Below are 108,309 nucleotides of genomic sequence, written 5' to 3' on the forward strand. Positions count from 1 at the left end.
CGCGCAGGTCGGTGTCCAGGACGAGGTCGAGCACGGTGCGGACCTCGGGTTCGCCGAGCCAGGTCAGCTCGGCGCCTTCGGCGTAGGCGGCTCGCACCAGCGCGACGCGGAGGTTCTCGGCCAGTGGGGTGGGGTCGGAGGGGTTGCGGTCGGTGTGGCGGTGCGGGATCTCCTCGGCCAGCGCGCGTAGTGCCTCGTCCGGGGCGTTGACGGGCTCGACGACGATGCGGGCCAGCAGGTCGGGCTCTTCGGGGTACGGTGCGAGGCCGAACCAGGTGCCGTAGCCGAGTGCGGCGGCTGCGCAGCGCAGGTTGAAGGTCGCGGCGCCGGCGGCGATCCGCATCGCCCGGCCGGTCGGGTCCTCGGCCGGCAGTGTGCGCGACCCGTCGAGGAACAGGTCGATCACGTGACCGGCGACCTCGAACCGCCAGGGTTGGGTGTTGTGCATGCTGGGAGCGGCGATGGCCGCCTCGAGCAGGCTGTCGACGTGCTCCGCCGGCAAGTGCTGGTCCGACATCGCGGGCTCCTCCCACTGGTGATACTCCAGCCTCGCGCACGGGGAGACGGCCGCGCTGCAGGCAAGAGTCCCGACTACGAGAGGCCATTCGGCGGTCGGTCGGTCGCCGTTCGGCGCGTCACCGCTCAGTGGAACTGCCGGACCGCGGACGCTGTCCCCACGGGACCAGCCGGCGGCCGTGGATGGACTCGATGCCCAGCCGGATCAGGAGCGGGTCGTCCATCGGCAGCCAGGAGTGCAGGGGCAGCGTACGGCGGAACTCGGCGGCCTCTTCCGGTGAGACGACGGACAGGTGCCCGATGGCGGTGACGGTCCAGCCGAGGTGGCGTTCATGGTCCACGTCGTCGGTCTCGAACGCGACCACGTCACCCCGCTCGGCGGCCCGGAGCTTGTCACCTGTCCCGGTGCTGAACACGATCGTGTCGTCGTCGAGGACGAAGTTGACCAGGCGGACCGCCGGGAGACCGCCGTACGTGTAGACCAGCCGCCCGAGCGGGACGGATCCGAGCAGCCGCAGACACTCCGCCGGGCTGACGATCTCGAGCCGGGAATGATCGAATCGGTGCTGCTGCGTAGTCATCGGGGTCTCCTCTGGTGGAACTCCCACCATCGCCCCCCGCACAGCACCTCAGTAGGGCCGAAGGTCCCGACTCAGATGCGTAGGATGCCGAGCGTCTCGCGGGCGATCTGCCACTCCTCGTTGGTCGGTACGACGAGTACGGCGACCTCGCTGCCGTCAGCGGAGATCCGGCGGGCGCCGGTCGCCGGATCGGCGTTCCGCCCGGGGTCGATAGTGATGCCGAGGCGATCCAGCCCGGCGAGTGCGGCCGCCCGCACTTCGGCGGAGTGCTCGCCCACACCCGCGGTGAAGACGACGGCGTCCACCGTCCCGAGGACGGCGTAGTAGGAGCCGACGTACTTGCGGATCCGATGGCAGTACACGTCGAAGGCCAGCTCGGCCCGCTCGTCACCGTCCGCCCGCAGTCGCGACACCTCGCGGAAGTCGTTCTCCCCGGTCAGCCCCTTCAGCCCCGACGCGGAGTTGAGTGCACGGTCGATCTCCGCCACGGACATGCCCAGCTCCCGAGCCAGGTACGCCGGGACCGCCGGGTCCAGGTCGCCCGAGCGGGTCCCCATCACCAGTCCCTCGAGCGGGGTCAGGCCCATCGACGTCTCCACCGATCGGCCGCCCCGGACCGCGGAGGCCGAGCACCCGTTGCCCAGGTGCAGCACGATGACGTTCACCTCCGCCGGATCGCGGCCGAGCAGCCGCGCGGCCTCGTGGGAGACGAACGCGTGCGAGGTGCCGTGGAACCCGTATCGCCGTACGCCGTGCTCTTCCCGCCAGGCGGACGGCACTGCGTAGGTGTAGGCGTACGGCGGGAGGGTCTGGTGGAACGCCGTGTCGAAGACGGCGACGTGCGGCAGGTCCGGGAAGAGTTCCCGCGCGACCCGGATTCCCTCCAGGTTCGCCGGATTGTGCAATGGAGCGAGCGGCATCAGGTCGGTGACCTCGGCGATCAGCGCGTCGTCAACCAGGGCGGGCGCGGCGAATCGAGAGCCGCCGTGGACGACCCGGTGGCCGACCGCGATGATCGCGAGGTCGGTGAGTGACGGGCCGTGCGTTTCGAAGGCGTCGACCGCGCTGCGCAACGCGTCGTCGTGAGTGGCGATCGGCCCGGTGGTCTCGGTGCCTTGATGGACATGGCGTCCCTGGTCTTCGCCGATCCGTTCGACCAGGCCGACGGCCGCCGGCTCACCGGTGCAGGCGTCGACCACGCTGTACTTGAGCGACGAGGAGCCGGCGTTGATCACCAGGACGTGGTCGCTCATCGCGCGCCGCCGGCGGCCTGGACCGCGGTGATCGCGACCGTGTTGACGATGTCTCGTACGGTCGCCCCGCGCGAGAGATCGTTGACCGGTTTGCGCAGGCCCTGCAGGACCGGCCCGACCGCGACGGCGTTCGCCGACCGCTGCACCGCCTTGTAGGTGTTGTTGCCGGTGTTGAGGTCAGGGAAGATGAACACCGTCGCCCGGCCGGCCACCGGCGATCCGGGCAGCTTCGTCCGCGCCACGGCGGCGTCGATCGCCGCGTCGTACTGGATCGGGCCCTCGACCGGCAGCTCCGGTGCCCGTTCCCGGATGATCGCCGTTGCCTTCGACACCTTCTCGACGTCGGATCCCGTACCGGAGGTGCCGGTCGAGTAGGACAGCATCGCGACGCGGGGCTCGATGCCGAAGGCAACCGCTGTCTCGGCGGACGAGATCGCGATGTCGGCGAGCTGCTCGGCGGTCGGATCGGGGTTGACCGCGCAGTCGCCGTACACCAGGACCTGGTTCTGCAGGCACATGAAGAAGACCGAGGACACGACGGACACCCCCGGAACCGTCTTCACGACCTCGAGCGCGGGCCGGATGGTGTGCGCGGTGGTGTGGACCGCGCCCGAGACCATGCCGTCGGCGAGGCCGAGCTGGACCATCATCGTGCCGAAGTACGAGACGTCCCTGACCAGCTCCCGGGCACGGTCGAGGTCGACCCCGCGGTGCTGCCGGAGCCGGTGCAGTTCGTCCGCGAGCCGCTCGGCGAGGTCGTCGTGGTCAGGGTCGACGAGCCGGGCGGCCGCCACGTCCGCACCGAGGGCAGCCGCCTTCGCGCTGATCGCCACCGGATCCCCGAGCAGGGTCAGGTCGGCCACACCGCGCCGCAGCAGGACGTCCGCCGCCCGCAGGATCCGCTCCTCCTCGCCCTCGGGCAGGACGATGTGCTTGCGGTGGGCAACCGCTTCGTCGATCAGCTGGTGCTCGAACATCAGCGGCGTCACCGCGCTGCTGCGCGAGACCTCCAGTTGGTCCAGGAGCGCGTCACCGTCCACGTTCTGCTCGAACAGCGCCAGCGCCGCATCCACCTTGCGGGGCGAGTCCTTCGTGAGCCGGCCGCGGACGGCGGTCAGCGCGGCCGACGCGGCCTGGGTGTCGAGCGAGGTCTCGACGATCGGCAGCGTCACGCCGAGGCCGTCGATCAGCCGCTGGATCTGCGCCGGCAGCGTGAACCCGCCGTTCAGGATGATGGCCGAGATCCGCGGGAAGGTCAGCGAGGCATGGGCCATCAGCACGCCGAGGACCACCTCGGGACGGTCGCCGGCGGTGACCACCGCGGCCCCGTCGAACAACCTGTCGAGCACGTTCGGCATCGTCATCCCGGCCACCACGAGGCCGGTGACCTCGCGGGACAGCAGGGCGGCGTCCCCGCTGAGGAGGTGACCGTTCACCGGGGTCAGCAGGTCGGCGACCGTGGGCTGGGTCAGCAGCGGTTCTTCCGGCAGGGCGAACGCCGGTCGATCGGCAGCGGACAAGGCCTCGACGGTACGTGCGAGTTCGTCCGGGGCGACCCGGTTGGCGAGGACCGCGGCGAGCGAACCGTGGTTCGCACGCAACTCGCCGACCGCCATGTCGCCGATGGCCCGGAGATCCCGTGGGCCGCGGTGGAATCCGTTGAGCACGAGCAACACCGGCGTACCGAGGTTGGCGGCGATCTTCGCGTTGTAGGAGAACTCCGTCGGAGTCCCCACATCGGTGTAGTCGCTGCCGACCACGAGGACGGCGTCGGCGCGATCGGCGACCTGGTGGTAGCGCTGCACGATCACGTCGAGGGCGGCGTCGGGGTTCGCGTGGACGACGTCGTACGTGACGCCGACGCAGTCGTCGTACGCGAAGTCGACGGCCTCGTGCGAGGTCAGCAGGTCCAGGACGTAGTCGCGACCGCCGTGCAGTGCGGTGTCCGGACGAACGATGGGCCGGAACACGCCCACACGTTCGACCCGGCGCGACAGTTGCTGGAGCACGCCGAGAGCGACCGTGGACTTCCCGGTGGATCCCTCCACGGACGCGACGTAGACGCTGCTCTCCATGCCTGAACCCTAGCCGGAGGACTTGAGCCCGGCGTCCGTGCTGGGTGGACGCCGGGCTTGGGTGGTCAGAGGATGCTGAGGCCGATGGTGCCCGGTGTGAACCCGCCGGTGCTGACCCGGTCGCGTCCGGCCAGCGTGTCGATGGTCAACTGGTCGGCCGGTTCCGCGTCCTTCAGCCGGACATCTGCGCTCAGGCCCGAGACCCGGACGTCTCCGTGCGAGCCGGACACCCGGATGTGGTCGTTGCCGGGGGTGCCGGTGACGGTCACCGCGTCGGCGGCCGAGTCGCCACCGGTCGCGTTGAGCTGGGCGCCGAGGTCGACGTCGACCTTGCGGACATCGGTACGACGGAGGTCGCCGACGGTGACCGTGTCGGCGCCGCCGAGCGCGTTCAGCGAGACCCGCTCGACATCGTCGGTGTCCATCACGATGTTGCCCAGGTCGCGGGTGAACCGCAGGCGCGGACCGTTGGCCTCGGCAACGAACTTCTCCGCGCCGGCGGAACCGTTGAAGAGCATCGTGTCGAACCCGCGGCCGCCCTTGATCACGTCGCTGCCGTCGCCCGGATCCCAGATGAACGTGTCGTTGCCGCTGCCGAGCAGGGCCGTGTCGGTGCCCCGGTTCCCGTCGACGACGTCGTTGCCGGCGCCGGTGCGGAACAGTTCGTTGCCGCTGCCACCGAACACGGTGTCGTTGCCGTTGCCGGTGTCGACGATCGTGAACGGCTGCACCTCGGCGCCGTAGTCGATCCGCACGGTGTCGTTGCCGCCCCGGCTGGTGACCAGGATCTGGGTGAAGTCGGCCCGGTTCACCGTCTGCTTCGTCGTACCGGGGCCGAAGTCGACCTCGAGGACCGCCGTGTTGGCGGCCGGCACGCTCAAGGTGATGTTGTCCGCTTGGTTCGTGCCGGTGACGATCAGCTGACCGGTGTCGATCCTGACGCTGCTCGCCGGTGCCGCGGATGCTGTGCCGGCCAGACTCACCGAGATGGCGGCGGACACGGCGGCGACAGCCGCAACACTCAGACCTCGTCGGAAACGCCTTGTACTCATGATGATCCCTCCCTGTCGGATGGTGCGTACGGGCCCTACACGGCCACCGTCGCCGGCCGGTTCAAAGCAATTTCCAACCCGGCGAGATGGTTGCTAAAGGCACCTAAAGATCATCTGAACCGGATCGGCCCGCGGTTCGTATAGGGAGCACAGGAGGCGTGTCCGGACCCGCAGAGGCAGGCGATCATGGGAACCATCGCGGTGGCGTCAGCACCGACGGTCGCCGGCTCGGCGCGCCTGGTGACCGGCCGGTACCGGTTGATCTCGTTGCTCGGCCGCGGCGGCATGGGCCGGGTCTGGCTCGCCGAGGACGAGCTGCTGCGGCGGCGGGTCGCGCTCAAGCAGGTCCTGCTGACCGGCCACCCACCCGAGCAGGTCCGCACCCACGCGCTGGCCGAGGCGAAGGCGGCGGCGCGGCTGCATCACCACAACGCGGTCAAGGTGTACGACGTGATCGAGGACGCCGGCGACCACTGGATCGTGATGGAACTCCTCCCGGGACGAACCCTCGCCGACGCCCTGGCCTCGTACGGATCGCTCCCCGTCGCGCAGGTACGGCGGATCGCGCTGCACCTGGCCGACGCGCTGCGGGCCGTCCACCAGGCCGGCCTGGTGCACTCCGACGTCAAGCCCGCGAACGTCCAGCTCTGCGACGACGGCCGGGCGGTCCTGATGGACTTCGGCATCGCCGCTCCCATCGACCACCAGCAGCCCGTCTCGAGCGAGGCCATGGCCGGCAGCCCGGCGTACATGTCCCCGGAACGAGCCCGCGGCGAGGCGGTCGGCCCGGCGTCCGACCTGTTCTCACTGGGCGCGACCCTGTTCGCCGCCGTCGAGGGCCGATCACCCTTCGGCGCCGGCGACCCTTTCAGCACCCTGGTTGCGGTGGTCGAGGCCTGCCCGGCTCCCTTCGTCAACGCCGGCCCCCTACGTCCCGTCATCGAGGCGCTGCTCGCCAAATCCCCCTCCGCCCGCCCGACGACCGCCGTGCTCCTAGGAGTCCTTGGCGATCTCTTGGTGTAGGGACTTGAGGGCTGCGAGGTAGATCTCGGAGAAGGTCGGGAAGGGCTGGATGGTGTCGAGGAGGACGTCGAGGGTGATCCGGGCGCGGATGGCGAGCGTTGCCTGCTGGAGCCATTCGCCGGCTTCGGGGCCCAGGGCGTAGGCGCCGGTGAGGCGTTCGCCGTCGCTGAGGAGTGTGAGGAAGCCGTTGCTCTCGGCGTACTTGTGCGTGTAGGTGGCGGTCTTCGCGACGTCGCGGAGGGCCACGGTGGCGGCGTACCGGCCTTCGGTCGAGCCGACGGATGCGGCCTGGGGGTCGGTGAAGACGACGCGCGGTACGGCGTCGTAGTTCGCCTCGCGAGGTGTGCCGAGGATGTTGGTGGCGACGACGCGGCCCTGGTACTTGCCGACGTGGGTGAACGGCCAGATCCCGGTCACGTCGCCGAGCGCCCAGACGCCGGGGACCACTTGGAGGCGCGCGTCGACGGGGACGCCGTGGGGATCGGCTTCGACGCCGATCGTCTCCAGTCCGATGCCGTCGACCCGCGGGCGGCGGCCGGTGGCGACGAGCAGCCGGTCGCCGCGGAGCTCGCGGTCGTCGTCCAGGACGAGCACGTAGTCGTCGCCGTCACGGCGGGCGGCGTTCGCCCGTGCTCCGAGGACGAGTTCGATTCCGTCGCCGCGGAGGACGTCGCCGAGGGCCTCACCGAGTGACGAGGGTTCGCGGGGAAGGATGTGGTCGGCGGACTCGACGAGGACGACCTCGCCGCCGAACCGGCGTACGGCCTGGGCCAGCTCGACGCCGACCGGTCCGCCGCCGAGCACCAGCAGCCGGCGGGGGATCTCGGTCATCGCGGTGGCCTCGCGGTTGGTCCAGATGCCGTCGAGCTCGCGCAGGCCGGGGACGGGCGGTATGACGGGTTCGGAGCCGTTCGCGAGTACGACGTGGTCGGCGGTGTACTGGCGGCCGTCGACGTCGACGACCCCGGCTCCGGCCAGGCGTCCACGGCCGCGGATCAGGGCGATGCCGTGGTCGGCGAGCCACTTCTCCTGGCCGGCGTCGGTGTGGTCGGAGACCATGAAGTCGCGGTAGGCGAGCGCGGCCTTGACGTCGACGGTCGCCGGGGCGGCGGCCTCGTTCGCGGCGTGTGCGGCCTCACCCGGCCGGAGCAGGGTCTTGGACGGGATGCAGGCCCAGTACGAGCACTCTCCGCCGACGAGTTCACGCTCGACGACCGCTACCCGCAGGCCGCCGTCAGCCAGCGCACCGGCGGCGTGCTCGCCGGGGGATCCGCCGCCGATCACGATGACGTCGTAGTCGCTCATGTCTCCTCCTGTGCTGGGTGTGCTCCCCACCGAATATGGCTCCGCGGCGGCGCCTTCGCACCAGGGAGCCTCACTGGTCTCGGAGCTACGCGTGGGCGTCAGGCGGAGTGGTTGCGGTCCAGGGCGGTGCGGAGTTGCCGGCGTGAGGTGATGCGCAGCTTGGAGTAGGTCTTGCGGAGGTGCCACTCGACGGTTCGGGGGCTGATGAACAGCTGGGCCGCGATCTCGGTGTTGGTGAGGCCGTCGCGGGCCAGACCGGCGATCTGGGCTTCCTGGGCGGTGAGGTCGTTGAGGGTGTCCGGCCGGCGCTTGCGGACCTTCTCACCGGTGGCGAGCAGTTCGTGACGGGCTCGCCCGGCGAAGGCCTGGAGTCCCATCACGTCGAGTTGCCGGTGGGCTGTGCGCAGCTGTTCACGGGCGTCGACACGGCGTCCCTCGCGTCGCAGCCACTCGCCGTACAGGAGGTGGGCACGGGCGGTCTCGACGCGGAGGCCGGTCCTGCCGAGGTGCTCGATCGACTGCCGGTAGGCGTCTTCGTCGGCGCCGAAGAGGGCCCGGGCGCGTGCCTCGATGCCGCGTCCCCAGTCTGTTGGCGTGGCCGTGGTGCGTTCGGTCAGCCAGGCGAGGGCGGTTTCGACGAGTTTGGTGTTGCCCGTGCGTGAGGCCGCCTCGGCCAGTTCGCCGACGACCAGTACGCCGTACCCGAGGACGTCCTGCTCGAACACCTGCAGGGCCGCGTCGCGGGCGGCCTCGTACCGGCCCAGACCGTTGTGCAGTACGGCGTTCGCGTACGTCGCGAACGCCGCCATCCGGCCCTGGCTGTGCTCGGTCGCCTGCTGGATCGTCGTACCGATCAACGCGCGGGCCGTCGTCTCGTCACCGCGGAAGGCCTCGAGCAGCAGTCCGCCGACTCCGGTGCCGGGATTGCCGGTGGCCGACGCGATGTTCCGGGCTTCCTCGACCAGGGAGGTCACTGCTTTCAGGTCACCCGTCAGGCACAGCAGGTCGGCGCGGACGTTGAGGGCGAACTGCAGTTGGCCGAGCGCGCCGGTCCGGCGTGCCATCCGGTCCTGCCGGAGGGCGAGCTCGAGTGCGGTGTCGAAGTCCCAGACCTCGAGCGCGATCATGCCGCCGGCCCGGTTCCCGGCCAGCCAGAGCCAGTCTCCGATGTCGTTGGCGTCGCTCTGCGCCTGGCGTGCCTGGTCGAGCGCCTTGGTGAGGTGCGGTGCGGCCGCCGGGTATCCGCGGGTGAAGCGGAGCGCGAGTGCGTGAAGCAGCAGGTCGGCCGCTGGATCTGAGGCCGAGGCTGCTGGGGGAGGGGCCTCGGCTGCTGCGATGGCGAGGATGCCCGGCGCGTCGGGACCGCTGGCCCAGATGGCGGCCGACATCGCCTCCAGGTACACGACCCGCGCCCGGGCCGGATGATGGGGGCCGAGGTGCTTGGCGGCGCTGAGGAGCGTGCCGGCGGCTTCGCGGGCGTGTCCTTGGTCGAAGGCGATCTGACCGCGCAACTGTTCGGCCTCGGCGGCCCGGAGCGCGTCCGGCGGCCCGGCGGTCACCCCGCTGAGCAGGTCCAGCGCCGCGTCGAGCGCACCGCAACTGCGCTTCGCCACCGCTGCGGCCAACGTGCGCTGCGCCCTGCGGCCCGCCTCGGGGGTCAACTCCGCGGAGCGTTCGAGGAAGGCCGCCGCCGCGAAGAAGCCACCGCGCTCCAGTGCCCGTTGCGCGGACCGTTCGAGCTCCGCCGCAACGTCCTCGTCGGGTCGCGCGGTCGCCTGGGCGCGGTGCCACGCGCGCCGATCCGGATCGAGATCGGGATCGGTCACGCCGGCCAGCGCCTGATGCACGGCCTGGCGCTCTTGGGTGGTGGCGATCCGGTACGCCGCCGACCGCACCAGCGGATGCCGGAACCTGATGTGCCGGCCGAAGGTGATCAGGCCCGACTCGATCGCTTCTGCTGCGGGGTCGGCCCCTAACCCGAGTCGCTCGGCCGCGTGCCAGAGCAAGGTGGCGTCCCCGAGCGGTTCGGCCGCGGCGGTCAGCAGGAGTAGCCGGGCGTCGGCCGGCAGCGGCTCGAGGCGTCGTACGAAGCTCTCCTCGATGTGACTGGTCAGACTCCCCGAGGTCAGGCCGTCGGCGAGTTCCGCCGCGGTCCAGGCGCGGGGGAGTTCGAGCAGGGCGAGCGGGTTGCCGCGGGTCTCGGCCACGATCCGGTCGCGGACACGCGGGTCGACGGGCCCGGGCAGTACGGAATCGAGGAGGGCTCGCGCCTCGGCGTCGTCGAGGCCGCCGATCACGAGCTCGGCGAGTCCGGCCAGCTCGTGGTCTGCACCGTCGCGGACGGCGAAGACCATCACCACGGACTCCGCCTCCAGGCGCCGGGCGACGAACGCCAGGATGCGCGCGGACATCAGATCCAGCCATTGCGCGTCGTCGACGACGCACAGCACCGGCTGCTCGGCGGCCGCGTCGGACAGCAGGTTCAGGACCGCGAGCCCGATCAGGAACCGATCGGGCGTGGGTCCGCTCAGCAGGCCGAACGCCGTACCGAGGGCGTCATGCTGCGGACGAGGGAGCCGGTCGATCCGATCCAGGAACGGCCGGCAGAGCTGGTGGAGTCCGGCGTAGGCGAGCTCCATCTCGGACTCGATCCCGGCGACGCGGCTGACCTGGCACCCGTCGACGCCGGCGACCATGGCGTCCAGCAGTGCCGACTTGCCGACCCCGGCCTCCCCACGGAGCACCAGCGCGCCGCTTCGCCCCTCCCTGGCGGCGTCGACCAGTCCGTCGAGTACGGCGCCCTCGCGGGCCCGTCCCCGCAGCTCACGCTCCGCCATCGCCACCCCGCCGTCATCCGCGCCACACAACGACCTCAGGCTTCCATCCGGGATCGTGTGGACGCAAACGCAGACGGCTCTGGCGGACTCGCGGCGCGCGGTGGGTCAGGAGCTCTGGGACGAGCGGGCCTCGATGGCTTTGACGGTGTTGGTGAAGGCCTTGGACAGGAGGCGCTTGCCGACGAGGCCGACGACTACCCCGAGCACGCGTCCTTTGAGGTTCTTGCCCTCGCGGACGACGGTCACGTCGATCGCCGTCGTCCCGTCGGGCTGCCGGGTGAAGTCGTAGGTGTGGCCCGAGCGGCCGCCCCAGATGTTGGAGTCGGTGGTGGTGAGGACGACGTGGTTCGGGTCGGACCAGTCGTAGTGGAGGCGTTCCCAGATCCCGGCCGAGCCTTCGGTGACGTCGGCGTCGTGCTCGCCGAGGGCGTGGACCACGAGGTACTCGTCGGCGCTGTTGCCGAAGAGTTGCGCGCGACCCGGCCCGAAGTCGGTGAGCCCGGCGATGAACTGCTCAGGCGTCGAGGTCGTGGTCGTGTGCAAATGGATCGTGGACATGTGTACTCCTTCGCTGTGAGTTCTTCACTGAGCCCACACTCCCGCACCCGTCAACCCGTCGCACCAGTGAGTGACACGGGTTGTCCGGCGGAGTTCGACGGTGGTGGCGGCGGACGTGCGGTCGTAGTGTCGGTCAGGGGCGGCCGACGCCGTCCCGGGTCTGCGGGCTGGGAGAGGATGAGCGATGGTTGACTCGGTCGCACCACACGGACTCCACCATGTGACTGCGATTGCGGAGGATCCGCAGCGCAACGTCGACTTCTACACCACGGTGCTCGGGCTGCGCCTGGTCAAGCGGACCGTCAACTTCGACGCCCCGGACACCTACCACCTGTACTACGGGGACGCCTCGGGCCGGCCCTCGACCCTGTTGACGTTCTTCCCCTGGCCGGGAGCGCCGAACGGCAAGCAGGGGACCGGACTCACGACAGCGACCGCGTTCAGCGTTCCGCCCGAGTCCCTCGGCTGGTGGCAGCACCGGCTGCAGGGCCTCGGCGTCGACGCGGACGAGCCGGTCGCCACCTCCGACGAGGAGATCCTGCGGCTGCGTGACCCCGACGGCCTGGTGATCGAGCTGGTTGCGTCCGACGGCGACACCCGATCCGGCTGGGACGGCGTCGCGGCCATCCCGTTCGACAATGCGATCCGCGGACTCTTCTCGGTCACCATGACCGAGCAGTTGCTCGACCCGACGGCCGAGATGCTCGCCGGCATGCTGGGGATGGCGCACGGACAGGACACCGCCGATGGCTCACGGTTCGTGATGTCCGGTGGAGCCGAGGGTACGGCGGTGGACGTCCGGCCGAGCAACGTGTCCCGCGGGGTCCAGGCAGCCGGAACGGTCCACCACATCGCCTTCCGGGCACCCGACGGCGAGACCCAGGCGAAATGGCGGATGGAGTTGATCGAGGCCGGCGTACAGGTCACCGAGATCCTCGACCGGCAGTACTTCACCTCGATCTACTTCCGCGAACCCGGCGGGGTCCTGCTGGAGATCGCGACCGACCAGCCGGGCTTCACCGTCGACGAACCGCTGCTGGAGCTCGGCCAGCACCTGAAGCTCCCGCCCTGGCTCGAACCGAACCGCGAGCAGATCCAAGCCTCGTTGCCGGCCCTGCGCGTACCGCCGCAGCCGGACGAAGCCGACTCATGAGCGAGGACCCGCTGCGCCGGCCGCACGTCTGGCAGCGGGGCTCGTCCACGCCGCCGCTCCTCCTGCTGCACGGAACCGGTGGCAACGAGCACGACCTGCTCGTACTGCGGGAACACCTGGCGCCCGACGCACCCGTGCTGTCGCCCCGGGGGACCGTCTCGGAGCAGGGGATGGCCCGGTTCTTCCGCAGGATCCGGGAGGGCGTGTTCGACGAGGACGACCTGCGGCTGCGCGTGGACGAGCTCGCCGCCTTCCTCACCGCGGCCGAGCAGAAGTACGACGTGGCCGCGGGGTCCTGGCTGGCGGTCGGGTTCTCCAACGGAGCGAACATGGCGTCGGCGCTGCTCCTGCGCCACCCCGAGTCGCTCGTCGGCGCCGTCCTGCTCGCCGCGATGGTGCCCTTCGCGGCGGACGAGCCCGAGGACCATGCTCTGTCAGGCAAGCGGGTGCTGATCGTCAACGGTGACCGCGACCCGATGGCGACGCCTGAACAGACCAGCCGGCTGACCGAGCAACTCCGCCGGCGGGACGCCGGGGTCGAGCTGCTGCCGTTCTACGGCGGTCACACCATCGACGCCGGCCAGCTTCCGCAGATCAAGAAGTTCATCGACGCGGGTCGGCACTGACCCACGGGGTGTCAGCGGAAGGGATCGTGGTCGGCTTCCTGGCGGACCGCGTGGAGAGCGTCGCGGAGGTCGGGGATGCTGACCGAGCCGAGGGCCAGGCGTAGGGCGTGCGGCACGGTCGGTGTCGTGGCGAAGGGTTCGGCAGTCGAGACCGCGATCCGTCGGTCGGCCAGGGCTGCCGCGATCCGGTCCGGGCGGGCGTCGGGGGCCAGGGGTAGCCAGAGGAAGTAGGACGAGGGGTGTGCGATGTAGGGCAGTCCGGCCAGGATCTCGGCGGCGATGGATTGCCTGTGGCGGGCGTCGTTCCGTTTCTGGGTCTCGAGGCGGTCGACGGTGCCGTCCTCCAGCCACCGGCTCGCGATCGCCGCCGTCAGGCCGGGCGTGTGCCAGGTCGTTGCCCGGATGACGCGCTCAAGGGTCGGCACGAGTACGGCGGGTGCGGCGACGAAGCCGATCCGCAAACCCGGCGCGACGCTCTTGGACAGCCCCGACACGTAGATAGTCAGGTCGGGGGCAAGGGTCGCCAGCGGAGGTGGTGTGTCCTCGACCAGGTAGGCGTACGAGGCGTCCTCGATGATCGAGACGCCGTACCGGTTGGCGATCGAGACGAGGTGCGCGCGCTGGGAGTCGTCGTACACCCAGCCGAGGGGGTTGTGCAGGGTCGGCATCGTGTAGACGGCGCGGACGCGGCGGCGCCGGCACAACTGTTCGAGCGCGTCGGGATCGGGCCCGGCCTCGGTCATCGGCACGGGTGACAACTCGAGTCCCAGCGTGCGCGCGAGCACGATGAAACCGGGATAGGTGACCGCATCCACCGCGACCACGTCGCCCGGCTGGAACAGTGCCATCGCGGTCACCGCGAGACCGTGCTGGGCGCCGTCGACGATCAGGACTCGTTCGCGGCCGACGTCCAGTCCCCGTCGGCGTAAGTGCTGGGCGATCGCGGCGCGGTCCTGAGTGCGGCCGCGATGTGGCTGGTAGCGCAGGAGCGCGTCGAGGTCGCCGGCTCCGGCGAGGTCGCGCAAGGCCTGGCGCAGCAGGTCGGCCTGGCCGGGGACCGAGGGCGAGTTGAAGCTCAGGTCGATGGCGTCGACGGCCACCGCCCGTTGATCGGTCTCCTCGCCGGATGCGGCGGCGAGGTCGCGGACGAACGTACCCCGGCCCTGCTCGGAGCTGACCAGGCCCATCGCCTCCAGTTCGGCGTACACCCGGGACGCCGTCACGACCGCGATGCCCTCGTCGGCGGCGAGCTTGCGATGCGTGGGCAGTCGGTGGCCGGCCGGCCACCGTCCGCCGCGGATCTGCACGGCCAGTGCGTCGACCACGCCCTTGTACTTCGGCACCCTCACCGCCGCATTGTATGCATGACAATTCTTTGATCGTCATGGATCGGCGGTTCTAGCCTGCGATCCATGCACATCGCGATCCTGACCTTCGACGGCTACAACGAACTCGACAGCCTCATCGCCCTCGGCATTCTGAACCGCGTGAGCGGCTGGCGGGTGTCGATCGCCGCGCCGACGCCGCGGGTGTGTTCGATGAACGGCGTCACGATCGACGCCACGATCGATCTCGACGAGGCCTGCTCCGCTGACGCGGTCATCGTCGGCAGCGGCAGGAAGACTCGCGAGGTGGTCGAGAACCCGACCATCATGCGCACGTTGGGCCGGCTCGATCCCACCCGGCAGTTGCTGGCCGCACAGTGCTCCGGCGCGTTGGTCCTGGCCAAGCTCGGGCACTTGAACGACGTACCCGCCTGCACCGACCTCGTCTCCAAGCCGTGGGTCGTCGCGGCCGGCGTCGAGGTCCTCGACCAGCCGTTCTTTGCCCGCGGCAACCTTGCCACGGCCGGCGGCTGCCTGGCATCGACGTACCTCGCCACCTGGACCATCGCCCGCCTCCACAGCCTCGAAGCCGCCAAGGACGCCATGCACTACGTCGCACCCGTCGGCGAGAAGGACGAGTACGTCGCCCGCGCCCTGCGCAACGTGACCCCCTACCTCAGCCCAACAGCCGTCATTTGACGCATGCGCCGGACTTGCCGATCGGCCTACCGTCACAGCCGTCAGCAGGTACGGCGACCAGGTCCGCGCGGTGCGGCTCGACGTGACGGATTACGCCGCCGCGCAGGCCGCCGTACGGGTCGCTGTCGATGCGTTCGGGCGGCTGGACGTGGTCGTGAACAACGCCGGGTACGCGAACTTCGCGTCGGTGGAGGACATCGAGATCGAGGACTTCCGGGCGCAGCTCGACACGAACCTGATGGGGGTGGTCAACGTCTCCAAGGCGGCCGTGCCGGTGCTGCGCGAGCAGAGCGAGGGGTACATCATCCAGGTCTCGTCCGTCGGGGGACGGGCGGTGGCGCCGGGGTTGTCGGCGTACCAGGCGGTGAAATGGGCGGTCGGCGGGTTCTCCGGTGTGCTCTCCCGTGAGGTGAAGCCGCTCGGTATCAAGGTCACCGTGCTCGAGCCGGGAGGTGCAGAACGCCTTGGCGAGCGATGCGTGTTCGTCGTACGCGAGGCCGGCGTCCTGACGTTCCACCCAGTGAGACATGAAGGGTAATGTCTAGTGGACCAGTAAACTTTGGGACGTGGCCAGCACCTACCGGCGGGCCGCACCAAAGTTGCCCTCGGCCCCGGTCACCAGGCGGGACCGCGGGTGAGCACGGCCGGCGTGGCGACGCCGGCCGTCGCGCGGTTCTCCCGGGCAGAGGGTGCGAACTCCCCGGGAGAACCCAGCGCGGTCAGGGCAGTGGGCGGAGCAGCAGTCTGTTGTCGGTGGTTGCCGCGAAGATGCCGGAGCTGGTCGCGGCGAGGGCCGCGGCCTGCGGGGCCGATCCGATCGGGTGCCAGTCGACGTCGGTGAGGACGGGGTCTCGCATCCACAGCGTGCCGTCGGAGGTGCGGCAGAACAGATGTCCGCCGGCGGCCGCCATCGAGGTCACCGCATTGGCGTGCCCGACCCGTGTCCAGTCCACGTTGGTCAGGACGGGGGAGCGGACCCACAGTTCGTTGGCCTTGGTGGCGCAGAACAGGTTGCCGTTGATCGCGGTCATCCCGACCACCTCGTTGGCGTGGCCGATCGGCGTCCAGTTGAGGGCGGTCAGTGTTGCCTCCCGGGTCCACAGGCGGTTGTCGCGGGTGGCGCAGTACAGACGTCCTCCGGTCGCCGCTAGTGCGACGACGTCGTACGCGTGTCCGATGGGTGTCCAGGGCACATCCTGCGTGACGGCGTCACGAGCCCAGAGGTTGCTGTCCGCGGTGACGGCGAACAGTTGTCCGTCCATGGCGGTCATCGACGTGACGTTGTTGGCGTGGCCAACGGATACCCAGCCGCTGTCCCCGGACAGCTTCTCGATCTGCACGAAGAGGGAGTAGACGCCGCGAAGGTACGGGTCGTCGACGTAGCGCAGCTCGACGATGCCGTTGCCGTAGCCCTGGAGGTTGCTGTTGGCAAGGAAATCGGCCGTCTCGGTGTTCAGCGCGATCGTGGTCGGGTTGAACAGGAAGCCGTCGGGGTTGTTCGGATCGCGGCGGATGCCCACCGGCCGGCGCATGGGCCTGCCGAACGGCGACCACAGTCCGGCCAGGCTGCCGACCGTCTGGATGCCGAGGGACACGGCGTCGAAGACCGGCCTGGCGACCGGCCAGATGTTGCCGAAGATCTCCTTCGCGCGCTGACCGTACTGCGCGTCGGTCTGGACCTGCCAGTCCAGCCAGCCGTCCATGAAGCCGGCCCCCGGGTCCCACTCCCACAGCGTCGGCGTGAGCAGGACCATGTCCTCGTCGGCTTCGAGCTCGCCCTCCCAGATCGTGTACGGCGGCTTGCGCAAGATGTTGGGCGCACCGGTTCGCACCCACGGGTCCGCGACCGCCGGGAACTTGTCACCGGTCACGATTCCGCCGTACGCCGAGGCCGAGCCGGCCTGGACCCGGTTCGGCCGGTTCCAGGCGTCACCCATGAGTTCGCTCTCGCTGTCGAAGTTCTGCAGTACGTCGCCGGCCGCGTTCACCACCTTGACGTTCACGTCGATGAAGACCTCGTCGCGCCAGCCGTCCGCGTTGAGCGCGTCGTCCCAGGTCTCGTTGTGGCACCAGAAGCCGTTGATCGTCGCGCGATACCTCGCCGTTGTCATGATGAGCCCCCAAAAGTCGAAGAAAACAGGCTCTTCGAACGTATTCACGGCGGGCCTGTGGAACGTCCGTCGCGACGTCTCATCCTGGTGGTGGATGCGGGTCGCCGATCCAACCGCCAGGGATGAGGGCGACCAGGACCTCAGACGGATCCCATCCGGCGGCCGCTCGCCTACCGTGGTGGGAATGGGGACCAGGCGGATCCTCGATCCGGGGATCGGTGCGGTGGCGGCCGGCTGGGCGGTGTTCTACCTGTCTCCGGCCCGGCCGGGCTGGTGGGTCGCGGTCCTCGCGGCACTGGCGGGCCTTGCCGGAGGGTTCTGGCGACGACCCCGGATCTCGCTTGCGGCCGCGTTGCTCGCCGACATCGCCGTTCGGTTCCCGGTCGGATGGCTGGCGGCGCTGCCGGACGCCGATGAATGGAACGTCGCGATGTGCGTCATCACCGCGGTATCGCTGGGGGCCTTCACCAGACCGGGGGTCGCGGTGGCCGGCGTGGCCGCGTTGGGATTGTCGGTCAACATCGCGCAGTGGCCGGACGAATTTCCCGAGGATCTCCTGTGGCCGGCCGTCCCACTCGCGGGCGTCGCGATCCTCGCGCACCTGGTGATGCGGTCGCGCCGCGCGGCGGCGTCCCAGCACTCACGGGCGGTCGCGCTGGCCTCGACGAGTCCCGAGCAGGCGGCGCGGACGGCCGTCGCGGCCGAGCGTGCACGGCTCCTCGGCGATGTGTACGACGTACTCCGGACGGCGATCGAATCGATGCGAGCCAACGCCCGCGACGCGCAGACCTGCTCACCAGCGACGGGGGCTGTCCACGCGCGGGCCGTGCAGCGCGACGGCCGGGCGGCGATCACCGAGCTGCGCCGGCTCCTCGGCCTTCTCCGGGACACCACCCCGATGCCATCGACCCAGCCACCGGTCGAATCCCGCCCGGTCCCTGCCGGTCTGCGACGGGTCGACGTACTCGTGGCCGGCTGCGTCGCGACCTTCGCAGTGATCGAGTTCTGGTTGTGGCCGGGTGACTGGGAGCCGCCGGGACCGCCACCGGCACCTCTGGCCGTCACCCTCTCGACGATGGCGGCCGCGGCGATCGTGCTGCGTCGGGTGGACGCCGGCGTGGGTGCGGCGGCCCTGGGTGTCCTGCTGATCGTCGTCGCGGTCGGCGACCTTCCGTTCTTCTTCGGCCTCGCCTTCCTCATCACGGCCGTGGTGCTGAGCTGGTCTGCGATGGGAACGGCGAGGATTCGGTCGACCGTGGGAGTTGCGGTTCTGTTCGCGGCCGTGTGCTGGTACGGATTCGCGTCGTCGGCGACCAACATCGATCTGGTCCGGGAGGTGATCCTCGCGACCGCCGTCGTGTCGCTGGTGACATCACGCCATCGGTCGGCGGCTCGACGGAGCTCCGCGGCGGCTGAACGCCTGGCCGCGGAACGGCGTGAGGCGACCGAGCAGGCGGTCCGCGCCGAGCGCCTCACCGTCGCCAGGGAGTTGCACGACGTGGTGTCGCACGCGGTCGTCGTGATGACCGTGCAGGCCGGCGCCGCCGAGGCACTCCTGCCGACGGCGCCGGCAGCAGCGGCGCACGCCTTGGACCTCGTCGTCAGCGTGGCCACCGCCAGCCTGGACGAGCTCGACCGCCTCTTCCACGCAGCCGGCGCCGAGCCGGCATCCCGCGACCTCTTCGCGCTGGTACGCCGTATGCAGACCGGGGGACTGTCCGTCGAGTACTCGATCCCGCAGGACCCGCGCCCAGGCCCAGTCGCGTACCGCGTCGTCCAGGAGGCACTCACCAACACCCTGCGCCACGCACCGACCGCGACCGTCCACCTGACCGTCAGCTCATCGCCGGACCAGACGACCGTCGAGGTCGTCGACGACGGCCCCGGACCATCGCACACAGGCACCATCCGCGGCTATGGCCTGATCGGGCTGACCGAACGGGTCGAACACTCCGGCGGCACGCTGCACACCGGCCCCGGACCCGGAGGGCGTGGGTTCCGCGTCCTTGCCCGAATCCCCACGGAGACAGCGGAGGCACCGTCATGACAGCACCGGTGAGAGTCTTGCTCGTCGACGACCAGGACCTCGTCCGTGGTGGGCTCGCGGCGATCCTCGGCGCCGACGCGTCGGTGAAGGTGGTCGGCGAGGCCGACAGTGGATCGACCGCGGTCGATCAGGCGGTGGACCTGTCGCCCGACGTGGTCCTGATGGACATCGAGATGCCCCAGGGCGACGGGCTCACCGCTACGGCCGCGATCGTCGACCGATGCCCGCGGGCGAAGGTGCTGATGCTGACCACGTTCGATCTCGACGAGTACATCTACCAAGCGCTGCGAGCCGGCGCTTCGGGTTTCCTCCTCAAGACCACCCCGCCGGCCCAGCTCGCCCACGCCATCCACGCGTGCGTCGCGGGCGAGACCCTGCTGTCCCCGAGCGTGACCCGCCGGCTCGTCGAAAGCTACGTACGGCGCCAACCGGCCGTGACCGCTCCGAGCCTGGCTACGCTGACCAGCCGGGAGCTCGACGTACTGCGCGAAGTCGCCAAGGGAAAGTCCAACTCAGAGATCGGTGCCGCCCTGTTCCTGAGCGAGCCGACCGTGAAGACCCACCTCACCCACATCCTGGCGAAACTCAACCTGCGCGACCGCGTCCAGGCCGTCGTCCTCGCCTACGAGTCCGGTCTGGTCGAACCACGCAACCCGTGAGTCAGGGATGGCCGAGTTGGCTTGTGGTGCGTTCGATGACGATGGAGGTCGCGTAGCGCGGGGTGCCCGGTGGTTCCACGTCGGTCCAGTCGCCGGTGTACTTGCGGGCGATCGTCTTCTCGAGGGCGAGTTCGGGATCCTCGGTGAGTTCGTCGATCCGGCCGCGGAGTTCGAGATAGTGCGTCGGGGCCGCGGGGTTCACGATGGTGAGGGAGATCCGCGGGTCGCGGCGGAGGTTGCGGAGCTTCTGGCGGCCCTCGACCAGGCTGATCCGCACCCGTTCGCCGTCCCAGTGGAACCACAGTGGCGTCACCTGAGGTTCGCCGCGCTTGCCGATCGTGCCCACGAAGGCGACCGCCGTCGAGGACAACAGGTCCTGAAACTCGCTGGGGATCTCCGTTCCTGTCACCTGCGTGAGGATAGGACGAACTGCGAGTCACTCACTGCTCGGGGCTTCGCCGCGGTGCTGGACCACCCAGGTCTCCGCTGCTTGCGTCGCCTGTCCGGTCGACTCCCCGACCAGCTCGGTGGCCTCGAAGACACTGACCGGTCCGGACACGTCCACCCGGTGCGTACGACGCAAGAGCTCCGCAAGACCGTGGTCCACGCCGCTGAGGTACAGCCGGCCGCCGACCGCGTCCAGGGCGGCGGCGTAGTCGGCGAGGACCTTGATGAACGTCGCACCGACGGAGGTCCGGCCACGAAGCCGGAGTACGACGGCGGGTGCCTCGGTGCCGGTCGGGTCGGGCAGCTGGACGCCCAAGGTACGCGAGCCCGCGTAGAGCAGGCTGCCGTACACATCGAGCACGACCGTCTGATGGCTCGACAGCCGCTTGGGGGCCGGGTGCTCGGTCCACTGACTTCCGCCGGCGGATTTCAGCTCGACGACCTTGAGGTCCATCGCCCCCTGGTTGAGCTGCAGCACCAGCGACAGCGTCACGCCGATCGCGACGGCGGTGGAGACCGGCAGGAACAAGGTCGCGAGGAAGGTCGAGACGATCGCGATCTGCGATGTCGGACCGGTGCGCAGGATCGTCTTCAGCTCACCCGGCCGAAGCGAACCGGCGGCCGCGTAGATCAGGACTGCCGCCAGCGTCGGCATCGCCACCAGCCCGACCACGCCGGAGAAGGCCGCGAGGATCACCAGGATCCACAGCCCGGAAAAGATCGCCGCCCACCTGCTGCGGGCGCCGACGGCCTGGTTCAGCGCGGTCTGGCCCACCGAACCGCCCACCGGCTGACCGCGGAAGAAGCCGGCCGCGAGGTTGCCGACGCCCTGCGCGATGAAGTCCCGGTTGGTGCTCGAGACGGATCCGTCGCGGTTGGGTGCGGCCTCGGCGACCCCGCTGCCCTGGACGAGGACGATCGCCGCGACGGCCAGGGCCCCGGTCACCAGGGGGAACGACAGCAGGCCGAGATCCGGCAGTTCCGGCAACGGAATGCCGCGCGGAATCTCGCCGACGTCCTCCACCCGGGTCACCGAGTCGGCACCGGCGAGGACCACCACCGCGGTCGGGACCACCAGGGCGACCAGCGCGCTGATCGAGGCCAGCCGGGTCCGCGACAGACCGATGAGGATGCCGAGTGCCGCGAGTCCCGTCAGCAGGGACGGGATGTCGATCTCCGACGGGTGGATGACGACGTCGACCGCTTTCGCCAGCGCGATTCCGCCACTGGCGTCGACGCCGGTGAGGTCGGGGATCTGGCCGAAGAAGATGTTGACCGAGATCCCGGTCAGGAAGCCGATCATGACCGAGTGCGACACGAACCGCGTGTACCGGCCGAGCCGCGCGATCCCCGCCACGATCATCGCCACCCCGGCCAGGATCGTCAGCAGGATGAGGGCGTCCGGCCGGTCCGCGGCATCCACACCTTCCAGGGCCGACCCGGCCGCGAGTGCCGCCGCCGAGGTCGTGGTGATCACCATGAGCCGGGTGCTCGACGTCAGCCCGCCCGTGACCCGGCCGGCGAAGCTCGCGTACAGGCCGTGGATCGGGTTCACGCCGACCAGGACCGCCGCTGCCATCCCGTCCGGCACGCTGCCGATCGCACCCGGCAGGCCGGCGACCAGATCGGCGCGCAGGTTCCGTCGCTCAGGTCGCACGGACCGCAGCCAACGGAGTACGGGACGCGCGCCGATCACCGAGCTCTCCTCACCCGAGGACTGGTTGCCGAGCCTAGGAGCCGCGGACCGCGCAGACCTCATCCCGCAGGGACGAAGCGAGGCCGGATCGTCCGCCACGGGTGAAGCGCATCGGTCCGGGCGGACCTAGCGTCGAGAGCCAGGGGACGTGTGCGATCACGGAGGGGTGACGGTCCGTGCCGGACCGCCGCCGGCTCTTGGCGTCATTCTCTGAGGGGTGGATGACGCCAAGAGCTGACGTTACCGCTGCCGGTCGCCCGCGGCAGCGACGGGGGGGAACGAGATCGATGACCGGGGCAAAGGACTGAGAACGTGAGCGAGACGACGCGGTCGTCCGGTGCCGATGGGCCCGATGCCGGCTCATCCCGCGGCAAGAGCAAGGGCCAAAGTGTCCGGTCGTGGTGTGTCTACCTGGCCACCACCGCCGGGCTCGTCTGTGCGGTCGCCAGCTGGGGGGTGCGCGGAGTCGTCATCGGTGCGGTCGTCGTCGCGACCGCGACCGCCGTGCTGGTGTCGTCCGCCTGGGGAGCCGATGACCGGCGCCCGGTGTCCCAGATCGTCCGGGTCACGGTCGCGGCCGGACTGATCACGCCGGCCGCCGTGGGTCTGATCGCGGTCTTCAAGTTCGCCGGCGTTCTGACGGTGGTGATCCTGGCGGCGACCACACCTCCTGTCGTCGCGCTCGTCCGGAAGCGCCGGGACGCCCGGGACGCGCGGGAGGACCGCCCCGTCGCACCCCCGGAGCCGATGACACCTCGAGCCCCCGCGATGTCTCGCGATGACGGTTCCGCGGCCGGGCCCTCGGGAGAGCTGGCTTCCCTCGACGACGCGGCCTTGTGCTGGGCCTGGCGCCGGAGCTTCCGGCTGCTGGAGGAGGCCGCTACGGCGGCGGAACGCCTGGCTGTCGTCGAGCAACGGCAGCAGTACCTCGACGAGCTCAACCGGCGGTCCCCCAAGGGAGTCGCCGCCTGGCTCGCCGCCGGCGCCCGCGCCTCCAGCAACCCCCTGCCGTACGTCGACGACGCCCGGCGCCGGGCCAACTGAGCCGAGAACACCCGCCGCCGGATGGGCGCGAACGCCGGCCCGGTCGAGCCAGCCGAGCTGCCTGAACGGCGGCCCGGTCGAGCCAGTGGATCTGCGTGAACGGCGGCCCGGTCGAGCCAGCCGATCTGCGTGAACGGCGGCCCGGTCGAGCCAGCCGATCTGCGTGAACGATGGCCCGGTCGAGCCAGCCGATCTGCGTGAACGGTGGGCCGGTCGAGCCAGTGGAGCTGCGTGAATGGCAGCCGGCCGGTCGAGGCGGCCGGGCAGCGTGAACGGCGCCGGGTCGGTCGGGACTGCGACCGGCCCGGCGCCGTCGTCGGGTGGCTCAGCCGCCGAGCAGCGGCCGGTGTTCCTTCGCGGCGTCGTAGTCGGCAGCGTCCTCGCCGCTCCACGGCGCCTCGCTCGTTCCGATCCGCTCACGGACATCGGACCAGCGGGCGGTCAGCGCGAACAGGACGACGACGTCCAGCGCGATCATCAGCAGCGACCAGACCGGGTACGCACCGATCCAGAAGACCTGGATCACGGCGTGCAGGGACACGAGCACGATCGCTGTGATCCTGGCCCACGTCTGCGCTGCGAGCAGGCCGGCGCCGACCGCCATCAGCAGCAGTCCGGAGATCAGGAGCACCCATCCCCAGCCGGTCGTGTCCACGACGATGAGCTTCTCCCGCGTGACCACCAGACGCTCGTCGGAGAACAGCGCGACGAATCCCTGGAAGACGTTGATCAGTCCGATCACCATGAGCAGCGCGCCGGCGAACACCACGAAGCCGGCCATCGCCGTCCCGCCTCGTTCCGCAGCCATCTCGGCATCTCCTCTCGTTGCACAGCCCGCCGCCGATCGGCGGCGGACCCTCTCTGGATGCTGACTCGCCGTAACCCCGCCGCGCCTCACCCCACGCGGATGAACGACGCGGATGAACGACGCGGGCGGTCAGAGCTGGACGCTGACCGGGAAGGTGGCGATCCAGATGATCGCGGTGAGGAGGACGAGGCTGCCGATCCCGGCCAGGATCCAGCGCAGGCGGCGGCCGGCGATCTTGGTGGTCATCCCGGCGAAGAACAGGACCACGGCGTACAGGACCACGGTGAGTACGTAGTTGCTGGCGATCTGGAGATCACGGCGCACCTCGGCCGCGGAGGTCTCGGCGGCCGCGTCGAGCCGCTCGGCCTCCTGCCGGGACGCGAGCTGGTACTGCGGCATCGCGAAGGGTGTCGGCGGCGCCGCCGGGTTCGTGGCCGGGTCGGTCGCCGTCCAGGCGGTGAACGCGACCCGGAACTCCGGGCGGAAGCGGGCGGCGTAGAAGCGGGCGATCGCGGTCTCACCGCGGCGATCCGCGTCCACCCAGGCGATGAACGTCGCGACGTCCACCTGGCTCTGGAACTGGGCGAGGCCCTGGGCCCGGGCGGCGTCGATCCTGATCGCGTTCGTCCGGCCGGCCGCCTTGGCCTGCTCACCGTTCCACCGGGTGGCCTGATAACTACTCCACGAGGTGCCGAGGGCGGCGATCACGAGCAGGATGGTGACGAGCACCTCCTGCCCGGTGCGACCGCGGCCGGGCTGCTCCTCAGCGGCGGTTGCCATGCTCGTCACACGGAGGGGTCACATTGACCCCGATCACCTTGGCCTGGGCATCGATCAGGTTGATGGTGCGCAGCATCGCCGTCGGCTGCAGCCTGCCCACTCCTTCGCCGTGCGGATGATCGAAGAACACCAGCAGGAACAGCAGGAGCGTGATGACGATCGTCACGCTGCCCATCAGCAGGCCCTGTGTCACCGCGCTCTCGGCCTTGTCGGCGAAGAACAGGGTGTACACGAAGATCACCACCGAGATCACCCCCAGGACCAGCCACAGCGGCGTGGGGATGATGCCCTCCGCCCCGTGCACCCGGTCGATGCGCGCCTGTTCCCGCTGGGCGGTCTGGTCCATCCACCGGTCGTACGCCGACTGCTCGGTCGGCGTCGCCGGGTTGACGGCCGAGATCGTCAGGAACATCTGCGCACCCCACGGGTTGATGGCGTTCCCGAGCGTGCCGGTGTCCAGGGCGTTCCACTCGGGCCCGGCCACGGACCGTGCGTAGCAGACCAGTTCGCCGGTGAGCGCTGTCGCGGTCGTCTTGGGCAGGAACTGCGCCGTCTGGACCTGCTGGGCCACAATCGTCGCCTCGGCCTCGGCGCCGGCCCGCGACTGGTCGTACGACGTGAACGACAAGAAGATGATGAAGCCGAGCAGCACCGAGAAGCCGGTGGCGAGGACACCGAACACGCCCGAGGCGCGGTCACCGTCGCTGAAGCGGCTGCCCTCCGGCGCCCGCCTGCGCACGAGGAGCATCGCCGTGACGGTGACCGCGGTCGTGAGGGTGACGACCAGAGCGGCCCAGACGAGATTCATGGAGTCCTGCCGCTGCTCCCAGGCTTACGCCTGGACGCCGCCCGGGTAGCCCGGGGCCTGGCGGCGCTGGGTCCAGCCGGCACCCCAGTGCACGATGTCGAGGATGGCGGCGAGGACGACCCAGAACCAGTCGGCCCCGGACAGGCCTCCACCCGTGTAGAGGATGACGTACATGAGCGTCGCGAACGGCAGGAAGATGATGCCGAGCAGCGGCCAGAACCACGAGTCGAAGGCGGCGTCCACGAGCTTCGGACGCGCGATCCACACGATCAACAGCCCCAGCCGCGGGAACACTCCGGCCAGTAGGACGAACAAGCACCCCATGTCATTCCTCCCCGCACACGCCTGATCGCCACAGCCGCGGCGACGGTCGACTTGGATCGTTGCGCGAGGCCCCCGCGCTGAGCATCATCCGCCTGGGGTGAATCGATCCGGCCGCGTCCCGAACCCGGTGCACATAGTCCGCCGGGGGTGAGGCTTTCCGGCCGACCCGGCGGAAAGGTGAGCAGAGGTACGCCGGACCGCGTGCGGCCGCGGCCGCCGATCAAGGGAGAGACTCGTGGGATCTGACAGCAAGGCACCGGTCGACCTGTACATCGCCGCCTACTCGGACGCGGATGCCGCGCGAGGCGACTGGGACGCGATCAAGCAAGCGGCTGAGGACGATGTGATCAAGGTGGACGGGCTCGTGCTCGTCAGCCGCGGAGCCGACGGCAAGATCAACGTCGACGACGATTTCCACACGGCCCGGAAGGGCGCCGCCTGGGGCGCGGTCGGCGGTGCGGTCATCGGCCTCATCTTCCCGCCCAGCCTGCTGGCCAGCGCGGCGGTCGGTGCGGGCGCGGGACTCGGTATCGGTGGCCTCAAGTCGCACCGGGAGAAGAAGGCGATCAAGGCCGACGTCGAGGACGCCTTGCCGCCGGACAGTTCGGGCATCGTGGCGCTGTTCGAGGAGACGTGGGTGACGGACGTCGACAAGGCGCTGTCGCACGCGGCCAAGGTCAGCAAGCACGAGGTCGACGCGGACAGTGCGGCGGAGGTCAAGAACGCCGCCAAGTAGCCCGGGGGAGTAGCGATGCCGCGCATCGGCGTACGTCGCTCGGTCGTCGCCGCGCTGGTGACGGTTGCGCTGCTCGTCGTACCGACGGCCTGCACTGACAGTTCGAGCCAGAGTCAGTCGAGGCCGTCGGCGACGGCGGCGCCGTCGCCAGGGGCCGACTGCGCGGCCGCGTCCGGACTGAGGTCCTCGCTCCAGGACCTCATGAACGTGAGGCCGTTGCAGGACGGTCTGACCACGCTGACCGCCGCCATGGCCGACGTCAAGAGCGCCTTGCGCGCTGCCGGAGCCTCGGCATCGGCCGCTCTGCAGCCCGCGATCGAGGGTGTCAAGACGGCGTTCGCGGAGTTGGAGACCGCGGTCAGCGGCCTGAGCGCGGAAACCTTCAAACAGAAGGCGCCGGCGATCAACTCGGCGCTCCAGCACGTCGGTACGGCGGCGTCGTCACTCGGCACGACGCTGACCCAGAGCTGCCCAGTGGGCTGAGCACCCCGGCGAGGAGGCCAGGCATGGGCGGCGTGATCGGCGACATCCTTCCCCTCGCGTTGGGTGTCGCCATCAGCCCGATCCCCATCATCGCTGCGATTCTGATGCTGTTGTCGCCGAAGGCGAAGGCGACCAGCGTCGGGTTCCTCGTCGGCTGGATCGCGGGGGTCGTCATCGCGGTCACCGCGTTCACTCTGCTCTCCGCACTCCTGCCCGAGGACGATTCCGGCGCGTCGAGTCCGGTCAAGGGCACGATCCGGCTCGTCCTCGGCGTACTCCTGATCCTCCTGGCCGCCAAGGAGTGGCGGGCCCGTCCGCGCGGTCAGGCGGTGCCCGCGTTGCCGAAGTGGATGTCGGCCATCGACACCCTGACCCCGGTCACCGGGCTCGGCCTCGGCATCGCGCTGTCGGCGCTGAACCCCAAGAATCTCATCATGGCCGTCGGCGCGGGGATCGCGATCGGTGGTGCCGACCTCGGCACCGGGCAGACCGTCGTCGTCGTCCTCGTGTACACACTGATCGCCGCGAGTACCGTCGCGGTGCCGGTGATCGCCTACCTCGCGGCCGCCAGGCGCATGGCCCAGCCGCTCGAGTCGCTGCGCGGATGGCTGGTCCGGGAGAACGCGGTGGTGATGGCCGTCCTTCTCCTCGTCATCGGTGTGCTGCTGATCGGCAAGGGGATCGGAAGCTTCTAGGGTTTGTCGGCGAAGACCGTCGACCAGTCGTTCTTGATGCTGACCACCGTCCAGTCCTGGGCGCGGGCCTGCTCGAGGGAGGCCTCGGCCCCGGACGTGTAGCTGAACTCGCGCTCCTCGTCGTCGTGCAGGATCAGCAGCCGCAGCCCCGGCCGTCCGGGACCGCCGGCGAACCGGAGCATCGGGACGTCGCCGTTCGAGTTGCCACCGGCAACGACCGGCCGGCGGCCGATCCGGCTCCAGATGCGGACGGGTTTCATCGGGCCGTCGTCGAAGACGTCCATCTCCGCCTGGTAGAGGACCGATCCGCCGGTGTCGTCGTCGTGGTACCGGAGCCCGGCCGAGCTGCCGATGACGCGCTCGGCCGGAATGCCGTAGATCTCCTCGGTGACCGGTCGCATGAAGTCGCGGTCGCCACCGGAGGCGATGAAGGTGCTGAACCCGTTGGCCTCCAGGTAGCGCAGCAGTTCGACCATCGGGAGGTAGGTGCAGTCCCGGAGCCGCCGGCCGAGCGTGGGGTGGTGCGCGGTCTGGAGGAAGCGCTCGGCCAGGTCCGCGTAGGTGTCGACACTCATCGCCGCGAACGCCTGCAGGATGCCGCCCAGGAGCACCTGCACACCGCTGTCGTCGCCGTGGTAGTGCTTGGTGACGACGTCTCCGAGCCAGGCGTAGTCCTTGTCCCGGGCGGCCTGCCACGGCTGCCGGCCTCGCAGACTCGGGTCCTGTTCGGCCATCTCGGCGAACCGCTGCAGGACGAAGCCGAGCTCGACCGGCATCGGCTTCTCGCACCAGAGCGTGCCGTCGTTGTCGAAGACGGCGATCCGCTCGGAGGGCGGGACGTACTGCGCCCCGCCCTCGCGCACGGTCCGGTCGACGTAGTCCTCGATGGCCTGTCGTGCTGGAGTGTCCCTCCAGGACGGCAGCAGCGTGTTCTCGTGACCCGACGTCACAGCTCGGCCTCCTACTCGCGCATCAGCATCAGAGCGGCTTCGCGTTCGAGGTCGAGGTACGGCTCACCGCTGACGTCGACGGCGACCCGGTTGATGGTGCCACCGGTGAAGCGATGAGGTGACTCGCCCGGGTAGTCGTCGGTGATCGGCTCGCCGCTGTGCCTGCCGACGTACAGACCGGAACCCGCGATGGCGAAGGCGCCGAGCTGGGTCTTGATCCGTCCCTCACCGACCTTCTCGTCGCCGTGGTAGAGCGAGAGTGTTCCGGTCGCGGCGTCGGGGTCCATCCCCTCCTTCTCGAAGGAGGCCGAGAGGATCAGGTTCTCGCCGGTCGGGATGTCCTTCGTCCCGACGACCTGTTGCTCCAGCGCGCCGACGAAGCTGTTGACGTAGTGCAGCCGGTTGTTCTTGACGTACAGCGCATGGCCGCCGAACCGGGCGCCCATCGCGAACAGCACGCCCTCGGCTCCCGGCGCGGGGATGTCGACCAGCGCGCCGATCGAGAAGGAGCGGTTGCGGGTGTTGACCGCCTGCCACTCCGAGACCGGGGCGGTGCCCGGGTAGTACACGTAGCGGTCCTTCGGCTTGCTCAGCTGGGGCCGCGCGGTGCCGAGGATCTCCAGTGGCGAGCGGTCGTCGAGCGGGAAGGCGTTGTTCGCGCCGGCCTCCGAGAACCAGATGTTCACCAGTTCGCGCAGCTTCTCCGGCTGCTCCGCCGCGAGGTTGTTGATCTCGGACCGGTCGACGGCGACGTGGTACAGCTCCCACTCGTCGGCGTTGAAGTGCGCCCAGCCGGACACGGTCGGGTGCGTGGTGACCGCCTTCCAGCCCTCGTGGTAGATCGAGCGGGATCCCAGCATCGAGTAGAACTGGGTCCTGCGCCCGGAGTCGGCCGACGCGTCGTCGACACTGGCGCGCATGCTGATGCCGTCGAAGGCGCTCTGGGTGTGTCCCTTGATCGTCGCGGGCGCGTCGACACCGAGGACGTCGAGGATCGTCGGGACGATGTCGATCGCGTGGTGGTACTGGTGGCGGAGCTCGCCGCGGGCCCGGGCACCCTTCGGCCACGAGATGATGCACGGGTCCGCCGTACCGCCGTTGAACTCGTAGCGCTTCCACATCTTGAACGGCGTGTTGAAGGCCATCGCCCAGCCGTTCGGGTAGTGGTTGTAGGTCCGCGTGCCACCCAGCTCGTCGAGCTTGGCGAGGTTCTCGGCCAGGTCGTCCTCGATCCCGTTGGCGAACTTCATCTCGTTGACCGAGCCGTTCGGTCCGCCTTCGCCGCTCGCACCGTTGTCGGACACGAGGATGACCAGGGTGTTCTCCAGCTGGTCGGTCGCTTCCAGATAGCCGAGCAGCCGGCCGATGTGGTGGTCGGCGTGCGCGAGGAATCCGGCGTACACCTCGGCCATCCGGGAGAAGAGCCGCCGCTCGTCGGCGCTCAGCGAGTCCCACGGGCGGGTGAAGTCGAGGGTCGGGAACGGCAGGTGATCCGGGCCGCTGCGGGTCTCCGGGGTGCCGATCGGGTTCACCGGAGGCAGCTCGGTCTCGGGCGGGACCAGGCCGAGTTCCTTCTGGCGGGCGAGCGTCTCTTCGCGCATCGCCTCGTACCCCTGGTCGAAGCGGCCGGCGAACTTGTCGATCCACTCCTTCGGTGCGTGGTGGGGTGCGTGGCAGGCGCCGGGCGCGTAGTAGAGGAAGAACGGTTTGTCCGGGGCGACGGCCGCGGCGTCCTTGATGAACTCGATCGCCTTGTCGGTGATGTCGTCGGTCAGGTGGTAGCCGTCCGCGGGGGAGCGCGGCTGGTCGACCGGGTGGTTGTCGTAGACCAGGTCGGGATACCACTGGTTCGTCTCGGCGCCGAGGAACCCGTACCACCGTTCGAAGCCGCGGCCGGTCGGCCAGTTGCGCCGCGTCGACGCGAGGTTCATCTCGTCGGTCGGGCACAGGTGCCACTTGCCCACCATGTACGTGTTCCAGCCGCGCTCGCCGAGGATCTCCGACAGCATCCCGTTCTCCGGCGGGATCGTCCCGCTGGCGTTGGGGAACCCGATCGCCGCCTCGGTGATGCAGGCCATGCTGTTGCGGGTGTGGTTGCGGCCGGTGAGCAGTGCCGACCGGGTCGGTGAGCACAACGCCGTCGTGTGCCACTGGGTGAAGCGCACCCCGCGCGCGGCGATCGCGTCGATGTTGGGCGTCTCGATCGGGCCGCCGTAGCAACTCATCGCCGAGAAGCCGACGTCGTCGAGCACGATGTAGACCACGTTCGGTGCGCCGTCCGGAGCCCTCGGCGGTTCGAACGGCGTCCAGTCCGGCTCCGAATCGCGGATATCGACATTGATCGTCCCCCGGAACGGCACAGGCATGACATCCCCTCCTGGTTGCTTGCTGACCTCGACTCAGCGTGGGTCCGGCCCCGCTACCGGGTCGTCACCCGCGACGGATGAACCGGCCCGGTAGGCGCGGAAGGTCTCCACCAGGGTCGGGAAGACGTTGTCCTCGCCGACCGCGTCGATGACGCCGTACGCGCGCAGCGTCGCCAGCAACTGGGTGTCCGGCCGGACGAGCACGAACCGCGCGTCGCGTGCCCCGCAGTAGTTGACCAGGTTGGCCAGCGTCACGCCGGCCGAGTAGTCGATGTCGTCGATCCCGCCGCAGTCCAGGGCGATCCAGCGCACCGGGTCGGGCGCACCCGAGATCACCGCCTCGAGGTCGTCGGCGAAGCGATTGGCGTTGGCGTAGAACAGATCCGCGTCGTAGCGGAAGACGACCAGCCCGGGCAGGCTCTGCGCGCCCGGCTTGGCCGGCAGGTACGTCGGCTCCCCGGCCTCGTTCTGGCCGATGACGTAGTCGCCCGGTGTGTACTGCCGCCGGACGAGGTCGAGCAGCGACAGCAGGATGGCGAGGATGATGCCCTGCTCGACACCGATGGCGAAGACGGTGACCATCGTGATCAGCGCCACCACGAACTCGTTGACCCGTCGCATCCGCAGCCGGCGCAGGCCGGGCAGGTCGATCAGGCTGACGCCGATGAGGAAGACGATCCCCGCGAGGACGGCCTTGGGCATGTCGGACAGCAGCCCGGTGAAGAACAGGGTGAACAGCAACGTGACCGCGGCCATCGTCGCGTTCGCGAGCTGACTGTGCCCGTTCTGCTCGTCGAGGATCTGCGTCTTCGTCGGGCTGCCGTTGACCACGAAGGTGCCGCTGAGACCGGCGGCGAGGCTGGCGCCGCTGAGCCCGACGATGTCGCGGTTGATGTCGACGGCGTCCCCGTGCTTGAAGGCGAAGCTGCGGGAGGTGGCCGCGCTCTGCGCGATGATCAGCACGAAGCAGGACACGGCGGTCGGCAGCACCTTGCGCACGTCCGACCAGGAGATGTCCGACGGCAGGCCGATCGGCGGGAATCCACCCTGGACGGCGCCGACGACGGCGACACCGTGGTCGCGCGCGTTGGTCAGGGCCGAGATGGCGGTCAGCAGCACCACGGCGACGACGGCCCCCGGGACGGCCGGGACGAACCGCTTGAAGACTTCGATGATCGCGATCGTGGCCAGCCCGAAGGCGAACGTACCGAGGCTGATCGACGACAGCGAGCTGATCCAGTGCCACTGCTGCTCGAACCAGTTGCCGGTGCCCTTGGCGATGCCGAGCAGGTCCGGGATCTGCCCGGACAGGACCTGGATACCGACGCCGGTGAGGAAACCGATCAGCACCGACGCGCTCAGGAAGTCCCCGATGAAACCCAGCCGGACCAGACGCGCCACGATCAGCAGCACACCGCAGACCAGCGCCGTCAGGCTGGCGAGGCTGAGCCACTCGGGCGATCCGGGCGTGACGCCGGCGATGCCGAGACCGCTCAGCCCGGCGGCGAGCACCGCGGCGGTGGCCGAGTCCGCGCCGACGACTAGCAGCCGCGACGAGCCCAGCAGGACGAAGACGAGGGTCGGGAAGATGATCGTGTAGAGGCCGGTGACGATCGGTGTACCGGCGATGGACGTGTATCCCATCACCTCGGGGATCGCCACCGCTGCCAGCGTCAGGCCGGCGATCAGGTCGCGAGCCAGCCAGGCCCGCTGGTAGCCGCGCAGCGGCGCCGGGATCAGGTTCATGCCATCGATTGTCAGACTTGCTCGATCGCTTCGATCCGGTTCGAGCTGATCGCCTTGGCGAAGTCGGCGAAGTCCTGGTCGTTCTGGGCCGCGTAGCGTTCGGAGAAATCGGTGATCGACCTGTCGAAGGCATCGTCCTCGCCGAGGTAGGCGGAGATCGAGACCGCGTCGCCGGAGCGGGCGTGCGCCCGGGCCAGCGTCCATCCGCAGGTGCGGGCGTAGAAGGCCAGCGTCGCGGGCGCCATCAGCTCCACGAGCGCCGAGCCCTTCATGTCGCGCAGTTGACGCCAGTAGAAGAAGCGGTCGGCCTGAACACCCTTGGACCAGCCCAGGAAGATGTCGCTGCTGGCCTGCATCAAGCGCTGGCCCTGGACCACCCGCTCACCCGCCTGCTTGAACGCGCTCTTGCGCAGCGGTCCCTCGAGAACCGACCTGGTGGCTTCCTTCACCTGGAGGAACAGCGGGTCGTCGCGGTCCCGGCCCTGCAGCAGGACGACGAACGCCCGGGTGCCGACACTGCCGACACCGACGACCTTGCGGGCCCAGTCGACGATCTCGAAGCGCTCGAGCAGTTGCCGGAGGTCGAGCCGGAGGCTGGCACGGTACCCGCGGAACATGTCGAAGACGGCTGACTCGAGGTCCCCGGGCTCCAGGCCGTACGTCGCGTGGAGCTCACGCGCGGGGACGATCACCGGCGGGACACTCGTGATGCGGTAGCGGCCGTCGACCTCTTCGCTCAGTTTGGCGAGGGCCTGGTCGCTGGTGCGGGAGTGCGCCTTCAGCGCGTTCTTCTCGAAGCGCTTCTGGGCTTCTTTCATCTGCTTCGGCGTCATCCCGCTCGTACCGTCGCCGCCCTTGCTCTTGCCCTTCTTGGCTCCCTTGCCTTTGTCCTTGCCGTCGGTGCCGGCGAGGAAGGCGCTCACCGACTCCTTGATCCGCTCCTCGTCGGTGCGCGCGTACCACACGTCGAGGGTTTTCATGCCGGCGAACTGGGCCATCGTCTCCCGGTAGGAGGTGACACAGGCCTTCGTGATCGCCCGCGCGTCCGACTCCGAGCAGCCGTTGTTCTGGGCCGCCACCAGGAAACTCGCCGCCAGCCGTTTGACGTCGTACTCGAACGGGCCCGGCAGCGTCTCGTCGAAGTCGTTGATGTCGAACACCAGCGTCCGCTCCGGCGAGGCGTAGACGCCGAAGTTCGACAGGTGGGCGTCACCGCACAGCTGGACCTCGAGACCGGCATTCGGTGTCTCGGCGAGGTCGACGGCCATGATCTTGGCGGCACCGCGGTAGAACGTGAACGGCGAGACCATCATCCGGCCGTGCCGCACCGGAACCAGGTCGGCGTCCCGCCGGAGGTTCTGCTCCTCGATGAGGGCCACCGGATCCGGCCGGTCCGCCATCGGCTTCCATCCCGCGTGACTGTCCGGCATCGCTCGCGTGCGCGCCTCCACCCCGCGGGCACGGCGCTCCTCCAGACTCAGATGCTGAACTTTCGCCGCCATGATCGGCCGCCCCCTCTGTCCGTGGCACGCATACGGCGCCGACGATTCAGCAGAACCCGGCGGACCGCATCACCCCTGAGGGACTAGCAGCGGGATTCATCCCGCGTGTGGGATGTCCCGGCGGGGCAGGTGGGTGTTGCGTGACTGCCATGAGACGGCGGGTTGCGGCGGTGGTGGCGCTGCTGGTGGGGGCGGCGACGTTCGTGCTTGGCGTGGTGGTCGCCGTGAATCAGTTCCCGCGCGGCCTCGGCGTGCTGGCCTGTGTGGTGATCGCCGCCCTGGCGGCCTGGTACGGCGTGCTGCGCCGAGGGATCGCGCGTCTGGCCGGGCTGTACATCGCCGGTGTGGCGCTGGCCGCCGCGCTGATCTTCATCGTGGTCGGTGGGTCCTTCGGCGTCGACCTGCTCATCATCGTCGGGCTCCTGGTCACGCTGGCCGCGACCCGGGTCGCCTTCGCCGTCCACGTGGATCTGCCCCGGGTGCCGGCTCCGAAGCATCCGGTGCTGTTCTACAACCCGCTCTCCGGCGGGGGGAAGGCGGAGCGCTTCGCCCTCGCCAAGGAAGCGCGCGACCGCGGGATCGAGCCGATCGAGCTGAAGCGCGGGGACGATCTCGAGGACCTGGTCCGCGGTGCGGTCGCGCGCGGCGCGGACGGACTCGCGATGGCCGGCGGCGACGGTTCGCAGGCGATCGTCGCCGCGATCGCCGCCGAGCGCTCGTTGCCTTACGCCTGCATCCCCGCGGGCACACGGAACCACTTCGCGCTCGACCTCGGCGTCGACCGTGAAGATGTCGTCGGAGCTCTGGACGCATTCGTGGACGGCGGCGAGCGGCTGGTGGACCTCGCCGAGGTCAACGGCCGGGTGTTCGTCAACAACGTCTCGCTCGGCCTGTACGCCGAAGCCGTGCAGCGCAAGGGCTACCGCGCGGCCAAGATCCGCACCCTGCTCGACACCGTGCCCGACGCGCTCGGGACCGGCGGCAGCCAGCTCGACATGCACTGGACCGGGCCTGGCGGCCACGGACACGTCGGCGGTGCGGCCGTGCTCGTCTCCAACAACAAGTATCGCCTCGGTCGTGCGGTCGGTTCCGGCACCCGTCCGCGCATCGACGACGGCCTGCTCGGCATCACCGTCCTGGGGGCGCCTGGGGACGGCGGCCACAGCCCGCAGCGTCCGTGGCGCGAATGGTCGGCTCCGTCGTTCGAGGTCGAGTCCGATCGCCCACTGCCGGCCGGCGTCGACGGGGAGGCGCTTGTCCTCGACGCCCCGCTGCAGTTCCGCATCCGGCCCGGAGTCCTCCGGGTGCGCATCGCGCACCAGCACCCGGGCTCGTCGCCGTCGGCTATGGCTCCCGAGGGTCTCCGCGCCGGTTTCGTCGAGCTGGTGCGGATCGCGCTCGGCCGGGACCGGCATCCAGCCCTGACAACCGGTGGGAGACCGTGATGGACCTGATCGAGATCAAGGAGAAGGAGCCGATGAGCCGGGAGGCGGCCGCGGCTCGTCTGCACGCTCTGGCCGACATGCTCGCCCAGGAGAACGAGGTCGAGTTCGACCGCGGCGGGATGCGGGTCAAGGTGCATGTTCCGGACGAGGTGAACCTCAAGCTCGAGTTCGAGCTCGGCGACGACGGGAGCGAACTCGAGGTCGAGCTCACATGGTGACGGAACCCGTTGCGTGAACGGCCGTCTCGCGGCGTACGACCGCGCGCTGTACCGGTCGGTGGCGCGGCTGCCCACCCCGGTGCTCGACGAGCCGCTGCGGCGGGTGTCGGACTTCGCCGACTTCTCCAAGCCGTGGTTCGTCGTCGCCGGTGCCCTCGCGCTGTTCGGCGGCTCGCGCGGTCGCCGGGCCGCGGTCGCGGGGATCGCGGCGATCGGGGCGACGTCGTTCGTGGTGAACCAGCCGCTGAAGAAGTTGGGCGGCGAACACGCCCGGCCCGACCGCGGCCGGGAGGGCGTCCCCGTGCAGCGCTGGGTGCGCATGCCCACATCGGGAACCTTCCCGTCCGGACACTCCGCGTCCGCGGCGGCCTTCGCGGTGGCCGTCGGCGACGTCGTGCCCGCACTCGGGCCGGCCTTGCGGACGGCGGCGTCGGTCGTCGCGTTCTCCCGCGTGTACACGGGCGTGCACTACCCGAGTGACGTTCTGGTCGGAGTGACCGTCGGAGCACTGTTCGGCCGGGCTGCCGGATGGCTGACGCTCCACCGCCAACCGTCTGAGAAGGAGCACACGTCATGACAGTTCAACCCAACCAAGGCGGTGCGAAGGCGGTGGTGGATGCCGGCCGGCTGTGGGCCGGAGGCGCCGCCACTGCCGTCGTCGCGGCTTTGATCGCACTGGTCGGCATCCTGCTGGCGCGCGGCGTTTTCGACGTACCCGTCCTGGCACCTGAAGGCGAGGGGACGTGGGGTGACGCGGACACGCCGAAGTACGCGTTGTACTGCGCCCTGGGAGCGCTGCTGGCCACCGGCCTGCTCCACCTGCTGCTGATCTCCACGCCCCGGCCGCTGCAGTTCTTTGGCTGGATCATCACGCTGGCGACCGTCGCGGCGGCACTCGCCCCGTTCGTCGCCAACGGCTCGACGGAGTCGAAGGTCGCGACGGGGGTGATCAACCTTGCCGTCGGGATCGCCATCGGCACGCTGCTGACCGGCGCGGCGCGGGCGGCGACGCGAGTACGCCGTACCGCTCAGTGATCAGGGCCGGTGGGCGAGACGTCGTGATCGCGGTCCCGAGGCCGAGTCGTCCTCGGCCTGCTCGCCACGGATGTAGCGACTTCCGAGCGGGCCGGCCGAGGCGCCGTGCAGCGCCACGCTGAGCAGCACGGTGAGCGACACGGCGGCGACGGCTTGCTCCACCAGCCCGGTCTCGCCGAGTTCCTCGACCGCCAGCAACGCGAACACGACCGACGCGAGACCGCGCGGGCCGAACCATCCCATGAACAGCACCGTTCGCCGGTCCAGTCCCTTCCCGATCAGCGACACGGCGACCGGAGCGATGCGGACCACAGTCAGGCTCAGGACGGCGTACGCGAGGAGCGACACCTCGAAGTTGTGGAAGGCGATCGGCACCAGCGCGGCCCCGAACAGGAACCAGACGACGAGTGCCAGGATCTCACCGACGAGCTCCGGCAGCTCGACGGCTTCGTCCGCGTCGAGGACGTCCTCGTCCAGTCCGGCCCGGAAGGCGATGCCGGCCACGAACGCCGCGATGAATCCGTTGCCGCTGAAGGCGACCGCGACGGCGAAGCTGCTGAGCGCCGCGGCCAGTGTGCCGAGCTGCCGGGCGCCCTGACTGCTCCACTGCCGTCGCGAACCGAGCATGAAGAGCCGGGCGCTTCCCAGCCCGACCACCACGCCGACGATGATGCCGACGGCAAGATCGAGGAGCGCGCCGGGGCCATGAGTGGAGGCACCGCCCTCGTGCGCCGACCCGAGCTGTCCCGCGGCGACGGCGAGCGTGAAGACGACAACCGGGGTGACGATGCCGTCGTTGAGTCCACTCTCCACGTTCAGGGCGCGACGCAGCCGCATCGGTATTCGCCGGTCGTTGATGACCTGTGCGCTGAGGGCGGCATCGGTGGGTGCCAGCGCGGCGCCCACGAAGCCCGCGAGCGCCCAGGTGAAGTCCTGGAAGAGCCACGCCGCCAGGAGCGAGCCGAGTACCACCGAGAGCGGTAGCCCGATCGCCAGGAGGCGCCCCGGGAGGTAGACGTCCGCCTTCAGCCGGGAGAGGTTGACCCGGGCCGCGTCGGAGAACAGCAACAGGGCGAGCGTCAGCTCCGCGATCAGGTGGATCGACGGGGCTTCGACATCCACCGTGAGCGGTCCCCAGTCCTGGTTGCCCAGCACGAAGCCGGCGACGGTGAAGACCATCGGTCCGGTGATGTTCGCCCTGGCCAGGAGATCCGAGGTGACGGCCCAGGCCAGGACGAGCAGCGCGAGCACCGCGAACGTGGCCTCCGTCATCGCCGCGCCTCCGTGCTGGAACGAGCCGGTTCAGCCGGCGAGGATCTTCGCCTTCTGCGCCTGGAACTCGGCGTCGGTGAGCACGCCGGAGTCCCGCAGCTCGCCCAGGGTCTTCAGTTGCTCCAGGGGGTCGGCCGCCGGCGCCGGAGGGGGCGCGGCCTGCACCGGTGCGGGCTCAGCCTGCGGCGGCGGCGCGGTCTGCTCCGCGTACGCCTCCTCACGGCTGACCTCGGTCGCCGCGTCGCGCGAGGCGAACTTCTCGTCCTGACGGCGCCGTACCCGGCCGGCCACCGCGGTCGCCGTCCCCGCGACCGCCGCAGTTCTCGCGAGTCCACGCAACAGTCCTGGCATCTCAGTCTCCTTACCTCGTCGCTTCCTACCTCCCCACCCTGTCCGCCAGCGCGGACGGCGTCATCACCACCTCGGGATGAATGAATTCACCCTGGATGGACGATGTGGTGCGGGGGACGGGCGGGCATCGTCGGAGATCTGGGCCGGATGACCGGGGAAGGTGGGCACGATGACGTACGGCGATATCGACGCGCGGGAGGACGTCCCGAGCGGTGCGGTCGGTGGGGTCGCGTTCGCCGCGCTCCTGATGTGCATGATCGGGGTGTTCTCGATGACCGCCGGGCTCGCCGGGCTGATCGACCCGTCGTACGTCAGCCCCTCGCCGCGGTACGCGTTCGACCTGAGTCCCACCGCATGGGGATGGCTGCACCTGATACTGGGCGCCGCAGTCCTGGCGGTCGGGGTCGGCCTGTTCGCCAACAAGAGCTGGGCGGGGTGGGTGGCGATCGTGCTCGCCGGGCTGATCGCGATCGACTACTTCTTCTACATCCCCTACCAGCCGTTCTGGTCGATCCTGGTGATCGCGCTCAGCGCGTGGGTCATCTGGTCCGTGACGCAGGCACGAGAGGGTGCCGCCGCGGCCAACGTGAGCGGCGACTGAGGGCCCGGACATAGAACTGGCCCAGCTGGTACAGCGGGTCGGGCGAGGCCGGGACCGACTCCGGAGAGCCGAAGGCGACGTCCTCGATGGTGAGCCGGAGCCCGCGGCCCAAAGCATCGTGATAGCCGACGAGTCGTCCGTCCACGCGCAGGTACGTCTTGCCGCTGGTGTGCCAGTCGAACCCGACTTCCGCGAAGCGCGTACTGGGATTCGGCAGTTGGCCGAGGTCGTGCCCGGCCCTGTGCAGCCGGACCCGGATCCAGGCCCGGGAGCTGGTCAACGGCTCGAGGCTCAGCTCGAGCTCGTCCCCGAGGCGAAGAATTCGCAGTGACGAGGTGACGATTCGGCCGGGGTGCAGGAACCGCAACCGGCAGCTGATACCGATCACATCGACCAGCGGGGTGTCGAGCACGTAGTGCAGACTGCGGCCCGGTGCGATCCGTACGGCGCCGTCGGACGGACTCAACGCCAGTGAGCCTGGCGACAAACTACCGGGCAGGCCTTGCAGAGATCCGATGTTGTGGTCCGCGAACTCGTGCAGCAACACTGACCGCCACATGGGATCCCCCTGTCGACCTCTCACCCGGCTTCGAAGATCGCTCAGATCGTTGCGGGCGGCATCACCCGCCCGGGATGACCCGCGCCCGGCTCATCCGGTCAGGGTGAGGCGGCCGGAGGAGTCGCTGCGCGAGGCTGGCCGTGGTTCGGTGACGTGAGAGCGCGGCCCTGTGAGGGAGGCCGGATGAGTGACGGGCCGATGGTCGACGCGGCCAAGGCGAGCCAGGAGCGCGGGCCGTCCGACTACGCCGGTGCGATCTACGGATCGCTGCTGGCGGCATCGGTTGTCGCCGGCACTGGTCCAGGGGACGAGCCGCCCCGCCCCGCCGAGTTGGCCGTCCTGCTGCTCGCGACCGGCGTGGTGTTCTGGCTGTCCCACGTCTATGCCCATCTGGTCGGAGAACCGAAGGGCGCGTTCCTGTCCGCGCGGGAGTTCCGCGCCGCCGCCCGGCACGACTGGCCGATCGTGCAGGCCGCCGTACCTCCCGCGGCGGCGGTCGTCATCGGTGCGCTGCTCGGGATGTCGGACGCCGGCGCCGCCTGGCTCGCCCTCGCCGTGGCGGTCGGCTCGCAGTGGGGATGGGCTCTGTACGTCGCCGCCCGGGCCGGCGCGACCCGGGGGCGCATGGTGGCCGCGGGCGTCATCAACCTCTTCCTGGGCCTGGCGATCGTCCTGCTCAAGGCCGCTCTGACGCACTGATGGAGGGGGACGGAGATGACTGGCAAGCGCACTCGCGAGCCGCTGCTGCGCACCGGTGACGTCGGCCGGATCGTCGCCACCTATGTCACCTCGGTGCTGGCGCTGGCCCTCGCGGCGGCGGTGTTGCCCGGCTTCGGGTTCTCGTCGTTCGGGCAGTTGCTCGCCGCGGCCGCGGCGACGCTGGTGGTCGGTGCGGTGGTGCGACCACTGCTGGTCGCCGCGAGTGCGGCGATCGGATGGCTCGCGGTGCTCCTGCTCGCGGTGGTCGGACAGGCCGTGATCCTCGCACTGGCGCTCACGCTGATCCCGGGTGTCCACGCGGACTCGTTCTGGATCGTGCTCGCCGCGGCCTGGATCGCGTCCGCCGCCGCGACGATCGTGGCCTGGCTGGGTACGTCCGGTACGCCGGAAGCCTTCACGGCGGCGCTCGTCCGCCGGAGCAGGCTGCGGCGCACGACGGTGGCCGATCCCGAGATTCCGGGCGTCATCTTCGTCCAGCTCGACGGTGTGCCGTACCCGGTCCTGCGCTGGCAGCTCCTGTCCGCCACCCTGCCGACCGCGGGGCGCTGGATCCGCGACGAGGGCTATCGCCTGGTGGAGTGGACCCCGATCCTGCCGCCCACCACGCCGGCCAGTCAGCTGGGGATCCTGCACGGCCGCATCGACGGCGTGCCCGCGTTCCGGTGGTACGACCGGGCGCTCGGCCGGGTGCTGGTGAGCAACCGGGGCCCCGACGCCGCCGAGATCGAGCGCCGCGCCACCGACGGCCGCGGCCTGCTGGCCGACGGCGGGGTGAGTATCTCCAACCTGTTCAGTGGCGACGCCGAGCGCTCGGTGCTGACGATGAGCAAGCTCGAGCTCAGCCGTGGTTCGGCCGACACGCGTCGCCGGGTCGCCTGGTATCTCGCCCGGCCGGACGGGTTCGCGGGCAGTGTGTTCGGAGCGGTTGCGGAGATCGGGCGGGAGCGGTTCGAGGCCCGGCGGCAACGACGCCGCGACGTACAGCCGCGGGGACACCGGGGCTGGCTCTTCGCCGGCATGCGGGCCGTGACGAACGTCGTACTGCGGGACCTGAACACCGCGCTGGTGGCCGAGGAGATGATCCGTGGCACCCGGGCCGTGTACGTCGACTACGTCGACTACGACGAGGTGGCCCATCACGCCGGCTCGTTGCGGCCGGAGTCGCTGGCCGCGCTCGACCGGCTCGACCACGTGCTGGCCTGCCTGGAGGCGGTCGCGGCCGCGGCACCACGCCCGTACCGGCTGGTCATCCTGTCCGACCACGGGCAGTCCCAGGGAGCGATCTTCGCCGATCGGTACGGCATCGACCTCGCGGCGCTCTGCTCGCAACTCACCGCGGCCCGCGTCGAAGCCGTCGAGCAGTCGGTCGAGGGCTGGGGCCGGCTGAACGGTCTGCTGGCCGACCTGGCCGGCGGTGACAGCAGCAGGGGGCGGGTCGCCCACGGTGCGGCGGTCCGGGTGCAGCGCCGGTCCGCGCCGCCGGCGGTCACCTCGGGGTCGGACCTGGTCGTCCTCGGATCGGGCAACCTCGGTCTGGTGTACGCCGCCGAGGAACGCCGGCTGACGATGGAGGAGATCACCTCGCGCTGGCCGGCCCTGATCCCCGGGCTGGTGAACCACGACGGGATCAGCTTCATCGCGGTGATGAGCACCGAGCACGGGCCGTTGGTGGTCGGCCCGTCAGGCATTCATCGGCTGTCCGACGCGAAGGTCACCGGCGACGACCCGCTGGAACCGTTCGGGGCGATGGCTTCGGCCGACCTGCTGCGCGCGGTGTCGATGCCCGAGGCACCCGATCTGTACGTGAACAGCGCGGTCGACCAGGACACCGGCGAGGTCTCGGCGTTCGAGGGTCTGGTCGGCTGTCACGGCGGACTCGGCGGCTGGCAGGGGCGGGCCCTCCTCCTCGCTCCGCCGGACCTGGTGATCCCGGACCGGCCGATCCGCGGCGCGGACGCGCTCCACCGCGTGCTCGTCGGCTACCTCGAACAGCTCGGGCAACGCACCGGGATCTCCCACGACCCCGCGGACGTGTGAGGTTCCCCCGCTGAGGATGAGGTGGCCGCGGGGGGCCGGACGGAGCATGGTCGCGTGAGTACTTCAGAGCGGTCCGCGCGCGAGGGACGGGGCTGGGTCGGACCGATCGTGTTCGCCGCCGTGATGATGATCATTCTCGGCTTCTTCCACGGCTTCCAGGGGTTCCTCGCGCTGTTCAACGAGGGGTACTACGGGGTCTCGGAGAACGGTCTCGCCATCCACATCGACTTCACCGCCTGGGGCTGGACGCAGCTGATCCTCGGCACGATCGTCCTGGTGGCCGGGTTCTGTGTCCTGCTCGGTCAGGTGTGGGCCCGGATCGTCGGCGTGATCCTCGCGGTGGTAAGCATCATGGTGAACGCGGCCTTCCTGGCCGCCTCCCCCTTTTGGACCACCGTCATGATCGCGGTCGACATCCTCGTGATCTGGGCGCTCACCTTCCACGGTCGTGAGGTGCGGCCGAAGGGCGGTCCGTACTGAGGTCGGGGGACCAGCTCTCCGGGCGTGCGGGCAGCAGTCCGAGCTCCCACGCCCGCCGTACGGCCTCGTTGCGGCGCGACGCGTTCAGCTTGCGCAGGATGCTGCGCACGTGGCTGCGCACCGTGTTGACCGAGACGTACATGGTGCTGGCGATCTCTTCGGTGGTCAGCAGCTCGGCGAGGTACTCGAGGACCTCGTGCTCCTTGCCGGTCAGCGAGGTGGTGACGATCAACTCGCTCTGCGGCGTTCCCCAGCGATCGGCCGCCCGGTCGCGGCGTTGCCGAAGACCCGGTGCGGTGAGCCAGGGGTGATGTCTCATCAGGTCGCCGGTCGGATGCAGCAACTTGCGCAGCGACGGCGGCGCCTCGGCGAACGGCCGGCGAAGCTGCTCGGGGGCCGCCAGCCTGAGCGCGCGTTCCAGGCACAGTCCGCTGCGGCCGGTGTCCCCGGAGCTGATCGACGCCGCCGCCTGGACCAGCCAGCTGTCCACCTGGGTCTCCAGCGGGACGCCCCGGTCCGCGGCCGGGGGAGGCTGACCGGGCAGGCGCTCGCCGGCCTCGGCGGCCGCGCGATGCAGCACCAGCACCGATCCGACCTGGTCACGCCCCTCGGACTGCTCGATCACCGTGATGGCCTCCTGCGGCAGGTGCTGGGCCACGAGCATCTTCGCCTCGTCGACGACCAGTGCTTGACCGAGCCAGCCGCTGTGCGCGCCGTAACTGTTGCTCGCGGCCCGCAGCTCGGCGGCGGCGAGATCGATGTCGCCGCCGGCCCTGAGCAGCCTGGCCCGGACGAGAGCGAGGGCGGCACCGAGAACGCGCGCGTCGTGCGTGGGAGCCGCCTCCGCGGCCAGCTGCACCAGGTCCTCGGCGACGGGCAGATCGCCCTGGTCGGTGTGCACCCAGGCCTTGGCCACGATCGCGGACTGCGGAAGGTCGGGCCGCGCCTCGGACTCCGTGAGCGCGGTCGCGTGCGCGACGACCTCCCCGGCCCGCCGCAGATGTCCCCAGACCGCCTCCACCAGCGCGGCCATCCCGAGGAAGTCGGCCAGCGCCTCGTGGGCGCCGGCCTCCTCCGCGACGGCGATCCCTTCGGTGAACGCGGCCAGGGCCGACGGGAGGTCGCCGCGGCGGAGCAGCACCCGGCCCTTGCAGCCGGCCACCAGCAGCCACGGTTCCGGATGCCTGCGGGCAGACTCCGGTGACACTGCTCTCAGCTCGGCCTCTGCGGTCAGGACAGCGACCAGGCCGGCCTCGATGTCGTCGCCGAGGCTTGCGCAGACCGCCTGCAGCACGGTGATGGCCACCTCGGTCGCCGGTGTCGAATCGGAGACCTGATCGGCCAGCCGGTCCCTGGCCCTGCCGAGCTCCGAGGCACAGCGGTCGATGTCGAACGCGGCCAGTGCCCGGGCGGCTCGGACGACCGCGGCCGCGGCACCGTCCAGCTCGTCGGGGATGCCCTCGAACATCGTGATGAGCTGGCGGCGCCGGCGCCCGACGAGGAGACCCGCGACGTCGAACTCCTCGACCAGGTAGTGGGCGGCGTGCCACCAGTCCCCTGCCGTGATGGAGTGGCGGATCGCGTCGATCGGCTGGCCGTTGCGGGCGAACCAGGCGGCGGCAGCGCGGTCCAGCGCGGGCGCGACGGTCGGCCATTCGAACAACAGCTGGGCGCGCAGGAACTCGCGGAACAGCGGCTGGTAGGTGTAGCGGTCCGCGGTCCCCGGCACCGGCTGGACGAACGAGTTGCCGTGCGAGAGGAACTGCAGCGAGCGAAGGTCACAGGCGCGCCCGGTGAGGGCCTCGGCCAGTCCAGGCCGGACCTCGTCGACCACGCAGGTCAGGAGCAGGAACCTGCGCAGCTCCGGCGGCTGCGCGTCGAGCACCTCGGTCATCAGGTACGCCGCGATGTTGCCGGCGTCGCCGCGGAACTCGTGGATGACCCGCTCCGGGTCGGTCTTCCCGGCCAGGTTCATGGCCGCGAACATCAGACCGGCCGGCCAGCCGTCGGTCCTCGTCCGCAGCTCGGCGACCTGCTCGGCCGTCAGCTCGAGGTGGTGCGCGCGCATCAGCGCCGCGGCCTCGTCAGTCGTGAACGCGAGGTCGGCGGCCCGGATCTCGACGACGGTGTCCGCCAAGCGGTAGACGTGCAGGGGGAGCGGGGGATCGGATCGCGTCACCAGCACGACCCGCAACTGACCGCCGCTCCGGCGGATGAGGCGATGCAGACTCTGGCCGAACTCCGGCGTCATCGTGTGGTCGCCGCAGTCCACCACGAGCACGAGTACGTCGTGGTCGCGACGGCGCAGCCCGTCGTCGATGGACTCCAGCACGGCCGCCCGTTGATCGCTGCCGGCATCCAGGGCGATGCGCCTGACCACGGCCGGCCCGTGGTAGAGCGCGGCCCACGACTCCAGCAGCATCGTCTTGCCGAAGCCCGCGGGCGCGCTGACCAGCGTCAGCGGGCGCTGCACGCCGAGGTTCACGCGCTCGACCAGACGCGGCCGTGGCACTGTGCCCGGTGACGCCATCGGCAAGGTCCTGGCCGCGAATTTCAGACGATCCTCGAAAGGCGCGTCCGGTGAATGACGAGATCTGTTCTCCACCCCTGTGTCGTGATCGCTCGGCATGTCCCCTCCTAGCGACGTGCGGCATCACTGCGCGCTGGTAGGGGCGGTGCGCGGTGAGTCGCACCCTTTGAAGAAAGCACGGAAATCCCTGTAAAACCAGTGCTTCCCGTCCGATTGCCGGACATTTCGAGACGTGGTGATGCCGGATCTTTCGGGGAATCGGGGACTTCACCCCACAGGGATGAAGCCCCGGACCGGCCAGGTTTGCGAGCGTCGATCGCACACGTTGGGGAACGGGAGTGGGTTCGATGGCCGACGCGACGTACGAGATCCGCGTGGCAGGGGCCGTACCCGAGCATGACCTGCGCGACATGGGCGCGGTGACACTGGCGGTCGATCAGGTGAACACCGTCGTGTACGGCATCCCGGACCAGTCCGCGCTCTACGGTCTGCTGGCCCGGCTGCGGGCCCTGGGCATCGAGGTCGTCGAGGTGCGCAGGATCCTGAACCCCGGCTCACCGTCGACGGAGTGGGTCGAGATCGATCCGGACAAGGAGGGCGACGATGGCACCTCGTGAGAGCTGCGAGCCGTCGTACCAGGTCGTCGTACAGGGGGAGCTCCGGCCGGCCGTGCTTGCCTTCTGCGCGGGTTCGCTGGCGCACTACAAGACCACCGGGGTCTTCCAGTTGCGGGTCGGCGACGACCAGGGGATCGCCGACCTGGCCGCGAAGCTGCAGACCGCCGGCCTGACGATCCTGAGCATCCGGCGGGTCACGCCGGCCGATGTCGCGGCGTCCGCGAGCGTGCCGGCCTGAGTTCATCCCGCGCGGGTGATGACGCCTCCGCCCCCCGGCGGCAGCGTGGTGACGGACAGGTCGCGGGATCGCCGAGATCCCTGTGGAGGGGTGGAGAGTCATGCCAGCTGTGGACGTTCACGGACCCATCGACTACGTGCTCTTGGAGTTCACCGGCGACAAGCTGACCGGTCGGGCGGCCGAGGAGCTGCTGAACCTCGTCGAACGCGGCATCGTGCACGTGTACGACGTGATGATGGTCGGCAAGGAGGCCGACGGGTCCACCTACGCGGTCGATCTGGCGGAGTCGGGTCAGGCCGGTGGTTTCACCGATCTCCACGGCGCCCGGTCCGGGATCCTGTCCGACGAGGACATGCTCGAGGTGGCCGGCGCGATGCAGCCGGGCAGCCTGGCGGCGCTGATCGTGTACGAGAACACCTGGGCGATCCCGTTCGTGGCGGCGGCCCTGGAGTCCGGTGGCCAGCTGATCGCCGGCGGGCGCATCCCGGCGGAGGACGTGATGGCGGCCCTCGACGCCCTGGAGAACGTCGAACCGACGAGCTGAGGAGCCCGACATGCCCGGACTGTTGCGAGCACGAGCCAAGACCGCGCAGTTCGAGGCGCAGCAGGCCGAGATCCGCGCCGGCTGACTGACATGGCCGAGGAAACGAGTGGGGTGCCGGCCGGGACGACGGCGAGCCCGCGGCTGGCCATCCTGCTGGCGATGGCGATGTTCGTCCTGGTCGTCGACACCTCGCTGATGAACGTCTCGATTGCCTCGGTGGTCCACGATCTCGACACGACGGTGAGCGGCGTCCAGTCGGCGATCGCGCTCGAGGCGCTGGTGTCGGCGGCCTTCATCCTGATCGGGAGCAAGGTCGGGGACCTGATCGGGCGCAAGCGCGCGTACCTGCTGGGGCTGGTCGGCTACGCGATCGGGGCCCTGGCGATGGCGCTGGCCCAGAGCCTGCTCGCGATCATCGTCTTCTGGGCGCTGATCGGTGGTCTCGGTGCCTCGCTCCTGCTGCCCGCGATGCAGTCGCTGATCCACGGCAACTTCGAAGGCGCGGCCCAGGTGAAGGCGTACGCGCTGGTCGGGGCCTCCGCGGCGCTGGCCGCGGCGGTCGGGCCGCTGCTCGGGGGCTTCATCACCACGTACCTGTCCTGGCGGGTCGCGTTCCTGCTCGAGGTCGCGGTGATCGCGGTCGTGCTGATCGGCCAGGGCCTGATCCACGACGCGCCGTACACCGGAGACCGGCACGTCGACGTGATCGGTGCCGCCCTCTCGGTGGTCGGCATGGGCGGCATCGTGCTGAGCATCCTGGTGTGGCAGGAAGGCGGCGAGTACGTCGGCCTGATCCTGCTCATCGGACTGATCGCGCTCGGGGCGTTCATCTACTGGCTGAGGCGGCGCAAGCGCCACGGCAAGCCGACGCTGATCGACCCGGACCTCTTCCGCTCCGCGGTCTACCGGCTCGGCATCTCGCAGCAGGGGCTCCAGCAGATCGCGCTGGGCGGCACCATGATCGCCCTGCCGATCTATCTCCAGATGGTGCTCGAGTACAACGCGATGGAGGCGGGCCTCAGCATGGCGCCGCTGTCGCTGAGCATGTTCGGGATGGCGATCCTCGCCGAGAAGAAGGCGGGCGACCGGCGGCCGAGCCATATCGTCCGGTGGGGATTCGCTCTGCTGACCATCGGTCTGGCGCTGCTGATCCCGATCGTGCCGCGGGCCGACTCCGGCTGGCCTCTCGTCGTACCCCTGATCATCGCCGGGGTCGGTCTCGGGCTGCTGGTCTCGCAGCTCAACAACTACACGCTCGGACCGATCTCGGAGGAACGCGTCAGCGAGGCCGCCGGGGTCAACTCGGCGGCCGGCTCGTTCGGACTGTCGTTCGGGCTGGCGTTCGCCGGGGCCATCCTGCTGGCGACGCTGTCGTTCACCTTCACCAACCTGGCGGAGTCGAGCACCGTGCTCCAGCCGGCCCAGCAGGAGCAGGTCGCCCAGGCGCTCGAGGAGGACGCGGAGGTGATGAGCAACACCGCCCTCGAGGAGCAGCTGGCGACGCAGCCCCCGGAGGTCCGGGCGGAGATCCTGGACATCAACGCCACCGCGCGGCCGATCGCCCTGCAAGTGGCGCTGGCGATCCCGATCCTGGCCGGTCTTGCAGGGCTGGTGAACTCGTTCCGGATGGTGCGCCTGGACGCGGCGGCCGAACCGCCGGCGGCTTCGGCTTCGTCCTAGACCGCCAGTGCCTTCGCCTTGAGGGTGTCGAACTCCGCCTGCGAGATGGTGCCCTTCTCGAGCAATGCGCTGGCCTGGGCGATCTGGTCGGTCGGCGAGGCCGTGGTGGTGCCCGCGACCTGCTTGATGTACTCGTCCTGCTGCCGCTGGGCGTCGGCGCGGCTGGTCATCGTGCGCTCGGCCATCCCCTTGCCGCGGGCGATGACGTAGACCAGCGAGGTGAGCAGGGGAATGAACAGCAGAGCGATGAACCAGAGGACCTTGACCACTCCTGACGTCTCGGAGTCACGGAACAGGTCCATGATGATCGCGAACAGCATCATCAGGTACGCGACGAAGACGAAGCTGATGATGATGAACCAGACGATGTCCCAAAAGCTCATTGCAGCGTCCTTTCTCGGAGCGCGAAACGCATCTGATCAACCCTGGCGTCTCGCGCACCGAGCGTCCTCACCTGTATCGGATGATCTTCCCCGCCACAGGTGCCGCTCCGGGGGAGGTGATTGCGGGCCCGCGCCCTCTGCCCCTCCGCCGAGGGGCGGGCCCGCAATCAGACCGTGGGTGGCGGGTCAGGCCACGCTCGAGCGGGACAGGCGGCGGCGACGGAGCGCGACCAGGGCGGACTGCTTGCGCCGGATCAGGCCGGTCAGCCGATCCAGGTCGCCGGCGCAACGCGCCGTACGCAATTCGTCTTCGACGCTACGCAGCGCAACGAGCAGCTGGCGAACGGTGCGGGTGTCGTGATCGCGCATAGAAGCCTCAGCAGGTCGGGAGAACCGGCGCCCACTTGTCTGAGGCGTGACCACTATGACCGGTGTAAGCGCTTCGATCAACCCCCTGCCCGAACAACCTTCTCCGGCCCTGGACTGCGTGCCGGGCAGGTGATAGTCCGGAATTGTAAGGACAGCTCGTGACCGAACGCAGCAAGTTCTCGGGGGTTGGTCCGGCGCCGCGCGGCGGTGACTCCGGGCCGGACCGGCTGGCGCACGAGCTGAGCGAACTGGCCCGGGATCTGCACGAGGCCGACGATCCGGACGACGTCCTGCGCGAGGTCGTCCAGGCGGCCGTCGAGCTCGTCCCCGGGGCGCAGGCCGGTTCCGTGACGGCTCTCGTCGGCGGGAAACGCGTGGAGCACAAGGCCGCGTCGAGCTCGCTGCCGGCACTCATCGATGCGGTGATGTCCGAGTACGGCGAAGGCCCCTGTCTGGACGCGCTCCTGCACGAGCGCCGGATCGTCCGGGTCGACGACATGCGGCGGGAGGTCCGCTGGCCGCGGTTCGCTCCGCGTGCGGCCGAGCTGGGAGCGCTGAGCGTGCTGGCGTTTCCCCTGGTCGTCAAGGACGACCGCCTGTGCGCCCTCAACCTGTACGCCGGCGCCGCTGGAGCGTTCACCGACGAGTCCGAGCACGTCGGCCGGTTGCTGGCCGCCCACGCGGCCGTCGCCTACTCCGGCGCGCAGCGGCAAGAGAATCTGCTCGCCGCCCTCGAGACCCGCGATCTGATCGGTCAGGCGGTCGGCCTGCTGATGGAGCGCTACATGATCACGTCCGACCGCGCGTTCAACACCCTGGTCCGCTTCAGTCGCCAGTCCAACCGCAAACTCCGCGACGTCGCCGCCGAACTCATCCGCGACGCCGAAGCCGGTGCCTGCGGATAGTCACCGCCGGTGCAGGTCGAGGCGCATGAGGATGCGCGGGTGGCCCGCGAGGACCGAGGTGGTGTCGGCGGCTTTGGTGAAGCCGGCGCGCTCGAAGTTCTTCCGGAGTCCGGCGTACGCCATGGTGAGGTCGACCTTGGCGTCGCCGTTGTCCAGCGGATAGGCCTCGATGGCCGGCGCGCCGTGGTCGCGGGCGAACTCGACGGCGCCGGTGATGAGGGCGTGCGAGATTCCCTGTTTGCGGTGGCCGGGGCGGACGCGGATGCACCACAGCGACCAGACCGGCAGGTCGTCGACGTGCGGGATCTTCCGGTTGCGGGCGAACGAGGTGTCCGACCGGGGTGCGACCGCGGCCCAGCCGACCGGTGTGTCGCCGTCGTACGCGAGGACTCCGGGAGCGGGATCCGCTCGGCACAGCTCGGCGACGTACTCTCCGCGGGCCGGTCCGCGGAGTTCGTTGTTCTGCTTGGACGGGATCCGGTAGCTCAGGCACCAGCAGACGTTGGCCGTCGGCGACTTCGGGCCGATGACGGCGCGAACGTCCTCGAAGACCGCGGCCGGGCGAACCTGGATTGCCATGCAACCCAGGTTCGCACGGCACTCAGTCGGTCGGAGCGCCGAACCACCGGGGGAGATGGCTGAGCAGGTCCTGCTGGTCCTCGCCGACCCAGGCCACGTGGCCGTCGGGCCGGAGGAGTACGGCGGGGACGTCGAGCTCCTCGCTGGTGTCGACGATGTGGTTGACGCGGTCGGCCCACCCGGTCACCGAGAGACGGCCGGTCTGGTCGAGCAGTACGCCGCGGCCGTCGTGCATCAGGCCGTAGAGGTGGCCCTGCTTCAGCTCCACGTCGCGCAGCCGTTTGCCGAGCAGTTCGTGACCCTCGCCGAAGTCGTAGCGGATCCCGATCGCGATGACCTTCTCGATCAGGTACCGGTTCACGTCCTCGAAGTCCATCAGCTCCGACAGCAATCGGCGTACTGCCTGCGGGCCTGGCTCGAGGGACATCAGCTCCATCTGCGCGCGGGTGTTGTCGAGTACGGCGGCCGCCACCGGGTGCCGTTCGGTGTGATACGTGCCGAGCAGCCCGTCCGGTGCCCAACCGTTGACCTCGGCAACCAATTTCCAACCGAGGTTGAACGCGTCCTGGACGCCGAGGTTGAGCCCCTGCCCGCCCGCCGGTGGGTGGATGTGCGCGGCGTCGCCGGCCAGCAGCACGCGGCCGGTCCGGTAGCTGTCGACGAGCCGGGTGGCGTCGCCGAAGCGGGACAGCCAGCGCGGCGAGTGCGCGCCGAAGTCGGTGCCCGCGACCTCCCGCAACTGCTGCTGGAACTCCTCGAAGGTCGGTGGGACCCCGCGGTCGTCAGTCACGCCCGCGGCCGGTACGCCGACGCGGTACACGCCATCGCCGAGGGGCATGGTGCCGAACCGCAGCTGGGTCTTGCGGATCTCGACGTTCGCGGCGTCCAGCGTCTCCTGCGGCGCGGTCAGCGACATCTCACCCACGAGCGTCTCGGTCGTGCTCGGCTCGCCGGGGAAGCCGACGCCGAGCAGCTTGCGCACCGTACTGCGGCCGCCGTCGCAGCCGACGAGATAGCGCGAGCGCAGCTGCGTGCCGTCGGCGAGCTCGACGGTCACCCCTTCGTCGTCCTGGCTCAACCCGACCAGCTCGCAGCCGCGCCGGATCTCGGTGCCCAGTTCGACGGCGCGCTCGGTCAGCAGGCGGTCCGTGGTCGGCTGCGGGATGCCGAGGATGTACCCGTGCGCGGTGTCCAAGCGGTCCGGGGGCGGCTTGCGGATGCCGGCGAATCCACCGACCGGGTACTGCGTGGCGACCGCGAGGAACCGCTCGAGCAAACCGCGCTGGTCCATCACCTCGATGGTGCGCGCGTGCAGGCCGAGCGACCGGACCACCTTGGTCGGCTCGGGATCCTTCTCCACGACGAGCACCTCGACACCGTGCAGCCGCAACTCGCTCGCCAGCATCATGCCGGTCGGTCCGGCGCCGGCAATGATCACGTCAATCATGAAATCCCCGATTCCTGCGTGATTTCTGCTTCGGCCGGAGATTCTCCCGGACGAACCGGGGCTTGCGGCAAGTCCCCCGGTGCGCTATACGTTGGGTATGGCAAGGAGTTCATTTCTCCTTGCCTTTCTTTGTGGCGTCAGTGCCGGCCTTCCAGGCCGATCGCGTCGCGCAGCTTCCGGGTGGCGTCCTGGAGGTCGGGGTCCGTGCGCGACTGGGACTTCATCAGCGCGGCCAGCGCTTCGGCCAGCACGTTGAGCTTCTCCTGCGACGCTTCCTCGGCCCGGCGGGCGGCGTTCTCCAGCAGGACCAGGAGAAGCAGTGTGACGACGCTGGCGACCGTATGGATCGCCACCTGCCAGGACTTCAGATCCACCCAGAGCGGCAGGCTTGCCAGCCAGACCACGACAATGCCGGCACACAGAAAGAAGAACGGCGCCTGGCTGACCCGCAGATAGGCCGTCTGCACGAACCGATCGAACGCCGACCGCCGATCACCCTTGACCCGAGTCTCAGCCGCCTCACTCCGCTCCATCCGTCGGACACTAGCCTCCTCGCCGCGCCGCGGTACAGCACTCACTTGCGGGCCGCGCGCAGACCGAGGGCCGCGGTGAGGGCGGCCGCGCCGGTGGCGAGACTGCCGACGAGGACGCGGTGGCGTGAGGTCCAGGCTTCGTAGCTGCGGGTGGTGGCGCGATCGTCGAAGGCGCCGTGCGCGCCGTAGTCGTGGCCGTCGTCGCCGTCGGCCGGCTCCCAGAGATTCGCCACGTCCTCGGTGGGCAGGTCGGTCTGCTGTGAGCTGTAGCCGGTCCGCGCCAGGTAGCGGTCGAGGAGGCCGGGGGCGAACTTGTTCGCGAGCACCGTGGCCATGGTCGGGCCACCGATCCAGTACTCACGGCGCCCGGGATGATCGGCGGCGAACACGACCGCCTCGGCGGCCACTTCCGGCTGGAAGATCGGGGGCACCGGCTGCGGGTGCTTGGGCAACTTCGACAGCACCCAGGAGAACTGCGGCGTGTTCACGGCCGGCATCTGCACCATCGTGACGTGCACGTTGGATTTGTCGTGCAAGAGTTCGCAGCGCAACGAGTCGTGGAATCCCTGAATCGCGTGCTTGGCACCGCAGTACGCCGATTGCAGCGGGATCCCGCGGTAGGCCAGAGCCGAACCGACCTGCACGATCGCGCCGTGGTCGCGCGGCTTCATCCGGTCGAGGGCCGCCCGCGTGCCGTAGACGTAGCCGAGGTAGGTCACCTCGGTAGCCCGTTTGAACTCGCGTGGCTCGATCTCCAGGAACGGCGCGAACACCGAGCTGAAGGCGACATTGGCCCAGACGTCGATCGGTCCGAGCTCGTCCTCCACCCGAGCCGCGGCCGCCTCGACCTGGTCGTAGTCGGCCACGTCGACCGCGATCGGCAGCGCCGTACCGCCGGCTGCCTCAACCTCGCGTACGGCGCCCTGCAGACCCTCCTCGCCACGGGCCAGCAACGCCACCTTCGCGCCGCGCTTCGCGAAGGCGATCGCCGTCGCCCGGCCGATCCCACCGCTGGCGCCTGTCACCACTACGACCTGCTTGTACTCCGTCACGCGCACTGCCCTCCAGTCGAGTCAGCAACCCCGGTACCCGAGTCGTTCGGGTGTAGACAGCCCGTGGCGTGGGCACGGGGAGGTATGCGGCTGACTGAGACTGCGGACGTCTGGTGGAAGAACGCGGTGATCTACTGCCTCGATGTCGAGACGTTCTTCGACACCGATGGCGACGGGCGTGGTGACCTGCGGGGTGTGAGCCAGCGCATCGACCATCTGGCCGAGCTCGGGGTGACGTGCCTGTGGTTGATGCCGTTCTATCCGACCCCGGACCGCGACGACGGCTACGACATCACCGACTTCTACGGGGTCGATCCGCGGTTGGGTACGCACGGCGACCTGGTCGAGCTGATCACGCTCGCGCAGGACCGCGGTATCCGGGTCATCGCCGACCTGGTGGTGAACCACACGTCGGATCAGCACCCGTGGTTCCGGAGCGCGCGGGCTTCGCGGGAGTCGCCGTACCGCGGTTGGTACGTGTGGCGGGACGAGAAGCCGCCGAATGCGGACGAGGGCATCGTCTTCCCCGATCAGGAGACGAGCTTGTGGCAGTACGACGAGGAGGCCGGGCAGTACTACCTGCATCGGTTCTACAAGCATCAACCGGATCTCGACATCGCGAACGCGGAGGTGCGTGAGGAGATCGAGCGGGTGATCGGGTTCTGGTCCCGGCTCGGGCTGTCGGGCTTCCGGGTGGACGCCGTACCGTTCCTGCTCGACACGGCCGGAGCGCTCGACGCGGCCGACCTGCCGGATCCGCACGACTATCTCCGGGACCTCCGCGCGTTCCTGGACCGGCGGCAGGGTTCGGCGATGCTGCTCGGCGAGGTCAATCTGCCGTATCCCGACGTACGGCGCTTCTTCGGGGACGAGGACGGCGACGAGCTGACGATGTGTTTCGACTTCATCGGGATGCAGCGGCTCTTCCTGTCGCTGGCGCGCAACGACCCGGCCGAGCTGGTCACGGCGTTGCGGCAGCGGCCGGACGCGCCGGAAGAGGCGCAGTGGGGAACGTTCGTCCGCAACCACGACGAGCTGACGCTCGACAAGCTGTCCGACGGCGAACGCCAGGAGGTCTTCGACGCGTTCGGGCCGGACGAGAGCATGCAGCTCTACGGCCGCGGGTTGCGCCGCCGGCTGCCGCCGATGCTGGGCAACGATCCGGCCCGGCTGAAGATGGTCTACAGCCTGCTGTTCGCGCTCCCCGGCACGCCGGTGCTGTTCTACGGCGAGGAGATCGGCATGGGGGAGAACCTCGCCGTCGAAGGGCGCAGCGCGGTGCGTACGCCGATGCAGTGGACCGCCGGCCTGAACGGCGGCTTCTCGACGGCCGACCCCGATCAGCTGGCCACCCCGGTCGTCGACGGGGAGTTCGGGCCGGACCACGTCAACGTCGCGGCGCAGCGGCGCGATCCGGATTCGTTGCTCAACTGGATCACGCTGCTGATCCGGCGCTACCGCGAGTGCCCGGAGCTCTCGTGGGGCACGTGCACCGTGCTCGAGCACGGGACGAAGTCCGTGTTCGCCCATCGCGCCGACCACGAGAACGGCACGATCATCGCGGTCCACAACTTCGCCGCCGAGCCCGCGAGTGTGACGCTGGCGGTGGCCGGCGCGGGCGTCGGCGTACGGGCGGTGGATCTGTTGCGCGACGGTACGGCGAACGTCGCGGAGAACGGTCTGGTCGAGCTGGACCTGGAGCCGTACGGGAGCCGCTGGCTGCGACTCGTCCGGCTCGGCGACCGGTTCATCGTCTAGGACTCGGGTTCGAGGAGGTGGTTGTGGGTCATGAGGGCGGTGCGGAGTTCTTTGTAGCCGACGCGGTCGAAGAGGACGGTCATCGTGGTGCCGTCGTAGTGCTCGACCAGGCCGGGGCCGAAGGTGTGGTGGGTGACGCGGCTGCCGATCGGGAAGGGTTCCTCCTCGGGTGGCGCGGCGGTGCGGCCGGCGAGGTCGTTGTCGCAGTTGCCGCACGGGCCGGCGTAGTGCTCGCCGAAGTAGCTGAGCAGCCATTCGCGGCGGCAGCCGCCGTACTCGGCGTACGCGGCCATCATCTCGACCCGGGAGCGGGCGACCTCGCGGCGGTCGTGCTCGACAGCCGAGGCGGCGGCGACCGCTCGATCGACGCCGACTCGGGGAGCCAGGTGGAAATGGTGGCCGATGGCAACCACTCGGGCGTCCGTCAGCCGGCCGAGCGCGCGTTCCACCCGCGCTGGAGTCAGGCCGCTCGCCGCGGTCAGCGCGGCGATGTCCGCCGGGCGGTGGTCGTGGAGGGCGGTGGCGACGGCGAGGAGGTCCTCGTCGGGGACGCCGCCGGAGGCGAAGAACCGGTTGAGTCCGAGGTTGGCGTGGCGGAAGAACAACTCGATGTCGGCCGGTTCGCCGTCGCGGCCCGCGCGGCCGATCTCCTGGTAGTACGCGTCGATCGAGCCCGGTGCCTCGGCGTGGCTGACCCAGCGGATGTCCGGCTTGTCGATGCCCATGCCGAACGCGATGGTGGCGACGACCACCCGGTACCGATCGGCGAGGAAGCCGTCCTGGACCTCGCGGCGCTGCCGGGCCGACAGCCCGGCGTGGTACGCCTGCGCCGACACCCCGGCGATGGTGAGATCCGAGGCCAGATCCTCGGCGTGCCGATGGGTTCCGACGTACACGATGCCCGGACCGCGGGAGGACCGGACGTGGCTGAGCAGGCGGCGGTTCTTGGTCTCGTCGTCGGCGAAGGTGAACACGGCGAGGTTGAGGTTCGGCCGGTCGAAGCCGCCGACGACCACGGCCGGGCTGCGCATCTCCAGCCGGTGGACGATCTCCTTGCGCACCGGCGGCGCGGCGGTCGCGGTCAGCGCCAGGATCGGTGGCCGGCCCATCGCGCCGATGGCGGCGGCGAGCCGCAGGTAGTCCGGCCGGAAGTCCTGCCCCCACTCGCTGACCAGATGAGCCTCGTCGACGGCCACCAGCCGCGGCCGGGACGCCGCGAGGAGATCGAGTACGTCGGAATGCGTGAGCTGCTCCGGCGACATCAGCACGAACCCGGGCCGGTTGTTCGCCAGCAGGTCGTGGGCCATCCGGCGGCCGGCGTGATCGGTCGCGTTGAGCTCCGCGACCTCGACACCTGCCGGGTGTTCGGACAAGGCCCGGAGCTGGTCCCGCTGGAGTGCGACCAACGGGCTGACCACGATGGTCACGCCACCCAGCGCCAGTCCGGCGAGCTGGTAGATCGCGGTCTTGCCGGTCCCGGTGGCGAGGACGGCGAGCGTGTCCTGGCCCTCGAGCACCGCCTGGACGGACTCGGCCTGCCCCGGCCGCAACACGTCGTACCCGAGCCGCTCACGAGCGAGGGCGGCGATGTCGGAAGGGCTCACCACGGACACATCATGTCTCACCCGGGGCGCCCGTCGTAGGGTCCAGGCATGGACATGACGGCGCCCGTACCCCGGGTCCTGGTGATCGGGCTCGATCCGTTCCGGGTCCCGGGTCCTTGGGATCCTCAGCCGGTGGCCGACGCCATCGAGGTCGGGCTCGCCCGCTTCGCCGAGCACGGCGTCGGCGTCGAGACCTGCCTGGTCGGTCTGGACGGCAGCGACGACGTCCCCGCGGTCATCGCCGCGGCCGTGGCGTCCCGCCCGTGGGAGTGCGTCGTGGTCGGCGGCGGCGTACGCCGAGCCGAGGAGCAGCCCAACCTCTTCGAACAGGTCATCAACCTGATCCGCCACCACGCCCCCCACGCAGCCATCGCCTTCAACACCACCCCCTCCGACACCTACGAAGCCGCCGCCCGCTGGATCGACGTCCCTGGCGGCAGCTGACCAGGGAGCGTCACGAGTGCGAGCGGGGACCGTGCCGAGGACTGTCGGACAGACGGTGGCGGTTATCACCACGGCGTTCGTCGCAGGCAGCCGTCCGACGGTCGCGCAGGTGCCCGTGGCGACTCCACGAGTCCACGGCTGCGCCGTACCCACGGCTGCCTAGCCGGCGACCGCCTCGTAGTCGGTCCGCGGCAGCGCGTCCCGCAACTGCCGGCGCGAGGTGATCGACAGCTTGTCGAAGACCTTGCGCAGGTGCCACTCGACCGTGCGCGGGCTCAGGAACAGCCGCGCATCCACACTTCCCGACGCCGGCACCGCCGTGGACGACGAGCACCTGGCTCTCGCTCGCGCGGACGCTGTCCAGGAGTTCGTCGAGCGCAGCACACTCCGTTCGACGCCCGAGCAGCCTCATACTCCGCCCTCGTTCCCTCGAGCGGTGGACCAGTACGACGCACATCGGGCCGCCACGCCACAGGTGTGACGAGATTGCAGACTAAGCTGCTCGGCTGCCTACGATCCAGCTGTCCCGCGTCGCCGGCCGGTCGGTGGGCCTATGATCCGCAGGTGTCGACTGCGGTGCTCGCCACCAAGTTGTTCCCGCCGGCCCGGCGGACCGAGCTGGTCGCCCGCCCACGACTTGCCGACCAGCTGGACGGCACTCTGAACCGCGACCACCGGCTCACCCTGGTCTCCGCGCCGGCCGGCTTCGGCAAGACCACGCTCCTCAGTGACTGGGCGTCGACCCAGCAGCGAGTGGGGTGGCTGTCGCTCGACGAGGGCGACAACGAGCTGTCGCGGTTCCTGCCGCACCTCTGGGCAGCACTGGCCGGAGCCGGTCTGGACCTTGACCCGACGGCGTTGGAGCCGACGACGGCTGCACTGACCACGGTCGTCAATCAACTCGCCCGCGCCGACTCCCGGTGTCTGCTCGTGCTCGACGACTACCACGTGATCGAAGCGCCCGAGGTCCACGAGGCGATCACCTTCCTGCTCGACCACGGACCGGATCAGCTCCACCTGCTGATCGCCACGCGCTCGGATCCGCCGTTCCCACTGTCGCGGCTGCGGAGCCGCGGCCAACTGCTGGAGGTCCGGGCCGCGGATCTGCGCTTCGCCCCGGAGGAGGCGCGGGAGTTCCTCAACCAGGCGATGGGCCTGGAGCTGACCGAGGCCGACGTACAGGCGTTGGAGGCACGGACCGAGGGCTGGATCGCCGGCCTCCAGTTGGCAGCGCTCTCGCTGCGTGGGGTGTCCGATCGCGCGGACGTTGCCGAGTTCATCGGGGCCTTCACCGGCAGCAACCGCTTCGTCATCGACTACCTGGTGGACGAGGTCCTGACCCGCCAGGGCGCCGAGGTGCGGGATTTCCTGCTCCGGACGTCCATCCTCGACCGGCTGACAGGCTCGCTGTGCGACGCGGTCACCGGTGGGCCGTACGGCGCTCAGGTGCTGGCGGAGCTGGATCGCGGCAACGTGTTCCTGGTCCCGTTGGACGCCGAGCGGTCCTGGTACCGGTATCACCATCTCTTCGGCGATGTCCTTCGTGCTCGATTGATGGCCGAGCACCCGGAGGAGCTCGCGACGCTGCATCGGGCGGCTAGTGCTTGGTACGCATCACATGATCTGGTCGCGGACGCCGTACGGCACGCACTGGCCGCGGGTGACCACGATCGCGCCGCTTACCTGATGGAAGAGGCGTTGCCGGTCTTGCGCCGTGCGCGGCAGGACAGCCTGCTGCTGAGCTGGATGCGGTCGTTGCCGGAGGCCGTGGTCAGGCGAAGCCCGGTGCTCAGCATCGTGTCCGCGTGGTCGCTGATGATTGCCGGTGATCTGGACGGGATGGGGCGCGGGCTCGACGATGCCGACGCGGCGCTGGCTGCGGGTGCTCAGGACGAGGCGCTCGCCGCGACGTGGGCCGACACCGAGGATCTGCGGACCGCTCCGGCGACCGTGTGGGTCTACCGTGCGGCGCTGGCGCAGGCGCGAGGCGACGTACCGGCCACTGTCAGGTGTGCGCGGAACGCACTGGAGCTTGCCGGCGCCGAGGATCACTTCGTGCGGGGAGCGGCGGCCGGGTTCCTCGGTCTGTCGGCTTGGGCGATGGGCGACGTCCAGGAGGCGTTGTCGACGTTCTCGGACGCGATTCGCAGCTTGCACGCGGCGGGGAACCTGGTCGACGAGCTGGACAGCACGGTGGTGCTCGGCGACATGTGGATCAGCGCGGGCCGTCCCGGGCGGGCGCGCCGGCTGTACGAGCAGGCTCTCGCGACGGCGACCGCGGGAGGCGAGCCGTACCCGCGGGCCGCCGCGGACCTGCACGTGGGACTGGCCGAGCGTGACCGTGAGCTGGACGACCTCGTCAGTGCGGAGGCACATCTCGAGGCGGCGCGGGTGCTCGCCGAGCGTGGCTCGATCACCGAGAACCGGCACCGCTGGTACGTCGCCATGGCGCAGGTGCGCACCGCGACGGGCGAGTACGCCGCCGCCCGGCAACTGATCGACCAGGCGGAGGCGCTCTACCGGTCCGGCTTCTACCCCGACCTCCGTCCCTTCGACGCCGTGCGAGCCCGCGTGTCCATCGCGGAGGGAGATCTCGCGGCGGCCGAGCAGTGGGCGGAGGACCACCACGTCACCGCGGCCGATGACGTGTCGTTCCTGCGCGAGTACGAGCTCCTCACCCTGGTCCGGCTCCTGCTCGCCCGCAGGGAGGGCGGTGTGCTGGCGCTGCTCGAGCGTCTGCACGCCGACGCCGACGGGTCCCGCGCCGGCAGTCTGCTGGAGATCCGCATGCTGCGAGCGCTCACCCTTCATGCGCGCGGTCAGCGGCCGGAGGCCCTCGCGGAGTTGAACGACGCCCTCGCCACAGCACCGGAGCCCGACGGCTACGTCCGCTTGTTCCTCGACGAAGGCGCCCCGATGCTCGCCTTGCTGCAGGAGGCGTCGGACAGCGAGTACGACGTCCTCCGCCGGCATGCTCGCCGGCTCCTCAAGGACGCCACTCCGGTCGGCCGGGGTGCTCTCGCCGATCCGCTCAGCGAGCGGGAGATCGACGTACTGCGCCTGCTCGACAGCGAGCTCACCGGTCCCGAGATCGCCCGTCAGCTCTTCGTCTCCCTGAACACGCTGCGCACCCACACCAAGCGCATCTTCACCAAGCTCGACGTGAACACGCGTGCCGCCGCTGTCCGTCGCGGCCACGAGCTCGGTCTGCTGTAGCGATCACATCGTCAGTCACACCATGTGGTGACGCCGGCTCACCACCTGCCGCCGTACGTTCCGGACAGACCGCAGGCACCCGCCGCGGACCACCGGGACAAGGAGCGGGCCATGACCATCACCACCACCAGCCTCACGAAGGGCGCCGGCGCTGCCGCGGTCGCCGCCGGACTGATCTTCATCGGTGTCCAGATCAACCACCCCCACCTGGACGCCACCTCCATCACCACGACCGAGGTCGTACTGCGGAACTCCCTGAAGGTCCTGATGGCCGCGCTGGCCCTGGCCGGCATCACCGGCATGTACCTGAGCCAGGTCCGCCGGAACGGTGTCCTCGGCCTCGTCGGCTACCTGATGCTCAGCGTCGGCTACCTCTCGATCGTGAGCACCACGGCCGTCGCCGCGTACGTCCTGCCCGCCATCGCCGGGACCAGCACCGGATATGTGAACGACGTCCTCGCGGTCTCCACGAACGGCTCCGCCATCGGCGACATCGGTGCACTGCAAACCGTCGCGTACGTCCAGGGCTTCGCCTACCTGGCCGGGGGACTCGTCTTCGGCATCGCGCTCTACCGCGCGCGCGTTCTGTCCCGCTGGGCCGCCGCGCTCCTCGCCGTCGGTGGCGTCGTCTCCGCCGCGCTCGCCGTGATGCCGGACGCCTTCTACCGCCTGCTGGCCTTCCCGAACGGCATCGCGATGATCGCCCTCGGCTACTCCCTCTGGCGCACGGCCCGCAGCACCACCACGCAGCCGGACGACCGGCCCGTCACCGCGGCGGCGGCCTGACCATGCCGACCGCCCCGCGCTGCTACGAACTCCGCGTCCAGGGCGACCTCGACCCCCACTGGTCGACCTGGTTCGGCGGACTCACACTCACCCACCACCCCGACGGCACCACCACCCTCCGCGGCGCCATCACCGACCAGTCCCAACTCCACGGCCTCCTCACCAAGATCCGCGACCTCGGCGTCACCCTCATCTCACTCGAACCCGTCGACTCCGGATGAGCTCTCTCCCCACCAGCCCTCGGCCGGTGGGGAGAGACACGCGCTGTGACCGCGTGGGCCGGGATCGGTTCCTAGGCTGGGAGCCCGGGGGAGTTCGCACAGGGGATGCGGGACTCCGGGAACTTCGCGGTGGTGGCGAACACGTGGTTCTGGGGGTTGCAGTCGTCGACGTACCGCCGGGGGATGATCCCGGCGAGGTTCGTGACGCAGGAGGATCACACGGTGCGGTCGCCGGCGCGCACGAGACGTTGCGTCGGGCAACCGCCGACGAGGGCTGACCGTCGCCCGGTCCTTCGAGGCCCTCCGCAACCGCGGCTACACCGTCGTCCCTCGCAGCGCCTGAGCCTGCCGCGGGTTGATCCGCGGGCGGAGTACGACCCGTTTTTGTGATGGCCCCGGCCATTTTCACAAGCGCAAGGCCGCGCACTCGGGCGATACTGCATCGTTGACCCGGAAGCATCTAGTGGGGGTTCGCAGGTAAGGTTGGCCTTACTTCGGGTCGGACGATGATGGACCAGATCCCTGGAGGGGTGGGTGACACGACTCGTGACTGGCGCTAGTGCGTGGTTCCGTCGGCGTCGGCGTACTGGTCGGGGGTTGCGGCGGGCGTCGGCGGTCGAGGCGCGCCTGGCCGAGCATGTCGAGCGGCTGGCCGAGGAGCATCCGCCGATCCCGCTGGACAGCGCCGACTACTCGATGGCGCGGCCGGAGGTGCTCGGCGAGAAGTTCGGCCCGGTGCTGAACTACATGTCCAGGGTCGAGCTCGAGGTCGAGCGCAACGTGATCGAGCTGAACCTCCTGCTCCCGGACCCGCCGCCGATCGACCGGGTGTTCTACTCCGACGTCTGGCTTCCGCAGGAGATCCACCACGGCCTGATCCTGGACGAGCTGCAGTTGCGGGCCGGACTGCCACCGGCGTCCCCGGATCTGGCCACGATCGACTTCCGCCTGCGGCTCCTCGGTGCCCTCGGCAAGGTGGGCGCGGTGCAGGACGTCAGCCGGATGCTCTACTACCTCACCGGCGTGGCGACGGAGCAGTCCGCGATCCTGGCCTACAACAAGCTCTATCAAGGGCTGATGGCGCTCGGCGAACGAGCCATCGCGGCGACGATCGTCGGACCGATCCGTCGGCAGGAGCCAGGTCACTTCGCGTACTACAAGATCGCCGCCCGCGGGCTGTGGGCCGAGCTGGCGCCCTGGCAGCGTTGGCTGGTCAGGACGCTGCGCAAGCAGAGCTTCGACGTGGTCGGCGCCTACAACCGGAGACAGCGCGGAGAGTTCGGTGTGGTGATGCAGCGGCTCGGAATCACCGCCGAGGGCGACAAGGGCATCCTTCGGTACGCCGAGCAGATCGGCCGGGTCGAGAAGGAACTCCTGTGGGCACAGCGGCAAGGCCTACGGGTTCCGGCGTACGTCGTGAACGCGCTCCAGAACGCGGTCCGACTGGCCCACGTGGGCGTCTAGTGGGGTGAGCGGCGCCAGTCACTCGGGGAGACGCCGTACGCGTTGCGGAAGCGGCGCGCGAAGTGACTGGGGTCGCTGAAGCCCCAGTGCGCGGCGACGGCGGCGATGGGGAGCTGCTTGCCCGCGGGGGAGGCGAGGTGGCGCCGGGCGGCCTCGAGCCGTTCGGTGATGAGCCACTGCTCGAAGCTGAGGTTCTGGCCGGCGAAGAGCTTGTAGAGGTACCTCAGCGAGATGTAGTGCTCCGACGCGACCCGGGCCGGCGTGAGATGCGGATCGCCCAGGTGCTGGCGCACGTACCAGGTGATGCGGGAGAACAGTACGTCGGCCATCGCCGGACGCTGGTGCTTGTCGTCGTCGGCCGCCGATGCGAGCAGCGCGCGTACCAACTGGGTGGTGGCGGCGCCGAGCATCGGGGCGGAGCGGGTGCCTTGCAGGGCGTCGCTGACGGCCGGCAGGTTGCTGAGGTGGTTGAGCACGAGGTCGTACATCGGGCTGCTGGGCAGGCGCGTCGCCGCCTCTCGCACGGTCTCGACACTGAGCCCGAGATCGCTGTAGTCGATCTGGAACGCGAGTGAGGCACCGTGCCCGCTCCAGGAGAATTCGTACGGCGAAGTCAGGTCCACCAGCATGAGTTCACCGGTGTGCACCCGTTGCTGGTGCTCGCTCTGGCCGAAGGCACCGACACCACTCACCTGCACCGCGAGCGCCAGCCGCTCTGGTGCGGCGATCCGGACGTGCTTGGTGGTCCGCACCAGCCGGATGCCGGAGCCTTCGTTGCGGAACAGGTCGGGTACGCCGAGTTGCCAGAAGTCCATCCGGGCATGGACCTGGCCGCTGCGGTCCTCGTGCTCGACGCGCGCGGGAACACTCGCGGACATCATCGCCGAGTAGAACGCCTCGGCGCGATCGTGGGGCGGGAGCGCGGCTGTGTCGAGAATGACCGCCATCGCCTGCCTCCACTCCAAGGTAGGCGGACTGTGCATCGGCAGCCCGGAATCGTGCAGTCAGATCCTATGTCGGCCGCTTTCGGCTGGCTACGGTTGCGCCACGTGTGGCTGATCCTGACCGGAGGGGATTCTGATCATGGCTGCTCCCGACACGATTGTCCTGGTGCACGGCTTCTGGATGACACCGCGAAGCTGGGAGCACTGGGTGACGCACTACGAGCAGCGTGGTTTCCGCGTGCTCGCACCCGGCTACCCGGGGTTCGAGGTGGAGGTCGAGTCGCTGAACGCCGACCCGACGCCGATCCTGAAGCTGACCGTGCCGCAGATCATCGCGCACCTCGAGGCGGTGATCCGGGAACTGCCGTCGGCGCCGATCATCATCGGTCACTCCGCCGGCGGCGCGTTCACCCAGATCCTGCTCGACCACGGGTTCGGCGCGGCCGGCGTGGCGATGAACTCGGCGCCGACGGAGGGTGTGCGCGTCGTACCGCTGTCGCAGGTGAAGTCGACGTTCCCGGTGCTGAAGAGCCCGGCGAACCGGCACAAGGCGATCCCGTTGTCGCTGGAGGAGTTCAAGTACGCGTTCACGAACACCTTCACCGACGAGGACTCCAAGGCCCTGTACGAGCGGTACGCGATCCCCGCGAACGGCGGGATCCTGTGGGGGAGCGTGCTCGCGAACTTCCAGCCCGGGCACCAGGACACCTGGGTCGACTACCACAACGACGACCGGGTGCCGCTGCTGTTCGTCTCCGGCTCGGAAGACCACATCATGCCGCCCGAGGTGCAGCGCTCGAACGCGAAGCACTACAAGTCCGACACCGTCACCGAGGTCAAGTCGTACGACGGTTACGCGCACCTGCTCCCCGCGCAGGCGGGCTGGGAGAACATCGCCGACGAGGTCCTCGACTGGGCCCTGGCCCACGCGGTGACCAGGAACCCGTGACCGACGTCCGGATCACCCATATCGGCGGCCCGACCACGCTGATCGAAGTCGAGGGGTGGCGCCTGCTCACCGACCCGACCTTCGACGCGCCGGGCCGCCGGTACTCCTTCGGCTGGGGTACGGCCTCGACCAAGGTGGCCGGCCCGAGCGTGCCGGCCAAGGACCTGCCACCGATCGACGCGGTCCTCCTCACCCACGACCATCACGCCGACAACCTCGACGACGCCGGCCGCGCGCTGCTGCCGAGCGTTCGTACGGTCGTCACGACGGTCGCCGGCGCCCGGAGGCTCGGCGGTGACGCGGTCGGCCTGTCACCCTGGTCGGTCCACTCACTCGAGAAACCCGGCCTGTCGACAGTGGAGATCACGGCTACGCCTTGCCGGCACGGTCCGCCACTGAGTCGCCCGATCACCGGCGAGGTCGCGGGGTTCGCCCTACGCTGGCCGGGCCAGCAGCACGGCGCCTTGTGGATCTCCGGCGACACGGTCCTGTACGACGGCGTCCGCGAGGTCGCCGACCGGGTCGAGGTCGGGACCGTGGTGCTCCACCTGGGGACCGTCAAGTTCAACGTCACCGGGCCGCTCAAGTACACGATGTCCGGCCCCGACGGCGTGGAGCTCTGCGAACTGCTCGAGCCCCACACCGTGATCCCGGTCCACTACGAGGGCTGGAGTCACTTCACCCAAGGTCGCGACACCATCGAGGCGGCCTTCTCAGGAGCATCGACCGGGGTCCGCGACGCGCTGACCTGGCTCACCCCGGGCGCCCCCAAAACCCTCTCGGTCTGACCCTTCGGCAGGAGGCGGTCGAGCCAGTCCGGGAGCCACCAGTTCGCCCGGCCCAGCAGGGTCATCAGGGCCGGGACCAGCGCGAGCCGGACGATGGTGGCGTCGATCAGGACGGCCACGGCCAGACCGATACCGAACATCTTCGCGGTGGGGTCATCGGTCAGCGCGAAGCTCGTGAAGACCGAGATCATGATGAGGGCGGCCGAGGTGATGACGCGGCCGGTGGTAGCGATGCCGTGCACCGTCGCGGCGCCGGTGTCGCCGGTCGCGACGTACTCCTCCCGGATCCGGGACAGCAGGAAGACCTCGTAGTCCATCGAGAGACCGAACAGCACGGCGAACAGGAACGTCGGGATGAACGGCAGGATCGGGATCGTCGACTCCAGCCCGATGACGCCGGCACCCCAGCCCCACTGGAAGACCATCACCACCACCCCGAACGACGCGCCGATGCTCAGCAGGTTCATCAGGGCGGCCTTGAGCGGTACGACGACCGACCGGAAGACCACCGTCAGCAACAGCACCGACAGCAGGATCACCGCGCCGATGAACAGCGCGAGCCGATCGTTGACCTTCTCCCCGACATCCGCCGTGATCGCAGTCTGCCCACCGACATGCGCTGTCGCCGGACTGTTCCGCAGCACGGACGGGAAGACCTCCGCGCGGAGCCGCTTGACCGTGGTCATCGTGGCCTCGTCCTGCGGTCCGGTCTTCGGTACGGCGATCAGCGTGGCAACGCCGGCCGCGAGGTTCACCTCGGGACGGGCGACCGACGCGATCCCCGGATCGGCGGCCACCGCGTCGGCCAGCGGCTGGACGACGCCCGGATCCGCCGAGACGTCGACGGCGATCACGAGCGGACCGTTGCTACCGGCACCGAAACCCGCGGCGACGAGGTCGTAGGCCCGGCGCTCGGTTCGCTGCACCGGAAGCGCACCTTCGTCCGGCGTACCAACGCGCAGCGCGAGCACCGGTGCGGCGAGAGCCAACAGCAGGACGGTGGCGCCGATCGCGTACGCGACGGCATGCCTGGACACGTGACCGGCCCAGCGCTGCCACCCCTGACCAGGGATGGACCGCACCCGTCGTACTCGGAGGCGGTTGATCCAGTGCCCGGCCAGCCCGAGGAAGGCCGGCAGCAGGGTGAGGGACGCGAGCACCATCGTCAGCACGATGAGCGAGATGGCAATGCCACCGGCGGTCATGAACGGTACGCCGGCCACGACCAGGCCGAGGATCGCGATCACCACCGTGCCACCGGCGAAGAGCACCGCCTGACCGGCGGTGGCGACGGCCCGCCCGGCCGACTCCTCGACACTCAGCCCGCGGGCCAGGAACTCGCGATGCCGGGTGACGATGATCAGCGCGTAGTCGATGCCCACGCCCAGACCGACCATGCTGCCGAGCACCGGCGCCCAGCTGGGCAAGTCGATCAAGTAGGTGACCAGGGACAGTGAACTGATACTCAGCGCGAGGCCGAACAACGCCATACCGATCGGCAGGCCCATCGCGATGATCGACCCGAAAGCCACCAGCAGGACGATCATCGCGGCGAGCAGGCCGATCGCCTCGCCGAGGCCGGCCTGGCCCTCCTCGAACGCCGAGAACAGATCACCACCCAGCTCGATCCGCAAGGGCGAACCCGCTGCCGCCCCGGCACCGAACGACTTGAGCTCGTCGAGATCACCCGGATCCAGCTTCGCGAGGACCGGATACTGCAGGCGGATCAGGGCGACCCGGCCGTCGGGGGAGATGACTGGCTCGGCGGCGCCGAGCACGTGCGATAACTCGGCCGCCGTCGACCGGACCTGGCCGAGCGCGGCCCGCAACTCGGCCGACGCGAACGTCGCCGTGCCGTCGAGCGGAGTGACGACGACCTGCGCTGTCAGCCCGGCCTGGTCCGCTCCGGCGGCCGACAGCAGATCGGTCGCGGACTGCGAGTCGACGCCGGGTGCCCCGAACGACTCCTCGAGTTTCTTGCCGAAGGCGCCGGAGGCCGCGACCACGAGCGCCGCCACCACGAGCCATACCCCGATCACGACCCACGGCCGGCGGGCGGCGTACCGGCCCATTCTGTCCAGACTCGATCTCATCGTCGATCTCCTTCAGGCGAGGTTCCGTTCATCGTGGCGACGCGGGACCGGCTTCCACCTCGGTCGATCGGGCGGACTTTCCCCGGCCGATGAGCCGAGTACGGACCCGTACTTTGAGCCGATCCGCCGGCCGTCCGGAGTCCCTACGCTGTGGGCATGGTGAGAAACGCCGTACGGTCGCTGCTGGCCGAGCCGCGCGCACCGCATCCGCCCCGGCGGGTGTGGCGCGACTGGGTGCTCGTGGCCGGCCTGCTGGTCGCGGTCGTCCTCGAAGGCGTGCTCCGCCCTGATCTGGTGTGGAGGCCCCTCGCGTTGGCGGTGGGAGCGGCCGTGGCGGTCGCACTCCTGTGGCGGCGTACCTATCCGCTCGCCGTGGTGGCCGCGGTGTTCGGTGCGATCATCGTGATCGACATCGGAATCCTGATCAGCGGCAACGGAGCCTTCGGCCTGTACACGATGATCTGCGTGGTGCTGCTGCCGTACTCGCTGGTGCGCTGGGGATCCGGTCAGGAGATCTGCATCGGGCTGGCGATCATCGGCGTCGCCCTGGTGCTCGGGAACGTCAGCGACTTCACCAGCTACGTCGAATCCGTCGCCGGCAGCATGTTCCTGCTCTTCCCGGCGCCCCTCGGCGCCGCGGTTCGCTACCGGTCGACCGCCCGGATCCGCGAGCTGGACCAGGTCCGCCTACGGGAGCGTGAGCAGTTGGCCCGCGAGCTGCACGACACGGTCGCTCATCACGTCTCGGCGATCGTCATCAGGGCCCAAGCCGGCCGAGCCGTCGCCGCCACCCGCCCGGAGGCCGCGGTGGACGCCCTCGCCGTGATCGAGGCGGAGGGGACGCGGACGCTCGCCGAGATGCGGACCATGGTCGGCGTACTGCGTGACGACGGTACGGCGGCGCTCGTACCACAACCGGGCGTGGCGGACCTGGAGCGGCTCGCCCGGAGCGTCGGCGACCGCCCGCGGGTCGAGGTCGAGGTGTCGGGTGAGCTGGAGGACTTCGGGCCGGCGGTCGGCGCGGCGATCTATCGCATCACGCAGGAGTCGATCACGAACGCCGTACGCCATGCCCGCCAGGCCACCCGGATCGACGTGCGCGTGAGCTCGGAGGGCGACGCCGTACGGCTGACCATCCGCGACGACGGCGAGGCCCCGTCGGTGCCGCGGAACCCACTCGGCTACGGACTGGTGGGGATGACCGAGCGCGCGATGCTCCTCGGCGGTTCGTTCGCCGCGGGCCCGGGCGCGGAGCGCGGCTGGACGGTCGACGTGGTGCTGCCGCGAACGGCGGCCGGCCGATGACGGTCCGGGTTCTCGTCGCCGACGATCAGGATCTCGTCCGGACCGGACTCGCGATGATCCTCGAGGCACAGCCGGGGATCGAGGTGGTCGGTCAGGCGGCCGACGGGCGGGAGGCGGTCGAGCTGGCCCGCCGGCTCCGGCCCGATGTGTGCCTGCTCGACATCAGGATGCCGGTCATGGACGGGATCGCGGCGACCCGCGAACTCGCGGGAGCAGGAGTCGAGGATCCGACGGCGATCGTGGTGATCACCACCTTCGACCTCGACGAGTACGTGTACGGCGCGCTGAAGGCGGGTGCCCGTGGATTCCTGCTGAAGGATGCCGGACCCGACCTTCTGGTCCAGGCGATCCACGCGGCCGCCAACGGCGACGCACTGATCGCGCCCCGGATCACGGCACGCCTGCTGGCCGCCTTCTCCGACCCGCCCACCGGCCGTACGCCGGCGCAGCCGATCGATCCGCTCACCGCCCGCGAGGAGCAGGTCCTGATGGCCGCGGCCACCGGCCGGACCAACGCCGAGATCGCGCTGGACCTCCACATCAGCCTGAGCACCGTGAAGACCCACCTCACGGGCGTGATGGGCAAGATCGGCGCCCGGAACCGCGTCGAGATCGCCATGTGGGCCTACGAGACCGGCCGCGTCAAGCTCTGACGAAGGTCACCCGGAGCCCGTCGGGGTCGTGCGTGTCGGCCTGAGGTGTGGCGGTGGTGAGGACGAGGTGGCTGATCGGGGTGGTTGCTGGCGGCAATGACTCGGAGAGGTGGACGGCGTCGGGGCCGATCCGGAACGCCGCGGTGCCGGGGGAGTCCGCCGTGGCGTCGCGGGGCATGCCCAGGTGGGTGCCGTAGAACTCGACGGCGGCGTCGAGGTCGGGCGCGGCCAGCCCGATGAACGTGAGGTGGGTGACCGGGCCGGTGGTGATCGGTGCGATGCGGAACTCCTCCTTGCGCTGCAGGAGTTCGATCCGGGTGCCGTTGGGGTCGGCGAGGAACGCGAGCCGGCCCTGGCCGCTGCCGGCGACCTTCGGCGGTGAGAGCTCGGCGTACCCGAGCGCGATCAGCTTGGCGTAGTCCCCGTCGAGGTCGTCGGTCATGAAGCCGACATGGTTGAGGCCGTACGTCGCGTCCGGATCGGAGTCCTCGTGGTACAGGAGCTCGACCAGGCCGGTGGCGAGCTGGATGTGGACCCGGTGGACGCGGCTGTTCGGCATGAACAGCCGGTCGACCACTTCGGCGCCGAGCCCGGTGTAGAAATCCAGGCTGGCTTCCAGGTCTCGGACACGGCCACCGACATGGTTCAGCTCGTAGATCATCCTGCGACGATAGCAAGCGCTTTCCGGAGGTGCTCGGTCAGTGCGCGAGCCGCTCCCGGAGGAACGTGGCGATCTGCGTCCGGGCGGCCCGGGCCTGCGGTACGACACCGGGCATGCTGAGGAACGCGTGGCCGGCGCCGGGGTGTTCGGTCAGCTCGACGGGCGTGCCCGCCTCACGGAGCCGGACGGCGTGCGCCCGTCCGTGATCGGCCACCGGGTCCAGCGTGGGGACGACGATGAGCGCCGGAGCGAGTCCGCTCAGGTTGCCGGCGTACAGGGGTGAGACTGTGCGCGGATCGGTACCTTCGGGGACGGCGAGTCGGCGGAAGAACTCCATTTGGGTGACGGTGAGGGTCGGGCTGTCGGCGTACTCGGTCATCGACGGGTAGTCGAAGGCTGACGAGGTCAGGTCGACGCAGGGGTTGACCAGGACCTGAGCGCGGAGGGGCAGGTCGGAGTTCCTGGCTCGGATCGCGGCGAGCGCGGTGACCATCGACCCGGCACTCTCGCCGAAGACCGCGGTCCGGGTCGGGTCGATGCCCCACTCCGCGGCACGGTTGAGCACGTGCTGCAGGGCGTCCCAGCCGTCGGCGATCGCGGCCGACAGCGGCGTCTCGGGGTCGACGAGGCGGTGCTCGACGGAGACGACGACGGCCGGCAGTCGTGCGGCGAGGTGACTGTTCACCCAGTCGCACTGCACCGCCGTACCGACGAATCCACCGCCGTGGACGTGCAGTACGAGCGGCAGCCCGGTCGGCGCGCCTGACGGTCGATGGACGCGGACTCGGAGAGCGCGGTCGGGGAGCTGTAACTCCTGCCAGTTCATGGTGGCGCCGCGGTCCGGGAAGCCGGTGATCACCCGGGCCAGGCTGGATGCGCGCTTGCGGTTCTCGGCCTCCTGGAAGGCGGCCAGCGCCTCGGCCGGCATCGCCAGCCAGTCCGGCTCCTTGCGCAGGGCATGCATGAGCCGGATGCCCAGTGGTGGTTGCTGCACGGCGGTCGTGGTGCTCATCCTGCTCCTCGGATCCTGGTTTCGCTACTAGAGGTATCGATACCAAAAGTAGCATAACTCGTTATGGTGTGACCATGGCCCGAGCAACCACCCCGACCAGACCGCCCGGACGTCCGCGTTCCGGAGTCGACGGCGCCGTCTTCGCGGCGACGCTGCGGACCGTGCACGAGCTCGGGTACGCGCGTGCGACCGTCGACCGGATCGCCGCCGCGGCCGGGATCGCGAAGACGACGATCTACCGGCGCTGGCCGTCCAAGGGTGAGCTGATCACCGCGTGCCTGGTCGATGCGTTCGGCCCGGCGCCGCTGGAGGGTGCCGATCGGGAGGAGAAGCTGACGTCAGCCATCCGTTGGGCCGCCGCGAAGATCGGCGAGCCGGGGATCGGCGCGGCGTTCGCCGGCGTGTTCACCGATGCCGTCGGCGATCCCGCGCTGCGCGAGGTGCTGTCCACGCAGTTGCAGGATCCCTACCTGGTCGCGATCCAGGAGGCGCTCGGCGAGCCGGCGCAGCGCGTCCTCTTCTTCATCGACGTCATCGTCGGCACGCTGATCCACCGGATGGGCATGACCGGTGAGCCGATGGTCGAGGCCGACGTCGACGCGCTGGTCGCGATGGTCGTGCGCGAACTGCGCGAGCCGTCGCCGCACAACAGCGGCGACGGCTAGCGCTACAACCTCGGGGACCCGGCGCGGTTACGCCGAGAGGGCGTTGGTCAGGAGGGCGACCAGCGCCTCGAGTTGCATGTCGGCGGACGCCGAGAGCTCCTCGTCCGAGCCGTCCAGGGCCCGCGCCGCCAGGCCGGCCTTGGAGTCGATGAGCTCGGCGATCTTGGTGTCGATGGTCTGCGCCGCGATGATGCGCCACGCGGTGACCGGATCGTCCTGGCCGATGCGGTGGACCCGGTCGATGGCCTGGGTCTGCTCGGCGTTGGTCCAGGAGAGCTCGGCCAGGACGACGTTCGAGGCGACCTGGAGGTTGATGCCCACACCCGCGGTCAGCAGCGAGCAGACCGCGATGGAGACGTCCGGGTCGTTCACGAAGGCGTCGATGTTCTGCTGGCGCTTGCGTGCGGTCTGGTCACCACGGATCGAGGAGAACCGGATGCCGCGCTCGGTGAAGAGCTCCTCGGCGGTGTCCATCACCTCGATGTGCCGGGCGAAGAAGACGACCTTGCCGACGCTGTGGACGAGCTGTGCGGCGTAGTCGGCGGCCAGGCCGGCCTTCGCCCGGCCGATCCGGCGGACCAGGGTGAACACGTTCTCGCCGGTCTTGGCGTTGTCCTGGTCGGCGCGCTCCCACCCGGCGACCCGGCGTACCAGGTCGTGGTCGATGCCGTCGACGACGGTGCCGGCGGTCCGCGTCTCGAGCGCGCTGTGGTATCGGGCCACGAGACGGTCGGCGAGCTCGCGTTCGGCGTCGCGGATCGAGCGGCCGACAGCGCCGTCGAGCTCGACCGGCAGGTCGGCGATCCGGCGGGCCGGGATGTCGGCGGCCACGTCGACCTTGCGGCGCCGGACGATGCCGAGATCGATCACGCAGGCCCGGGCGGCCGCCGAGAAGGCCGGATCGGCCGGCGTCAGGCCGGTCTCCTCGAGCGACTCCATCAGCTCGGCCCGCGGGCCGGACTCGTCGATCCAGCCGAGGAACTCCCAGATCGCGGTGAAGTCCTCGATGTCGTTGATCAGCGGTGTCCCGGTGAGCGCCATCAGCAGGGGACGGCCGGAGCGGGTCCGGATCCGCTCGGACAGCTGCAGGACGTTCCGCGAGCGCTGGGACTTCTTGTTCTTGATGAAGTGCGCCTCGTCGACCACCATGCCGCGGAAGCCGAGATCGCCGAGCCAGCCGACGTGCCGGTCGAGCACCTCGTAGTTGACGATGACGATGTCGGCGAAACCGTCCACCGTCTCGCCGTCGCCCTGGACCACGGTGGCATTCCGGTTCGGCGTCCAGAGGCCGGACTCGCGGGCCCAGTTGGTCTTGACCACGTTCGGCACGACGACGAGCAGCGGATACGCGTTCGCGGCGCGGGCGGCGAGCAACGCCTGAGCCGTCTTCCCGAGGCCGGGCTCGTCGGCCAGCAGGAACGTGCGGTGGCCGCCCGCGGCCGAGGCGATCAGCCGCGCCTGGTGTGGCATCAGCTCCAGACCGTTGGCCGCGTGCAGGGAGGTCGGCGCGGGCAGGGACTTGCTCGCCGAGGCGGAGGCGCGCTCGAAGGAGCGCAGCAGCGGCCCGATCAGCTCCCAGCCGGCCAGGCGTCCCGGGCGCGGCGGACGGGACGGCGCGGCGCTGAAGTCCGGCGCGAGGAAGGGGTTGGCCAGCTGTCGCTGGACCACGGTCTGCGGCACGACCCGGCGTACCGGCGGCTCGGTCGACGTGGCCGCGTCGCGGGGTTTGGGCTCCTCGCGGGGTGGCTCCATGCCGGCGGCGAGCAGCATCTCGCGCTTGAGTGACGTGGCCGCCTCGGAGATGACGGCGTCCTCGGCCAGCAGCCCGAGCAGCGAGGTGTCGCGAGCGGCGGTCTTCGCCAGAATCGTCGCGATCCCGTCCAGCCGCCGCAGTTGCTCGGCGCGATAGGTGTCACTGGCGGACGCGTCGCCGTTGACCCTGGCCCGCTCCTCGCGCACCAGCAGCGCGACGACCTGGAACTTCGTCCGGACCGAGGGCCGGACCGCGCCCCGCTCGACCGCGCCCTCGACCTCCCGCACGGCGCGCGCGAGCACCTGGATGAGACCGTCGGCATCGTCGGACGGCCGGCGGCGCCGGGCAGCCGGTCGGGTAGCGCCGGACTGGCGCTGGCCTCGTCGGGCCAAGGAATCCTCCTGTGAACGGACATGGCACGGCGGCCATGGTGAAACGCGCACCGGACGGCGAGATGCCGTCGACGAGACGCCGTCCGTGATGTCCGGCGGACCGTCGGAAGAGTGGCCGGCGAAATCCGCGGCGATCGACGTTGCCCAGGTTCGGTGCCCTCCCATACTAGCGGCCGCCCGCTGGGCGGACAGCCCATTACCCCCGCTGCGCGGGGAGACGCCTAGGTTCCGGGTGTTCCGTCCAAGCAGAAAGGCCCGAAATGATCAGGAAAAGGCCGTCGTGGCGGCGGTTCTCGGGACGGACGACCACACGCGCCTGTTCAAGCCGCTGCAGGGTCGGTGATAACATCGCCGAATGGCGATGACAGCGTCGACGCGCAGTGAGTCCGAGCTGGTCGACGAGGCGGCCGCGTTGTCCGCGGCCGCCTGTCTGTTCCACGGGTTCAGCGACTCGTCCAGGCTGGCGATCGTTCGGCACCTGGCGCTGGGGGAGCACCGGGTCGTGGACCTGACCGAGCATCTCGGTCTGGCGCAGTCGACGGTGTCGAAGCATCTCGCGTGTCTGCGGGACTGTGGCCTGGTCGAGTCGCGGCCGCAGGGGCGGGCGTCGCTGTTCAGTCTCACGCACCCGGAGGCGACGCTCGAGCTGCTCGCCGCTGCCGAGCGGTTGCTCGGGTTGACCGGCGATGCGGTCGTCCTGTGCCCGGTCTACGGCGAGGCGGCGGTGCGCTCGTGACTTCGCACCAGCACGAGCCTCTGCAGATCATCCAGGTTCCGGCGAGTTCGTGGACTGCGAGTCCCGAGGAACGGCGGCGGCTCGGGCGGCGGGCGCAGCTGCTTGCGGGCGCGTCCGTCACCTACAACATCGTCGAGGCCGTCGTCGCGGTCAGCGCGGGGCTCGTCGCGGGGTCGGTCGCGTTGGTCGGCTTCGGCCTGGACTCGGTGGTCGAGGTCTCCAGTGGTCTGATCATCCTGTGGCAGTTCCGCCACCGGTTGCCGGAGAGTCGTGAGCGCCAGGCGCTCCGGCTGCTCGCGTTCTCGTTCTTCGCGCTGGCTGCTTACGTGTCTTTTGAATCGGTACGGGCGCTTGTCACGGGAGCCGATCCTGAGGTGTCCAGGGTCGGTATCGGGCTGGCGATCGCGTCTCTGATCGTGATGCCGTTCCTCTCGTGGGCTCAGCGCCGTACGGGTAAGGCGCTGGGGTCGAACGCGGTCGTGGCCGACTCGACCCAGACCCTGCTGTGTACGTACTTGTCCGCGGTGCTGCTCGTGGGGCTGGTGCTGAACGCGACCCTCGGGTGGAGCTGGGCCGACCCGATCGCCGGCCTCGTGATCGCGGCGGTCGCCGTCCGTGAGGGAGTCGAAGCCTGGCAGGGCAAAGGCTGCTGCTCACCCGCCGCGTCCGCCAGGTCCGCGGGCTGTGGTTGCGGCGACTCGTGCGCCGACGGTTGCTGCGACTGACTCAGGCAGGGAGCAGGCCGTTGACCAGGGCTTCGAGGCCCTGGGGGTAGGTGGGCTGCGCGGCGATGGCCGGCCAGTTGTCGCCGATGGTGGCCAGGTGGGGGGCGGTGGTCGTCCGGATGTGGTGGGGGCCGTTCTCGCCACGGCCGGAATGACGCTGCTTGTGTACGGCGTCGTGCGTACCGACCGGCATCCGTGGTCGTCGGCGACCACGCTGACGACTCTGCTCGTGGCGGTCGTGCTGCTGGCGGCGTTCATCGTGGTGGAGAAGACCACGCGTCGTGAGCCGTTGATCCGGCTCGGGCTGTTCTCTCATCGGTCGGTTTCGGGTGCGAACGCGTTCAATCTGCTGGTCGGTGCGGCGATGGCGTCGGCGTTCTACTTCATGTCGCTCTACCTCCAGCGCGTGCTCGGGATCGGTCCGGCCGAGACCGGGGTGATGTTCCTGCCGTTCGCGCTCGGTGTGGTGGTCGGCGCCGTACTCGCGGTGAAGCTCGGCTACCGGTTCCCGGCGTACATGCTGCTGGCAGGTGGTGGGCTGCTGACCGCGGTGGGGTTCGCCTGGTTCGGGCTGATCACTGCCGACGGCAGCTACCTCGCGAAGGTCCTGGGACCGTCGATCGTCGATCGTGGGCTTCGGGCTCACTCTCTGTGCCGTGTTGCTGCTCGTCGCAGTTGTCATTGCGTTGGTGGTCCTTCGCCGTGTCCGGACCGCTGAGCCGGTGGTGCGGGGCGAGAATGACTTGGTCTCGGAGCGCGAGTGAGTACGTTGGAGAGGTGCGGGTGGCGAAGCGTTGGTGGTGGGTCGCGCTGGGAGTCGTGGTCGTAGGCGCGTGGGCCGCGCGCACGGACGACCACCCCAAGGCAGTAGACGCACCGGTGGCCGAGTCCACCCCGAAGCCCACCTCGAAGCCGACACCGACGCCTGCACCTTCGCCCCGACCGACTGCGTCGCCGACCGCGAAGCCGTGGTACAACGACTACGACCCGGCTCACTTCGCCCCACAGGTACGGCGGTACGCCGCGCGGGCCGGGATCAGTCCACAGTTGCTGATGGCAATCTTGTACAACGAGTCGTACAAGCCGCACGACCCGGAGTTCGAGCGCTCGTGGGCACGGATCGACTCGGACCCGGCGTTCGGGATCGCGAACATGCACCGGGCCGCCTTCGACGACACGAAGCGTGGACGCGACTTCGCCAAGCGCAAGTGGGAGCAACTGCCCGACGATCCCGCGCTGGCGATCGAGGCGGCAGCGTGGCACCTGCACGACCTGGCCAGGCGGCTGCCGGACCAGCGAAGCGACCGCTACAGCAAGGACGAGTTGCTTGCCCTGGGCTACAACGCGGGTGCGGGGAACATGCGGATCTTTGCCAGGGGGACGAAGGCCGGCCCGCAGGCGCAGTCCTACCTCGACCGCTTGCACGACAACTGGGCGAGATCCGGCCAGGCGATCCGCGGTTGACCATCAGAGGAGAGAACGTGACAGACGATCGGGAGTTCGCGGGCGTGTCCGAGGTGGCCGTGGCCGACTGGCGGCGGCGGGTGTTCGCGCTCTACCGGTCCGTGCGGGCGGAGAGCGATCCGGCGCAGGCCCATGAGCTGTGGCGGGTCGGGCGGGACGAGTTGCTCACCACCCATGCCGCGTCGCCCGTGCCGGCCGCGGACCGCGCGGCCTACGGGGGAGCCGAGGTGGGGATCTACCAACCGGGGCTGCGGTTCGAGGTTGCCATCGATCCGGAGGTCGAGCGGATCCGGTGGGAGGTGCCCTCGGCAACCGACGGCGTGATCCCGTTCACCCGCGTCGGCGTCCTGCACCTGCCCGCGGTGGGCGACCTGGACGTGTGGTGGCTCGAGTCGTACGGCGGCGGTCTGTTCGTCCCGGTCAAGGATTCCCTCGCCGGCGAACGCACGTACGGCGGCGGCCGCTACCTCCTCGACACCGTCAAGGGCGCCGACCTCGGCGGCGACATCCGCGCCGGATGGCTGACCGTCGACCTCAACTTCACCTACAACCCGTCCTGCGCCTACAGCCCCGACTGGACCTGCCCGCTCGCCCCACCCGGCAACACCGTCAAGGCCCCACTCCCCGTCGGCGAACTGACCTCAGCTCCCGCCGACTTCTAGGGCCGTCAGCAGGACCAGAACCACGGTGATGACAGCGAACAGGCCATGGCCCCCGACGACCGCGACCGGGAAGTGACGCTCGGCCGGCCCGTCATCGGCGGCAGGCCCACCAGCCGAACCAGCGCTCGTCGCCGACGCATGGGCTGCCGCCGTCCGCGCGCGGTACGTCGGTAGCCAGCGAGCCAGCATCGTGAAGCCGAGCAGGGCCACCGGCACGAGCAGGACGAACGCGATCCAGGCCAGGACATCGCTGTCGGCGATCACGTAGATGATCCACAGGACCAGGCCGATCGCTGCCAGCGCGAAGTGCCCGAAGATCAGTGCGGGCGGGAAGTGGCTCGCGCTCGGCTTCTTCGGGCCGCCGTTGCTGATCCACGTGTACAGCAGGTAGAAACCGCCGAGCGCGGTGATCAGCCAGGTGACAAGTGCCGCGATACCCATCTCAGCTCCTAGGCTCGAAACCTTCGGCTTGGTCCTCGTCCGTCACGACCCGGACCCCGTACCGGAACGCCAGCTTGCCCCCGAGATAGCCCGACAGCATCAGGGCTCCCAAACTGACGGCCGACAACACGATCGGTCCCACCGGCACCTGGTCCGCGTCGGATCCACGCCGCCACAGCGCGTTCACGGCGTACGCGATGGTGATCGTGACGTTGAGGATCAGGTGGATGACCCCGGTGCGGAACGCGGCGGTGCCCGACGGGATGGCGAAGAAGTCGAGCAAGCCGACGCTCGCGGCCGCGAGCGCGCCGATGATGCCGATCACGATCAGCCAGACGGACGCCTGCGCGAGAAAATCCGCGTCGGTGATCCGCGACCCGAGGTCGAACACGAAGCTCGCCACCCAGCAGCCGATCGGGATGGTGACCAGGACCGGATGGAACGGATGACCGTACGGACCGGTGAGCAACGCGCTCACCGGACGCTTCGCCGCAGCCGACCGATCCGACATCGGGCCTCCCTATTTGACTAATCGAGTTTGGTCTTATTCCTCGGCGATGGTCAAGGGCTCAACGGTGGTGGCAGCGCTTTTCGCCAATGTTCTTGACCGTTATGGTGAGACGATGAGGTCACGGGGAAGCGGTGCGGAGGCGACGATCAGGGCGGTGTCGGTGCTGAGTGACGACACCCGGCGCCGGCTGTTCGGCTTCTGCCGGCGCGAGGGCCGGGCGATCAGCCGGGACGAGGCGGCGGCTGAGGTGGGCATCTCGCGCAAGCTGGCGGCCTTCCACCTGGAGCGGCTCGTGGACGCGGGCCTGCTGCGGACCCACTACGAGCGGTCCGGCGGGATTCGCAAGGTCGGGCGGGCGCCGAAGATGTACGAGCCCGCCGAGACCGAGTTGCAGGTGTCCATCCCGCCGCGCCGGCCGGACCTGCTCGCCGAGATCCTGCTGGACGGCATCCTCAGCCAGGACGACAGCGCGGACGGTGACGCGGAGGTCCCGGACGGTGGCACCCGCGGGTTGGAGGCAGCTCGCCGGGCGGCGTTCCGGCACGGCGAACGCGTCGGTGCGGAGCAGCGGGCGCGCACCCGTCCAGGCCGCCTCAGTGCCGAGCGGGCGTTGACGGTGTCGGAGGCAACCTTGGTGAGTGTGGGTTTCGAGCCGACCCGCCCCCGTGCGGGCTGCGTCCGGCTGCACAGTTGTCCGTTCCACCCGTTGGCTGAGTCACAACCGGACGCCGTCTGCGGACTCAACCACGCCTTCCTCACCGGCATGCTGTCGGGTCTGCAGGCGACCACCGTCCACGCCGTGCTGGACCCGGAAGGCGGCGAGTGCTGCGTGGAGATCACCGCGGACTGATCCGGCCGCCCTCACGCCTCGGGTTCCATGCATCACTCGCGGCGCGACGGTTTGGGGGTGGGGCGGGCGGGAACCGGGGGCTGGCACGGGGATATCGGCTGCTGGGTGTTGGCCCGGCACGACAGATGGGAAGGACCATGGGTCTCATTCTGTGGATCATTGCGGCGATCCTCGTCATTGCCGGGATCGTCTCGCTCGTCCGCGGTCAAGTGTTGTGGGGCGCCGCCCTGATCGTGATCGGTCTGCTGGTCGGGCCCGGGGGCGTCAGCATCTTCACCTGATCTCGCCACCGGTACTGGTCGCCCCCACGTCGCCTCCGCGTGGGGGCGACGCACGTGTCACCGCAGCAGGCCGGCCGCGGTGCGGAGGTCGTCGACGAAGTGGGCGAAGTCCCGGCGGTACTCCTGCGAGCGGACCACCGCGGAGGGATGCACGGTGGCCATCGCGGCACGACCGTCCGGGAGTTCCACGGCCTCACCGCGATGCTCGGTGACCTTGAACCCGGTGCCGAGCAGAGACCGGGCGGCGACCGCGCCGAGGACGACCACCAGCTTCGGCTTCACGATCTCGAGCTCGCGATCCAGCCAGGGGTGGCAGGCAACGATGTGACCGACGGCCGGCGTCTTGTGGATCCGCCGCTTGCCCTGCCGCTCGAACCGGAAATGCTTCACCGCGTTGGTCAGATAGACCTCCGACCGATCGATCCCCGCCTCGGCCAAAGCCTTGTCGAGCAGCCGCCCGGCCGGCCCGACGAACACATGACCTTCCTTGTCCTCATGATCGCCGGGCGTCTCACCGACCACCATCATCCGGGCCCGCGCCGGCCCTTCCCCCGGCACGACCTGCTCGGCGTCCCGATACAGGTCGCAGCCACGACAGTCGGGCAGAGCCGCCCGCAGCCCCCGCATCCCACCGTCGTCCGGCACCCACCGCGCCGCTCCGTCAAAGCTCATTTCCGGTCACCTGTCCCGACCCATTGAGTGCTTCGCCGGTACCCCGTTGCCGGGGTCTCTCACTCAGGACGAGGGTGGGATGAGCGCCTGGCGGATGAGCACGAGGGCGAACAACAACAGGGTGAGCGCGTGGACGACGGTGCACCAGAGGCAGATCGCGTCGATCTGGAAGAGCTCGGCCCAGATCAGGTAGCAGACGAAGATCACGCCGATCAGGACGGCGGCCAGGCGGAGGCGGCCAGGCCAAGGGGAGGCCGAGCGCCAGAGCGGCGGGAGCGAGAGCACCGTCATGGCGGCGAAGAAGCCCAGGCCGAGCAGGGCGACCGGGATGCCGAAGAGCTTGGAGTACTCGCTCGAGGTAACCTTCAGGCAGTTGACGACACCGGTGTCCGGGCAGGCCAGCGTCGTTCCGGCGGTGAAGTGCTCATAAGTCAGGTACGACGCGACAGCGAGGCCGGCGATCGACAGCACCAGCGTGGTCCAGGGGATCCACCCCAGCCCGGTCGAGGTCTGGTCGGAGCGTTGTGCCGTGCTGCTCACGCTCAGCTCGCCCCGAGCTTCCCGGCGGCCCCGGTCACGGCCGCGCTGGAGCACACGTTCGCCGGCTGGTTGTTGGTGAGCTTGCAGATCGCCGCGGTGTAGACGTTCGCGGAGGCGATGACGGCCTTCGCGATCGGGCTCGACGGGTCCTTGAGCGCGTCGGCGACCTGCTGCTGGGTCTTCCCGGCCAGCACCTCCGGGCTGTACGTCGCACCGGACGACACGAACTTCCCGCCGAGGTCGATGAACGGGATCGAGCCGCCGGTCTTCACGTACGGCGGCTGGTTGTAGGTGTCGAACGTCTTCTGGTCCTCGGCCGTCGGGGTGTCGAGCGGCTTGTACTGGCCGTTGACCTCCTCGTTCGTGGTGGTCTCGACACCGGTGAAGCTCAGGTACTGACTGGTGAAGGTGGCGCCGTGGAACGACAGGGTCGGGGTGTTCGGGTAGACGTCGCTGCCGGACGAGTGCGTCGTACCGAGGTTGCTGAACGTCCCGAAGCGGGAGAGTGCGACCGAGACCGGCCACCGCTCGGCCGCGCAGTACGGGCAGAACTCGGCGCCGATGTAGAGCACCTTCGGCTTGCCGTCGGCGGTCAGCGCGGGGGCCTCGATCGCGGAGGGCGCGGCCTGGACCCCCTCGGAGCCGATCGCCTCGAACGTCGAGTCCGGGATCGAGGTGAGCGCGGTCATGATCTGGGCGTCGGCGGCCCCCGACGGCCCGGTCGCCGTCTTCTTGCCGCCACCGACCAGCCGGATGGTGATCAGGCCGCCGACGATGACGACGACCAGCACCACCGCACCGACCGCGAGCAGAAGCCGCCGGCGTCGCTCGGCTCGCTGCTGGGCAGCAAGCTGCGCCGCGATCCGCTCGCGGGCCTGGGCCTTCTGCTCGACACGCCTACTCATGACTCTCCCTCGCTCATTTTCAGGCATGCCGAACCTGCTCGGCACCCATGAAGGACAACTGTTGATCAGGCCCGGAAGTTCCTGCCTTTCCGTCACTGTGAGATTACAGATGGCGCGGAGTGTCGGTGCCGCTGGTTAGGTTCTCGCTGTGGACTGGCGACGATGGCATGACGAGTACGACGAGGCCGGGTCGGCGTTGGCGCGCCGGCTGGCCGTGGTGCAGGAGCAGGTCCGTGCCGGCCTGGATCGATGTCCGCCTGGTCAGGTGCGACTGATCAGCCTGTGCGCCGGCCAGGGACGGGACGTGCTCGACGTCCTCCCGGATCATCCGCGCCGTGACGACGTGCACGCGCGTCTGGTCGAGCTGGATCCGGACAACACCGCGTTCGCCGAAGAACGGGCCCGCGGCCTGACGCAGGTGGAGATCGTGACCGGGGACGCCGCGCAGGTCGATCAGTACGACGGCCTGGTGCCGGCCGACGTGGTCCTGGTGTGCGGGGTGTTCGGCAACATCTCCGACGAGGACATCGAGCGCACGATCGACACCTGCCCCCAACTGTGCCGTACGGGCGCCACCCTGATCTGGACCCGGCATCGCGAGGAGCCCGACCTGGTGCCGCAGATCTGCGCGTGGTTCGAGTCCCGCGGCTTCGAGCGGGTCTGGATCTCCGACCCGGACGCGGGATTCGGGGTCGGCGTGCACCGGTTCACCGGCGAGCCGCAACCGCTCGTGCGGGGTCGCACCTTGTTCAGCTTCGTCCGCGGCGGGGTCTGAGACCGCTTGCCTCCATAGAAGACATCGCCTATGTTACATAGGAGATGTCATATGGCCTGGAGGTGAGCGGCATGGACGAGACGGCGCAACGGTTGCTCGGGTCCGCGGCGCGCCTGTCCCGGGACCCGGAGACGGAGATCGACTGGGACGCGCCGATCGGCGACGGGTACGGCCTGAGTCCGGAGTGGAGCACGCTCTACTGCACGCCGTACTGGGACGAGTTGAGCGAGGCGCGGCGGCGGGAGCTGACCCGGCACGAGGCGGCGTCGGTGGCGACGACCGGGATCTGGTTCGAGCTGATCCTGCAGCAGCTGATCCTGCGGGACGTCTACGACAAGCCGGCCGCCAGTGCCGAGTTCCAGTGGGCGCTGACCGAGATCGCGGACGAGTGCCGGCACTCGATCATGTTCGCCCGCGCGACCGGCCGGATGGTCGAGCCGTCGTACCGGCCGCGGTGGCTGGCGCGGGAGCTGGGCCGGGTGTTCAAGGCCGTCGCGACCGGCGAATCGGCGTACGCCGCGATCCTGGTGGCCGAGGAAGTTCTCGACGTGATGCAGCGCGACTGGATGCGGGACCGGCGGGTGGAACCGCTGGTGAGGCAGGTCAACCACATCCACGTGGTGGAGGAGTCGCGGCACATGGTGTTCGCCCGCGAGGAGACCCGCGAGCGGCTGGCCGGTGCGGGCCGCGGCCGGCGGTGGGTCAGCGCCCTGGTGATCGCGATCGCGGCGGACATGATCGTGTCGAGCATGGTCGGGCGGGAGGTCTACGCCAACGTTGGTCTCGACGTCGATCGGGCGGTCCGCGAGGCCCGGCACAACGAGCATCACCGGTCGCTGCTGCGGACGAGCTGCGCGAACCTGATGGACTTCCTCGGCTCGGTCGGCCTACTGACCCCGGCGGCGGCCCGGGTGTATCGGCGGACCGGGCTGCTGTGAGCTACGCGATCTCGGGCGAGTGCTGCTCGGAAGCCAGTTGCGTCGCGGTCTGTCCGATGAACTGCATTCACCCGTCGCCGGGGGAGCCCGGCTTCGGGACCGGCGAGGGGCTGTTCATCGATCCGCGGACGTGTATCGACTGTGGGGCGTGCGCGGACATCTGCCCGGTCGACGCGGCGCAACCCGCGGACCGCGCGGCGGCCGAGGACGTCGAGCGGAATGCGGCGTACTTCGCCGGCCGGGCGCCGCTCGACGGGACGGACCTCGACGCGTGGCAACCCCCGGCGTACCGGACCTGGGGTGGTGGGCCGCGGCGAGTTCTCGTGGTCGGTGCCGGGCCGGCCGGGATGTATGCGACGCGGGAGCTGCTGTTGCGGAGTACGGCGGAGGTCACGCTGGTGGATCGGCTCGATCGCGTCGGCGGACTGGTGCGGTTCGGGGTCGCGCCGGATCATCCGCAGACCAAGCAGATCATCTCCACCTTCGAGCGGATCATCGAGCATCCGCGCGTGCGCTGGCGTCCTGGTATGGACGCAGACGCAGCCGGGGCCGGGGCCGGCTACGACGCGGTGATCCATGCCGCCGGCGCGTATCAGAGCCGCCGGCTGGGGATCCCCGGTGAAGAGGCTGCTTGTGCCGCGGACGATTTCGTTGCCTGGTACAACGGTCGGCCCGGTGTGGTGCTGCCGGTCGAGCTGACCGGTCCGCGGGCGGTGGTTGTCGGCACCGGCAACGTCGCGCTGGATCTGGCCCGGATCCTGCTCAGCGACGAACGCCGCCTGGCCGGGATGGAGCTGTCCGACGATGTCCGTCGTACGCTCGCGGGAAGCGGGATCCGTGAGGTGGTGCTGCTGGGCCGACGAGGTCGTGAGCACGCGGCGTACACCGCCTCCGCGGTGCGGGAGTTGTCGGCGTTCCCGGGTGTCGAGGTGCGGTTCGAGGCCCGTCCGGTGCGGTGGAGCGCGGCGGGGCTGGAGCTCGGCAGCGGGGAGACGATTGCTGCGGGCAACCTCTTCACCGCGATCGGGTTCGAGGGCCGGCCGATCGACGGGCTGCCGTTCGACCCCGACCGCGGCATCGTGCCGAACGTCCGCGGCGCCGTCGTCGGCCGGCCCGGGCACTACGTCGCGGGCTGGATCAAACGCGGCGCCCGCGGCGGCATCGGCGTGAACAAGGCCTGTGCCCAGGAGACCGTGACGACGTTGGTGGAGGCGTCCTAGTTCGTCCAGGGGCGCAGCTTCTCCGGATTGCGGATCGCCCAGATATTGGTGATCCGGTCGTCGGCGATGTCGAAGGCGATCACGGTCTCGGTCACACCTTCGTACTCGATCACCAGACCCGGCTGGCCGTTGACGGTCCGCTCCACCAGCGTGCGGCCGTAGTCCAGGATGGGCAGGCCGGTGAAGTACTCGGCGACGTTCGTGCCACCGTGGACCGGCGCGAGCGCGGCGATCACGATGCCGCCACCGTCGGCGACCGCGGTGACGTCGGGGTCCAGGAGGTTGACGAGGGTAGCGATGTCGGTCGCCTCCCACGCCGCCTTGAACTCACGGATCAGCTCGGCACGCCGGGCGGTCGGCGGCGCGGGAACCTGTGCGTCGCTGATCCGGCGCCGGGCCGACGACGCCAGCTGGCGGCAGGCCGCGGGGGTGCGGCCGACGATCTCGGCCACCTCCGGGAACGGGTACCGGAAGACGTCGTGCAGGATGAACGCGACCCGCTCGGCCGGCGTCATCGAGTCCAGCACGACCAGGAACGCCATGTTCACGGACTCGTCCAGCGTGACCCGATCGGCCGGGTCGACGCCGCTCTGCGAGTCGTTGTTCTCGGGGAGCGGCTCCGGGATCCATTCGCCCACGTAGCGCTCGCGCCGGACCCGGGCCGACCGGAGCAGGTCGAGGCAGATCCGGCTGGCGACCTTGGTCAGCCACGCACCGGGGGTGTCGATCGCCTGCTGCTCACGGGCGGACATCGCGTACCACCGGGCGTACGTCTCCTGGACGACGTCCTCCGCGTCGGCCAGCGAGCCGAGCAGCCGGTAGGCGAGGTTGATCAGCTGCCGCCGCTCGCTCATGATCGCGCTCAGGCCCGGATCGACCTGGTCGTCCCCGGTCATCGTGCTTCCCTTCGTCGGGTCCACCTTTCCCCCTACGACGAGACGGCGTACGCAAGTGTGAGGTCATCACAGTCAACGGGACTGTCTCGTCGTACTGATCATGACTACACAACACGCAACAGACGAAGCCGGCATCCGGGCGCGGATCGGCACCCTGGTCGGTGCCATCCGGACCGGCGACATGGGGGCGGTCAAGACCATCTTCGCGCCGGATGTGGTCTCGTTCGACATCGAGGCGCCGCTGCGGCACCTGGGCGCGGAGACGAAGTGGCGGAACTGGGAGAAGGTCTTCTCGATGTACCAGCTGCCGATCGGGTACGAGGTCCGCGACCTCACGGTGCTCGTCGACGGCGACCTCGCGGTGGTGTACGCCGTCAACCGGATCAGCGGCACGCTGGTGAACGGTGCCGAGACCGGCCAATGGGTCCGCTGGACGGCGGCCTGGCAGCGGATCGACGGTCAGTGGATGGTCGTCCACGACCAGGTCTCGGTCCCGACGTACTTCCCCGAGGGCCGGGCCGCGCTCGACCTCACGCCCTGAGCCACTCCGGCCAGGGGCGGAGCTCGCCGGTGGTCTCGGCCAGGGCTGTCAGCGCTTCGGTCGTGGTGAGCCGCCGGCTCGGCTGGGGCGCGATCAGTGCTTGCAGGCGCTCCGGCAGTTCGGCGCCGGCCTCGGCGAGCGTCTGGCCGAGGCTGTAGAGATCCATCGCGGCGGACACCGGCGCGCACGCTTCCTGTTCGGGGGAGGCGTACCCGGCGGTTCCGACCGGGTGACCAGGTGGTTGCTCGCTGCCGATCCGGCGAGCACTGCCGAAGTCGATCAGGACCGGGCGGGCGTCACGCAGAACGATGTTGTCCGGTTTGACGTCCAGGTGGGCCAGACCGCGATGGTGGAGCGCCATCAGGGCCGGGAGGAGTTGCGCACCGAGCAGCGCGGTCTCCTCGGCGGACAGTACGCCGTTCTCCTCGAGTTCATCGATCAGCGTCGGGCCGTCGACGTACTCGAGCAGGATGTGCGGGATGGTGTCGCCGGTGCCGTCGGCCAGCAGGCGCGGAAGGGCCGGATGGTTGTTGCCGGCCAGCGCGGCCGTCTCCCGGCGGAGCGACTTCACCGCCCGAGGATGGTGGATCTGGTGAGGGCGGGCGGCCTTCAGTACGGCGGGGGACCAGAGGGCGACGGACCAGACCAGCCACGTCTCGCAGCGGTGGCCGACACCGAGACGCTCCAGGGCGAAGGTCCCGCCCGGCAGCTCACAACCCTCGGCCCAGTCCCAGACGGCAAGCCCGTCCTCGGTGTCGACGATCATTCCATCCTCCAAGCGCTGATGCCTGCCGCCGGCTGGTGGCCGGCGGCAGGCCGTGGGTCAGCCGCGCGAACGGCTGCGGGAACGGCTGCGGCTGCGGGAGCGGGAGCGGCTACGGGACCGTCCGCGGCCGTGGTGCATGACCGGCTTGATGCGGAGCATGGTGGTCACCTCCTTCCACTGAGTTGGTGCTGGTCGAGGGAGACGACCCGGTCGGCGATGGCCGCCAGGTCGCGATCGTGGGTGACGACGAGGACGGTGCGCCGCGCGGTCGTGGTCCGGATCGCCTCGATCACCGCGGCGGCCGAGACCGGGTCCAGGGACGCGGTCGGCTCGTCCAGCAGGACCATCGGCGCGGACGAGACGGCAGCCCGGGCGAGTGCCACCCGGCGACGCTGCCCGCCGGACAGCCGTACGCCGCTCTCGCCGAGAGGTGTGTCGTACCCGTACGGCAGCCGGCCGGCGAACTCGTCCACCAGGGCGGCCCGCCCGGCCGCGATCACTCCCGCCCGGGTCGCGTTCTGGTTGCCGAAGGCAATGTTCTCGGCGACGGTCGCATCGAGCAGCCACGGGTCCTGCGGGACGAACGCGAACCGGTCCCGCAGGCTGCGCTGGCCGCAGTCCCGCACATCCACGCCGTCGATGAGGATCCGACCGGCGTCGACGTCGTACAGGCGCAGGAGGAGATGCAGCGCGGTGCTTTTGCCGATCCCGCTGGGTCCGAGCAGGCAGACCGTCTCGCCGGCCGCGATGTCGAGGTCGAACCGGTCGAGCACCGGCCGCCCGGGCTCGTACCCGAAGGAGACCCGCTCGAACCGTACGCCGGATCGCAGTGCCGGGGCCGGTCGGGCGTCGTACCGATCCTCGACCGCCTCGTCGCAGTCCAGGACCTCGCGGACCCGCACTGCGCTGGCACCGGCCTTCGCCAGTACGACGGACAACCGGGTCAGCCCGCGCACGGGGGAGTAGAGGTCGCGCAGGTAGGCGAGCACGACCAGCAACTGCCCGACCGTGAGCGCACCGGACAGAACGTGCCGTCCGCCAACCACCAGCACCAGCGCGGCACCGATCGCGAGGACGACATCGGCCATCGGGGTCCAGCGGGCGTCCACCTCGATCGCTCGCAGCTCGACCTCGAGTACGGCGCGATTCCGGGTGCCGAAGATCGCGGCGGCCCGGTCGATCCGGCCGAACGCCTGCACGGCGCGGACGTTCCGCAGCAGGTCGGTCGTTGCCCCCGCCAACCGTCCCGACTCGGTCCGGGCGTCCTGCTGGGCGGCTCGGATCAGCCGGCGCTGCCGGACCGCCAGCGCGGCCAGCACCGGCGCGACCGCCAGGCCGATCAGAGCGAGCCCGGGGTCGAAGGCGAACAGCAGTACGAGGACGCCGGCGAGCATCACCGCGTCCGGCAGGAAGGACGTGGTCACCGCGACGACGGCGTCGATCACGCGGCCGACGTCCGTGGTCAAGCGGGACACCAGCTCACCGCTGCGCATCCGGTCGTGCCACCGCAGGGACCGCGTCATCGTGCGCTGGAACATCGTCGCGCGCAGCGATGCGCCGATCCGCTCGGCCGCGCCCTCCACGGTCCGCAGACTCGCCATGTCGAGGAGCCCGATGATTGTCGACAGCAACACGCTGCCGAGGGCCGCCAGCGCCAGGACGATCAGCGGATTCGCCGCCGGCTTCGGACCGAGCGCATGGTCGACCGCGAGCGCCAGCGGCCATGGGCGGAGGAGAACCGCACCGACCCGCAGGACGACGAGGCCCGCGGCGGCGGCGAGTGCGGGGAGCTGCACTCGGGCTGCAGGCCCGGCGACGGCGAGTGAGAGCGGAAGCTTCATGCCGACAACGGTCGTCGCCGGCCGGTCGGGCGCGGTAGTGCACCTTGGTACTACGACTGTCGTCGGGGCTGCCGGACCGCGCGGGGCCACCTACGATCCCAGACATGGTGAGACTGCGACGCTCGCGCGCGGACCGTGAGCCGATCTCGACGGTCGGGCTGCTGGTGCGGTTCACCGCGGCCGGGCTGATCGTGCTGCTGTCCCTGGCCGCGCTGATCGCGTTCGTGGCACGGCAGGCCGGCGTCGAGCAGGCGACGGACTCGGCCCGGCAGGTGACGTATGTGACCGCGCGGGGAGTCGTCGAGCCACGCCTGGACGCGGCTGTCATCGCTGGGCAGCCGGCCGCGTTGCAGTCGTTCGACACGGCGATGCGGAAGTACGTACTGCAGGGCTCGCTGGTCCGGGTGAAGCTGTGGAACGCCGACGGCCGGATCGTCTACTCCGACGAACAGAAGCTGATCGGTCAGACGTTCCCGCTGGGCGCCGAGGAACTGGAGGCGCTCCGCGTGCAGGGGAGCAGCGCGTCGGAGGTCAGCGACCTGAGCCGGCCGGAGAACCGGTTCGAGATCCCGTACCAGAAGTTGCTCGAGGTGTACGTCGGAGTCCGCGGGACCAACGGGGAGCCGATGCTGTTCGAGGCGTACTTCCGGTACCAAGCGGTGACCGAAGCGGGACAGGCGGCCTGGAAGCGGTTCGCGCCGCCCGCGTTGGGGGCGCTGCTGGTGCTCGAACTGGTGCAGATTCCGTTCGCCTGGTCGCTGGCCCGGCGGGTGCAGCGGCAGCAGCGTGATCGGGAACGGTTGCTCCAGCACGCTGTCGACGCGTCGGACGCCGAGCGCCGCCGGATCGCGGGGGAGTTGCACGATGGCGTCGTACAGGAACTGACTGGGCTGAACTATGCGCTGGATGCGATGCGGCTCGGCACTCCGACCGAGGGACAGCGGGCGGAGTTGATCGCCGACAGTGCGGGACGGTTGCGGGCGAGTATCGGGTCGCTCCGGTCGCTGCTCGTGGACATCTACCCGCCGAACCTCGCGGAGGAAGGGCTCGCGTCGGCGCTGGCCGAGTTGGCGGCGGGCCTCGAGCGGACCGGGATCGACGTACGGCTCGAGACCGAGGGCACCGAGGAGTTGCCGCCGGCGACCGCGGCACTGTTGTTCCGGGCCGCGCAGGAGGTGGTCCGGAACGTGGCGGCGCACAGCGGGGCGCGCGAGGTGCTGATCAAGGCACACCGGGTGGACGGGCGGGGCGTGCTGATCATCGACGACGACGGCCGCGGCTTCGACGAGTCGCGACTCGATGAGCGGAGCAGCAACGGTCACCTCGGGCTACGCTCGATCGGCGACCTGCTCGCCGAGTCGGGTGGCATGCTCACGGTCCGGGCCGCGCCCGGCCAAGGGACACGGGTGGAAGCCGAGGTGCCGGTGTGATCCGGGTGCTGATCGTCGACGATCATGCGATCGTCCGGACCGGCCTGTCCCAGTTGCTCGGTACGGCGGACGACATCGAGCTGGTCGGGGCCGCGGGTGACGGTGCCGAGGCCGTGGTGATGGCGGCCGAGTTGCGGCCGGACGTCGTACTGATGGATCTGTCGATGCCCGGGACGGACGGGATCGCGGCGACCGGCCAGATCGTGGCGGCCGATCCCGGCGTGCACGTGCTGGTGCTGACGTCGTTCAGCGATCAGGCGCGCATCCTGGACGCGCTCCAGGCCGGAGCCGAGGGGTATCTGCTGAAGCACAGCGAGCCTGAGGTGATCCTGGCCGGGGTGCGGGAGATCGTGGCCGGTGGGTCGCCGCTGGACCCCAAGGCGGCGCGGGTGTTGCTGACCAACCGGCGCAGCCCGGGACCGGAGACGAAGCTGACCGAGCGCGAGCAGGAGGTGCTCGACATGGTCGGCGCCGGTCTGCCGAACAAGACGATCGCGCGCCGGCTCGGGATCAGCGAGCGCACGGTGAAGGCGCATTTGACGAACGTGTACCAGCGGCTCGGCGTGACCGACCGTACCCAGGCTGCCCTGTGGGCGCAGCGGCAGCGCCGCGAGGAGTAGGTACTAGTACCAAGGTCCGATGGTGCCGGCGGTCCGCCTGCGCCACGATCGACCCATGGACTCGGAGGACCTGCGCCGTCGACCGGTCGTGCTGCGCACCGGCGGGGACGACGCCGAGCCGGCGCGGCGGCCGCTGCGGTACCTCGCCTGGGCCGGCACCGGGCTGCTCGGCCTGGTCGCGGCGGCCGGCCTGGTCGCCGGAGGTACGGCGGTCTGGTCCGCGTTCGACCCCGGCACACAGGGCCAGTCGCCGGCGCCACTGTGGTTCCCGCCCCCGGAGACCATCACTCCCCAGAGCTCGAAGGTCACGCCGACGACCATCGAGCCTGGTGACGACAAGGGCGGCGAGCGAACGAAACCCACCACCTCAGCCAAGTCAACTTCAGGGAAATCCGGCTCAGGTAAGTCCGGCTCGTCCGACGACAAGTCCGGCCACCACTGATCTCAGTTCACCGCTGCGACGATCTGAGTGCCTGCGGTCCCCGCGATCACCGCGGCGGTCTCGTCGAGCGATCCCACCGCGGCCCGTCCCTTGGTCGCCTCCACGAACCGTGCGGCGGCCCGCACCTTCGGACCCATCGAGCCCTCGGGGAAGCTCAGGGCCGCGAGGTCCGCGACGGCAATCTCGTGCAACGCCCGCTGCTCGGGCGTCCCGTAGTCCAGATAGACCGCCGGGACATCGGTCAGCATCACGAACAGATCGGCCCGGAGCTCGGTCGCGACCAGCGCCGCCGTCAGGTCCTTGTCGACGACAGCGTCCACCCCAGCGAGACCTGTGGGCGATCGCTCCGCGACGGGGATGCCTCCACCGCCGGCCAGGATCACGGTCATACCGTGGCGGAGGAGCACCTCCGCGGCATCGAGTTCGACCACCCGGCGTGGCTCCGGGGACGCCACCACGCGGCGAAGCTGGGTGCCGTCCTGGCGGAAGGTCCACCCTGCGGTCGACTCCAGCAGCTGCGCGTGCTCCGCCGGGTAGCCGGTCCCGACGTACTTGGTCGGCGTACCGAAGGCCGGATCGGTCCCGGAGACCACCGTCTGCGTGACCAGCGTGACCGCGCGCCGGGCCAGGCCGGCGTTGCCGAGCGCCTGCTGGATCCAGTACCCGATGACGCCCTGGGTCTCGGCGACCAGGTCGCTGAGCGGGTACGGCTTCGAGAGGGCGGGATCCGCCGTACTCTCCAGCGCGAGCAGCCCCACCTGCGGTCCGTTGCCGTGCACGATCACCACCTCGTGCTCGGCCGCCACCGCCGCCAGCGCGGGCGCCGCCACGGCCAGATGCGCGACCTGCACCTCGGCATCCGGCCGCTCCCCGCGCCGCAACAACGCATTCCCCCCGAGCGCGATCACCATCCGCATACCCTCAGCGTCGCACGCCGATCCACAGCTCAGGTGTCGTGACCCTGGTCGGCGAGCGGCGCGCGCAGTTCGAGGACCGTGCCTTGCGGCTGTTTCGTCTGCAGCCGCACGGCCCCACCCAGCGCCTCGGCCCGGTCCTGCAGGTTGCGTAGCCCGCTCTGGTGGCCGGTGCCGGCCAGCCCGACACCGTTGTCGGCGACGCGCGCGACGACCTCGGTCGGAGACACGGTGACCTCGACGGAGACCTCGGTGGCCTCGGCATGGCGTACGACGTTCGACAGCGCCTCCCGGATCGCGGCGAGGATCTGCGGCCGGACGGACACGGGGACGGCGGCGTCGATCGGGCCGGTGCAGGTCAGTCCGGGACGGAACCCGAGCGGCTCGGCGTACTCGGCGACGAGGGCCTGGATGTCGGCGCGGAGCGACCGGCGGCTGGGGCGGTGGTGCAGCTCGAAGATCGCCGCGCGGAGGTCGCGGATCGTGGTGTCGATGTCCTCGATCGCCTGGCCGAGGCGTTCGTACGGCTCGGCGTCCACCATCCGGCGGATGCCCTGCAGTTGCAGCCCGGTCGCGAACAAGCGCTGGATCACCAGGTCGTGCAGGTCCCGGGCGATCCGGTCCCGATCCTCGAGGACGGCGATCATCGCGTGGTCCCGCTGGGCCTGGGCGCGATCCAGTACGAGCGTCGCCTGCGCCGCGAACATCGTGACCAGGTCGCCGTCCTCGTCGAGCGCACCGGGCTCGGCCGCCACGACCAGCAGGCCGCTCACCCCGGACGAGGCCGGCGAGACCGGAGCGACGACGGCCGGCCCGAGCTCGGGCACGTCGATCACAGTCAGTCGGCCGGCAGGTACGTCGTGATCGAGGCCGGCGATCCGCCGGCCGACGTACTCCCGCAGTTCCGGCGGTCCGTCCAGGGCCTCGATCACCAGTCCGTCGCCGTCGGTCAGCAGAACCGCGCCGACGCGGGCGCCGGTGACCTCGCGGGCCCGGCGGGCGATCAGGTCGAGCGCGTCCCGCTGGTCGACGTCACCGAGCAGGAGCTGCGTGAGCTCGGCGGTCACCTCGTGCAGGCGCTGTCGCCGCCCACCCGGGTCCTGGTCGTCCACGGGCCCACGGTACGGAAGCCAACGCCCGTTTGGGAACGCTTGGCAACGGTTGCCCTGAGCATCAATGCCCGCGGCGGCCGGTGACGGACTCGGTGCCGAGCCGGATCAGCTGCCGGTCCCGGAGCCGCAGCCACGGCGGTGCTGCCTCTGCAAGCTCGGCCGCCTCGCCTGCGGGGACGGCGGACAGATGTCCGACCGCCGTCACGGTCCAGCCGCGTCGATGTTCCAGGTCGACATCATCCGCCTCGAAAGCGATCACATCGCCACGCTGCGCGGCTCGCAGCCACTCGCAGTCGTCGGACGCAAAGACGATCGTGTCGCCGTCGACACCGAAGGCGACCAGCCGGACCACGGGCAGCCCACCCTGGGTGAACACGAGTCTTCCGACCGGGACCGAGGCCAGCAGCCGAAGGCACTCGGCCGCGTCCAGGATCTCCAGCCCGGCGCCGTCGTAGGTTCGCATCAGATCCTCCACAACCGGTCTACGCTGAGCGATACTGCGGCTTCAGGGGGGAGCGAGGCTCTATGGCGATCACGGTGTTCCTGCTCGACGACCACGAGGTGGTCCGGCTCGGGCTCCGGCAGCTGCTGGAGGCTGAGGCGGACGTCGAGGTGGTCGGCGAAGCGTCGTCCGCGGAGCAGGCCATCGCCCGGATCCCGGCGCTCCGCCCGGATGTCGCCGTACTCGACGTCCGGCTGGGTGACGGCGACGGGATCTCCGTGTGCCGGGAGATCCGGTCGGCGATGGACGGACCGCCGGCCTGCCTGATGCTGACGTCGTTCTCCGACGAGGAAGCGCTGTTCACCGCGATCATGGCCGGCGCGGCCGGGTACCTGCTCAAGCAGGTCAGCGGGACGGATCTGGTCGGAGCCGTACGGCGCCTGGCCGCGGGGGAGTCGCTGCTCGACCCGGCGATGACCGCCCTGGTCCTGGACCGGCTGCGGAACCCTGTCGACGTGGACGACGACCCGCGGTACGAGTCGCTGACGGAGCAGGAACGCCGGATCCTCGACGAGATCGCGGTCGGCAAGACCAACCGGCAGATCGCCGAGAGCATGTTCCTGGCCGAGAAGACGGTGAAGAACTACGTCTCCGCGCTGCTGCGCAAGCTCGACATGGAGCGCCGGACGGAGGCGGCCGTGTACGCCGTCGAGCGCGCGAAGCGCCGCCACAAGCCGTGACGGGCGGTTACCAGGTGCGGATACGGCGTCCACTGATGTGCTCCGGTTCGATGACGACGAGGACCTCGTGGTCGTCGCGCGCCCAGGGATCCGTGTGGGGGCGCCACGTGACCGTTTCCTGCAGTGAGCCGCGCCGGCAGCGGCCCGAGATCAGCACACTCCAGCCGTCCCGCGCGGAGCCGTCCAGCCGCTCCACCTCGAACGCCACCGGACCGTCGCCGTACTGCGCGATCGCCGTGGCGGCCCCGGTCCGGACGGCCAGCTGCCGGCCGCGGGCCGTGTAGGTCACCGGTCGCACCGACAACCGGCCGGACAGCTCGAAAGCCAGCCGGCCGGTGCCGCCGGGGGCGAGCAGCTCGAGGCACTCGTCCTCGCGCAGGTGATCCATCACCGGGTGCAGGGCGGCGAGTCCGCGGACGGGCGAGATCCGTGGACCGAGACGATCGGAAACGGTCGCGTCGAGTGCACCCGCCAGCCGGACCAGCGCACCCACCGTGAGCTGCTCCGTCCCGTGCGACGCGTCGGCGTCCGGCCCGGACCACGCGGACCCCTCCTGCCGCGCGCGCCCGAGTGACACACCCGGCCCCGACTGGTCCCTCCCCTGCGGAGACCGGGATCGGCCGGACGCTGTCATCGAACACTCCCTTTCCTGCCGTCTGCCGCTTATCCAACCGTGGTCGCACCGGCCGGCGGCAGTGCCAGACGTCCCGAGCCGGAAGGACCGAAGGCCCGGTGTGTCGGGTCGAGGGGTGGGCCGTTCGTCTGCAGGGTGAGAGTTGTTCCACCGAACTGACCGGAAGAGGTGCGCGGGTGAGGTATGTGCTGATGTTTGTCGAGACCGAGGCGTACGCGAAGGAGTTCGAGGCGATGGGCCCGGACGAGAAGGAGCGGGCCTTGCAGCGGGTGATGCAGTGGTTCGACGACCACCGGGACAAGCTGCGGGGTGGCAGCAAGCTGCAAGGGGCCGCGTCGGCGACCACGGTCCGGTTCGACGGCGGCGTACCGATGACGACCGACGGGCCGTTCATGGAGGGCAAGGAGGTCATCTCCGGGTTCAGCGAGATCGAGGTCGAGGATCTCGACGAGGCACTGCGGATGGTGAAGACCTGGCCGGCCTGCCCGGTCGTCGAGATCCGCCCCGTCGCGTTCGTGAACACCGTGGGGTCGTGAGCACGGAAGACGAGCTCGCCCGCGTGGTCCGCGACCACGCGGGGCGGCTGGCCGGCGCGCTGGTGTCGCTGCTCGGCGACTTCTCCGCCGCCGAGGACCTGGTCCAGGACGCGGTCGAGATCGCGCTGCGGCGCTGGCCGGTCGAGGGCATCCCGGACCGGCCCGACGCCTGGCTGTTCACGGTCGCGCGCCGGCGGGGTCTCGACGTCCTGCGCAGGCAGCAGAACTACCGCGCCAAGCTGGCCCAGCTGGAGTGGCCGGTGCAACCGCCGGCCGACGACCGGCTCCGGCTGATCTTCACCTGCTGCCACCCGGCGCTGGCCCGCGAGGCGCAGGTCGCGCTCACGTTGCGGGTGGTCTGCGGACTGACGACCGCGCAGATCGCGGCCGCGTTCCTGGCCTCCGAGTCGGCCGTGGCGCAGCGCATCACCAGGGCCAAGCGCAAGATCACCGATGCCGGGATCCCGTACCGCATCCCGCGTGACGACGAACTCCCGGACCGTCTGACCGAGGTGCTCACGGTCATCTACCTGCTGTTCAACGAGGGCTACTTGTCCAGCACGGCCGACCGCGTCCACTCTCGCGACCTGGTCGACGACGCCGAGTGGCTCACCGCGCTCCTGCACGGCCTGCTGCCCAACGAGCCCGAGATCGCCGGCCTGCTCGCACTGGTCCGTCTGCATCGGGCGCGTACGGCGGCCCGCTTCACGACCACCGGCGACCTGGTCCTGCTCGAGGACCAGGACCGCACCCGCTGGGACCAGCCGGCCATCGCCGACGCGACCTCACTCCTGACCCGAACGGCCCGGCGCCACCACGCTCCGGGTCCGTACCAACTGCAAGCAGCGATCGCCGCCTGCCACAGCGAGGCACCGACCTGGGCGGAGACGGACTGGGAACAGATCCTCGTCCTCTACGACATGCTGCTGACCCTGCAGCCGACACCAGTCACCCGTCTGCATCGCGCGATCGCCTTGTCCTACGTGAACGGCCCGCACGCCGCGCTCGCCGTACTCGACGAGCTCTCGACCGACCTGCGGGCGTATCCGTTGTTCCACGCGACCCAGGCACAGTTCTTCCGCGATCTCGGTCGCGACGACGAAGCCGACGCCGCCAACCAGCGGGCGGCCGAGCTGACCGCCAACCCCGCCCAACTCGGTCTGCTCCAGGATCGACTGGCCCAGTGAGCCTTCATCCTTGAGCCATGAGTGGTCCGGGGCGGGGCGAACGGCTGTGGTTTCTCGACTGGTTACGCGTGCTGGCGGTCTTCGGGGTGTTCGTGTTCCACTCGCTGCGCCCGTTCGACGAGGCCGACTGGCATGTGAAGAACGCGGACCGCAGCGAGGGCATCTCGATCGCGATCGCCTTCCTCGGACTGTGGGGCCTGGCCTTCTTCTTCCTGCTGTCCGGCGCCGGTGCCTGGCTCGCCCTTCGCTGGCGGACCGCTGGCGGCTTCCTGCGGGAGCGAGGCCTTCGGCTCCTGGTGCCGTTCGTCGTCGCGTATGTGCTTCTCTCACCACTGCAGTACTTCATCGAGGAGCGCCACAAGGGCACGTCCAGCGGGTCGTTCCTCGAGGACGCGAAGACGTTCTTCAGTGATCTCGGTGGCCATGCGCCGCTGTGGCTGCGCGACACGTATCACCTGTGGTTCCTCGTCTACCTGGTGCAGTTCGCCGTACTGGGTCTGCCGTTGTTCCTCTGGTTGCGCGGCCGGCCGGCGGACTGGATCGCGCGGCGGTGCGAACGGCGTGGGTCGATCCTGCTGCTCGCGGTTCCGCTCGTACCGGTGCATCTGCTGCTGCTCGCCGCGCCCGGTCCGGATCACGGGTGGGGCGAGTTCGTCTTCTTCTTCGACTTCTTCGTGGTCGGCTTCCTGGTGATGTCGGACGCGCGACTGATGACCGCCGTACGGCGAGACGCCGTCCCGGGGCTCGTGCTCGGGATCGGCGCCTTCCTCCTCGGCGTGGGCACCGGGATCATCGACTTCCTCGACGGCTGGTGGCCGGATCCGGGCTACTCGTGGGCCTACCTCTGGTACTCGCCGCTGATCACCTTCGCCGTCTGGGGCTGGCTGGTGGCGGTCCTCGGCGGCGGTATGCGGCTGGCGGCGTTCAACCGGCCACTGCCCGTGCCGCTCGCCCGTGCCGCGATGCCGTACTTCATCGTGCACCAGCCGATCATCCTGGCGATCGCGTACTTCGTCGTCGGCTGGGACGCCGGCCTGTGGACGAAGTACGCCGTCCTGCTGCCGGCCGCCTTCGTGCTGTCGGCCGGCCTCGCGTTGCTGTTGTCGAACCTGCCCGGGGTGTCGACGCTCCTCGGCGTCAAACGCTCCGCAGCACCGACACCACAACCCCGAGGATGACCGCATTGTCGCCGTCGATCACGTCGTACGCCGGGTTCCGCGGCTCGAGGTACACGTGCCCGTTGCGCCGCCGGTACACCTTGACCGTCGCCTCCTCGTCGATCATCGCGGCGACGATCTGACCCGAGTGGGCCTCGGACTGCTGCCGGACCACAACGATGTCGCCGTCGCAGATCGCCGCGTCGATCATCGACTCGCCCCGCACCCGCAGGCCGAACACGGTCCCGCGCCCGGTCAGCCCGCGCGGGAGCTGCAGTACGTCGTCCACGTGCTCGACCGCGGCGATCGGCGTACCGGCCGCGATGTCACCGACCACGGGCACCGGCACCGAGTCCTCGCTGGAGTCCCGGGTCGTCGACTCCTGGAGGAACATCCGGACGTCGATCGGCCGCGACACCGACGGGCTGCGCCGGAGGAAACCCTTGTCCTCCAGGCTGGCCAGGTGCTTCGACACCGACGACGAGGACCGCAGACCGACGGCGTCACCGATCTGCCGGCTGCTCGGGGGATACCCGTACCTCGTCACCCAGTCGCGGATCACCACCAGGATCCGCTGCTGCCGCTCCGGGAGCGCGCCGGTGTCGAGGTCGCCGAACAGATCGAGATCAGTCACCGCGAAATCCTAGAGCGCCCGGCCCCGCGGACCCGCACGCGACCCGCGTCCGGCCGGCGGCAAGTTGCTGCAACACCCATGACTTCGGGGGAGTGGTAGGCAGAGCCGCAGCTAATTGCTTGGCCGGGGTGCCGTGAGCGCGCCTACGATCGGCCGGGTGAGCGCTCCCCCGGAAGCTGTCCTGAAGGCCTTCGGGCTGTCTGACCCGGTCGTTCTCCTGCCAGGCGGGCAGGGGGAGACTTGGCGCTCCGGTGCGGTGGTGCTGAAACGGGCAGGCCTGGCGGCGGAGAGCGTGTGGCGCGCCGAGGTCCTGGAGGCGCTGCCGGAATCTACCGAGTTCCGGGTGGCGAGGCCGGTGCGAAGCCGGGACGGCGAGTGGATCGCCCACGGCTGGGAGGCGTCGCAGTTGCTGGCCGGAGCGACGGATGTCGGGCGGCAGGACGACGTACTGACGGCTGGGGCTGCGTTCCACGCGGCAGTCGCCGGGCTGCCGCGGCCGGAGTTTCTCGACGTGCGTGATGACGCTTGGTCGCACGGTGATCGGGTCGCGTGGGAAGAGGAGCCGGTCGGTGGGAGCCCGGCGTACGAGGAGCTGGTATCGCGGCTGGTGGAGGCTCGCCGGCCGGTCGATCTGGCGTCGCAGGTGGTGCACGGCGATCTGCCGGGGAATGTGATGTTCGCCGACGGGCTGCCGCCGGCGATCATCGACTGGCCCGTGTACTGGCGGCCACCCGCGTGGGCGTCGGCCGTCGCGGTCGCCGACGCCCTCTGCTGGTACGACGCCAAGCCCGAGCTGGCCGCGCGATGGTCGGAGCTGCCCGAGTGGGGCCAGATGCTGGTGCGCGCCTTGATCTACCGGATCACCACCGACGATCTCGTCGGCGGCCCGGACGCCTGGACGCCGGACCGTCGCAGGATCTACGAACCCGTCATCGAGATAGCGCTCTCGTACGTCGGCCCCGCTCGTCAAGGGGCTGACCTGCGTCGATAGCATCTCGGCATCGAGGCGAGTGCCGCAGGCTCTTCGACAAGAGGGTCGGCGCTGGCTTTGACTCGAGGGACTAAGGGTTGGGTCTGGGGGCCATCACTTTCCGCCGGATCACGCCGTCCGTCTGGAAGTGAGGAGCATTGTGAGGCTGTTCAAACCTGGGGCACTGGCACTTGCCCTCGGACTCGTCGCCGGACTGGTCACCACCGGCCCGGCGGCCGCCGACGAGACACAGACCGTCTCGTACCACGGCTACGAAGTCACCGTTCCGGCCAGCTGGCCGGTCATCGATCTGTCCACCGACCCGACCGCCTGTGTCCGGTTCGACCGCGCGGCCGTGTACCTCGGCCGCAGTACGGCGCAGGCCGACTGCCCGGCGCATCTCGTCGGCCGGAGTTCGGGCCTCGTTCTCGAGCCGTTGACCACCGCGGAGCCGTCCACCGACGGCCTGCTGCGTCGCGCGATCACGGATGCCGGCGTACTGGCGACCGCCTACTACGCAGCGGATTCCGAGCAGACGGCCAACGCCGTACTGGCGACTGGCCGGGTCGTTTCGAAGTCGCAGTCCGCCCGGGTCGCCCAGGCGGCCGCGGTCACGCCGTCGGTAGTTGCTACCGGCAACTTCGCTGGCTACGGGTTCGACACGTGCTCGGCGCCGACGCAGGCGTCGATGGACGCTTGGCGGCCGTCCTACCAAGGGGTGGGCATCTACATCAGTGGCGGCTCGCGCGCGTGTGCCCAGACCAACCTGACCGCCGATTGGGTCGCGGCGAACGCGAGCAAGGGCTGGCAGTTCCTCCTGATCGACGTCGGTCTGCAGGCGCCCTGCACGACCTACAAGAACCGGATGTCATCGGTCGCGTCGACCGCGCTGACGCAAGGCCGGAACGCCGCGATCAACGCGGTCGCCGCCGCGCAGGCGCTCGGGTTCGCCCAGCGGAGCGCGATCTACAGCGACATCGAGACGTACACCTCGACAGCCGCATGCAAGGCCGCCGTCCTGTCCTACCTGAGCGGCTGGACGCAGGAGCTGAACTCACGCGGTTACCTCGGCGGTGCGTACGTCGATCCGTCGGGTACTCGGGATCTGGTGAGCGTCTACACGAGTACGGCGTACACGCGGCCGGACAACCTGTGGTTCGCGCGCTGGAACTCGACGATTCCGGTGGGGACCAGCCCGGACATTCCGGCGACGTACTGGAGCAACCACCAGCGGGTGCACCAGTTCGCCAACACGTCGGAGACGCACGGCGGCGTGACGATGTCGATCGACCGGGACTACCTGAACCTGACGGCGCCGCCGCCACCGGTGACCAGTCTCCGGGTGACGGGTGGTGTCACGGTCGCGACGTTGCAGTGGAGCAACCCTGCCAACACCACGCTCGGCCAGATCATCATCCGCGGCGCGTCCGGTTCGACCGCGCCGCAGCTGCCGACCGCCGGTACGGCGATCTACAGCGGTACGGCGAGTTCGTTCGCGCTGACCGGCCTGGCGAACTCGGGGAGCTACGCGTACCGCGTCTGGGTCAAGAACAGCACGGGCAAGATCGGGCCAGGGGTCGACGTACGACTGATCGGCACGAAGACGACGATCGCGGCCGGCGCGGCCTCGATCATGTACACGGGGTCGGTCACGCTGACGTCGGTCGTCACGCGGCTCAACGACGCGACCAGGCTGAGTGGCGTTCCGGTGGTGCTGTACTCGAAGGCGAAGAACGCGACGAAGTGGACGACGGCCGCGCAGTTGACCTCGGACGCGAACGGTGTCGTCACGTCGGTGCAGAAGCCGGCCGTCTCGACGTACTACATGTGGGGCTACAACGGCGCCGTCGGGCTGCTGGGGACGCGGAGTCCGGCCACGCTGGTCGAGGTGCACCCGGCGATGTCGGCGTACCTGACTCCGGCCGCTATCAAGCTGGGCGCGTCCACGCTGCTGTACGGCTACCTCAACCCGGCGCACGCCGGTACGACGGCCTACCTCCAGCGCCGGTCGGGGACGACGTGGGTCGCGGTGACGACCGGGAAGCTCACGACGAACGGCAAGTACGCGTTCAGCATCAAGCCGACCGCCCGCGGGACCTACACCTACCGGGTCGTGTGGCTGGCTGACGCGGACCACCAGGGGACGCAGACGGCGTCGAAGGTCCTGACGGTCAGCTGAGCTGGTCCAGGTCGGCCGCCACTCTCTTCGCGATCTCGATCGCGTGCGCCGCCAGCGGTGAGTGTGTGCGGCCGGCCTGCCAGAGCAGGAAGATCTCCCTGGCGGGCAGCGCCGGCTCGAACTCGTGCAACTCGAGGCCCTCGTCGTGCGGGTAGATGGCGAGCAGCGGCATGACGGCCGGGGCGAGGCCCGCTCGCACCATCGCGAGCAGGGCCTCGTTGCCCGCCGTCCGGAACACGAACTCCGGCCGGATGCCGCGCTCGGCGAGGAACCGCTCGACGTTGGCCTGATCGCAGATCGCCGGGTGCGCGACGATGGGCAGCCGGTCGAGTTGCTTCGGCGCCACCGGCCCGGGCGGGAAGTCGCCCGGCCGGGCGACCAGGACGTGGGCGTCGTCGAGCAGTTTGAGGTGGTCGACGCCGCTGTCGCCGCGGCCGTCGAAGAACATCAGGTCGAGACCGGTCAGGTCCGGTACGTCGGTCTCCTCCTCGAAGAGCCTGATCTCGCAGCCGGGATGGGCCTCGTGCAGCTCGCGGATCACGGTCGGCAGCAGCACGTTCGAGACGGTCTGGAACGTGCCGATGTCGACCCGCCCGTCGCCGGCGCGGAAGCGCTCCACCGCGTCCGACATCGCGCCGGCCCGGCGGAGGAGTTCGCGGCCGTGGTCCAGCAGGACGGCGCCCAGCGGCGTGATGCGGACCGGCTTCGGGCCGCCCGGCCGATCGAACACCGCGCCTCCGGCTGCCTTCTCGAGGACGGCGATCTGCTGGCTGACGCTCGACTGGGCGTAGCCGAGCCTGGTCGCCGCGCGGCCGAACGACCCTTCGTCGGCGACGGCGACCAGGGTGGCGAGATGACGCAGCTCGTACATGTTCGCCAGGCTAACGCCCTGCTATCGCCGGTGGCGATCGAAATCATCAGAAACCATCGCTTTTCGTGATGCCTGGATCCCTCTACGGTCGAGGCATGACTACCGAAAAGCTTTACCCGGTCAACGGAGTCGAGATCTGCGCCGAGACGTTCGGCGATCCCGCCGACCCGGCCGTGCTGCTGATTCACGGGGGCTCGGCCTCGATGCTGTGGTGGTCGCCCGAGCTGTGCAAGCGGCTGGCCGGTCGTGGCCGGTACGTCATCCGCTACGACCAACGCGACACCGGGCGGTCGACGTCGTACCCGGTGGGGGAGCCGCCGTACTCGATGCGGGACCTGGCGGCTGACGCGGTGGGGCTCTTGGATGCCTTGGGTATTGATCGTGCGCACGTGGTGGCGCAGTCGATGTCCGGCGGCACGGGGCTCGTGCTCGGCGTGGACTACCCGTCGCGGGTCGCGTCGCTGACGTTCGTGTCCACGAGTACGGGCGCCGACGGGCTGCCACCGTCGTCGGTGGCGCACGTCGCGGAGCCGGACTTCGCGGATCCGGTCGCGGTCGAGGAGTACGTCGTACGGTCGATCGAGGCGGAGGCGGCCGGGTACTTCGATGAGGCGGCGGCGCGTGACCTGGTGCGACAGGACATGGCCCGGGCTCGGGACTACCAGGCTTCGCTGACGAACCACTACGCGATGACGTTCAACGGCCCGGTGAACGGCGGGTTCGGTGACTTGTCGATGCCGGTGCTGGTGGTGCACGGCTCGGCGGATCCGGTGTTCCCGTTGCCGCATGGCGAGGCGATCCGCGCGGCCGTGCCCGATGGTCGCCTGGTCGTCGTCCAGGGTGCGGGGCACGGGATTCCGCCCGAGTTGTGGGACGACTTCGTCGACGCCGTCGCTGATCAGAGCCGATGATGCGCTCGGCGGTGTGGGTGCCCCTGTTCGACGAACTGGCGGATCCGCTGACGGTGGCGCGCCTGGCGGCCGCCGCGGAGGAGGCCGGGTGGGACGGGATGTTCGTCTGGGACCAGTTGTGGTGGCGAGAGCCGGTCGAGGCCGTCGCCGATCCGTGGATCACGATGGCTGCAATGGCCGCGGCGACCGACCGGCTGCGGATCGGGCCGATGGTCACTCCCGTCGCTCGCCGGCGCCCCGTCAAGCTGATGCGTGAGGCAACGACACTCGACCTGCTGTCCGGTGGGCGGCTGACCCTCGGCGTCGGACTCGGGAGTGACCGGTTCGCGGGGGAGTTCTCCCGGACCGGGGAGGAGGTTGACGATCGCGTCCGGGCCGAGCAGCTCGACGAGTCCTTGCAGATCCTGACGGCCGGGTGGAGCGGTGAGACGGTCTCGCATCGGGGCAGGCACTACACGGTCGACTCGGTCCGGTTCCTGCCGCGGCCGGCGTCCGGGCGGATCCCGATCTGGGTGGCCGGCTTCCCCGGCAACCGGAAGCCGATGCGCCGGGCGGTTGGCTACGACGGGTTCTTCCCGGTGAACCTGGCGTCGGCGGATCAGTTGGCGGAGGTTGTCGCCGTACTCGAGGGTCTCCGGGGGCCGCTGACGGAGTTCGACATCGCGGTCGCGGTGGAGCCGTCGACCGACGTACGGCCGTACGCCGCGGCCGGGGCCACCTGGTGCCTGACCGACTTCGATCCGGCGGGTCTGCGGCTGGCCGACGTCCAGGCGGTGATCGCGGCAGGACCCGCCGGGTGAGCGTCAAGGGTGTTGTGGGGGCGCGGGCGGGTGTCTAATCGAAGGGATGTGGAGACCGCCGCACGCGGGATCTGTCCACGGGAGGGCGCATGGCCAGTGTCAGCGAGCGAACCGGGATATCTGAACGCACCGGTCCGGTAGTCGTCGGGCCGGTCCGGCGGCCGCTCGGGCAGGTGATCGGGCGATTGCTGTCGACGACCGACCACAAGGTGATCGGGCAGCTCTACCTGGTGACGTCGTTCGTGTTCTTCCTGATCGCCGGCGTGATGGCAATGGTCATCCGCGCCGAGCTGATCGAGCCCGGTATGCAGATCGTGAACGAAGAGGTCTACAACCAGCTCTTCACCATGCACGGCACGATCATGCTGCTGCTGTTCGCGACGCCGCTGTTCGTGGGGTTCGCGAACGTGATCATGCCGGTGCAGATCGGTGCTCCGGACGTGGCGTTCCCGCGGCTGAACATGTTCAGTTACTGGCTGTTCCTGTTCGGCGGGCTGATCACGCTGGGAGCGTTCTTCACCCCGGGCGGTGCGGCCGACTTCGGCTGGACGGCGTACTCGCCGCTCTCGAACGGAGAGCGCTCACCCGGGATCGGCAGCGATCTGTGGGTGATGGGTCTGTGGATGGCCGGTCTGGGCACGATCCTCGGTGGCGTGAACTTCGTGACGACGATCATCACGATGCGGGCGCCGGGGATGACGATGTTCCGGATGCCGATCTTCTGCTGGAACATCCTGGTCACGTCGATCCTGGTGCTGATCGCGTTCCCGATCCTGGCCGGCGCGCTGCTGATGCTGGAAGCCGACCGATTGCTAGGGGCGCACGTCTTCGACGCCGCCAACGGCGGCCCGATCTTGTGGCAACACCTGTTCTGGTTCTTCGGGCATCCCGAGGTGTACATCATCGCGCTGCCGTTCTTCGGCATCATCACCGAGATCCTGCCGGTGTTCAGCCGCAAGCCGGTCTTCGGCTACATCGGTCTGGTCGCCGCGACGCTGGGGATCGGGCTGCTGTCGATCGCGGTCTGGGCGCACCACATGTTCGTGACCGGCGCGGTGAACCTGGCGTTCTTCTCGTTCATGACGTTCCTGATCGCGGTGCCGACCGGGGTGAAGTTCTTCAACTGGATCGGCACGATCTGGGGCGGCTCGATCTCGTTCGAGACCCCGATGATCTGGTCGCTCGGCTTCCTGGTGACGTTCCTCTTCGGCGGTCTGACCGGGATCATCCTGGCCTCGCCGGCGCTGGACTACCAGCTGTCCGACACCTATTTCGTGGTCGCGCACTTCCATTACGTGGTCTTCGGGACCGTGGTGTTCGCGATGTTCGCCGGGTTCTATTTCTGGTGGCCGAAGATGACCGGGCGGATGCTCGACGAGCGGTTGGGGAAGCTGCACTTCTGGTTGCTGTTCGTCGGCTTCCACACCACGTTCCTGGTGCAGCACTGGCTCGGCGTCGAAGGCATGCCCCGCCGGTACGCCGACTACAGCTTCAACGACGGCTTCACGGCCCTGCACCAGTTCTCCAGCATCGGCTCCTTCGTCCTCGGCATCTCCACCCTCCCGTTCCTCTACAACGTCTACAAGTCCCGCAAGAACCCCCGAGTAGAGGTCGACGACCCGTGGGGCTGGGGCCGCTCGCTGGAATGGGCCACCAGTTGCCCACCCCCACGGCACAACTTCAACCAGCTCCCCAGAATCCGCTCCGACAGCCCCGCCTTCGACTACCACCACCAAGAACTGACCGCCACCACCCCAGCCCAAAACCTCCTCACGCCCGACGAATAGCCCCACGAGCAGGCGGGTTCGGGGGAGCTGACGACGGCAGGCGCTCCACCACGCCCAAGCCACGTCACGCGGGACGCCCCGCGACCCGGTCACCTGCCACGAAACCTGCGCTTGCGCCGGCAGCGGGTGGATCAGGGGAGTTGGTTGCGGAGGGTGGTGAGGAGCGCGGCGGTTTGGTCGGGTGGGGGGCTGGTGGTGGACAGGAGGTCCAGGGCTTGGGTGTAGGTCTCTACGTCGTCGCGTTTGTCCAGGTAGAGGGCGCTGGTGAGGTGTTCCAGGTAGACGACGTCGGGGAGGTCGCGCTGGTGGAAGCGGAGGAGGGTGAAGGCTCCGCCGGTGGCGGCGTGGCCTGAGCTGGTCAGCGGGATGATCTGCACGGTGATGTTGGGGCGGGTGACCGCCTCTCGGAGGGCGTCCAGTTGGTTGCGGAGCACCTCAGGCCCGCCGATCGGGCGGTGCAGGACGGACTCCTCGATCACGGCCCACAGCTTGAGGGGTGGCTCGCGGTCGAGCACCTTCTGCCGCCTGGTGCGGAGAGCGACGATGCGCTCCACCTGATCGTCGGCCCGCTCGTTCCCCGGTGTCAGCCGCGCCACCGCCCGCGCGTAGTCGGCCGTCTGCAGCAGCCCCGGCACGAACTGGATCTCGTAGGTCCGGATCAGCTCCGCCGCCGCCTCGAGCCCGAGATAGGCATCGAACCAGTCCGGCGTGACATCACCGTACCGATGCCACCAGCCGGGATCGTTCGCCTCGCGGGCCAGTTGCAGCAGCCGGTCCCGCTCCCGCGCCTCGGTCACGCCGTACAGACTGAGCAGGTCCTCGACGTCGCGTTCCTTGAAACCGACCCGGCCGAGCTCCAGCCGGCTGATCTTCGACTCCGACGCCCGGATCGCCCACCCGGCGTCGGTCCGGCTGACCCCGGCGCGCTCGCGCAACCGCCGCAGATGACTGCCCAGCATCATCCGCAACGCCGTCGGCCCCACCACGCCCTGCCCCGCCATGCGCCCAGTCTACATGATTATCGAACATATGTTCCCATCCGTTCGAACAGAGAGATCCGGCCCCGCGGCGGAGAGTTGGCGCCCTCTGGACAGCGCTGTCACGCACTGCGACTAGCGTGTGCCGTGGCGGATCCGCTACCCGACTGGGAGGTCCCGAGGTGGCCAGTAAGTTCACCGAGCTTGCGATCGACTGCGCCGATCCCGTCGCTCTCGCCCGGTTCTGGTGTGCGGTCCTCGACTACGTGGTGCAGGACGACGAGGAGGGAGTCATTACCATCGGCTCCCCGCTGGTGCCCGAAGGCAAGAAGCGCCTCGGCCCGGTGCCGCCGACGTTGACCTTCGCGCGCGTACCCGAGGGGAAGACCATCAAGAACAGGCTCCACCTCGACCTCAACGCCACCGACCGGGAGCAGGACGAGGAGGTCCGTCGCGTCCTCGACCTGGGCGCCCGGCACGCCGACGTCGGCCAGACCGGCGAGGAAAGCTGGGTCACCCTCGCCGATCCCGAGGGCAACGAGTTCTGCATCCTCGCGGGCCGCCGCCCCTGACCAGGGAGTCAGCGCACGCGGGTGCCGACCAGGAGGGAGTTCTGCAGGTCCGGGAGGACGACCTCGGTCGAGACCAGCCTCGCGTCGCCGGAGAAGAACTGTCGCTTCGGATCGTCGGTCCG

General features: G+C 69.8%; 112 protein-coding genes and 1 pseudogene (1 of these 113 only partly in view). 59 read left to right on the plus strand and 54 right to left on the minus strand.

Annotation, left to right across the window (positions count from 1 at the left end; genetic code table 11):
* From ACZ6O0_RS00005 to ACZ6O0_RS00025, 5 genes are all read right to left on the minus strand, one after another.
* Window positions 1-517 (minus strand): nitroreductase family protein (locus ACZ6O0_RS00005; protein ID WP_465762549.1); only part of this gene is annotated, 517 nt, incomplete at its 3' end.
* A gap of 118 nt (window positions 518-635) precedes the next feature.
* Window positions 636-1,097 (minus strand): pyridoxamine 5'-phosphate oxidase family protein, encoded by a 462-nt coding sequence (locus ACZ6O0_RS00010; protein WP_465762550.1) that lies wholly within the window; start codon window positions 1,095-1,097, stop codon window positions 636-638.
* Window positions 1,098-1,168: 71 nt separating this feature from the next.
* On the minus strand, window positions 1,169-2,350 hold the full coding sequence (locus ACZ6O0_RS00015) for an acetate/propionate family kinase (RefSeq protein WP_465762551.1): 1,182 nt from the start codon (window positions 2,348-2,350) through the stop codon (window positions 1,169-1,171).
* Entirely contained in the window at window positions 2,347-4,425 is a 2,079-nt protein-coding gene (gene pta, locus ACZ6O0_RS00020; protein ID WP_465762552.1) for a phosphate acetyltransferase, read from the minus strand. The genes ACZ6O0_RS00015 and pta overlap by 4 nt, the downstream gene beginning before the upstream one ends.
* A gap of 65 nt (window positions 4,426-4,490) precedes the next feature.
* A complete protein-coding gene (locus ACZ6O0_RS00025) occupies window positions 4,491-5,477 on the minus strand; it encodes a calcium-binding protein (RefSeq protein ID WP_465762553.1) in 987 nt (328 codons plus the stop codon).
* A 186-nt stretch (window positions 5,478-5,663) separates the two neighbouring features.
* Between ACZ6O0_RS00025 and ACZ6O0_RS00030 the strand changes: the two genes are divergently transcribed.
* On the plus strand, window positions 5,664-6,500 hold the full coding sequence (locus ACZ6O0_RS00030; protein ID WP_465762554.1) for a serine/threonine-protein kinase: 837 nt from the start codon (window positions 5,664-5,666) through the stop codon (window positions 6,498-6,500).
* On the opposite strand, the gene ACZ6O0_RS00035 is transcribed toward ACZ6O0_RS00030, so the two are convergent.
* The 3 genes from ACZ6O0_RS00035 to ACZ6O0_RS00045 all read right to left on the minus strand — a co-directional run bounded on the left by ACZ6O0_RS00035 (window position 6,471) and on the right by ACZ6O0_RS00045 (window position 11,200).
* Entirely contained in the window at window positions 6,471-7,805 is a 1,335-nt protein-coding gene (locus tag ACZ6O0_RS00035) for a dihydrolipoyl dehydrogenase family protein (protein ID WP_465762555.1), read from the minus strand. The two genes, ACZ6O0_RS00030 and ACZ6O0_RS00035, sit on opposite strands and share 30 nt — an antisense overlap.
* Before the next feature lie 98 nt (window positions 7,806-7,903).
* Window positions 7,904-10,642 carry a helix-turn-helix transcriptional regulator gene (locus ACZ6O0_RS00040; protein WP_465762556.1) on the minus strand — a complete coding sequence of 913 codons (2,739 nt, stop codon included), beginning with the start codon at window positions 10,640-10,642 and terminating at the stop codon, window positions 7,904-7,906.
* A 105-nt stretch (window positions 10,643-10,747) separates the two neighbouring features.
* Window positions 10,748-11,200, minus strand: coding sequence for a hypothetical protein (locus ACZ6O0_RS00045; protein ID WP_465762557.1), 453 nt, complete (start codon window positions 11,198-11,200; stop codon window positions 10,748-10,750).
* Window positions 11,201-11,420: 220 nt separating this feature from the next.
* Here ACZ6O0_RS00045 and ACZ6O0_RS00050 point away from each other — a divergent pair, with 220 nt between their 5' ends.
* Both ACZ6O0_RS00050 and ACZ6O0_RS00055 read left to right on the plus strand, forming a co-directional pair.
* Complete coding sequence (locus ACZ6O0_RS00050; RefSeq protein ID WP_465762558.1) at window positions 11,421-12,353, plus strand: ring-cleaving dioxygenase; 933 nt, start codon at window positions 11,421-11,423, stop codon at window positions 12,351-12,353.
* Window positions 12,350-12,979 carry an alpha/beta hydrolase gene (locus ACZ6O0_RS00055; RefSeq protein WP_465762559.1) on the plus strand — a complete coding sequence of 210 codons (630 nt, stop codon included), beginning with the start codon at window positions 12,350-12,352 and terminating at the stop codon, window positions 12,977-12,979. The genes ACZ6O0_RS00050 and ACZ6O0_RS00055 overlap by 4 nt, the downstream gene beginning before the upstream one ends.
* A gap of 11 nt (window positions 12,980-12,990) precedes the next feature.
* On the opposite strand, the gene ACZ6O0_RS00060 is transcribed toward ACZ6O0_RS00055, so the two are convergent.
* Window positions 12,991-14,328, minus strand: a complete 1,338-nt coding sequence (locus ACZ6O0_RS00060) for an aminotransferase-like domain-containing protein (protein ID WP_465762560.1) — start codon at window positions 14,326-14,328, stop codon at window positions 12,991-12,993.
* Between the two features lie 63 nt (window positions 14,329-14,391).
* On the opposite strand from ACZ6O0_RS00060, the gene ACZ6O0_RS00065 reads away from it, so the two are divergent.
* Together ACZ6O0_RS00065 and ACZ6O0_RS00070 are read left to right on the plus strand one after the other, a co-directional pair.
* Window positions 14,392-15,003, plus strand: a complete 612-nt coding sequence (locus tag ACZ6O0_RS00065; protein WP_465762561.1) for a DJ-1/PfpI family protein — start codon at window positions 14,392-14,394, stop codon at window positions 15,001-15,003.
* Between the two features lie 40 nt (window positions 15,004-15,043).
* Window positions 15,044-15,541: pseudogene (locus tag ACZ6O0_RS00070) on the plus strand (SDR family NAD(P)-dependent oxidoreductase); the annotation flags it as partial.
* A gap of 181 nt (window positions 15,542-15,722) precedes the next feature.
* Here ACZ6O0_RS00070 and ACZ6O0_RS00075 read toward each other — a convergent pair.
* Window positions 15,723-17,114, minus strand: a complete 1,392-nt coding sequence (locus tag ACZ6O0_RS00075; RefSeq protein WP_465762562.1) for a PQQ-binding-like beta-propeller repeat protein — start codon at window positions 17,112-17,114, stop codon at window positions 15,723-15,725.
* A 184-nt stretch (window positions 17,115-17,298) separates the two neighbouring features.
* Here ACZ6O0_RS00075 and ACZ6O0_RS00080 point away from each other — a divergent pair, with 184 nt between their 5' ends.
* The gene (locus tag ACZ6O0_RS00080) at window positions 17,299-19,161 is read left to right on the plus strand and encodes a sensor histidine kinase (protein WP_465762563.1); all 1,863 of its coding nucleotides are present in this window, start codon (window positions 17,299-17,301) and stop codon (window positions 19,159-19,161) included.
* Window positions 19,158-19,820 (plus strand): response regulator, encoded by a 663-nt coding sequence (locus tag ACZ6O0_RS00085; RefSeq protein WP_465762564.1) that lies wholly within the window; start codon window positions 19,158-19,160, stop codon window positions 19,818-19,820. The genes ACZ6O0_RS00080 and ACZ6O0_RS00085 overlap by 4 nt, the downstream gene beginning before the upstream one ends.
* A 1-nt stretch (window position 19,821) precedes the next feature.
* Here the strand turns inward: ACZ6O0_RS00085 and ACZ6O0_RS00090 are convergent, their stop codons facing one another.
* Both ACZ6O0_RS00090 and ACZ6O0_RS00095 read right to left on the minus strand, forming a co-directional pair.
* Window positions 19,822-20,229, minus strand: coding sequence for a PPOX class F420-dependent oxidoreductase (locus ACZ6O0_RS00090; protein WP_465762565.1), 408 nt, complete (start codon window positions 20,227-20,229; stop codon window positions 19,822-19,824).
* 27 nt (window positions 20,230-20,256) lie between these two features.
* Window positions 20,257-21,924: a SulP family inorganic anion transporter gene (locus ACZ6O0_RS00095; RefSeq protein ID WP_465762566.1), complete on the minus strand. Its 1,668-nt coding sequence runs from the start codon at window positions 21,922-21,924 to the stop codon at window positions 20,257-20,259.
* Between the two features lie 351 nt (window positions 21,925-22,275).
* Between ACZ6O0_RS00095 and ACZ6O0_RS00100 the strand changes: the two genes are divergently transcribed.
* Window positions 22,276-23,007 carry a hypothetical protein gene (locus ACZ6O0_RS00100; RefSeq protein WP_465762567.1) on the plus strand — a complete coding sequence of 244 codons (732 nt, stop codon included), beginning with the start codon at window positions 22,276-22,278 and terminating at the stop codon, window positions 23,005-23,007.
* 325 nt (window positions 23,008-23,332) lie between these two features.
* Here ACZ6O0_RS00100 and ACZ6O0_RS00105 read toward each other — a convergent pair whose 3' ends face one another.
* The 4 genes from ACZ6O0_RS00105 to ACZ6O0_RS00120 all read right to left on the minus strand — a co-directional run bounded on the left by ACZ6O0_RS00105 (window position 23,333) and on the right by ACZ6O0_RS00120 (window position 25,727).
* Window positions 23,333-23,815 carry a DUF7144 family membrane protein gene (locus tag ACZ6O0_RS00105; protein WP_465762568.1) on the minus strand — a complete coding sequence of 161 codons (483 nt, stop codon included), beginning with the start codon at window positions 23,813-23,815 and terminating at the stop codon, window positions 23,333-23,335.
* A 129-nt stretch (window positions 23,816-23,944) separates the two neighbouring features.
* Entirely contained in the window at window positions 23,945-24,595 is a 651-nt protein-coding gene (locus ACZ6O0_RS00110; RefSeq protein ID WP_465762569.1) for a hypothetical protein, read from the minus strand.
* A complete protein-coding gene (locus tag ACZ6O0_RS00115; RefSeq protein WP_465762570.1) occupies window positions 24,579-25,403 on the minus strand; it encodes a bestrophin-like domain in 825 nt (274 codons plus the stop codon). The genes ACZ6O0_RS00110 and ACZ6O0_RS00115 overlap by 17 nt, the downstream gene beginning before the upstream one ends.
* A 24-nt stretch (window positions 25,404-25,427) precedes the next feature.
* A complete protein-coding gene (locus tag ACZ6O0_RS00120; RefSeq protein WP_465762571.1) occupies window positions 25,428-25,727 on the minus strand; it encodes a hypothetical protein in 300 nt (99 codons plus the stop codon).
* Window positions 25,728-25,962: 235 nt separating this feature from the next.
* Here ACZ6O0_RS00120 and ACZ6O0_RS00125 point away from each other — a divergent pair, with 235 nt between their 5' ends.
* Genes ACZ6O0_RS00125 through ACZ6O0_RS00135 form a run of 3 tightly spaced genes read left to right on the plus strand, consistent with a single transcriptional unit; the run spans window position 25,963 to window position 27,641 of the window.
* Complete coding sequence (locus ACZ6O0_RS00125; protein ID WP_465762572.1) at window positions 25,963-26,463, plus strand: DUF1269 domain-containing protein; 501 nt, start codon at window positions 25,963-25,965, stop codon at window positions 26,461-26,463.
* A gap of 15 nt (window positions 26,464-26,478) precedes the next feature.
* The gene (locus ACZ6O0_RS00130) at window positions 26,479-26,946 is read left to right on the plus strand and encodes a hypothetical protein (protein WP_465762573.1); all 468 of its coding nucleotides are present in this window, start codon (window positions 26,479-26,481) and stop codon (window positions 26,944-26,946) included.
* Window positions 26,947-26,969: 23 nt separating this feature from the next.
* Window positions 26,970-27,641, plus strand: a complete 672-nt coding sequence (locus ACZ6O0_RS00135) for a GAP family protein (protein ID WP_465762574.1) — start codon at window positions 26,970-26,972, stop codon at window positions 27,639-27,641.
* Here the strand turns inward: ACZ6O0_RS00135 and ACZ6O0_RS00140 are convergent.
* From ACZ6O0_RS00140 to ACZ6O0_RS00155, 4 genes are read right to left on the minus strand one after another with little or no spacing between them, the layout of a single operon-like run.
* On the minus strand, window positions 27,638-28,591 hold the full coding sequence (locus ACZ6O0_RS00140) for an HAD family hydrolase (RefSeq protein WP_465762575.1): 954 nt from the start codon (window positions 28,589-28,591) through the stop codon (window positions 27,638-27,640). The genes ACZ6O0_RS00135 and ACZ6O0_RS00140 overlap by 4 nt on opposite strands.
* An 11-nt stretch (window positions 28,592-28,602) precedes the next feature.
* Window positions 28,603-30,957, minus strand: a complete 2,355-nt coding sequence (locus ACZ6O0_RS00145) for an arylsulfatase (protein ID WP_465762576.1) — start codon at window positions 30,955-30,957, stop codon at window positions 28,603-28,605.
* Window positions 30,958-30,990: 33 nt separating this feature from the next.
* On the minus strand, window positions 30,991-32,703 hold the full coding sequence (locus ACZ6O0_RS00150) for a SulP family inorganic anion transporter (RefSeq protein WP_465762577.1): 1,713 nt from the start codon (window positions 32,701-32,703) through the stop codon (window positions 30,991-30,993).
* 11 nt (window positions 32,704-32,714) lie between these two features.
* The gene (locus tag ACZ6O0_RS00155; RefSeq protein ID WP_465762578.1) at window positions 32,715-34,205 is read right to left on the minus strand and encodes a DUF2252 domain-containing protein; all 1,491 of its coding nucleotides are present in this window, start codon (window positions 34,203-34,205) and stop codon (window positions 32,715-32,717) included.
* Window positions 34,206-34,354: 149 nt separating this feature from the next.
* Between ACZ6O0_RS00155 and ACZ6O0_RS00160 the strand changes: the two genes are divergently transcribed.
* From ACZ6O0_RS00160 to ACZ6O0_RS00175, 4 genes are read left to right on the plus strand one after another with little or no spacing between them, the layout of a single operon-like run.
* Complete coding sequence (locus ACZ6O0_RS00160) at window positions 34,355-35,650, plus strand: diacylglycerol/lipid kinase family protein (RefSeq protein ID WP_465762579.1); 1,296 nt, start codon at window positions 34,355-34,357, stop codon at window positions 35,648-35,650.
* Window positions 35,650-35,868: an amphi-Trp domain-containing protein gene (locus ACZ6O0_RS00165; RefSeq protein WP_465762580.1), complete on the plus strand. Its 219-nt coding sequence runs from the start codon at window positions 35,650-35,652 to the stop codon at window positions 35,866-35,868. The genes ACZ6O0_RS00160 and ACZ6O0_RS00165 overlap by 1 nt, the downstream gene beginning before the upstream one ends.
* Window positions 35,869-35,881: 13 nt before the next feature.
* Window positions 35,882-36,445, plus strand: a complete 564-nt coding sequence (locus ACZ6O0_RS00170; protein WP_465762581.1) for a phosphatase PAP2 family protein — start codon at window positions 35,882-35,884, stop codon at window positions 36,443-36,445.
* A complete protein-coding gene (locus tag ACZ6O0_RS00175) occupies window positions 36,442-36,903 on the plus strand; it encodes a DUF6069 family protein (RefSeq protein ID WP_465762582.1) in 462 nt (153 codons plus the stop codon). The genes ACZ6O0_RS00170 and ACZ6O0_RS00175 overlap by 4 nt, the downstream gene beginning before the upstream one ends.
* Here the strand turns inward: ACZ6O0_RS00175 and ACZ6O0_RS00180 are convergent, their stop codons facing one another.
* Both ACZ6O0_RS00180 and ACZ6O0_RS00185 read right to left on the minus strand, forming a co-directional pair.
* The gene (locus tag ACZ6O0_RS00180) at window positions 36,904-38,175 is read right to left on the minus strand and encodes a cation:proton antiporter (RefSeq protein WP_465762583.1); all 1,272 of its coding nucleotides are present in this window, start codon (window positions 38,173-38,175) and stop codon (window positions 36,904-36,906) included. It abuts the gene before it with no gap.
* A gap of 30 nt (window positions 38,176-38,205) precedes the next feature.
* On the minus strand, window positions 38,206-38,526 hold the full coding sequence (locus ACZ6O0_RS00185; protein ID WP_465762584.1) for an SHOCT domain-containing protein: 321 nt from the start codon (window positions 38,524-38,526) through the stop codon (window positions 38,206-38,208).
* Window positions 38,527-38,695: 169 nt separating this feature from the next.
* Between ACZ6O0_RS00185 and ACZ6O0_RS00190 the strand changes: the two genes are divergently transcribed.
* Window positions 38,696-39,127 carry a DUF7144 family membrane protein gene (locus ACZ6O0_RS00190; RefSeq protein WP_465762585.1) on the plus strand — a complete coding sequence of 144 codons (432 nt, stop codon included), beginning with the start codon at window positions 38,696-38,698 and terminating at the stop codon, window positions 39,125-39,127.
* On the opposite strand, the gene ACZ6O0_RS00195 is transcribed toward ACZ6O0_RS00190, so the two are convergent.
* A complete protein-coding gene (locus ACZ6O0_RS00195; RefSeq protein WP_465762586.1) occupies window positions 39,066-39,686 on the minus strand; it encodes a hypothetical protein in 621 nt (206 codons plus the stop codon). The two genes, ACZ6O0_RS00190 and ACZ6O0_RS00195, sit on opposite strands and share 62 nt — an antisense overlap.
* 183 nt (window positions 39,687-39,869) lie before the next feature.
* Here ACZ6O0_RS00195 and ACZ6O0_RS00200 point away from each other — a divergent pair, with 183 nt between their 5' ends.
* Genes ACZ6O0_RS00200 through ACZ6O0_RS00210 form a run of 3 tightly spaced genes read left to right on the plus strand, consistent with a single transcriptional unit; the run spans window position 39,870 to window position 42,923 of the window.
* Window positions 39,870-40,385 (plus strand): hypothetical protein, encoded by a 516-nt coding sequence (locus ACZ6O0_RS00200; protein ID WP_465762587.1) that lies wholly within the window; start codon window positions 39,870-39,872, stop codon window positions 40,383-40,385.
* Between the two features lie 15 nt (window positions 40,386-40,400).
* Window positions 40,401-42,443, plus strand: a complete 2,043-nt coding sequence (locus ACZ6O0_RS00205) for a phage holin family protein (RefSeq protein ID WP_465762588.1) — start codon at window positions 40,401-40,403, stop codon at window positions 42,441-42,443.
* Between the two features lie 54 nt (window positions 42,444-42,497).
* The gene (locus ACZ6O0_RS00210) at window positions 42,498-42,923 is read left to right on the plus strand and encodes a DUF7144 family membrane protein (RefSeq protein WP_465762589.1); all 426 of its coding nucleotides are present in this window, start codon (window positions 42,498-42,500) and stop codon (window positions 42,921-42,923) included.
* Here the strand turns inward: ACZ6O0_RS00210 and ACZ6O0_RS00215 are convergent.
* Entirely contained in the window at window positions 42,877-45,453 is a 2,577-nt protein-coding gene (locus tag ACZ6O0_RS00215; protein ID WP_465762590.1) for a helix-turn-helix transcriptional regulator, read from the minus strand. The two genes, ACZ6O0_RS00210 and ACZ6O0_RS00215, sit on opposite strands and share 47 nt — an antisense overlap.
* 347 nt (window positions 45,454-45,800) lie before the next feature.
* Here ACZ6O0_RS00215 and ACZ6O0_RS00220 point away from each other — a divergent pair, with 347 nt between their 5' ends.
* The 4 genes from ACZ6O0_RS00220 to ACZ6O0_RS00235 all read left to right on the plus strand — a co-directional run bounded on the left by ACZ6O0_RS00220 (window position 45,801) and on the right by ACZ6O0_RS00235 (window position 48,532).
* A complete protein-coding gene (locus ACZ6O0_RS00220) occupies window positions 45,801-46,070 on the plus strand; it encodes a hypothetical protein (protein WP_465762591.1) in 270 nt (89 codons plus the stop codon).
* Complete coding sequence (locus ACZ6O0_RS00225; protein WP_465762592.1) at window positions 46,057-46,308, plus strand: hypothetical protein; 252 nt, start codon at window positions 46,057-46,059, stop codon at window positions 46,306-46,308. Before ACZ6O0_RS00220 ends, ACZ6O0_RS00225 begins: the two co-directional genes overlap by 14 nt.
* Window positions 46,309-46,408: 100 nt before the next feature.
* Window positions 46,409-46,852, plus strand: coding sequence for a DUF6325 family protein (locus ACZ6O0_RS00230; RefSeq protein ID WP_465762593.1), 444 nt, complete (start codon window positions 46,409-46,411; stop codon window positions 46,850-46,852).
* A 90-nt stretch (window positions 46,853-46,942) separates the two neighbouring features.
* Window positions 46,943-48,532, plus strand: a complete 1,590-nt coding sequence (locus ACZ6O0_RS00235; RefSeq protein ID WP_465762594.1) for an MFS transporter — start codon at window positions 46,943-46,945, stop codon at window positions 48,530-48,532.
* On the opposite strand, the gene ACZ6O0_RS00240 is transcribed toward ACZ6O0_RS00235, so the two are convergent.
* Window positions 48,529-48,915 carry a PLDc N-terminal domain-containing protein gene (locus ACZ6O0_RS00240; protein ID WP_465762595.1) on the minus strand — a complete coding sequence of 129 codons (387 nt, stop codon included), beginning with the start codon at window positions 48,913-48,915 and terminating at the stop codon, window positions 48,529-48,531. The genes ACZ6O0_RS00235 and ACZ6O0_RS00240 overlap by 4 nt on opposite strands.
* A gap of 186 nt (window positions 48,916-49,101) precedes the next feature.
* Window positions 49,102-49,284 (minus strand): hypothetical protein, encoded by a 183-nt coding sequence (locus tag ACZ6O0_RS00245; protein WP_465762596.1) that lies wholly within the window; start codon window positions 49,282-49,284, stop codon window positions 49,102-49,104.
* A gap of 158 nt (window positions 49,285-49,442) precedes the next feature.
* On the opposite strand from ACZ6O0_RS00245, the gene ACZ6O0_RS00250 reads away from it, so the two are divergent.
* Window positions 49,443-50,189: a GAF and ANTAR domain-containing protein gene (locus ACZ6O0_RS00250; RefSeq protein WP_465762597.1), complete on the plus strand. Its 747-nt coding sequence runs from the start codon at window positions 49,443-49,445 to the stop codon at window positions 50,187-50,189.
* On the opposite strand, the gene ACZ6O0_RS00255 is transcribed toward ACZ6O0_RS00250, so the two are convergent.
* The 4 genes from ACZ6O0_RS00255 to ACZ6O0_RS00270 form a co-directional block, all read right to left on the minus strand.
* Window positions 50,190-50,768, minus strand: coding sequence for a GNAT family N-acetyltransferase (locus ACZ6O0_RS00255; protein ID WP_465762598.1), 579 nt, complete (start codon window positions 50,766-50,768; stop codon window positions 50,190-50,192).
* A gap of 22 nt (window positions 50,769-50,790) precedes the next feature.
* Complete coding sequence (gene rox, locus ACZ6O0_RS00260; protein WP_465762599.1) at window positions 50,791-52,215, minus strand: rifampin monooxygenase; 1,425 nt, start codon at window positions 52,213-52,215, stop codon at window positions 50,791-50,793.
* Window positions 52,216-52,352: 137 nt separating this feature from the next.
* The gene (locus ACZ6O0_RS00265) at window positions 52,353-52,748 is read right to left on the minus strand and encodes a low affinity iron permease family protein (RefSeq protein WP_465762600.1); all 396 of its coding nucleotides are present in this window, start codon (window positions 52,746-52,748) and stop codon (window positions 52,353-52,355) included.
* Window positions 52,749-52,789: 41 nt separating this feature from the next.
* Window positions 52,790-53,800 (minus strand): SDR family oxidoreductase, encoded by a 1,011-nt coding sequence (locus tag ACZ6O0_RS00270; RefSeq protein ID WP_465762601.1) that lies wholly within the window; start codon window positions 53,798-53,800, stop codon window positions 52,790-52,792.
* Between the two features lie 84 nt (window positions 53,801-53,884).
* Between ACZ6O0_RS00270 and ACZ6O0_RS00275 the strand changes: the two genes are divergently transcribed.
* On the plus strand, window positions 53,885-55,558 hold the full coding sequence (locus tag ACZ6O0_RS00275; RefSeq protein ID WP_465762602.1) for an alpha-amylase family protein: 1,674 nt from the start codon (window positions 53,885-53,887) through the stop codon (window positions 55,556-55,558).
* Here the strand turns inward: ACZ6O0_RS00275 and ACZ6O0_RS00280 are convergent.
* Window positions 55,555-57,165, minus strand: coding sequence for a RecQ family ATP-dependent DNA helicase (locus ACZ6O0_RS00280; protein WP_465762603.1), 1,611 nt, complete (start codon window positions 57,163-57,165; stop codon window positions 55,555-55,557). The two genes, ACZ6O0_RS00275 and ACZ6O0_RS00280, sit on opposite strands and share 4 nt — an antisense overlap.
* A gap of 45 nt (window positions 57,166-57,210) precedes the next feature.
* Between ACZ6O0_RS00280 and ACZ6O0_RS00285 the strand changes: the two genes are divergently transcribed.
* Window positions 57,211-57,606, plus strand: coding sequence for a hypothetical protein (locus tag ACZ6O0_RS00285; protein ID WP_465762604.1), 396 nt, complete (start codon window positions 57,211-57,213; stop codon window positions 57,604-57,606).
* A gap of 159 nt (window positions 57,607-57,765) precedes the next feature.
* On the opposite strand, the gene ACZ6O0_RS00290 is transcribed toward ACZ6O0_RS00285, so the two are convergent.
* Complete coding sequence (locus tag ACZ6O0_RS00290; RefSeq protein WP_465762605.1) at window positions 57,766-57,903, minus strand: LuxR C-terminal-related transcriptional regulator; 138 nt, start codon at window positions 57,901-57,903, stop codon at window positions 57,766-57,768.
* A 267-nt stretch (window positions 57,904-58,170) separates the two neighbouring features.
* On the opposite strand from ACZ6O0_RS00290, the gene ACZ6O0_RS00295 reads away from it, so the two are divergent.
* The 4 genes from ACZ6O0_RS00295 (at window position 58,171) to ACZ6O0_RS00310 (ending at window position 63,293) form a co-directional block, all read left to right on the plus strand.
* The gene (locus ACZ6O0_RS00295; protein WP_465762606.1) at window positions 58,171-60,822 is read left to right on the plus strand and encodes a winged helix-turn-helix domain-containing protein; all 2,652 of its coding nucleotides are present in this window, start codon (window positions 58,171-58,173) and stop codon (window positions 60,820-60,822) included.
* A 111-nt stretch (window positions 60,823-60,933) separates the two neighbouring features.
* A complete protein-coding gene (locus tag ACZ6O0_RS00300) occupies window positions 60,934-61,608 on the plus strand; it encodes a hypothetical protein (RefSeq protein WP_465762607.1) in 675 nt (224 codons plus the stop codon).
* Between the two features lie 2 nt (window positions 61,609-61,610).
* The gene (locus tag ACZ6O0_RS00305) at window positions 61,611-61,829 is read left to right on the plus strand and encodes a hypothetical protein (RefSeq protein WP_465762608.1); all 219 of its coding nucleotides are present in this window, start codon (window positions 61,611-61,613) and stop codon (window positions 61,827-61,829) included.
* 534 nt (window positions 61,830-62,363) lie between these two features.
* Window positions 62,364-63,293 carry a GTP-binding protein LepA gene (locus tag ACZ6O0_RS00310; protein ID WP_465762609.1) on the plus strand — a complete coding sequence of 310 codons (930 nt, stop codon included), beginning with the start codon at window positions 62,364-62,366 and terminating at the stop codon, window positions 63,291-63,293.
* Here ACZ6O0_RS00310 and ACZ6O0_RS00315 read toward each other — a convergent pair.
* A complete protein-coding gene (locus ACZ6O0_RS00315) occupies window positions 63,290-64,240 on the minus strand; it encodes a helix-turn-helix domain-containing protein (RefSeq protein ID WP_465762610.1) in 951 nt (316 codons plus the stop codon). The two genes, ACZ6O0_RS00310 and ACZ6O0_RS00315, sit on opposite strands and share 4 nt — an antisense overlap.
* Before the next feature lie 136 nt (window positions 64,241-64,376).
* Between ACZ6O0_RS00315 and ACZ6O0_RS00320 the strand changes: the two genes are divergently transcribed.
* Together ACZ6O0_RS00320 and ACZ6O0_RS00325 are read left to right on the plus strand one after the other, a co-directional pair.
* Window positions 64,377-65,186: an alpha/beta hydrolase gene (locus ACZ6O0_RS00320; protein WP_465762611.1), complete on the plus strand. Its 810-nt coding sequence runs from the start codon at window positions 64,377-64,379 to the stop codon at window positions 65,184-65,186.
* Window positions 65,183-65,974 carry an MBL fold metallo-hydrolase gene (locus tag ACZ6O0_RS00325; protein ID WP_465762612.1) on the plus strand — a complete coding sequence of 264 codons (792 nt, stop codon included), beginning with the start codon at window positions 65,183-65,185 and terminating at the stop codon, window positions 65,972-65,974. Before ACZ6O0_RS00320 ends, ACZ6O0_RS00325 begins: the two co-directional genes overlap by 4 nt.
* Here the strand turns inward: ACZ6O0_RS00325 and ACZ6O0_RS00330 are convergent.
* Window positions 65,860-68,067, minus strand: a complete 2,208-nt coding sequence (locus tag ACZ6O0_RS00330; protein WP_465762613.1) for an MMPL family transporter — start codon at window positions 68,065-68,067, stop codon at window positions 65,860-65,862. The genes ACZ6O0_RS00325 and ACZ6O0_RS00330 overlap by 115 nt on opposite strands.
* Window positions 68,068-68,223: 156 nt before the next feature.
* On the opposite strand from ACZ6O0_RS00330, the gene ACZ6O0_RS00335 reads away from it, so the two are divergent.
* Together ACZ6O0_RS00335 and ACZ6O0_RS00340 are read left to right on the plus strand one after the other, a co-directional pair.
* Complete coding sequence (locus ACZ6O0_RS00335) at window positions 68,224-69,372, plus strand: sensor histidine kinase (protein WP_465762614.1); 1,149 nt, start codon at window positions 68,224-68,226, stop codon at window positions 69,370-69,372.
* Window positions 69,369-70,025, plus strand: a complete 657-nt coding sequence (locus tag ACZ6O0_RS00340; protein ID WP_465762615.1) for a response regulator — start codon at window positions 69,369-69,371, stop codon at window positions 70,023-70,025. The genes ACZ6O0_RS00335 and ACZ6O0_RS00340 overlap by 4 nt, the downstream gene beginning before the upstream one ends.
* Here the strand turns inward: ACZ6O0_RS00340 and ACZ6O0_RS00345 are convergent.
* Window positions 70,015-70,686, minus strand: coding sequence for a VOC family protein (locus ACZ6O0_RS00345; protein ID WP_465762616.1), 672 nt, complete (start codon window positions 70,684-70,686; stop codon window positions 70,015-70,017). The two genes, ACZ6O0_RS00340 and ACZ6O0_RS00345, sit on opposite strands and share 11 nt — an antisense overlap.
* Before the next feature lie 37 nt (window positions 70,687-70,723).
* On the minus strand, window positions 70,724-71,698 hold the full coding sequence (locus ACZ6O0_RS00350) for an alpha/beta hydrolase (protein ID WP_465762617.1): 975 nt from the start codon (window positions 71,696-71,698) through the stop codon (window positions 70,724-70,726).
* Between the two features lie 74 nt (window positions 71,699-71,772).
* On the opposite strand from ACZ6O0_RS00350, the gene ACZ6O0_RS00355 reads away from it, so the two are divergent.
* Window positions 71,773-72,363: a TetR/AcrR family transcriptional regulator gene (locus tag ACZ6O0_RS00355; RefSeq protein ID WP_465762618.1), complete on the plus strand. Its 591-nt coding sequence runs from the start codon at window positions 71,773-71,775 to the stop codon at window positions 72,361-72,363.
* 27 nt (window positions 72,364-72,390) lie between these two features.
* Here the strand turns inward: ACZ6O0_RS00355 and ACZ6O0_RS00360 are convergent, their stop codons facing one another.
* Complete coding sequence (locus ACZ6O0_RS00360; protein WP_465762619.1) at window positions 72,391-74,508, minus strand: DEAD/DEAH box helicase; 2,118 nt, start codon at window positions 74,506-74,508, stop codon at window positions 72,391-72,393.
* A gap of 361 nt (window positions 74,509-74,869) precedes the next feature.
* On the opposite strand from ACZ6O0_RS00360, the gene ACZ6O0_RS00365 reads away from it, so the two are divergent.
* Together ACZ6O0_RS00365 and ACZ6O0_RS00370 are read left to right on the plus strand one after the other, a co-directional pair.
* Window positions 74,870-75,244 (plus strand): ArsR/SmtB family transcription factor, encoded by a 375-nt coding sequence (locus ACZ6O0_RS00365; protein WP_465764047.1) that lies wholly within the window; start codon window positions 74,870-74,872, stop codon window positions 75,242-75,244.
* A complete protein-coding gene (locus ACZ6O0_RS00370) occupies window positions 75,241-75,969 on the plus strand; it encodes a cation diffusion facilitator family transporter (protein ID WP_465762620.1) in 729 nt (242 codons plus the stop codon). Before ACZ6O0_RS00365 ends, ACZ6O0_RS00370 begins: the two co-directional genes overlap by 4 nt.
* Window position 75,970: 1 nt before the next feature.
* Here the strand turns inward: ACZ6O0_RS00370 and ACZ6O0_RS00375 are convergent, their stop codons facing one another.
* Window positions 75,971-76,162 carry a hypothetical protein gene (locus ACZ6O0_RS00375; RefSeq protein WP_465762621.1) on the minus strand — a complete coding sequence of 64 codons (192 nt, stop codon included), beginning with the start codon at window positions 76,160-76,162 and terminating at the stop codon, window positions 75,971-75,973.
* Between ACZ6O0_RS00375 and ACZ6O0_RS00380 the strand changes: the two genes are divergently transcribed.
* The 3 genes from ACZ6O0_RS00380 to ACZ6O0_RS00390 all read left to right on the plus strand — a co-directional run bounded on the left by ACZ6O0_RS00380 (window position 76,145) and on the right by ACZ6O0_RS00390 (window position 78,095).
* Window positions 76,145-76,687, plus strand: coding sequence for a hypothetical protein (locus ACZ6O0_RS00380; RefSeq protein ID WP_465762622.1), 543 nt, complete (start codon window positions 76,145-76,147; stop codon window positions 76,685-76,687). The two genes, ACZ6O0_RS00375 and ACZ6O0_RS00380, sit on opposite strands and share 18 nt — an antisense overlap.
* A gap of 65 nt (window positions 76,688-76,752) precedes the next feature.
* Window positions 76,753-77,433: a transglycosylase SLT domain-containing protein gene (locus ACZ6O0_RS00385; protein WP_465762623.1), complete on the plus strand. Its 681-nt coding sequence runs from the start codon at window positions 76,753-76,755 to the stop codon at window positions 77,431-77,433.
* A gap of 17 nt (window positions 77,434-77,450) precedes the next feature.
* A complete protein-coding gene (locus ACZ6O0_RS00390; RefSeq protein ID WP_465762624.1) occupies window positions 77,451-78,095 on the plus strand; it encodes a DUF1684 domain-containing protein in 645 nt (214 codons plus the stop codon).
* Here ACZ6O0_RS00390 and ACZ6O0_RS00395 read toward each other — a convergent pair.
* Both ACZ6O0_RS00395 and ACZ6O0_RS00400 read right to left on the minus strand, forming a co-directional pair.
* On the minus strand, window positions 78,075-78,536 hold the full coding sequence (locus ACZ6O0_RS00395; protein ID WP_465762625.1) for a hypothetical protein: 462 nt from the start codon (window positions 78,534-78,536) through the stop codon (window positions 78,075-78,077). The genes ACZ6O0_RS00390 and ACZ6O0_RS00395 overlap by 21 nt on opposite strands.
* 1 nt (window position 78,537) lies before the next feature.
* A complete protein-coding gene (locus tag ACZ6O0_RS00400; protein ID WP_465762626.1) occupies window positions 78,538-79,047 on the minus strand; it encodes a DUF2231 domain-containing protein in 510 nt (169 codons plus the stop codon).
* A gap of 112 nt (window positions 79,048-79,159) precedes the next feature.
* Between ACZ6O0_RS00400 and ACZ6O0_RS00405 the strand changes: the two genes are divergently transcribed.
* Together ACZ6O0_RS00405 and ACZ6O0_RS00410 are read left to right on the plus strand one after the other, a co-directional pair.
* Window positions 79,160-79,897, plus strand: coding sequence for a helix-turn-helix transcriptional regulator (locus tag ACZ6O0_RS00405; RefSeq protein WP_465762627.1), 738 nt, complete (start codon window positions 79,160-79,162; stop codon window positions 79,895-79,897).
* Between the two features lie 137 nt (window positions 79,898-80,034).
* On the plus strand, window positions 80,035-80,178 hold the full coding sequence (locus ACZ6O0_RS00410; protein ID WP_465762628.1) for a GPGG-motif small membrane protein: 144 nt from the start codon (window positions 80,035-80,037) through the stop codon (window positions 80,176-80,178).
* Between the two features lie 57 nt (window positions 80,179-80,235).
* Here the strand turns inward: ACZ6O0_RS00410 and ACZ6O0_RS00415 are convergent, their stop codons facing one another.
* The 3 genes from ACZ6O0_RS00415 to ACZ6O0_RS00425 all read right to left on the minus strand — a co-directional run bounded on the left by ACZ6O0_RS00415 (window position 80,236) and on the right by ACZ6O0_RS00425 (window position 82,295).
* Window positions 80,236-80,850, minus strand: coding sequence for a UdgX family uracil-DNA binding protein (locus ACZ6O0_RS00415; RefSeq protein WP_465762629.1), 615 nt, complete (start codon window positions 80,848-80,850; stop codon window positions 80,236-80,238).
* A gap of 63 nt (window positions 80,851-80,913) precedes the next feature.
* Window positions 80,914-81,390 (minus strand): vitamin K epoxide reductase family protein, encoded by a 477-nt coding sequence (locus ACZ6O0_RS00420; RefSeq protein ID WP_465762630.1) that lies wholly within the window; start codon window positions 81,388-81,390, stop codon window positions 80,914-80,916.
* Window positions 81,391-81,392: 2 nt separating this feature from the next.
* Window positions 81,393-82,295 carry a DUF929 family protein gene (locus ACZ6O0_RS00425; RefSeq protein WP_465762631.1) on the minus strand — a complete coding sequence of 301 codons (903 nt, stop codon included), beginning with the start codon at window positions 82,293-82,295 and terminating at the stop codon, window positions 81,393-81,395.
* A 148-nt stretch (window positions 82,296-82,443) separates the two neighbouring features.
* On the opposite strand from ACZ6O0_RS00425, the gene ACZ6O0_RS00430 reads away from it, so the two are divergent.
* From ACZ6O0_RS00430 to ACZ6O0_RS00440, 3 genes are all read left to right on the plus strand, one after another.
* Window positions 82,444-83,070 carry a class I SAM-dependent methyltransferase gene (locus tag ACZ6O0_RS00430; protein WP_465762632.1) on the plus strand — a complete coding sequence of 209 codons (627 nt, stop codon included), beginning with the start codon at window positions 82,444-82,446 and terminating at the stop codon, window positions 83,068-83,070.
* A gap of 71 nt (window positions 83,071-83,141) precedes the next feature.
* Window positions 83,142-84,008: an AurF N-oxygenase family protein gene (locus tag ACZ6O0_RS00435; RefSeq protein ID WP_465762633.1), complete on the plus strand. Its 867-nt coding sequence runs from the start codon at window positions 83,142-83,144 to the stop codon at window positions 84,006-84,008.
* Window positions 84,005-85,228 carry an FAD-dependent oxidoreductase gene (locus ACZ6O0_RS00440; RefSeq protein ID WP_465762634.1) on the plus strand — a complete coding sequence of 408 codons (1,224 nt, stop codon included), beginning with the start codon at window positions 84,005-84,007 and terminating at the stop codon, window positions 85,226-85,228. The genes ACZ6O0_RS00435 and ACZ6O0_RS00440 overlap by 4 nt, the downstream gene beginning before the upstream one ends.
* Here the strand turns inward: ACZ6O0_RS00440 and sigJ are convergent.
* Window positions 85,225-86,124: an RNA polymerase sigma factor SigJ gene (sigJ, locus tag ACZ6O0_RS00445; protein ID WP_465762635.1), complete on the minus strand. Its 900-nt coding sequence runs from the start codon at window positions 86,122-86,124 to the stop codon at window positions 85,225-85,227. The genes ACZ6O0_RS00440 and sigJ overlap by 4 nt on opposite strands.
* A 100-nt stretch (window positions 86,125-86,224) precedes the next feature.
* Between sigJ and ACZ6O0_RS00450 the strand changes: the two genes are divergently transcribed.
* On the plus strand, window positions 86,225-86,665 hold the full coding sequence (locus ACZ6O0_RS00450; RefSeq protein WP_465762636.1) for a YybH family protein: 441 nt from the start codon (window positions 86,225-86,227) through the stop codon (window positions 86,663-86,665).
* Here ACZ6O0_RS00450 and ACZ6O0_RS00455 read toward each other — a convergent pair.
* Window positions 86,655-87,431: a serine/threonine-protein kinase gene (locus ACZ6O0_RS00455; protein WP_465762637.1), complete on the minus strand. Its 777-nt coding sequence runs from the start codon at window positions 87,429-87,431 to the stop codon at window positions 86,655-86,657. The genes ACZ6O0_RS00450 and ACZ6O0_RS00455 overlap by 11 nt on opposite strands.
* Window positions 87,432-87,595: 164 nt before the next feature.
* Window positions 87,596-89,272 carry an ABC transporter ATP-binding protein gene (locus ACZ6O0_RS00460; protein WP_465762638.1) on the minus strand — a complete coding sequence of 559 codons (1,677 nt, stop codon included), beginning with the start codon at window positions 89,270-89,272 and terminating at the stop codon, window positions 87,596-87,598.
* A gap of 104 nt (window positions 89,273-89,376) precedes the next feature.
* On the opposite strand from ACZ6O0_RS00460, the gene ACZ6O0_RS00465 reads away from it, so the two are divergent.
* Genes ACZ6O0_RS00465 through ACZ6O0_RS00475 form a run of 3 tightly spaced genes read left to right on the plus strand, consistent with a single transcriptional unit; the run spans window position 89,377 to window position 91,764 of the window.
* On the plus strand, window positions 89,377-90,702 hold the full coding sequence (locus tag ACZ6O0_RS00465; protein WP_465762639.1) for a sensor histidine kinase: 1,326 nt from the start codon (window positions 89,377-89,379) through the stop codon (window positions 90,700-90,702).
* Entirely contained in the window at window positions 90,699-91,322 is a 624-nt protein-coding gene (locus ACZ6O0_RS00470) for a response regulator (protein ID WP_465762640.1), read from the plus strand. Before ACZ6O0_RS00465 ends, ACZ6O0_RS00470 begins: the two co-directional genes overlap by 4 nt.
* A gap of 55 nt (window positions 91,323-91,377) precedes the next feature.
* Window positions 91,378-91,764 carry a hypothetical protein gene (locus tag ACZ6O0_RS00475; RefSeq protein WP_465762641.1) on the plus strand — a complete coding sequence of 129 codons (387 nt, stop codon included), beginning with the start codon at window positions 91,378-91,380 and terminating at the stop codon, window positions 91,762-91,764.
* Between the two features lie 2 nt (window positions 91,765-91,766).
* On the opposite strand, the gene ACZ6O0_RS00480 is transcribed toward ACZ6O0_RS00475, so the two are convergent.
* From ACZ6O0_RS00480 to ACZ6O0_RS00490, 3 genes are all read right to left on the minus strand, one after another.
* Window positions 91,767-92,681, minus strand: coding sequence for a carbamate kinase (locus ACZ6O0_RS00480; RefSeq protein WP_465762642.1), 915 nt, complete (start codon window positions 92,679-92,681; stop codon window positions 91,767-91,769).
* Window positions 92,682-92,710: 29 nt separating this feature from the next.
* Complete coding sequence (locus ACZ6O0_RS00485) at window positions 92,711-93,790, minus strand: sensor histidine kinase (protein WP_465762643.1); 1,080 nt, start codon at window positions 93,788-93,790, stop codon at window positions 92,711-92,713.
* A 61-nt stretch (window positions 93,791-93,851) separates the two neighbouring features.
* Window positions 93,852-94,253, minus strand: a complete 402-nt coding sequence (locus ACZ6O0_RS00490) for a pyridoxamine 5'-phosphate oxidase family protein (protein WP_465762644.1) — start codon at window positions 94,251-94,253, stop codon at window positions 93,852-93,854.
* A 62-nt stretch (window positions 94,254-94,315) separates the two neighbouring features.
* Between ACZ6O0_RS00490 and ACZ6O0_RS00495 the strand changes: the two genes are divergently transcribed.
* Window positions 94,316-94,972 (plus strand): response regulator, encoded by a 657-nt coding sequence (locus tag ACZ6O0_RS00495; protein ID WP_465762645.1) that lies wholly within the window; start codon window positions 94,316-94,318, stop codon window positions 94,970-94,972.
* Between the two features lie 7 nt (window positions 94,973-94,979).
* Here ACZ6O0_RS00495 and ACZ6O0_RS00500 read toward each other — a convergent pair whose 3' ends face one another.
* The gene (locus ACZ6O0_RS00500) at window positions 94,980-95,549 is read right to left on the minus strand and encodes a pyridoxamine 5'-phosphate oxidase family protein (RefSeq protein WP_465762646.1); all 570 of its coding nucleotides are present in this window, start codon (window positions 95,547-95,549) and stop codon (window positions 94,980-94,982) included.
* A 233-nt stretch (window positions 95,550-95,782) separates the two neighbouring features.
* Between ACZ6O0_RS00500 and ACZ6O0_RS00505 the strand changes: the two genes are divergently transcribed.
* Genes ACZ6O0_RS00505 through ACZ6O0_RS00515 form a run of 3 tightly spaced genes read left to right on the plus strand, consistent with a single transcriptional unit; the run spans window position 95,783 to window position 98,507 of the window.
* Window positions 95,783-96,142, plus strand: a complete 360-nt coding sequence (locus ACZ6O0_RS00505; RefSeq protein ID WP_465762647.1) for a YciI family protein — start codon at window positions 95,783-95,785, stop codon at window positions 96,140-96,142.
* A complete protein-coding gene (locus tag ACZ6O0_RS00510; protein WP_465762648.1) occupies window positions 96,139-97,329 on the plus strand; it encodes an RNA polymerase sigma factor in 1,191 nt (396 codons plus the stop codon). Before ACZ6O0_RS00505 ends, ACZ6O0_RS00510 begins: the two co-directional genes overlap by 4 nt.
* Before the next feature lie 17 nt (window positions 97,330-97,346).
* The gene (locus ACZ6O0_RS00515; RefSeq protein ID WP_465762649.1) at window positions 97,347-98,507 is read left to right on the plus strand and encodes an acyltransferase family protein; all 1,161 of its coding nucleotides are present in this window, start codon (window positions 97,347-97,349) and stop codon (window positions 98,505-98,507) included.
* On the opposite strand, the gene lexA is transcribed toward ACZ6O0_RS00515, so the two are convergent.
* Complete coding sequence (gene lexA / locus ACZ6O0_RS00520) at window positions 98,467-99,120, minus strand: transcriptional repressor LexA (protein ID WP_465762650.1); 654 nt, start codon at window positions 99,118-99,120, stop codon at window positions 98,467-98,469. The two genes, ACZ6O0_RS00515 and lexA, sit on opposite strands and share 41 nt — an antisense overlap.
* Window positions 99,121-99,277: 157 nt before the next feature.
* Between lexA and ACZ6O0_RS00525 the strand changes: the two genes are divergently transcribed.
* Both ACZ6O0_RS00525 and ACZ6O0_RS00530 read left to right on the plus strand, forming a co-directional pair.
* The gene (locus ACZ6O0_RS00525) at window positions 99,278-100,111 is read left to right on the plus strand and encodes a TIGR02569 family protein (RefSeq protein ID WP_465762651.1); all 834 of its coding nucleotides are present in this window, start codon (window positions 99,278-99,280) and stop codon (window positions 100,109-100,111) included.
* Window positions 100,112-100,250: 139 nt separating this feature from the next.
* A complete protein-coding gene (locus ACZ6O0_RS00530; RefSeq protein WP_465762652.1) occupies window positions 100,251-102,269 on the plus strand; it encodes a DUF1906 domain-containing protein in 2,019 nt (672 codons plus the stop codon).
* Here ACZ6O0_RS00530 and ACZ6O0_RS00535 read toward each other — a convergent pair.
* Complete coding sequence (locus ACZ6O0_RS00535; protein ID WP_465762653.1) at window positions 102,262-103,140, minus strand: LysR family transcriptional regulator; 879 nt, start codon at window positions 103,138-103,140, stop codon at window positions 102,262-102,264. The two genes, ACZ6O0_RS00530 and ACZ6O0_RS00535, sit on opposite strands and share 8 nt — an antisense overlap.
* A 95-nt stretch (window positions 103,141-103,235) precedes the next feature.
* Here ACZ6O0_RS00535 and ACZ6O0_RS00540 point away from each other — a divergent pair, with 95 nt between their 5' ends.
* From ACZ6O0_RS00540 to ctaD, 3 genes are all read left to right on the plus strand, one after another.
* Entirely contained in the window at window positions 103,236-104,051 is an 816-nt protein-coding gene (locus ACZ6O0_RS00540; protein ID WP_465762654.1) for an alpha/beta fold hydrolase, read from the plus strand.
* On the plus strand, window positions 104,048-104,851 hold the full coding sequence (locus ACZ6O0_RS00545; protein ID WP_465762655.1) for an LLM class flavin-dependent oxidoreductase: 804 nt from the start codon (window positions 104,048-104,050) through the stop codon (window positions 104,849-104,851). Before ACZ6O0_RS00540 ends, ACZ6O0_RS00545 begins: the two co-directional genes overlap by 4 nt.
* Window positions 104,852-104,940: 89 nt before the next feature.
* Entirely contained in the window at window positions 104,941-106,638 is a 1,698-nt protein-coding gene (gene ctaD / locus ACZ6O0_RS00550) for an aa3-type cytochrome oxidase subunit I (RefSeq protein WP_465762656.1), read from the plus strand.
* A 131-nt stretch (window positions 106,639-106,769) separates the two neighbouring features.
* On the opposite strand, the gene ACZ6O0_RS00555 is transcribed toward ctaD, so the two are convergent.
* Entirely contained in the window at window positions 106,770-107,639 is an 870-nt protein-coding gene (locus ACZ6O0_RS00555; protein ID WP_465762657.1) for a helix-turn-helix domain-containing protein, read from the minus strand.
* A 158-nt stretch (window positions 107,640-107,797) separates the two neighbouring features.
* On the opposite strand from ACZ6O0_RS00555, the gene ACZ6O0_RS00560 reads away from it, so the two are divergent.
* Complete coding sequence (locus tag ACZ6O0_RS00560; protein ID WP_465762658.1) at window positions 107,798-108,187, plus strand: VOC family protein; 390 nt, start codon at window positions 107,798-107,800, stop codon at window positions 108,185-108,187.
* A gap of 8 nt (window positions 108,188-108,195) precedes the next feature.
* On the opposite strand, the gene ACZ6O0_RS00565 is transcribed toward ACZ6O0_RS00560, so the two are convergent.
* Window positions 108,196-108,309: the 3' portion of an O-methyltransferase gene (locus ACZ6O0_RS00565; RefSeq protein WP_465762659.1), read on the minus strand. 471 nt of this gene lie beyond the right edge of the window; only the last 114 of its 585 coding nucleotides appear in the window; its start codon lies beyond the right edge, outside the window; it ends in the stop codon at window positions 108,196-108,198.

Source organism: Kribbella sp. NPDC048837, from assembly GCF_055586945.1.

What these genes read in the sequence shown, in the direction of transcription:
- ACZ6O0_RS00010 (WP_465762550.1), bottom strand. Translation starts at nt 1,097, where the DNA reads ATGACTACGCAGCAGCACCGATTCGATCATTCCCGGCTCGAGATCGTC.
- ACZ6O0_RS00015 (WP_465762551.1), bottom strand. Translation starts at nt 2,350, where the DNA reads ATGAGCGACCACGTCCTGGTGATCAACGCCGGCTCCTCGTCGCTCAAG.
- pta (WP_465762552.1), bottom strand. Translation starts at nt 4,425, where the DNA reads ATGGAGAGCAGCGTCTACGTCGCGTCCGTGGAGGGATCCACCGGGAAG.
- ACZ6O0_RS00025 (WP_465762553.1), bottom strand. Translation starts at nt 5,477, where the DNA reads ATGAGTACAAGGCGTTTCCGACGAGGTCTGAGTGTTGCGGCTGTCGCC.
- ACZ6O0_RS00030 (WP_465762554.1), top strand. Translation starts at nt 5,664, where the DNA reads ATGGGAACCATCGCGGTGGCGTCAGCACCGACGGTCGCCGGCTCGGCG.
- ACZ6O0_RS00035 (WP_465762555.1), bottom strand. Translation starts at nt 7,805, where the DNA reads ATGAGCGACTACGACGTCATCGTGATCGGCGGCGGATCCCCCGGCGAG.
- ACZ6O0_RS00040 (WP_465762556.1), bottom strand. Translation starts at nt 10,642, where the DNA reads ATGGCGGAGCGTGAGCTGCGGGGACGGGCCCGCGAGGGCGCCGTACTC.
- ACZ6O0_RS00045 (WP_465762557.1), bottom strand. Translation starts at nt 11,200, where the DNA reads ATGTCCACGATCCATTTGCACACGACCACGACCTCGACGCCTGAGCAG.
- ACZ6O0_RS00055 (WP_465762559.1), top strand. Translation starts at nt 12,350, where the DNA reads ATGAGCGAGGACCCGCTGCGCCGGCCGCACGTCTGGCAGCGGGGCTCG.
- ACZ6O0_RS00065 (WP_465762561.1), top strand. Translation starts at nt 14,392, where the DNA reads ATGCACATCGCGATCCTGACCTTCGACGGCTACAACGAACTCGACAGC.
- ACZ6O0_RS00075 (WP_465762562.1), bottom strand. Translation starts at nt 17,114, where the DNA reads ATGACAACGGCGAGGTATCGCGCGACGATCAACGGCTTCTGGTGCCAC.
- ACZ6O0_RS00080 (WP_465762563.1), top strand. Translation starts at nt 17,299, where the DNA reads ATGGGGACCAGGCGGATCCTCGATCCGGGGATCGGTGCGGTGGCGGCC.
- ACZ6O0_RS00085 (WP_465762564.1), top strand. Translation starts at nt 19,158, where the DNA reads ATGACAGCACCGGTGAGAGTCTTGCTCGTCGACGACCAGGACCTCGTC.
- ACZ6O0_RS00105 (WP_465762568.1), bottom strand. Translation starts at nt 23,815, where the DNA reads ATGGCTGCGGAACGAGGCGGGACGGCGATGGCCGGCTTCGTGGTGTTC.
- ACZ6O0_RS00110 (WP_465762569.1), bottom strand. Translation starts at nt 24,595, where the DNA reads ATGGCAACCGCCGCTGAGGAGCAGCCCGGCCGCGGTCGCACCGGGCAG.
- ACZ6O0_RS00115 (WP_465762570.1), bottom strand. Translation starts at nt 25,403, where the DNA reads ATGAATCTCGTCTGGGCCGCTCTGGTCGTCACCCTCACGACCGCGGTC.
- ACZ6O0_RS00120 (WP_465762571.1), bottom strand. Translation starts at nt 25,727, where the DNA reads ATGGGGTGCTTGTTCGTCCTACTGGCCGGAGTGTTCCCGCGGCTGGGG.
- ACZ6O0_RS00130 (WP_465762573.1), top strand. Translation starts at nt 26,479, where the DNA reads ATGCCGCGCATCGGCGTACGTCGCTCGGTCGTCGCCGCGCTGGTGACG.
- ACZ6O0_RS00135 (WP_465762574.1), top strand. Translation starts at nt 26,970, where the DNA reads ATGGGCGGCGTGATCGGCGACATCCTTCCCCTCGCGTTGGGTGTCGCC.
- ACZ6O0_RS00145 (WP_465762576.1), bottom strand. Translation starts at nt 30,957, where the DNA reads ATGCCTGTGCCGTTCCGGGGGACGATCAATGTCGATATCCGCGATTCG.
- ACZ6O0_RS00150 (WP_465762577.1), bottom strand. Translation starts at nt 32,703, where the DNA reads ATGAACCTGATCCCGGCGCCGCTGCGCGGCTACCAGCGGGCCTGGCTG.
- ACZ6O0_RS00155 (WP_465762578.1), bottom strand. Translation starts at nt 34,205, where the DNA reads ATGGCGGCGAAAGTTCAGCATCTGAGTCTGGAGGAGCGCCGTGCCCGC.
- ACZ6O0_RS00160 (WP_465762579.1), top strand. Translation starts at nt 34,355, where the DNA reads ATGAGACGGCGGGTTGCGGCGGTGGTGGCGCTGCTGGTGGGGGCGGCG.
- ACZ6O0_RS00165 (WP_465762580.1), top strand. Translation starts at nt 35,650, where the DNA reads ATGGACCTGATCGAGATCAAGGAGAAGGAGCCGATGAGCCGGGAGGCG.
- ACZ6O0_RS00175 (WP_465762582.1), top strand. Translation starts at nt 36,442, where the DNA reads ATGACAGTTCAACCCAACCAAGGCGGTGCGAAGGCGGTGGTGGATGCC.
- ACZ6O0_RS00180 (WP_465762583.1), bottom strand. Translation starts at nt 38,175, where the DNA reads ATGACGGAGGCCACGTTCGCGGTGCTCGCGCTGCTCGTCCTGGCCTGG.
- ACZ6O0_RS00185 (WP_465762584.1), bottom strand. Translation starts at nt 38,526, where the DNA reads ATGCCAGGACTGTTGCGTGGACTCGCGAGAACTGCGGCGGTCGCGGGG.
- ACZ6O0_RS00190 (WP_465762585.1), top strand. Translation starts at nt 38,696, where the DNA reads ATGACGTACGGCGATATCGACGCGCGGGAGGACGTCCCGAGCGGTGCG.
- ACZ6O0_RS00195 (WP_465762586.1), bottom strand. Translation starts at nt 39,686, where the DNA reads ATGTGGCGGTCAGTGTTGCTGCACGAGTTCGCGGACCACAACATCGGA.
- ACZ6O0_RS00200 (WP_465762587.1), top strand. Translation starts at nt 39,870, where the DNA reads ATGAGTGACGGGCCGATGGTCGACGCGGCCAAGGCGAGCCAGGAGCGC.
- ACZ6O0_RS00205 (WP_465762588.1), top strand. Translation starts at nt 40,401, where the DNA reads ATGACTGGCAAGCGCACTCGCGAGCCGCTGCTGCGCACCGGTGACGTC.
- ACZ6O0_RS00215 (WP_465762590.1), bottom strand. Translation starts at nt 45,453, where the DNA reads ATGGCGTCACCGGGCACAGTGCCACGGCCGCGTCTGGTCGAGCGCGTG.
- ACZ6O0_RS00220 (WP_465762591.1), top strand. Translation starts at nt 45,801, where the DNA reads ATGGCCGACGCGACGTACGAGATCCGCGTGGCAGGGGCCGTACCCGAG.
- ACZ6O0_RS00225 (WP_465762592.1), top strand. Translation starts at nt 46,057, where the DNA reads ATGGCACCTCGTGAGAGCTGCGAGCCGTCGTACCAGGTCGTCGTACAG.
- ACZ6O0_RS00230 (WP_465762593.1), top strand. Translation starts at nt 46,409, where the DNA reads ATGCCAGCTGTGGACGTTCACGGACCCATCGACTACGTGCTCTTGGAG.
- ACZ6O0_RS00235 (WP_465762594.1), top strand. Translation starts at nt 46,943, where the DNA reads ATGGCCGAGGAAACGAGTGGGGTGCCGGCCGGGACGACGGCGAGCCCG.
- ACZ6O0_RS00240 (WP_465762595.1), bottom strand. Translation starts at nt 48,915, where the DNA reads ATGAGCTTTTGGGACATCGTCTGGTTCATCATCATCAGCTTCGTCTTC.
- ACZ6O0_RS00245 (WP_465762596.1), bottom strand. Translation starts at nt 49,284, where the DNA reads ATGCGCGATCACGACACCCGCACCGTTCGCCAGCTGCTCGTTGCGCTG.
- ACZ6O0_RS00255 (WP_465762598.1), bottom strand. Translation starts at nt 50,768, where the DNA reads ATGGCAATCCAGGTTCGCCCGGCCGCGGTCTTCGAGGACGTTCGCGCC.
- rox (WP_465762599.1), bottom strand. Translation starts at nt 52,215, where the DNA reads ATGATTGACGTGATCATTGCCGGCGCCGGACCGACCGGCATGATGCTG.
- ACZ6O0_RS00265 (WP_465762600.1), bottom strand. Translation starts at nt 52,748, where the DNA reads ATGGAGCGGAGTGAGGCGGCTGAGACTCGGGTCAAGGGTGATCGGCGG.
- ACZ6O0_RS00275 (WP_465762602.1), top strand. Translation starts at nt 53,885, where the DNA reads ATGCGGCTGACTGAGACTGCGGACGTCTGGTGGAAGAACGCGGTGATC.
- ACZ6O0_RS00285 (WP_465762604.1), top strand. Translation starts at nt 57,211, where the DNA reads ATGGACATGACGGCGCCCGTACCCCGGGTCCTGGTGATCGGGCTCGAT.
- ACZ6O0_RS00300 (WP_465762607.1), top strand. Translation starts at nt 60,934, where the DNA reads ATGACCATCACCACCACCAGCCTCACGAAGGGCGCCGGCGCTGCCGCG.
- ACZ6O0_RS00305 (WP_465762608.1), top strand. Translation starts at nt 61,611, where the DNA reads ATGCCGACCGCCCCGCGCTGCTACGAACTCCGCGTCCAGGGCGACCTC.
- ACZ6O0_RS00315 (WP_465762610.1), bottom strand. Translation starts at nt 64,240, where the DNA reads ATGGCGGTCATTCTCGACACAGCCGCGCTCCCGCCCCACGATCGCGCC.
- ACZ6O0_RS00320 (WP_465762611.1), top strand. Translation starts at nt 64,377, where the DNA reads ATGGCTGCTCCCGACACGATTGTCCTGGTGCACGGCTTCTGGATGACA.
- ACZ6O0_RS00330 (WP_465762613.1), bottom strand. Translation starts at nt 68,067, where the DNA reads ATGAGATCGAGTCTGGACAGAATGGGCCGGTACGCCGCCCGCCGGCCG.
- ACZ6O0_RS00335 (WP_465762614.1), top strand. Translation starts at nt 68,224, where the DNA reads ATGGTGAGAAACGCCGTACGGTCGCTGCTGGCCGAGCCGCGCGCACCG.
- ACZ6O0_RS00340 (WP_465762615.1), top strand. Translation starts at nt 69,369, where the DNA reads ATGACGGTCCGGGTTCTCGTCGCCGACGATCAGGATCTCGTCCGGACC.
- ACZ6O0_RS00345 (WP_465762616.1), bottom strand. Translation starts at nt 70,686, where the DNA reads ATGATCTACGAGCTGAACCATGTCGGTGGCCGTGTCCGAGACCTGGAA.
- ACZ6O0_RS00350 (WP_465762617.1), bottom strand. Translation starts at nt 71,698, where the DNA reads ATGAGCACCACGACCGCCGTGCAGCAACCACCACTGGGCATCCGGCTC.
- ACZ6O0_RS00355 (WP_465762618.1), top strand. Translation starts at nt 71,773, where the DNA reads ATGGCCCGAGCAACCACCCCGACCAGACCGCCCGGACGTCCGCGTTCC.
- ACZ6O0_RS00365 (WP_465764047.1), top strand. Translation starts at nt 74,870, where the DNA reads ATGACAGCGTCGACGCGCAGTGAGTCCGAGCTGGTCGACGAGGCGGCC.
- ACZ6O0_RS00375 (WP_465762621.1), bottom strand. Translation starts at nt 76,162, where the DNA reads ATGCCGGTCGGTACGCACGACGCCGTACACAAGCAGCGTCATTCCGGC.
- ACZ6O0_RS00395 (WP_465762625.1), bottom strand. Translation starts at nt 78,536, where the DNA reads ATGGGTATCGCGGCACTTGTCACCTGGCTGATCACCGCGCTCGGCGGT.
- ACZ6O0_RS00400 (WP_465762626.1), bottom strand. Translation starts at nt 79,047, where the DNA reads ATGTCGGATCGGTCGGCTGCGGCGAAGCGTCCGGTGAGCGCGTTGCTC.
- ACZ6O0_RS00405 (WP_465762627.1), top strand. Translation starts at nt 79,160, where the DNA reads ATGAGGTCACGGGGAAGCGGTGCGGAGGCGACGATCAGGGCGGTGTCG.
- ACZ6O0_RS00410 (WP_465762628.1), top strand. Translation starts at nt 80,035, where the DNA reads ATGGGTCTCATTCTGTGGATCATTGCGGCGATCCTCGTCATTGCCGGG.
- ACZ6O0_RS00415 (WP_465762629.1), bottom strand. Translation starts at nt 80,850, where the DNA reads ATGAGCTTTGACGGAGCGGCGCGGTGGGTGCCGGACGACGGTGGGATG.
- ACZ6O0_RS00425 (WP_465762631.1), bottom strand. Translation starts at nt 82,295, where the DNA reads ATGAGTAGGCGTGTCGAGCAGAAGGCCCAGGCCCGCGAGCGGATCGCG.
- ACZ6O0_RS00435 (WP_465762633.1), top strand. Translation starts at nt 83,142, where the DNA reads ATGGACGAGACGGCGCAACGGTTGCTCGGGTCCGCGGCGCGCCTGTCC.
- sigJ (WP_465762635.1), bottom strand. Translation starts at nt 86,124, where the DNA reads ATGACCGGGGACGACCAGGTCGATCCGGGCCTGAGCGCGATCATGAGC.
- ACZ6O0_RS00450 (WP_465762636.1), top strand. Translation starts at nt 86,225, where the DNA reads ATGACTACACAACACGCAACAGACGAAGCCGGCATCCGGGCGCGGATC.
- ACZ6O0_RS00455 (WP_465762637.1), bottom strand. Translation starts at nt 87,431, where the DNA reads ATGATCGTCGACACCGAGGACGGGCTTGCCGTCTGGGACTGGGCCGAG.
- ACZ6O0_RS00460 (WP_465762638.1), bottom strand. Translation starts at nt 89,272, where the DNA reads ATGAAGCTTCCGCTCTCACTCGCCGTCGCCGGGCCTGCAGCCCGAGTG.
- ACZ6O0_RS00465 (WP_465762639.1), top strand. Translation starts at nt 89,377, where the DNA reads ATGGTGAGACTGCGACGCTCGCGCGCGGACCGTGAGCCGATCTCGACG.
- ACZ6O0_RS00475 (WP_465762641.1), top strand. Translation starts at nt 91,378, where the DNA reads ATGGACTCGGAGGACCTGCGCCGTCGACCGGTCGTGCTGCGCACCGGC.
- ACZ6O0_RS00480 (WP_465762642.1), bottom strand. Translation starts at nt 92,681, where the DNA reads ATGCGGATGGTGATCGCGCTCGGGGGGAATGCGTTGTTGCGGCGCGGG.
- ACZ6O0_RS00490 (WP_465762644.1), bottom strand. Translation starts at nt 94,253, where the DNA reads ATGCGAACCTACGACGGCGCCGGGCTGGAGATCCTGGACGCGGCCGAG.
- ACZ6O0_RS00495 (WP_465762645.1), top strand. Translation starts at nt 94,316, where the DNA reads ATGGCGATCACGGTGTTCCTGCTCGACGACCACGAGGTGGTCCGGCTC.
- ACZ6O0_RS00515 (WP_465762649.1), top strand. Translation starts at nt 97,347, where the DNA reads ATGAGTGGTCCGGGGCGGGGCGAACGGCTGTGGTTTCTCGACTGGTTA.
- ACZ6O0_RS00535 (WP_465762653.1), bottom strand. Translation starts at nt 103,140, where the DNA reads ATGTACGAGCTGCGTCATCTCGCCACCCTGGTCGCCGTCGCCGACGAA.
- ACZ6O0_RS00540 (WP_465762654.1), top strand. Translation starts at nt 103,236, where the DNA reads ATGACTACCGAAAAGCTTTACCCGGTCAACGGAGTCGAGATCTGCGCC.
- ACZ6O0_RS00545 (WP_465762655.1), top strand. Translation starts at nt 104,048, where the DNA reads ATGATGCGCTCGGCGGTGTGGGTGCCCCTGTTCGACGAACTGGCGGAT.
- ctaD (WP_465762656.1), top strand. Translation starts at nt 104,941, where the DNA reads ATGGCCAGTGTCAGCGAGCGAACCGGGATATCTGAACGCACCGGTCCG.
- ACZ6O0_RS00555 (WP_465762657.1), bottom strand. Translation starts at nt 107,639, where the DNA reads ATGGCGGGGCAGGGCGTGGTGGGGCCGACGGCGTTGCGGATGATGCTG.